77 protein-coding genes, 5 tRNA genes, 6 rRNA genes and 1 riboswitch (2 of these 89 cut by a window edge) are annotated in these 115,343 nt (G+C 36.3%); of the genes, 38 read left to right on the top strand and 50 right to left on the bottom strand.

Going from position 1 to position 115,343, the window contains the following annotated elements:
- A protein-coding gene (locus K5X82_12685) for a glycosyltransferase family 2 protein (protein QZT36136.1) crosses the window boundary here: on the bottom strand, positions 1 to 48 show its start. It extends 744 nt beyond the left edge of the window; the window shows 48 of its 792 coding nt (coding positions 1–48); the start codon lies at positions 46 to 48; its stop codon lies beyond the left edge, outside the window.
- Positions 49 to 365: 317 nt separating this feature from the next.
- On the opposite strand from K5X82_12685, the gene pyrH reads away from it, so the two are divergent.
- Together pyrH and frr are read left to right on the top strand one after the other, a co-directional pair.
- Complete coding sequence (gene pyrH / locus K5X82_12680; protein ID QZT36135.1) at positions 366 to 1,079, top strand: UMP kinase; 714 nt, start codon at positions 366 to 368, stop codon at positions 1,077 to 1,079.
- Positions 1,080 to 1,162: 83 nt separating this feature from the next.
- Positions 1,163 to 1,729 (top strand): ribosome recycling factor, encoded by a 567-nt coding sequence (frr, locus tag K5X82_12675; protein QZT36134.1) that lies wholly within the window; start codon positions 1,163 to 1,165, stop codon positions 1,727 to 1,729.
- Positions 1,730 to 1,784: 55 nt separating this feature from the next.
- Here the strand turns inward: frr and K5X82_12670 are convergent, their stop codons facing one another.
- Positions 1,785 to 2,201, bottom strand: coding sequence for an SPOR domain-containing protein (locus K5X82_12670; GenBank protein QZT36133.1), 417 nt, complete (start codon positions 2,199 to 2,201; stop codon positions 1,785 to 1,787).
- Between the two features lie 269 nt (positions 2,202 to 2,470).
- On the opposite strand from K5X82_12670, the gene K5X82_12665 reads away from it, so the two are divergent.
- Positions 2,471 to 3,484, top strand: a complete 1,014-nt coding sequence (locus K5X82_12665) for a branched-chain amino acid aminotransferase (GenBank protein QZT36132.1) — start codon at positions 2,471 to 2,473, stop codon at positions 3,482 to 3,484.
- 104 nt (positions 3,485 to 3,588) lie between these two features.
- Here the strand turns inward: K5X82_12665 and ltrA are convergent, their stop codons facing one another.
- The 9 genes from ltrA to K5X82_12620 all read right to left on the bottom strand — a co-directional run bounded on the left by ltrA (position 3,589) and on the right by K5X82_12620 (position 24,859).
- Entirely contained in the window at positions 3,589 to 4,872 is a 1,284-nt protein-coding gene (ltrA, locus tag K5X82_12660; protein ID QZT36131.1) for a group II intron reverse transcriptase/maturase, read from the bottom strand.
- 866 nt (positions 4,873 to 5,738) lie between these two features.
- Entirely contained in the window at positions 5,739 to 7,187 is a 1,449-nt protein-coding gene (locus K5X82_12655) for a transposase (protein ID QZT36130.1), read from the bottom strand.
- A 92-nt stretch (positions 7,188 to 7,279) separates the two neighbouring features.
- Positions 7,280 to 7,570 (bottom strand): hypothetical protein, encoded by a 291-nt coding sequence (locus K5X82_12650; protein ID QZT36129.1) that lies wholly within the window; start codon positions 7,568 to 7,570, stop codon positions 7,280 to 7,282.
- A 480-nt stretch (positions 7,571 to 8,050) separates the two neighbouring features.
- Positions 8,051 to 9,352 (bottom strand): hypothetical protein, encoded by a 1,302-nt coding sequence (locus K5X82_12645; protein QZT36128.1) that lies wholly within the window; start codon positions 9,350 to 9,352, stop codon positions 8,051 to 8,053.
- Between the two features lie 124 nt (positions 9,353 to 9,476).
- Positions 9,477 to 10,469 (bottom strand): quinolinate synthase NadA, encoded by a 993-nt coding sequence (nadA, locus tag K5X82_12640; GenBank protein QZT36127.1) that lies wholly within the window; start codon positions 10,467 to 10,469, stop codon positions 9,477 to 9,479.
- Between the two features lie 206 nt (positions 10,470 to 10,675).
- Entirely contained in the window at positions 10,676 to 11,542 is an 867-nt protein-coding gene (locus K5X82_12635; protein ID QZT36126.1) for a hypothetical protein, read from the bottom strand.
- Complete coding sequence (locus K5X82_12630) at positions 11,523 to 12,902, bottom strand: RagB/SusD family nutrient uptake outer membrane protein (GenBank protein QZT36125.1); 1,380 nt, start codon at positions 12,900 to 12,902, stop codon at positions 11,523 to 11,525. Before K5X82_12630 ends, K5X82_12635 begins: the two co-directional genes overlap by 20 nt.
- A gap of 10 nt (positions 12,903 to 12,912) precedes the next feature.
- Entirely contained in the window at positions 12,913 to 15,813 is a 2,901-nt protein-coding gene (locus tag K5X82_12625; GenBank protein QZT36124.1) for a SusC/RagA family TonB-linked outer membrane protein, read from the bottom strand.
- A gap of 67 nt (positions 15,814 to 15,880) precedes the next feature.
- Positions 15,881 to 24,859 carry a choice-of-anchor J domain-containing protein gene (locus tag K5X82_12620; protein QZT36123.1) on the bottom strand — a complete coding sequence of 2,993 codons (8,979 nt, stop codon included), beginning with the start codon at positions 24,857 to 24,859 and terminating at the stop codon, positions 15,881 to 15,883.
- A 596-nt stretch (positions 24,860 to 25,455) separates the two neighbouring features.
- On the opposite strand from K5X82_12620, the gene K5X82_12615 reads away from it, so the two are divergent.
- The 6 genes from K5X82_12615 (at position 25,456) to K5X82_12590 (ending at position 33,524) form a co-directional block, all read left to right on the top strand.
- Positions 25,456 to 26,052, top strand: a complete 597-nt coding sequence (locus K5X82_12615; GenBank protein QZT36122.1) for a Crp/Fnr family transcriptional regulator — start codon at positions 25,456 to 25,458, stop codon at positions 26,050 to 26,052.
- A 91-nt stretch (positions 26,053 to 26,143) separates the two neighbouring features.
- Entirely contained in the window at positions 26,144 to 27,472 is a 1,329-nt protein-coding gene (locus K5X82_12610; GenBank protein QZT36121.1) for a TolC family protein, read from the top strand.
- A 7-nt stretch (positions 27,473 to 27,479) separates the two neighbouring features.
- Positions 27,480 to 28,484, top strand: a complete 1,005-nt coding sequence (locus K5X82_12605) for an HlyD family secretion protein (protein ID QZT36120.1) — start codon at positions 27,480 to 27,482, stop codon at positions 28,482 to 28,484.
- A gap of 9 nt (positions 28,485 to 28,493) precedes the next feature.
- Positions 28,494 to 30,056, top strand: a complete 1,563-nt coding sequence (locus K5X82_12600; GenBank protein ID QZT36119.1) for a multidrug efflux MFS transporter — start codon at positions 28,494 to 28,496, stop codon at positions 30,054 to 30,056.
- A 677-nt stretch (positions 30,057 to 30,733) separates the two neighbouring features.
- Complete coding sequence (locus K5X82_12595; protein QZT36118.1) at positions 30,734 to 31,606, top strand: HlyD family secretion protein; 873 nt, start codon at positions 30,734 to 30,736, stop codon at positions 31,604 to 31,606.
- Positions 31,596 to 33,524: an FUSC family protein gene (locus K5X82_12590; protein ID QZT36117.1), complete on the top strand. Its 1,929-nt coding sequence runs from the start codon at positions 31,596 to 31,598 to the stop codon at positions 33,522 to 33,524. The genes K5X82_12595 and K5X82_12590 overlap by 11 nt, the downstream gene beginning before the upstream one ends.
- A gap of 205 nt (positions 33,525 to 33,729) precedes the next feature.
- Here K5X82_12590 and K5X82_12585 read toward each other — a convergent pair whose 3' ends face one another.
- Positions 33,730 to 35,097 carry an IS1182 family transposase gene (locus tag K5X82_12585; protein QZT36116.1) on the bottom strand — a complete coding sequence of 456 codons (1,368 nt, stop codon included), beginning with the start codon at positions 35,095 to 35,097 and terminating at the stop codon, positions 33,730 to 33,732.
- Positions 35,098 to 35,193: 96 nt separating this feature from the next.
- Between K5X82_12585 and K5X82_12580 the strand changes: the two genes are divergently transcribed.
- Positions 35,194 to 36,477 carry an efflux transporter outer membrane subunit gene (locus K5X82_12580; GenBank protein ID QZT39127.1) on the top strand — a complete coding sequence of 428 codons (1,284 nt, stop codon included), beginning with the start codon at positions 35,194 to 35,196 and terminating at the stop codon, positions 36,475 to 36,477.
- On the opposite strand, the gene K5X82_12575 is transcribed toward K5X82_12580, so the two are convergent.
- From K5X82_12575 to K5X82_12560, 4 genes are all read right to left on the bottom strand, one after another.
- The gene (locus K5X82_12575; protein QZT36115.1) at positions 36,474 to 37,094 is read right to left on the bottom strand and encodes a hypothetical protein; all 621 of its coding nucleotides are present in this window, start codon (positions 37,092 to 37,094) and stop codon (positions 36,474 to 36,476) included. The two genes, K5X82_12580 and K5X82_12575, sit on opposite strands and share 4 nt — an antisense overlap.
- Before the next feature lie 83 nt (positions 37,095 to 37,177).
- On the bottom strand, positions 37,178 to 38,014 hold the full coding sequence (locus K5X82_12570; GenBank protein ID QZT36114.1) for a patatin-like phospholipase family protein: 837 nt from the start codon (positions 38,012 to 38,014) through the stop codon (positions 37,178 to 37,180).
- 135 nt (positions 38,015 to 38,149) lie between these two features.
- On the bottom strand, positions 38,150 to 39,475 hold the full coding sequence (locus K5X82_12565; protein ID QZT36113.1) for a hypothetical protein: 1,326 nt from the start codon (positions 39,473 to 39,475) through the stop codon (positions 38,150 to 38,152).
- Between the two features lie 41 nt (positions 39,476 to 39,516).
- The gene (locus K5X82_12560; GenBank protein ID QZT36112.1) at positions 39,517 to 42,084 is read right to left on the bottom strand and encodes a TonB-dependent receptor; all 2,568 of its coding nucleotides are present in this window, start codon (positions 42,082 to 42,084) and stop codon (positions 39,517 to 39,519) included.
- A gap of 1,204 nt (positions 42,085 to 43,288) precedes the next feature.
- On the opposite strand from K5X82_12560, the gene typA reads away from it, so the two are divergent.
- The 12 genes from typA to K5X82_12500 all read left to right on the top strand — a co-directional run bounded on the left by typA (position 43,289) and on the right by K5X82_12500 (position 58,468).
- Positions 43,289 to 45,094: a translational GTPase TypA gene (gene typA, locus K5X82_12555; GenBank protein ID QZT36111.1), complete on the top strand. Its 1,806-nt coding sequence runs from the start codon at positions 43,289 to 43,291 to the stop codon at positions 45,092 to 45,094.
- Positions 45,095 to 45,962: 868 nt separating this feature from the next.
- Positions 45,963 to 47,411: a transposase gene (locus K5X82_12550; protein ID QZT36110.1), complete on the top strand. Its 1,449-nt coding sequence runs from the start codon at positions 45,963 to 45,965 to the stop codon at positions 47,409 to 47,411.
- Positions 47,412 to 47,813: 402 nt separating this feature from the next.
- Positions 47,814 to 48,140, top strand: a complete 327-nt coding sequence (locus K5X82_12545; GenBank protein ID QZT36109.1) for a PadR family transcriptional regulator — start codon at positions 47,814 to 47,816, stop codon at positions 48,138 to 48,140.
- Positions 48,141 to 48,154: 14 nt separating this feature from the next.
- Positions 48,155 to 49,606, top strand: coding sequence for a PspC domain-containing protein (locus K5X82_12540; protein QZT36108.1), 1,452 nt, complete (start codon positions 48,155 to 48,157; stop codon positions 49,604 to 49,606).
- A 137-nt stretch (positions 49,607 to 49,743) separates the two neighbouring features.
- Positions 49,744 to 50,250 carry a hypothetical protein gene (locus K5X82_12535; GenBank protein QZT36107.1) on the top strand — a complete coding sequence of 169 codons (507 nt, stop codon included), beginning with the start codon at positions 49,744 to 49,746 and terminating at the stop codon, positions 50,248 to 50,250.
- Between the two features lie 12 nt (positions 50,251 to 50,262).
- Positions 50,263 to 50,454 carry a PspC domain-containing protein gene (locus K5X82_12530; protein ID QZT36106.1) on the top strand — a complete coding sequence of 64 codons (192 nt, stop codon included), beginning with the start codon at positions 50,263 to 50,265 and terminating at the stop codon, positions 50,452 to 50,454.
- 88 nt (positions 50,455 to 50,542) lie between these two features.
- Positions 50,543 to 51,133, top strand: a complete 591-nt coding sequence (locus tag K5X82_12525; GenBank protein QZT36105.1) for a non-canonical purine NTP diphosphatase — start codon at positions 50,543 to 50,545, stop codon at positions 51,131 to 51,133.
- A 24-nt stretch (positions 51,134 to 51,157) separates the two neighbouring features.
- A complete protein-coding gene (locus K5X82_12520; protein QZT36104.1) occupies positions 51,158 to 53,476 on the top strand; it encodes a hypothetical protein in 2,319 nt (772 codons plus the stop codon).
- Positions 53,477 to 53,484: 8 nt separating this feature from the next.
- Complete coding sequence (gene recO, locus K5X82_12515) at positions 53,485 to 54,159, top strand: DNA repair protein RecO (GenBank protein QZT36103.1); 675 nt, start codon at positions 53,485 to 53,487, stop codon at positions 54,157 to 54,159.
- Positions 54,160 to 54,349: 190 nt separating this feature from the next.
- Positions 54,350 to 55,513 carry an aminotransferase class I/II-fold pyridoxal phosphate-dependent enzyme gene (locus tag K5X82_12510; GenBank protein ID QZT36102.1) on the top strand — a complete coding sequence of 388 codons (1,164 nt, stop codon included), beginning with the start codon at positions 54,350 to 54,352 and terminating at the stop codon, positions 55,511 to 55,513.
- 76 nt (positions 55,514 to 55,589) lie between these two features.
- Positions 55,590 to 55,661 (top strand) — tRNA-Arg (locus tag K5X82_12505).
- A gap of 401 nt (positions 55,662 to 56,062) precedes the next feature.
- Positions 56,063 to 58,468, top strand: a complete 2,406-nt coding sequence (locus tag K5X82_12500) for a TonB-dependent receptor (protein QZT36101.1) — start codon at positions 56,063 to 56,065, stop codon at positions 58,466 to 58,468.
- A gap of 51 nt (positions 58,469 to 58,519) precedes the next feature.
- Here the strand turns inward: K5X82_12500 and K5X82_12495 are convergent, their stop codons facing one another.
- Together K5X82_12495 and K5X82_12490 are read right to left on the bottom strand one after the other, a co-directional pair.
- On the bottom strand, positions 58,520 to 58,924 hold the full coding sequence (locus K5X82_12495) for a DoxX family protein (protein ID QZT36100.1): 405 nt from the start codon (positions 58,922 to 58,924) through the stop codon (positions 58,520 to 58,522).
- Complete coding sequence (locus K5X82_12490) at positions 58,917 to 59,504, bottom strand: NAD(P)H-dependent oxidoreductase (protein ID QZT36099.1); 588 nt, start codon at positions 59,502 to 59,504, stop codon at positions 58,917 to 58,919. The genes K5X82_12495 and K5X82_12490 overlap by 8 nt, the downstream gene beginning before the upstream one ends.
- Before the next feature lie 123 nt (positions 59,505 to 59,627).
- Between K5X82_12490 and K5X82_12485 the strand changes: the two genes are divergently transcribed.
- Positions 59,628 to 60,002, top strand: a complete 375-nt coding sequence (locus tag K5X82_12485; GenBank protein QZT36098.1) for a helix-turn-helix transcriptional regulator — start codon at positions 59,628 to 59,630, stop codon at positions 60,000 to 60,002.
- Here K5X82_12485 and K5X82_12480 read toward each other — a convergent pair.
- Complete coding sequence (locus K5X82_12480) at positions 59,999 to 61,255, bottom strand: threonine/serine exporter family protein (protein ID QZT36097.1); 1,257 nt, start codon at positions 61,253 to 61,255, stop codon at positions 59,999 to 60,001. The genes K5X82_12485 and K5X82_12480 overlap by 4 nt on opposite strands.
- 213 nt (positions 61,256 to 61,468) lie before the next feature.
- Here K5X82_12480 and trpS point away from each other — a divergent pair, with 213 nt between their 5' ends.
- On the top strand, positions 61,469 to 62,467 hold the full coding sequence (gene trpS / locus K5X82_12475; protein QZT36096.1) for a tryptophan--tRNA ligase: 999 nt from the start codon (positions 61,469 to 61,471) through the stop codon (positions 62,465 to 62,467).
- 112 nt (positions 62,468 to 62,579) lie between these two features.
- Positions 62,580 to 63,347 carry a DUF2797 domain-containing protein gene (locus K5X82_12470; GenBank protein QZT36095.1) on the top strand — a complete coding sequence of 256 codons (768 nt, stop codon included), beginning with the start codon at positions 62,580 to 62,582 and terminating at the stop codon, positions 63,345 to 63,347.
- Positions 63,348 to 63,350: 3 nt separating this feature from the next.
- Here the strand turns inward: K5X82_12470 and K5X82_12465 are convergent, their stop codons facing one another.
- A complete protein-coding gene (locus K5X82_12465) occupies positions 63,351 to 63,773 on the bottom strand; it encodes a DCC1-like thiol-disulfide oxidoreductase family protein (protein QZT36094.1) in 423 nt (140 codons plus the stop codon).
- A gap of 213 nt (positions 63,774 to 63,986) precedes the next feature.
- Between K5X82_12465 and K5X82_12460 the strand changes: the two genes are divergently transcribed.
- Together K5X82_12460 and K5X82_12455 are read left to right on the top strand one after the other, a co-directional pair.
- Positions 63,987 to 65,561 (top strand): sigma 54-interacting transcriptional regulator, encoded by a 1,575-nt coding sequence (locus K5X82_12460; protein ID QZT36093.1) that lies wholly within the window; start codon positions 63,987 to 63,989, stop codon positions 65,559 to 65,561.
- Between the two features lie 392 nt (positions 65,562 to 65,953).
- Positions 65,954 to 66,346 carry a hypothetical protein gene (locus tag K5X82_12455; protein QZT36092.1) on the top strand — a complete coding sequence of 131 codons (393 nt, stop codon included), beginning with the start codon at positions 65,954 to 65,956 and terminating at the stop codon, positions 66,344 to 66,346.
- Positions 66,347 to 66,455: 109 nt separating this feature from the next.
- On the opposite strand, the gene K5X82_12450 is transcribed toward K5X82_12455, so the two are convergent.
- From K5X82_12450 to rbfA, 3 genes are read right to left on the bottom strand one after another with little or no spacing between them, the layout of a single operon-like run.
- The gene (locus K5X82_12450; GenBank protein ID QZT36091.1) at positions 66,456 to 67,685 is read right to left on the bottom strand and encodes an FtsX-like permease family protein; all 1,230 of its coding nucleotides are present in this window, start codon (positions 67,683 to 67,685) and stop codon (positions 66,456 to 66,458) included.
- Between the two features lie 3 nt (positions 67,686 to 67,688).
- Positions 67,689 to 68,504, bottom strand: a complete 816-nt coding sequence (locus tag K5X82_12445) for a class I SAM-dependent methyltransferase (GenBank protein QZT36090.1) — start codon at positions 68,502 to 68,504, stop codon at positions 67,689 to 67,691.
- 6 nt (positions 68,505 to 68,510) lie between these two features.
- The gene (gene rbfA, locus K5X82_12440; protein ID QZT36089.1) at positions 68,511 to 68,855 is read right to left on the bottom strand and encodes a 30S ribosome-binding factor RbfA; all 345 of its coding nucleotides are present in this window, start codon (positions 68,853 to 68,855) and stop codon (positions 68,511 to 68,513) included.
- Positions 68,856 to 69,105: 250 nt separating this feature from the next.
- On the opposite strand from rbfA, the gene K5X82_12435 reads away from it, so the two are divergent.
- Positions 69,106 to 69,543 carry a DedA family protein gene (locus K5X82_12435; GenBank protein QZT36088.1) on the top strand — a complete coding sequence of 146 codons (438 nt, stop codon included), beginning with the start codon at positions 69,106 to 69,108 and terminating at the stop codon, positions 69,541 to 69,543.
- On the opposite strand, the gene K5X82_12430 is transcribed toward K5X82_12435, so the two are convergent.
- On the bottom strand, positions 69,540 to 70,235 hold the full coding sequence (locus K5X82_12430; protein QZT36087.1) for a hypothetical protein: 696 nt from the start codon (positions 70,233 to 70,235) through the stop codon (positions 69,540 to 69,542). The genes K5X82_12435 and K5X82_12430 overlap by 4 nt on opposite strands.
- Positions 70,236 to 70,775: 540 nt before the next feature.
- A complete protein-coding gene (locus tag K5X82_12425; GenBank protein QZT36086.1) occupies positions 70,776 to 71,390 on the bottom strand; it encodes a hypothetical protein in 615 nt (204 codons plus the stop codon).
- A 1,507-nt stretch (positions 71,391 to 72,897) separates the two neighbouring features.
- Between K5X82_12425 and K5X82_12420 the strand changes: the two genes are divergently transcribed.
- From K5X82_12420 to K5X82_12400, 5 genes are all read left to right on the top strand, one after another.
- Positions 72,898 to 75,108: a GH92 family glycosyl hydrolase gene (locus tag K5X82_12420; GenBank protein ID QZT36085.1), complete on the top strand. Its 2,211-nt coding sequence runs from the start codon at positions 72,898 to 72,900 to the stop codon at positions 75,106 to 75,108.
- A 19-nt stretch (positions 75,109 to 75,127) separates the two neighbouring features.
- Positions 75,128 to 77,386 carry a GH92 family glycosyl hydrolase gene (locus K5X82_12415; protein QZT36084.1) on the top strand — a complete coding sequence of 753 codons (2,259 nt, stop codon included), beginning with the start codon at positions 75,128 to 75,130 and terminating at the stop codon, positions 77,384 to 77,386.
- 16 nt (positions 77,387 to 77,402) lie between these two features.
- Positions 77,403 to 78,668: an MFS transporter gene (locus tag K5X82_12410; GenBank protein ID QZT36083.1), complete on the top strand. Its 1,266-nt coding sequence runs from the start codon at positions 77,403 to 77,405 to the stop codon at positions 78,666 to 78,668.
- 25 nt (positions 78,669 to 78,693) lie between these two features.
- Positions 78,694 to 79,668 (top strand): glycoside hydrolase family 130 protein, encoded by a 975-nt coding sequence (locus K5X82_12405; protein QZT36082.1) that lies wholly within the window; start codon positions 78,694 to 78,696, stop codon positions 79,666 to 79,668.
- 150 nt (positions 79,669 to 79,818) lie between these two features.
- Positions 79,819 to 80,952 (top strand): DUF819 family protein, encoded by a 1,134-nt coding sequence (locus K5X82_12400; protein ID QZT36081.1) that lies wholly within the window; start codon positions 79,819 to 79,821, stop codon positions 80,950 to 80,952.
- A gap of 71 nt (positions 80,953 to 81,023) precedes the next feature.
- Here the strand turns inward: K5X82_12400 and K5X82_12395 are convergent, their stop codons facing one another.
- The 12 genes from K5X82_12395 to K5X82_12340 form a co-directional block, all read right to left on the bottom strand.
- The gene (locus tag K5X82_12395; protein ID QZT36080.1) at positions 81,024 to 82,652 is read right to left on the bottom strand and encodes a trehalase; all 1,629 of its coding nucleotides are present in this window, start codon (positions 82,650 to 82,652) and stop codon (positions 81,024 to 81,026) included.
- An 11-nt stretch (positions 82,653 to 82,663) separates the two neighbouring features.
- Positions 82,664 to 84,928: a hypothetical protein gene (locus K5X82_12390; GenBank protein QZT36079.1), complete on the bottom strand. Its 2,265-nt coding sequence runs from the start codon at positions 84,926 to 84,928 to the stop codon at positions 82,664 to 82,666.
- A gap of 231 nt (positions 84,929 to 85,159) precedes the next feature.
- On the bottom strand, positions 85,160 to 86,734 hold the full coding sequence (locus K5X82_12385; protein QZT36078.1) for a DUF6377 domain-containing protein: 1,575 nt from the start codon (positions 86,732 to 86,734) through the stop codon (positions 85,160 to 85,162).
- 1,098 nt (positions 86,735 to 87,832) lie between these two features.
- Positions 87,833 to 87,979 (bottom strand): hypothetical protein, encoded by a 147-nt coding sequence (locus K5X82_12380; protein QZT36077.1) that lies wholly within the window; start codon positions 87,977 to 87,979, stop codon positions 87,833 to 87,835.
- Positions 87,980 to 88,649: 670 nt separating this feature from the next.
- Positions 88,650 to 88,760: ribosomal RNA gene (gene rrf / locus K5X82_12375) — 5S ribosomal RNA — on the bottom strand.
- A gap of 128 nt (positions 88,761 to 88,888) precedes the next feature.
- Positions 88,889 to 91,767: ribosomal RNA gene (locus tag K5X82_12370) — 23S ribosomal RNA — on the bottom strand.
- 131 nt (positions 91,768 to 91,898) lie between these two features.
- Positions 91,899 to 91,972 (bottom strand) — tRNA-Ala (locus tag K5X82_12365).
- 31 nt (positions 91,973 to 92,003) lie between these two features.
- A tRNA-Ile gene (locus K5X82_12360) sits at positions 92,004 to 92,077 on the bottom strand.
- 139 nt (positions 92,078 to 92,216) lie between these two features.
- Positions 92,217 to 93,740, bottom strand: a 16S ribosomal RNA gene (locus K5X82_12355).
- The 16S, 23S and 5S rRNA genes sit together here with 2 tRNA genes alongside, the layout of an rRNA operon.
- Positions 93,741 to 94,579: 839 nt before the next feature.
- Complete coding sequence (locus K5X82_12350) at positions 94,580 to 95,362, bottom strand: hypothetical protein (GenBank protein ID QZT36076.1); 783 nt, start codon at positions 95,360 to 95,362, stop codon at positions 94,580 to 94,582.
- On the bottom strand, positions 95,352 to 96,104 hold the full coding sequence (cobA, locus tag K5X82_12345) for a uroporphyrinogen-III C-methyltransferase (GenBank protein QZT36075.1): 753 nt from the start codon (positions 96,102 to 96,104) through the stop codon (positions 95,352 to 95,354). The genes K5X82_12350 and cobA overlap by 11 nt, the downstream gene beginning before the upstream one ends.
- 129 nt (positions 96,105 to 96,233) lie before the next feature.
- A riboswitch (cobalamin riboswitch) is annotated at positions 96,234 to 96,424 on the bottom strand.
- Positions 96,425 to 96,694: 270 nt separating this feature from the next.
- Entirely contained in the window at positions 96,695 to 97,516 is an 822-nt protein-coding gene (locus K5X82_12340) for an NAD(P)H-binding protein (GenBank protein QZT36074.1), read from the bottom strand.
- A gap of 235 nt (positions 97,517 to 97,751) precedes the next feature.
- Here K5X82_12340 and hemA point away from each other — a divergent pair, with 235 nt between their 5' ends.
- From hemA to K5X82_12315, 5 genes are all read left to right on the top strand, one after another.
- Positions 97,752 to 99,005 carry a glutamyl-tRNA reductase gene (hemA, locus tag K5X82_12335; GenBank protein ID QZT36073.1) on the top strand — a complete coding sequence of 418 codons (1,254 nt, stop codon included), beginning with the start codon at positions 97,752 to 97,754 and terminating at the stop codon, positions 99,003 to 99,005.
- An 88-nt stretch (positions 99,006 to 99,093) separates the two neighbouring features.
- Entirely contained in the window at positions 99,094 to 100,023 is a 930-nt protein-coding gene (gene hemC / locus K5X82_12330; protein QZT36072.1) for a hydroxymethylbilane synthase, read from the top strand.
- Between the two features lie 20 nt (positions 100,024 to 100,043).
- Positions 100,044 to 101,030 carry a porphobilinogen synthase gene (gene hemB, locus K5X82_12325; GenBank protein ID QZT36071.1) on the top strand — a complete coding sequence of 329 codons (987 nt, stop codon included), beginning with the start codon at positions 100,044 to 100,046 and terminating at the stop codon, positions 101,028 to 101,030.
- 93 nt (positions 101,031 to 101,123) lie between these two features.
- Complete coding sequence (hemE, locus tag K5X82_12320) at positions 101,124 to 102,155, top strand: uroporphyrinogen decarboxylase (GenBank protein QZT36070.1); 1,032 nt, start codon at positions 101,124 to 101,126, stop codon at positions 102,153 to 102,155.
- Between the two features lie 179 nt (positions 102,156 to 102,334).
- Positions 102,335 to 102,682, top strand: coding sequence for a hypothetical protein (locus K5X82_12315; GenBank protein ID QZT36069.1), 348 nt, complete (start codon positions 102,335 to 102,337; stop codon positions 102,680 to 102,682).
- A 96-nt stretch (positions 102,683 to 102,778) separates the two neighbouring features.
- Here K5X82_12315 and hemL read toward each other — a convergent pair whose 3' ends face one another.
- The 13 genes from hemL to K5X82_12250 all read right to left on the bottom strand — a co-directional run.
- Positions 102,779 to 104,071, bottom strand: a complete 1,293-nt coding sequence (hemL, locus tag K5X82_12310) for a glutamate-1-semialdehyde 2,1-aminomutase (protein QZT36068.1) — start codon at positions 104,069 to 104,071, stop codon at positions 102,779 to 102,781.
- 10 nt (positions 104,072 to 104,081) lie between these two features.
- A complete protein-coding gene (locus K5X82_12305; protein QZT36067.1) occupies positions 104,082 to 104,765 on the bottom strand; it encodes a uroporphyrinogen-III synthase in 684 nt (227 codons plus the stop codon).
- Positions 104,765 to 106,354: a transporter gene (locus K5X82_12300; protein QZT36066.1), complete on the bottom strand. Its 1,590-nt coding sequence runs from the start codon at positions 106,352 to 106,354 to the stop codon at positions 104,765 to 104,767. Before K5X82_12300 ends, K5X82_12305 begins: the two co-directional genes overlap by 1 nt.
- Positions 106,355 to 106,450: 96 nt before the next feature.
- The gene (gene pepE / locus K5X82_12295; protein ID QZT36065.1) at positions 106,451 to 107,161 is read right to left on the bottom strand and encodes a dipeptidase PepE; all 711 of its coding nucleotides are present in this window, start codon (positions 107,159 to 107,161) and stop codon (positions 106,451 to 106,453) included.
- Between the two features lie 101 nt (positions 107,162 to 107,262).
- Positions 107,263 to 108,303, bottom strand: coding sequence for a PorT family protein (locus K5X82_12290; protein QZT36064.1), 1,041 nt, complete (start codon positions 108,301 to 108,303; stop codon positions 107,263 to 107,265).
- Positions 108,304 to 108,324: 21 nt separating this feature from the next.
- Positions 108,325 to 109,296, bottom strand: a complete 972-nt coding sequence (locus K5X82_12285; protein QZT36063.1) for a hypothetical protein — start codon at positions 109,294 to 109,296, stop codon at positions 108,325 to 108,327.
- A 2-nt stretch (positions 109,297 to 109,298) separates the two neighbouring features.
- On the bottom strand, positions 109,299 to 109,790 hold the full coding sequence (locus K5X82_12280; GenBank protein QZT36062.1) for a sigma-70 family RNA polymerase sigma factor: 492 nt from the start codon (positions 109,788 to 109,790) through the stop codon (positions 109,299 to 109,301).
- A gap of 341 nt (positions 109,791 to 110,131) precedes the next feature.
- Positions 110,132 to 110,308, bottom strand: coding sequence for a hypothetical protein (locus K5X82_12275; protein QZT36061.1), 177 nt, complete (start codon positions 110,306 to 110,308; stop codon positions 110,132 to 110,134).
- 318 nt (positions 110,309 to 110,626) lie between these two features.
- Positions 110,627 to 110,737: ribosomal RNA gene (gene rrf, locus K5X82_12270) — 5S ribosomal RNA — on the bottom strand.
- A 128-nt stretch (positions 110,738 to 110,865) separates the two neighbouring features.
- Positions 110,866 to 113,745, bottom strand: a 23S ribosomal RNA gene (locus tag K5X82_12265).
- Between the two features lie 131 nt (positions 113,746 to 113,876).
- Positions 113,877 to 113,950 (bottom strand) — tRNA-Ala (locus K5X82_12260).
- A gap of 31 nt (positions 113,951 to 113,981) precedes the next feature.
- Positions 113,982 to 114,055: transfer RNA gene (locus tag K5X82_12255), tRNA-Ile, on the bottom strand.
- Between the two features lie 139 nt (positions 114,056 to 114,194).
- Positions 114,195 to 115,343 (bottom strand): 16S ribosomal RNA (locus tag K5X82_12250); it runs 375 nt beyond the window's last position.

The raw sequence follows: 115,343 nt of genomic DNA, 5'->3' as shown, positions 1-115,343 counted from the left end.
CGGCCAATTATAGGTCGTTATTATTAATGAGATACCAGCTTTTATCATCGATACATCAATCCTCTGTTTTGTATAATAGTAGTGTTCATAACAAGATAAATTCCCATTAATATTTTCAATAAAATTAATAAAAAGAAGATTATTTAATACCTAATTTCATCCATAATTAAGAATACTTCAACATTCGTACATTTATTTAGAATCAAAGATACTTGTTTTACAAATAATTTAGATCCAATAACGATCTTCGGAATCATGATGAACGCAAAAACGATCAATAGCATAAAATAATTAAACAGAATAATCATATAATTTTCGTATATGCTTAATCTATCGTAATTTTGGCAAAACATTTTTCTATAATCATGGCAAAATTTAAAAGAGTACTACTTAAACTATCTGGAGAATCATTAATGGGGGACCAAGAATATGGTATCGATTCTCAAAGACTTAATGACTATGCAATACAAATTAAAGAAATTGTAGAGAAAGGTGTTCAAGTAGCTATCGTAATTGGTGGAGGAAATATTTTTAGAGGGCTTAGTGGGTCCACTCAAGGATTTGATCGTGTAAAAGGAGATCAAATGGGGATGCTTGCTACAGTGATTAATAGTCTGGCTTTAGGATCTGCACTAAAGAACAATGGTGTTGCCAATAGAGTATTAACAGCAATAAGAATGGAACCAGTTGGAGAGTATTACTCCAAAGATAAAGCCATTGAAAGTCTTGAATCAGGTAAGGTTGTTATATTATCTGGAGGAACAGGGAATCCTTATTTCACAACAGATACAGGTTCAAGCCTTCGGGGAATAGAAGTTGAAGCAGATGTGATGCTTAAAGGAACAAGAGTGGACGGAATATATACAGCAGATCCGGAGAAAGATCCTACAGCTACAAAATATGATCAAATTACTTTTGATGAGATATACAGTCAGGGGTTAAAAATTATGGACCTTACAGCAACAGCCATGTGTAAAGAAAATAATTTACCTGTTATTGTTTTTGATATGGATACAATTGGCAACCTTGTAAAGGTTATCGATGGAGAAAATATTGGAACATATGTGTATAATAACTAATCTCACTATATTTGAAGAACAAATATGGATAGATTGAGTTATTCTGATAAAATAGATAAAACAACCATAAAAACTCCTAAGCAATGAATGAAGAGTTACAAATGATTTTAGATATGGTTCAAGAAAAGATGGACAACACGATTGAGCATCTTGATAAAGAACTAGCAAGTATTCGTGCAGGTAAAGCAAGTCCTCGCATGTTAGATGGTGTAATGGTCGAGTACTATGGGGCTCCAACCCCTCTATCTCAAGTTGCAAATGTCAATACTCCTGATGCACGTACAATTGCAGTACAGCCATGGGAGAAGCAACTTATTCCAGATATCGAAAAGGCTCTAATAAACTCTAATCTTGGGCTAAATCCTGATAATAATGGGGAGATTATTCGTCTTAATGTGCCACCATTGACTGAAGAACGTCGTAAAGGGCTTGTTAAAGATGCTAATACTGCTGGAGAAAATGCTAAGATCGCGATACGTGGTGCACGTAAAGATGCGAACGACACTTTCAAGAAGATGTTAAAAGCAACAGAGATTTCTGAAGACCAAGAGAAGAATTCGTTAGGAGATGTACAGGTGCTTACTGATAAATACATCAAGAAAGTAGATGAACAACTAAAAGCTAAAGAAGTTGATATTCTTACAGTTTAAGATTTGATAGTCTATTAAAAATCCCAAAGCATCTATTTTGCTTTGGGATTTTTACTTACATCTTATTAATCAACAACCACATTGTCTCAAAATTAGGATATTTGTCTCGTAACTCTTGAATACGTGCTCGTGCGCTTTTCTCTTTATTATAACTCTCGAAACAGACACGAAACCAACCTTCTTCATTGACTAGAATAAAAGCCTGTGTTTGGTATTCGTCGATTAACTGCTTCTTTAATTTTAGAGCATTTTCCTGATGTTGGAAACTTCCCCAAATAATATAATATTTAAAGTTGCCAACAGAAGAATCCTCTCCTTTTGCTGCCACGACTTTCTCTTCTTTAACCGTTAGTGGAATTGCTTTTGCTTTTGTACTTACCGTTTGAGTCTCTTCTGAAGAAGCTTTTTTTAGACTATGACATGACGTAAAAGCAAATCCAATCAATACCATGGTCCAAAATGTGTGTTTCATAAAAGTTTTTTTTAGATTGATCCTAATATTAATTCACTATATACCAAAGAGTAAATTTATCTATTTTCTTTGAGATTTATATGCTTATTTGTTAGTATATTTTACTTTTACTATTTGTACCTTTGATTTCATAAGGATATTAACAAAAATTCCTTCTAAAATATGGCATAAGATCCTCTCTTTCATCTTATGCTAACGATATTAAACGACACACGATGCCTTAAATCAAAAGAAGGCTTCTTTATTGATAACAATCTTAAACGATAGAGATGGAAACTAAAGACTGGAAGAATCTCGGGTTTGGTTACTCTAAAACCGATAATAATGTACGCTGCTATTTTAAAGATGGCAAGTGGGGACAATTAGAAACACATACTTCTGAAGAAATAACCATGCACATGGGTGCAACTTGTCTTCACTACGGTCAAGAATGTTTCGAAGGCTTAAAAGCATTTAAGGGTAAGGATGGTAAGATACGTGTTTTCAGAATGAAGGATAATGCGAAACGCATGTCTGAATCTGCAGAAGGTATACGTATGCAACCCATTCCTGAAGACATTTTCTGTAATGCTGTCAAAAAAGCAATTAAACTTAATGAACATTTTATTCCTCCATACGAAAGTGGTGCATCACTATATATTAGACCTCTTTTAATCGGAACGGGTGCACAGGTAGGTGTAAAACCGGCAGATGAATATCTTTTCATCGTATTTGTAATGCCTGTTGGACCATACTTCAAAGAAGGTTTTAAACCTACTGATCTTGCGATCTATCGCGAATACGATCGTGCAGCACCGCATGGAACAGGTAAGTTTAAGGTTGGTGGAAATTATGCTGCAAGTATGGCTGCTGGTGAAAGAGCTCATGAAGAAGGATTCTCGGCAGTATTGTATTTAGATGCTAAAGAGAAGAAATATATTGATGAATGTGGTCCTGCAAACTTCTTTGCAATTGAAGGAAACAGATACATTACTCCTCGCTCAACTTCAATATTAGAGTCTATTACAAATAAAAGCTTGAGACAAATTGCTACAGACTTAGGCATGGAAGTAGAAGTACGTCCTATAGAGGAAGAAGAGCTAGCAAATTTTGACGAAGTAGGCGCCTGTGGTACTGCTGCAGTAATTTCTCCGATTAAACGTATTGTTGATATCGAAGAGAATAAAGAATATAACTATGGTACCGATGCAGGTAAAGTAAGTACAAAGCTTTACGAAACACTACGAGGCATCCAGTATGGTACAGTAGAAGATAAGCACGGATGGATTGATATTATTGAATAATCAATATCTCCAGCAATCGGGTAGATGGCTGGAAGATATTTTATCTTCCAGTACACCTCCCACACCACCGTACGTACGGGTCTCGTATACGGCGACTCCCTAAATCACGACTTTACTTTCTGATAATAATCACTTAGCGTAATATAGCCTGCCTTCTCCAAATTCTTATTCGTTATAGTCGTTTGTAGAATTGGACTCTTTGAAATGCGCCAATACTTTTTCCTCGTATTTACATATTCATACGCTTTGTTCTTCGAAACTCCGAGTTTCATTAAATTCTTCATCTTCGTTCTTACTCTTTTCCAACATTTCCATATTACCATACGGATACGTCGTCTTAGCCATTCATCTACTTGTTTCAGAAATGATTTCATATCTGCCAATCGATAATAGGTTACCCATCCTTGAATATAGCTTTTAAGCTTGGATTTGATTTCATCGTGACCAATACTATTATTCCGTGCTACAATTCCTTCCAAAGAGCGCTTCACTTTCCGTTGTGTCTTTTTCGACAATCGAAAACGAACGACACCTTTTGTTTTGTAAAAACTGTAGCCAAGAAACTTAATCTGATTGTAGCGCACCACTTCTGTTTTATCTCGATTCACTTTTAAGAATAGAGTATCTTCTATAAAACGAATTGTAGAATTCATCGTGCGTGTAGCTCCTCGCTTGCTTTTACATAAGATGACAATATCATCTGCATAACGAACAAACTCATGACCTCGTCTTGTGAGTTCATGGTCTAATTCATTCAGCATAATGTTGCTTAGCAATGGACTTAATGGTCCTCCTTGAGGAACTCCTGTTTCTGTTTCTTGAAACTGCTCTTCAACAACAACTCCGGCTCTTAGATATTTATGGATTAAGGAAACTAATCGACCATCTTTTATCGTTCGTGATAAGATCTCTATCAACTTGCTATGATTTACGGTATCGAAAAATCTTTCCATATCCATATCGATAGCATAATGATAACCTGATGTGATCGTTTGGCTACAGGCTATAATAGCTGTATGTGCTCCTTTATTCGGACGGAATCCAAAGCTATAATTGGAAAACTGTTCCTCATAAATAGGACTAAGAACTTGTGAAATGGCTTGTTGAATAACTCGATCCACGACAGTAGGAATACCTAAAGGGCGTGTTTTACCTGGTTCTTTGGGTATTTCGACTCGTCGTACAGGATTGGGAAGGTACTTCCCTTCTCGTAGTTCTGCTATTAAAACTTCTCGATGAAGTCTGAGATAATCTTTTAAGGATTCCACTTGCATCTCATCAACTCCATGACTCCCTTTATTACGATAAACCTGTAAATAAGCCTTATTTAGGTTACCTGATTCTAGGACACGTTCTAATAAATTATCTGTTGTAATGTTCGTTTCCATAATGCCTTCAGTTATCCCTTGAAAGTGTGCGCTCTTGAGTTATTCTCGAGTTCCGCTCTACCTTCACTTAAGTAGCTATCTTCCGATATTTTCTGCATTGATCCTTTCATTAGGTAACAGTCTGTATTATGAACAATTTAAGATTCAGTCCTTCCTGTAAAGTGGCTACAGTACTATGACCTCGGCTGACTTCTCACAGTTAACTTTTTATGAATGGACAGGGAAATACATTGTATCCATCTGCGAGACCTCCCATGGTAAGGAAATTAACTTTCACTCCATCTATCCGCCACATCTACGGTATAAACTCCGTGTAGAATTCGGACTTTACTTTGTTGTGCAAGCTTATCCAGTTATATACCGCCTAATGCGATTCGTATACCTCGGATCAGAGTTTTGCATACGGCTTCCTTCAGGTTATACCTCACGATAAGCACCCTTGCCTTCTGCTAGGTGGTTGGCTCTACAAACCTCCACTACGGACTTACACCGATTAGTTAATTTCCATGCATGGCACACAATCGGGTAGATGGCTGGAAGATATTTAATCTTCCAGTACACCTCCCACACCACCGTACGTACGGGTCTCGTATACGGCGACTCCCTAAATCACGACTTTACTTTCTGATAATAATCACTTAGCGTAATATAGCCTGCCTTCTCCAAATTCTTATTCGTTATAGTCGTTTGTAGAATTGGACTCTTTGAAATGAAATGCGCCAATACTTTTTCCTCGTATTAGCATATTCATACGCTTTGCTCTTCAAAACTCCGATCAAATATGCCGCATGAAATAATGATAATTCGCCATCGGGTTAACACTTACCTTTTCGTAGTTCTGTTATTAACTGATGTTTCCCATGTCTTTATTCAGGTTCATAAACCATTGATTCAATGAGCCTAAAGAATTTATTATTTTCGGGTTTATTTTTAAGTACACTGATTATCAATTCATTAAAATCACTATCGATGATTTCTGCGAGAGTTCTCATCAATTCGAGGATAAAACCCCAAATTCGTTGTACTATTACAAGTTCCATTCCTTGATCTTTTACATGAGCAAAGATTCCACCTAGCGTCTCATATGCCTCGAACCTTTTTGCTAAACTAAAAACGTTAAACTCAATAATAGCTACAGATAGATCTGCTATTTGAGCATCAAAATCACTCGATTGAGATTTTCCTAAACCAAAATAGTTCTTTGATTCCTTAAAAAAGACCTCAATACTCCATCTAATACTATATATCTGATAAGCTTTCTCTATGCTCAGCTTTGTATTTGAAGATACCAATAAATGCCATTTCCCTCGCTTACTGTTCTTGCAAAAGAATAGTTTTACATCTGTACCTTTATATTTCACTGTGACTTCTGCACAATATAGACTAAGTGACTTTACCCATTTTACTCTCTTTCGCTGTTTAAGTAAGAGAGCAAGTTCTTTGGTGCTATATTCTTTGTCTTTGAAAGAATATTTAGCACTAGACATCTTAGCCATTGCAACAAGATGCATACCATTAGAGATCACAGTTTTTAATATTGAATCACAGAAGAACCAACTGTCCATAAGTATGTAGTCTACTGTAATTCCTTGTTTAATAGCATTTACCATCATCTCTTTTGCCATCGTTATTTTATCAATAACGAGTTCTTTCTCTCGGTTAAACCCATTACTCTTTGTTGATCGTTTCTTTGAGAACTGTTTTTTACGTTGTTTGGCAGTGAGTCCAAATGGAGTCTTTTTATTCTTCCCTCTTTCTTTATGTAGAGAGAAGTCCAATGTAAAATAGCTTTTGCCATCCCATAAACCTAGAAATAATCCTTTAAAACCAAATATATAACGATGGGTTACATGCGACCATATTTTACTAACATGTTCAGTTTTGTAGGTAGACTTCTCAAAATCAGTATCGTCAATAATTAAGCATCTTTCTGCTTGATTACAGTCATCAGAGTGAGAGTTTTTGGCTATTTGACCAAAGAGTTTATTATTACATGATGAAACTATAGTACGCCAATCTATCTGGCTGTTATTTTTAAATCGATAGAATGTATTCTTTTGTGCTTCTAACATCTCTGATAGATAATGCTTACTGTAGCTATAAATATTAGGGATAGAGAAAATTGGGAAAAGTAGTAAGCCTAATAGTATGTCACCTTTGAAGTAAGTAGACTGAGGCAACTCTTTATTTCCTAATTTCAGTTGTCTTAAGTTGAGTAACTTGTAAAGGCTAATAATTCGATTAATTCCTTTTTCACTTGAACTGAAAAAACTCTGTGTCTCTGAAAAAACTTTTGTACTTTTATTCTGAAGCATGATTTATTTGGTTATTGGAACAACATTAATTTACTGATAATTAATGAATTATCAAAATAAACATGCTTCTTTTTATGCTGTAAATCAAGATGTTAGCCTACATGGGAAACATCAGTTATTAAAACTTTTCGATGAAATCTGAGATAATCTTTTAAGGATTCCACCTGCATCTCATCAACTCCATGACTCCCTTTATTTCGATAAACCTGTAAATAAGCCTTATTTAGGTTATCTGATTCTAGGACTCGTTCTAATAAATTATCTGTTGTAATGGTCGTTTTCATAATGGCTTCAGTTATCCCATTGAAAGTGTGCGCTCTTGAGTTATTATCGAGTTCCGCTCTACCTTCACTCAAGTAGCTATCTTCCGATATTTTCTGCATTGATCCCTTCATTAGGTAACAGTCTGTATTATGAACAATTTAAGATTCAGTCCTTCCTGTAAAGTGGATACAGTACTATGACCTCGGCTGACTTCTCACAGTTAACTTTTTGTGAATGGACAGGAAAAAAAATACACTGTATCCATCTGTGAGACCTCCCATGGTAAGGAAATTAACTTTCACTCCATCTATCCGCCACATCTACGGTATAAACTCCGTGTAGAATTCGGACTTCACTTTGTCGTGCAAGCTTATCCAGTTATATACCGCCTAATGCGATTCGTATACCTCGGATCAGAGTTTTGCATACGGCTTCCTTCAGGTTATACCTCACGATAAGCACCCTTGCCTTCTGCTAGGTGGTTGGCTCTACAAACCTCCACTACGGACTTGCACCGATTAGTTAATTTACATGCATGGCACACCAAAAAAAGAGTCATACTGTTTGTACAGTATGACTCTTTTTTGCTATATAATCAACTAATTACAAGCGTTCTTTATTTCTTCGATAGAGTTAAGATCAGTACCATTGCCATAACATTGGAATGCCCCCTCTAATGTCGTAATATTTTTTAATGGACAATAGGTCGTTAGAGCCTTATTATAATAAATATCAAGACCACCATGTAGCTCTCTAATGGCACCAAGTCCAGTTCGGCTTGATTCATCTCCTAGTGAATTTAACTTCATGTTTTCACGGATATTCAACTTTCCATTAATACGAAGAGGATCACCAAATCCAGTTAATGCAGACATCTCTGAAGATCCAATTAACTCTAGATTTCCTTTTATTAAACGTAAATTAGATAGACCTTTAAAATCACCTAAATGATCACAATATTGAGAAGATAAAGTTCCTCCTATTGAATCTAGTTTAGCAAAACCTGCAATCGTAGTTAGAGTTGGACAGTTTTGAAAATGAAGGCCCTCTTTGATCTCTTCAACACTACCAAAACCTCCAACAGTTTCAAGCATATTACAATTTGAAATCAGTACACTTTTTCTTAATGTATCTAATTTTGGAAGAAGAGATAAACTAACCAAAGATGAGAGGTTTTTAACTTCCACCTTACCACTTAGATACTTTACATTGTCTAATCCATTGAAATTATTCAGCTTTGCACAATTACGCAATTCAACATTCCCAGGAATAGAATCAATAAGAACAGTTCCATTAAGAGATTCAATAGCATTACAGTTATTAACTATAAGAGAACCATATAATGCTTTTAACTTTGCAAGGTTAGTCGTACTATTCAATTTAGCCAAGTTATCTAAAGATAGACTTCCTTTAAGGTATAATAAATCATCTAAACCTTCTAATGTCTCTATTTCGGGACAATCCTTAATCGAAAGACCACCACTAATACTGTCAAGCAATGAGAATCCTGATAGTGTTGTGATCTTTGACAGATCACTCAATATAACACTACCTCCAACTTGATCTAACTTTGGAATAAAATTAACAGATGGTAGATCTATTGACTGTATCCTAATAGTTCCAGTAACTTCTCTAACAGTACTTAAACTAGACAAGTTCTCATGTGCATAAGTAATTGAAAGAGATCCACTAATTCGATCATATTTCTCATCTGCAAACTTCTTTAAGATCTCATCTGCATCAGAACCACTAATAGTAACCGAACCGTAATATGTCCCAGGCACTTCTGGCTCAGTTGGTGTTGTAGTGCTTGTATTGTCATCACTACTCTTTTTACATCCACTGATAATTAAGGATGAGATGAGAAGAAGAAAGCTTAAGGATTTAAATATTTTTTTCATATCAAATTTATTCATGTCGTTTCCATATAGATCAATGATGATCGAAATATCAAGTCGTTAAAATACAAAATCCCTGCCACAATTGTAACAGAGATTATTGATATTTATTTTATTTTCTTGAACATCACTTAGATAACTCCAACATTCTTAAGATTGGAGACTTCGCTTGTTCAATAGTCTCTTCTGACAATATAATTTCAGGCAACTCATACTTTAGAGCATTGTATAACTTAGGTAAAGTATTTAGTTTCATGAATGTACAGTCATTACAACCACAAGTTGAATCAATTGATGGTGCTGGAATAAGTATCTTATCAGGACACTCTTTACTCATCTGATGTAGTATTCCACTTTCCGTAGCAATAATAAATTTCTTATTATTACTCTCTTTCACGTAGTTAAGTAAAGCTGTTGTCGACCCCACAAAATCAGCGACCAACAAAACTGGTTGTTCACATTCAGGGTGTGCAATGAATTTAGCATCTTTATTTTCGTCCATCAACTTAATGATTTTCTCCAAAGAATACTTCTCATGTACCATACAAGCACCATCCCATAAGATCATATCACGACCTGTAACAGAGTTCATATAATTACCTAGATTTTTATCTGGAGCAAAAATCAACTTTGCATCTTCTGGAAAAGAATCGACAATCTGTCTTGCATTTGACGATGTTACAACAACATCAGTAAGGGTCTTAATATCGGCAGTGCAATTTATATATGATATAACTTTATGATCTGGATATTTTGCCTTGAAAGCAGCAAAAGCATCTTTAGGAGCAGATTCAGCCAATGAACAACCAGCATTTAAATCTGGTATAATCACCTTTTTAGAAGGGTTTAATATTTTAGCAGTTTCACCCATAAAGTGAACGCCTAAAAATACAATAATATCTGCTTCTGTTTCTTGAGCTTTTCTTGCTAAAGCCAAACTATCACCTAAGAAGTCTGAAATATCCTGTAGTTCAGGAGAGATATAGAAGTGACCTAAAATCACTGCATTCTTCTCCTTTTTTAATTTCTCTATTTGGCTAACGATGTCCTCTTCATTTGAGATTGGCATATCAATATACCCTTTCTCATCTAACATCTCTTTAATCTGTATGGGTTCCATACTATTATTGAATGTGTTAATATTTCATTTTTGTCCTTTTTTCAAAGGATGATACGGGCTCCAAAAATAAGAAACCTTTTTGTAACTCTATAAGAATAACCTACAAACCTTTATATCTTAAGCATGCTACATTGCTCTTTATATCTTAATGAAGCCCACAACATCTAATATCTCACCCCTTCTTTACCCCCTCTATATTAATCTCACTATAACTCCTTCTTAAGCGTTACACCTTTAAGCTCATATTTCTTCCCTTTAGTCAAGAAGGACCTATAGCTCAATAAAATACTTTGATCACTTTTGTCATATACACAGCTCTGAACCTCCGTTTTTTCGATATAGAAGTCTCCATAATTACGTCTCATAAACCACTTTTTATAACTTGTATAAGTCCCTAATAGCATTTGGTCAATCCCCATAAAAACGTTGTTTCTTTCGATCGTATTTATCTTAAAAGATATTCTCTGTGGATACTTTTTGGGGCCACCATAGAATGACCAAACAGGTAAGTCCGAAATGCGGATAAATTGATTATCTTGATCTCGAACATACTCCACATCGACACGATAAAGATGTTTCTTCATATAGTGATCCTTAAAAGATAGTTGATACTTACCTGATATGTCTTCAGTCCAATCATAAGGAGTAACAGTCAACTCAAAAGTAGAACGATGCGCAATGGTAAGAGATTCACGATTATTTGAAACGAGCTTGAGACTCCATTTTGTTTTATCATATATCGTCTCATAATCAACAGGAATTTTAATTGACAAACCATACATTCCCTTTTCAAACCTAAATATATTAGTATCCAAACTAAGTTCCGAACTTCCTGAGATCCTTTCAACCTCAATATGAAAATCTAAGTTCTCTTCAATCTGACCATATACAAGTTCCACTTTTAGCTCTATATCTTTTACTTTAGGGGACATCTCGATATTTGCGATATGTTTGGAGAACTGTATTTGGGGGAGACCATCATAAAAGACATCCTTTTTTTGTTGACAAGAATAAAGCATTATGCAACAGAGCACCCAGAATATACTTATATACTTACGACTCATATCCATCATTTTGTTTCATTTTTTTGTTTGCATTCATTTCAACTGAAGGTATAGGCATCGTAAATCGATGATCATTTGCAGGAAGTAACATCGTCTGAGTAGAAATCAAACGTACTATTTTCTGTTGACGTATTTTGAGGCGAAAGAAATGTTTCGACTCATACACAAATTCCTTTCTATATTCCTTTTCAATAAAATCAAGCAAAGAGGAGCGATCCACAAAAGTATATGGACTTTCACCTCTCTGTTTGAGATATACATTTAGATCCTCTACAACTGATGTTGTTACATCTCCATTGTCAATCTGTAAAAACCATAATAGAAAGTGTACTTCTGCCATTCTTAAAAGCTTGACTGTTCCACCATTTGGCATATCTGCCCCTGGTTGACCCATATACTTAGTTATCTCATAGTTGCTTCCAACTTTTCGGAAAAATAGATTTTTACGTACATCAGAGTCACCATAACTATTTACAACAGTAGAAGGTGCATACCACTTAGGTCTCTGATTTCTTGTGTCATAATATATCCATGCATTTTGGGGATTATCCTTATCCGTTTTAATTATTTCAAACAAAACTCCTTCCGATGTATATGAAGTCCATGAATCACGATACTTGCTTTGGTCTATCCAATCACTCGAGTTGAGATCTATATGTAGTAACGTATTTATTGCCTTATCTTTTTGATCCTGATACTCATATATCTTGGCTAACAAATAATAGGCTACTCTTTGATTGGCTGTTGTCGGAGAAGTTGATTTATCAAGTAGTGGTAATGCCTCATTAATATCATCGATACAATTGGAAAGATTAGAAACTATGGTTTCTCTTTGATATAATGAAAAAACTCGTTGCTTGATATATGGTACTCCCATTGAATTTTCATCAAACGGATAAGAAGAAAAAAGACGGATTAAGTCAAAATGCACCATAGAACGTATTAGCTTTGCTTCGGCTTTCATCTGCTCATATCGTTCTTTATGATTCTCATAATCGTTAGTAGGGAAAGATTGGTCTATGATCGTATTTGCAAGATATACTGTATGATAGGCTTTTTCCCATATTGCTGTCAGTTGTGGGTTCATAGCGTGAAAAGTCCAATGATATATTTGTTGATACTCTCCATTATTTTGAGGACTTGCCTCCACATTATCAGTCAAGAGATCACCTATTCCCATAGATAAGAAACCACCATATAAAGCTTCATCACCTAATGAACTATAGCATCCCCTAACCATTACCTCCCAAGATGCATAATCTTTAAATGCCATTTGCTCACCAAAAGCATCCCGAGGTTGATAATCTAAGGATAATGTACAACCTGTGATGAGCGTAAATATTGATAATATTGATAGAATATATTTCATAATATCCTTTTTAAAAATTCATTGTTATACCGAAAAAGATAGATTGATTGGATGGATATCGGAAAGCATCGACAGAACGTGCCATTTCTGGATCTATTCCACTGTAATTGGTCCACGTATATAAATTGGTTGCCTCAACACTTAATGTCGTATTAAAAGGTAAAAAGCCAAAATCATGACGACCAATACTATAAGCAATTCTGACATTCTTAAGTTTTATATAGTTACCCGATTCAACATAGCGAGTTGACATCTGGTGGTTATTTCCATTTGCAACTTGTTTGGGGATCTTTGTCATATCACCTGGTATTTCCCAAGCCTCAGTTAATAACCTGCGGTCTTGGTTATATATCATAAACTCACCATCTGATTCAAAGAAATATCGATTATTGTTCACTACTTTGTTGCCAGCTGCACCTGTAAATAATACAGCTATTTCAAGATTTTCATTTTGAAGACGAACTCTGAATGATCCATTATGTGGTGGTATTCCTGTACCAATCACAACGGCATCTGATTGATCATAAGTCTCAGTTAAACGACCATCCTTCTTAACCCAAATTGGTGATCCGTTCGATACATTAACACCTCCATAAGGAACCAAATAAACACTACCTAAGGCCTCTCCTTCTCTGATAATCGTAAAATTATTGACTATATCTTCTCCGTTAGGTGTATGTGTTACCTCATTATCATTATACGAATATTGTGCTTCAAAGGTTAAACTCCAAAAGCCTTTCGTCCATGGCGTTGCAGTAAAAGAAGTTTCAAAACCACGATTACGTACAGCACCCGCGTTCATCATCTTCGTAGAGAAACCGTACAATCGAGATAGTTGTACATCTAGGAGTAAATCATCGGTATATTGTTCATACCAATCAAGACTGATACCATACTTGCTACCTTTAGACAAAAAATCAAATCCTATACTTTTGGATAGACTTTTCTCCCAACCTAATGCTTTATTCCCAACCTGTTTTGCAGCACCAGCTTTTTTACCGCTATAATATTGATTAAACTTATATAACTTCATTGTTTGGTACGGGGAAATACTTTCATTTCCAGACGTTCCATAACTGAATCTTATTTTAAATAGATCTACGTTCTCATTAAAAACACAACCAGATAGATCTAATCCAGAACCTAAAGAGTAGAAGTTCGAGTAGGGGTTATTCTTACCAAAAACAGAGGAGCCATCCCTTCTAAATGATCCATCAAAGAAGATAATATTATTCCAATCATACTTTATAAATGATATATAACTCAGCATATTTCGTTCCCAATATCGCTCTGCTGTTTGAAATGGCTTTTCTGCTGAAGACAAAGAAGAAAGTAATGGAGATACATACCCTTTGGCTAAAGCGATAAAGCCATCTTCCTTTCGGTAGTCAGTCTCAAAGGCCCCCATCAACTCAATATGATGATTCGAAAGATGATGTTTATAATGCAATTGGTTTGATGACTGTAAACGTGTATTGCCTGAATAACTTCTCTTTTTATCTCCTTGAATTGAAGATGAAGGATCTAATTGATACATACTAATTCCAGGAGGATTAAATTGATCTAATAGAGAATGAGAATAATTCCAAGAGTACAACCCTGTAAAATAAAATCCTGCTAAAATATCCCATTTAAAATTGCCTTGCATTCGCAAATGATACGTTTTTGTTTCATTGTTAATCATTTCTAAATCACGTATTGCATTCGGTCCTAAAGATGTTGAAATATAATTTCCTTTTTCATCTCTAGGTGCATCATAAGGATTATTCAAATATGCCTGAATTACAGGACTATTTTTCACCAATTTATCACCTATACCTGTAGGATTCTTAGCATCTAGGTAATTCCCATAGAAGAACAAAGAGGTGGTGATTTTATCTCCTAGGTGATGATTCAATCGACTTGTAAATGAGAAATTATCCAATGAAGAATTTTGTAAAGTACCCACATCTTTTCGATACGATAGCTGATGACGGAAAGCGGCTTTACCTTTTCCTCCTTCGATATTTACACCCAATTCTGTAGAAGTACCTCTTCTCAAAACTTCTTTTTCCCAATTTGTTGGATTGGCTGCCAACTCATCAATACGCTCCTCTGACAATCTTTTAATCCCCAGTAAGACTTCATATTGTAATTTCTCTTTTGAGCTCATCAAGTCAACAGGTAGCAAATTAGGGTACCTTAAACCATAGGTAACAGATGCCCCCACATGAAACCCTTTTGTTTTTGCTTGTTTGGTTTCTATAACAATTACTCCATTCGCCCCTCTAGAACCATACAAAGCTGTTGCCGTCGCATCCTTAAGAATTGATATTGACGAGATATTTGAAGGGGTTATCTTTTGTATAAAAGAAGCCTCGACAACCAATCCATTCAAAACATACAAAGGCCCAGCGTATGCATGAACAGAACTTGCCCCTCTTAAAAACATAATGGGAGCAGCATTTGGATCTCCCGATTCAGTTATAGACTGCAACCCACTTACCCTACCTTGAAGCAAAGCACCTATATTTGAAACAGATGTACGTAGATTATTATCATTAATAGAGGTTACTGCTCCATTTAATTTCTTCTTCGACCGACGGCCATAAGCAACAACAATCGTTTCTTCTAGGATCTTCGTAACTGGGAAAAGTATGACTTTATTATTATCCGATTTTTCACACAAAAAAAATTTTTCTCTATATCCAATAAATCGAACACCTATTGTATCTCCTATATTGGCTTTTAACTTGTATCTTCCCTGTATATCTGTTACAACTCCAGTATTATTATTTTTATTATATACAGTAGCTCCAACCATTATTTCATGCGTATTACCATCAAAGACAGCACCTGTTATTTCTTTATTTTGCCCCTTTATATGGCAAGATAAGATGGACAGAACACCCCAAATAATTATTCTTTTCATACGATTAAAACGTTAAAAGGTGGGAAAACAAATGTTTCCCCACCTCTATAAGACTACTTAGACTTATTTACTTTTTGATCAACTTAAATGTTTTAATTCCCAATGAACTATGTATTCTTAGAATATAAACACCTGTATCAAGTTTTACATTTCTCTGAATATTTAAATCATTATCGAAATCGTAAAGAATATATAATAAAACACCTTGTGAATTATAAATTTCCATCCTTTCCACGGAAACCCCTGAACTAACAGTTACATGCAACCTGCTATCAACAAGTGGGTTTGGAAACACCTTAATTTCATTAAATTCACTATTAGGCCATACACTTGAAAGAAGTAGTACATCCAGTTCTATTTCTTCTGTTTTTGGAGAAACTAAATACAAGTACTCCATTTGCATCCAATATTTATGAAGGCCTTTAACCACATTCTTATCTTGGTACTTTCTTAAATCTAGATCTGTAATCCTTTCTATTATTTTCCCATCTCTAAAAATTAAAAATGCTCTTACATCTTTATCAATTTTTGTTGTATGCCAAATGATATTGACAGCATCAGTACCTTCTTCAACCAGTAATTTATCAATAGTCAATTCATCTATGACACGGATAGTTTTTTCATCACTTTGAATTATCGAACCATTTTTTAATACCACCTCTAATTGATAAACAGCAACTCCTTTTTTGAAGCTTTGATCAACATACTCATTGACATCAACATCTCTAATTTCAGTTATTGACTTACCTTCTTTCAGGATATTGTAATGATCAAACAACTCCTTAAATCCATAATATTTCCATGAAAGTCTAGCCTCAGGCCCTTCAATTGATGCATCAAATGACCTTAGACCTAGTTCCATTTTGTTTTGGTGAACAATAATCTTCATTGGACAACCAACAACACCTTCCGCATTAATCACCAATACCCCATCACGGGCTTCTACAGTGTTCTTATCTACAGCAATTGATATAGATGCACTATTCTGGTAACTTGTTTTGGAGAGCTTTAACCATGGAACATTGCTGTTAATCTCCCAACTAACCTCTGCATCTCCAGCAAGAGTTGCTAAAAGGGTTATCGTCTGAATTGAAGCATCAATATCAAACATTTGATTGTTTACACTCATCACACTCGGGTTCTTTTGAGGGTTTTCATAACTAAAAAGAAACTCATCCCAAAGTGTTTCACTAAAGTTTAGATAATTAAGCGGATCTAGATACAACTCTTTATCTAACTCAGTACTGATAGTCTTTGGAAACCAAACCCTATGCCCTGTTACTGATGCATTCGCTTTACCGGTAGAACCACTTTCTACAATAGTATTTTGGTACACATCATAGAAAGTTCTCGCTTTATCTCTTAAAGCTTGAGGAAGTTGATCATTGATCATGATCAATCTTGTAAAATGGCCTAAATCGCGATGATCTTTATTGCGTTTCGAATACCAACTTAACTCTCGTGCTGTTTCAATCTCTTTCTTATGATCATACACATGATCAATCAATGATCTAGCAAAATCATTCAATGTCGAGATATATTCATTTTGATACATGGTTAAATCCGTAGCCGCTTGTGTAACATCTGCAGGGTTCGAATTTCCACCAACAGTGTAACTCTCCACATAGTCAGTAACCAAATATCTACTCATCTCTTCACTGGTGATCAATGGATTAGAATTCATTCTTTCAAATGCCACTTTGTAGTCCCATCCATCTCCTGGCTCAGTCTTCTCAGAAGCCAATAAGTATTTTGCATACGGCATAACCTGATAAGCTGTTTCTGTTTGACCAAGTAGACACAAATCAAATCCTAGAATATCAATCTTCTTACCAGTACGCTTTACTGAATTTGCCAACGCTTTATCTAATTCCCACAAGTTCATACCACCAACAAATGACCTTTCAGTCACTTCTCCATCTCTAAAAATACCATTACCATGATCCCAAAGAGTTAGTCCATATCTTTCGGCAGGGAAACTCTTTTGTGCAAAAGCCAAGAATTTATCCAAAGTATTCCAATCGGACATTTTAGGATCCACACCAAACATATCTGAAATCTTTTTCGACACTATTGTGTTATTTTCTCCTTCAGGATCTTTGGTCACATAATAAACACCATCCTTAGAATCATCATCTGCATCATAAAGAACAATGTAGTTAACCAAACCTGGCACGGACCCATTGAATTCAAGCTCATTAATATCTTCGGCTCCATCTAAACCAGTATTGTCTTCATATAAATAGATCATCCAAGTCCATGCCGACGTATTATTTAATGCAACATTTACAACATCAGGAGAACTCTTTTCACTCTCCCCAGCATAACTATAAAGTGCCGATACAGAGTAGGTGTAAAAGTTCGGATCTAAGTTTACATCAGTATAAGTTGTTGTTTTGAAATCATCTATTTGATGAATCATTTTTCCATTACGATAAATCCGATATCCAATACCTTTCCCTTTATCGTTTCCAGTACTACCCTTTTCTGCATTTACTCCCACTTTCAAATGTGGACGATTCTCTGGAACAAAACAGTCTTTCGAGTCAAAGACTCTCAAACGGTCTCCTTCTGCTGCAACGAGACACAATCCATTATTGGGCAGTTTACCTGAAATCCATGCTTTAACGAGGTCTGTAATATCAACTTCTTGCCATCCATTCGATCCAAAGTAATACTCTCCCCAAACCTTTTGATCATCATAGGATATCTTTGAGCTAAAGTCAAACGTACTTTCATCCCATGATTCATCAATTGCATAAATCTTTGAAGGCTCAGTATTATGGTCATTGGCCATAAAAATCTGATTCAATCTTAACTTGACACTCTCGATCTCTTTACCTTTAAATTGTTCTATATCAAACTTAATCATAGAAACCTCATGATGTCCCTTGGGAGCATAGTTTGCAACCCACAATTGTTCATCACTATACTTCCCCGTTTTTGCTGGACCGTAAGTATCCCCCTCAGGGTAAACATTGATATACTCTTTTTTGATCGGACGATCCCATGTCAAAAACACATTATTCGTGTTATCCGATTGTGTTTTCACCTCTGCATCAAGGTGTGTAGGAGGAAAATCATTCTCAATATCAATAAACACAACCTCAGGAAATGATCCATCAGAAGTACCTTTCTCATATTTTACTCGAACATAATACTCATATTCTCCACGTTTAAGGTGCTCATCTTTATAGGTTAGCGTATTCTCATCTAGTTTCGTCAAAAGCCTACCGTCTCGATACAACCAATATGATTCAACTTTATTTGTTCTTTGTGGATCAGATAATACAGGGGCATTCCATTGTATCTGCACATTATTGTAGTCTTCCACTGCGACTTGAAATCCTTCAACTTCAGGTGTAAATGGTATTTCATCAATCAATACATCATCAATTGTTACCCCTCTAGCCATGTTTTCATATCCAGGAGTCATATCATGCCTCCATCGAATAAATACCCTTTGGTTAGCATATGGAGAAAGATCAATTTTAATGTGATGATAAGAATCACTAATCAGAGAGGTGGAATAAGATCCTAATTCCGTCCAACTTAGACCATTATCTGAACTTATTTCCACAAAAGTAAAGTCGTATGCTCCTTGTCTCGGTTCTGGAGAATATCTATTCATCCACCAAAACGAAAGTTGATAGTTTTCGGGTAAATGAATAGGAGGAGTTACCAATATTGCATCACCATCATACTTCCAATTTGCACTAGCAGCACCAAATCCATCATGCGTTATTCTTCCGAGATGCCATGAATCATTAGGTGAAGACCATCCAGGAACAGGGAATTGATTTCCTTCAAACCCTTCATAGAATGGAAAATGTCTCACTTCAGCATCCGTCACATTAACTTTAATCGGGATACGAACAACTTTAGATGGACCATTATGATTGATGACTAAGTCAACCGACTTATTTCCAATATTTACAGGGTTAAAGTCAACCTGAATCTCGCCGACTTCTGTTTCTGCAATAGAAATCGACTGCTTTTTAACAGTGAATTCTGATTTATTAACTCCTTCAATTACAACACTGGTAACATTTAATGGACCAACTCCTATATTCTTGAAATTAAACTTATAACTTGGATGCTCATGTAGCCCAATCGTTGGAGCATCAAAATTAATATAACGATGATGTATAATTGGAGTAATAGGCGCATCAATCACCTCAACACGCATCGAAGGAACAAATGATACCATTAGACCATCTCTTCCATCTATTGTTATTGGATCAGGATTTCCATCAACATTATGATGTCTCTTATAATAAGATACTAGTTCTTCTTGTTTTGGAGATATCGCAAATCCTGCTTGATCATTACCTAATACGTGACCATTGGAATCTAGGCCTATCACCAAATTCTTACCCACTTCATAAATAAATGGAATTTCTAAATCAATAGCGACCCATCCAGCTTGATTTGGCAAATGCATTGGTCCTTCATATACTTTTGTCAAATTAGCATACGGCTCCCATTTTTGTCCATCTCCAAAATTACGTCTCGTGGTATTTGCCATAAAAATTGTAATATCTTCTTCAGCTTGAACCACACCATTGTAATAATAGAAAATACGACTAATCCGTTTGCCGTTTAACGAGGAAAACATTGAAGCAGGATATATACTTTGGCTGTAAGTATAAAATGGGGAACCAGCAACTCCACAACTTAAAGGCAAAGCCCCTAGTCCAGTTTCTTCATTTTCGGAACTATATGTTTTAATAATGGATCCCCCTAACTCCGTTTCAAATCTATTTACTTCTGATGTTGTAGAGAAAACAGTACCTTTTGAATCCGTTGCACTGTTAATGACTTTCCAAAAATAACTTGTTCCATTCTTTAACTTTTGGGGCAACTGATAAGATGTAAACAAATCATTTGAGACACTTATTTTATTAGCATCACTCAATGGAAGTTTTTCTGAGAAAAATAAATCCACAGTCTTAGCTCCTGCTCCATTTACCCATGATAATACTGGTGTTAATATCACATCTTCATCACCTTTCTTTGGAGTCATCCCTGTAATGTCTCCAGGGAATACTCGAACTTGAATCACTTTAGAGTAATCATCTCCATCTAATAATGACCCCTTGAATACAATATTTGCATTTTGGATACCCACTTTGTTGGCAAGAGCTCTCACTGACAAAGTTACTTTGGAGCTAGGTGACACGGTTAAAGGTAAAGTGTTTACAACTTCAAACTGATCTAAATTAGCTCCTTCTAATTTCAATAGTTCAGAAGTCACACTAAAGGACGTATTTCCCTCATTGGATAACTCAAAATCATAAGTTTGCATACTTACCCCCTGATGAATATCTTTAAAAGAAAAAGGCTTCTGTGCTAAGAAATCATCATTTAGTTTATATGCAATCTTTGATGCGGAAGTTAAGGTTGGTCCACTCACATAATCGACACTAATAAAAGCTCTATACTTTGCTTCTGTCACACCATGAAATGCAATATAAACTTCCTCTTCTTTAGCCAATAAAATTTCGATTTTCTGGTATTCATCTGTAAGATCGACATCCATTATTGATGTGAAAGTTGAGCCATCAATACTCTTTTCTATCGTTAATTGATTTGATGAAGAAGAGGCTCTTGCATAAAATACCAATGGAGTAACACCATCTCCAACGACTTTAGGTGTAACCAAACGAGATTCGCTTGCATAACTATAATTAGCTTTCAACCTTGCATGATTACTTCCTTTGTAAGAATCACTCTTATAAAGACTCCAAGTAGATTTAGTCATTTTGAGGTTCTGCCAATCGGTAGAAGGGAAAGCAGTTCCTTCAAAATCATCAAGTAAGACATGTTCAGCAAGTACTGATACGCTTTCAGTTAATCGATTATTACTTAGGTTATCATCATCCGATAACACAAACTTAATAGCATGCATTCCTTTCTCATTAGCGTGCCATTGATAAGTAAGGGTATGACTTTGTTGCTTCTCAATTGTAGGTAAGTGTAATGTCTCAATTAAAGTTGATTTATTATATACTTTAACCGTATTGCCACTTTGAGCATTATCACCATTGTTGCTTATAACTACCTCAAAAGTAATATCATTAGTTACTTGTATAAAACTCGATGCATTATGTTTTAATGATTCTAGTTTTAAATCATTCGGGAGTACCTTATCGATAGAGATATTGTCAATAGCTAATCCACTAGAAGCAGCATCACTTGTTCCATGATAACCCCAATAGTATACTCCATCATTAGACACCGTAAATTCATCAGATGTAAGCTCATATGTATTTCTTGAGACTTCAACATTATCTTGTAATACAGAAACCTCTACATCATGAGAATTAAATAACACAACACTATACTTCTCCGTTTTTGTATTAACCCCTCTTATATTGGAAATTATTCTATATTTCTGCCCCTTCTTTAGTTTAACTGGAGCACTACAGATCCAATCGTCCATTGGAGAAGAAGTATAAGAGTTGATGATCGATACACATCTCTTTGAATTTTGTGAATGATAAGAATCATCAATCTCCCACTCTTTTTGATCACCATTAATATTGATGCTTCTCCAACCATAAAGGTTCGTTGAGTTTGCATCTTCGAAACCTTCATAATATGGAATATCTAACACTCCATACGACTTCGTTTGCCAAGTTAACTCCTGTAATTCGGAATTACCCTGTGATGTGACCTCCACCACAATATTATCCACATTACCAGCTACAACTTCTCCCTCTTTTGCTCTAATCTTTAATTTAAAGATCTGACTTTCTGAAGGTAGTATTTCGCAAGAAGTTACAATTGCATCATCTTTAGTAACAGTAGCTTCCCATCCATTCTTTACAAATGAGAAATCATAAGTATCTGCTTTCGATCCTTTGTTCTGAATGGTAAATAATAAAGTATGCCATTTACCAATCATTTCAGTTAATGAATTCGTTTCTTGCTTCACCACAGACACAAATGAAGGGGCTTCGGCAATTTGAATATTAGATAATAGAAGCCCTTCACCTCTTGAGTTATATCCAGTATTAAAATCGACTCCAACATATATCTTTTTGTCCTTATACTTGGTTAGATCAAACAACAACCTTTGCCACCCAGCATCTTCGAACTGACCTGTGTTAACCCATTGTCCAAATGAAGATGCTTTAAAACGAGAACCATTTAATAGAGGACTTCCTGTATAAATCGTATTATCCAGTTCCTCTTTTACCCCTGTTTCATGATCTATAATAAAAACTCTAAAGTCATCAAATGGTCCCAATGATCCATTTACATCCAAATATAATGTTGGTGTCGTTGCACTCGAAAGATCTATAAATGCGTTGGTATTGATATCCACATCTTCACTGCTATCTGCCTTCAACCAAACAGAATTTTTACGGCTCGATGTAGTCGATTTTAATAATTCGACTTGTGTTTCAGAAGAAAGATTATAACTATTCAATGAACTATTGTCATCTTTAAAAGGATATGTCAATGGAACCATTGTTGTCGAAATAATATCGACTTCTTTAGTTAAACCTGACGATTGACTACTTGTAATAGACACCTTTTGTGAAATCTTAGATTGGTGCGCATAACTTCCTTTAATCCCATTCAAAGTCAAAACGACTTCTTTTTCTTCTCCGCTAACTAATGAAAGCTCTGTCACATCACTCCCATCAACAACAAATGTTCCAGTCAAACCATTACTTAGTGATAATGTATAAGTATCCTGTTTCTGACCTTTATTAACGACTTTAAAGTTGTACAATAAAGGCTCTGTCTCAACCCAAGTTTTGCTTGGAGAATTAACCGAAAGTTGTACATCATAACTCGGGGCATACTCTAACACAAAGTCATCAAGATACAAGTTTGTCGATGAAGTAGTATGAAAACCTATGAAATAAATACCATCCTTTGAAACACTAATCGCATGATCTTTTTTTACAAAATCTGATTGATAGAAGTCAGATATATTGCCTACGATACCATTATCATCTAATAAAGTAGACTTATCGCTAGAAACTTTTACCTTTAATTGGGCATTTCGATACTTCGATCCACCTTTTAATTGATAACTTAAGCGATAAATCTTACTTGAAGATAAATACATAGCTTGAGTTACTGCAATATCATTTGCATTATTATATTTAGAGTTAAATTCTAATACAGGAGAATTCGAAACCCCTTTTGTTGACGATAAAGACCACTGATTACTGTTATTATCTAAATTCAAGCTACTCCATCCCGTAGGTAAAGTATTCGAGCCATTAAAATTAACACTTATCGGATAAGTTCGGTTTTCTACTAAAGTGGTTAAAGAAATATTAATACTTTTATCTGTTATACTATTTTCACTTGAAGTAATGACAAGTGATGGTGCATAGATATAACCATTTACAGCTCCCTGATTCGGTGAACGAACAATAAGTTTCAGTGATTGAGATGCTCCATTTGCAATCGAAATATTATTAATCTCGGTACCATCCGATTTTACGACTCTCTGCTGCCATCCAGCTTCAATATTTTCAAACGACAGAGCATAAGTATCACTAGAAGAACCTCTGTTTTCTATTTCAAATGGAACTTCCACTTCAGTACCTAACCCTAGTTCTTTGGCAACTTCAGAAATAGATACATTAAATACATATGGATCTGCAGATTTAATAACAAGTTTATCTATAAAGGTATTCTTCGCTCCATAATCAGAGATCCCAATTAATTGAACCTTGACAACCGAGTTAGTTAATGGTATAGACATCTTTGTCCAATCAGAAGATGAATGTAATGGATATAGACCTTTACTCTTCCATTGTCCATCTCCCTCATTCACTTTTATCTCGATACTTGCAGGTTGAGATGAGCTATCTCCATTCCACCAATAAAATGTAAGTTCAGGAGATTTAACATTAGTGAGACTAAACAGAGGACTCTCTAGAATTCCTCTGGTTCCCTTTTGAAAGCTATAGTTATTAAACATGGCTGCATTGGCACCTTCATATACTGAATTAGGACCTCTATTGGTTCCATTGTTGATGGACCAATCACTTCCCAATGGGATAGATTTCAAGCTCCATCCACGTTAGGTAGGGTCGTCTTCAAAACCTTCTGTAAGAACTTGAGCTTTAGAACCCAAAGAAACAAACAGAAATAAAGATAGTAGAATTACGTTTCTCATAAATTTACAGTTTAAAAGTCCAAAGATAGATGGGCAATAAAGGGGGGACAATCATCATTTATTTGGATAATTCTTATGTGTAATAATTTTCACTATTGAATATAATACCTACAATCGGGTATAATTATAATTTCACACTAGCAATCATTTTTTAACAATACACATAAAATCAACACTCTAACAAAAGTTGCATGACAATCATCAGTTCTTATAATACCTATAAGTAGCTAGCTATTTATTATGAGTCATTCATGCGTAGAGATAAAACAGTTCCAGATAAAAGTTAAGACATTTTCACTACCCAAACACCCTGTTTAAACCATGTCTTCTGAGTATAAAGTCAGTCTAATATCTTTAATACTCACCTCTTCTCGGGTATAATTAAATAACGTGAAAAGGGCTAGTCATATGGAATAAGAAATTCGGCTGATAAATAATCCTAGTATATTTGTAATGGATAAATAATTGGGGACAAAGAATCAATTCTAATGAACAATCATCTTAATAATTTCAAACAATACCTTATAACAGAATCTCCTGATGTAAATAATTGCTGGGAGGAGTTAAAAACGATCTGCCAAGTAAATAGCTATAGTCCCAAAGAGACAATTCTTACTTCTGAAGAACGTTGTGATTTCTTCTATTTTCTCTCTTCAGGAACATTAAGAGGTTTTCAATATACAGACAAGGGTGATGAGAAAACAAAGTTCATATTCTCTAGACAACTCCTTTTTACAAACTACGAATCTTATGAAAATAATGAAATTTCATCAACGAATATAGTTACTGTGGATGAATCATTTGTAATAAAAATCCCTAAAGAGAAGTACGTTGATTTCCTATCTAGACATCCAAGCTTTTCACTATTAATGATTCAACTATTAATTCGGACAATATCTCGAATACTAAAAAGACGAAGCAAACTTGACCTATTAAAACCATATGATAGATATCTTTTTGTAAGAGAACATATGCCTAGTGTTTTTAATAATGTTCCACAACAATTTATTGCTTCTTACCTAAATATGACTCCTGTATCACTTAGCCGCATGAACAAACGTTATCTTGAATCACTGAAAAAATAATCTCAAGTACACTGCACTTCTTTACACGTGTTAAGTAGAAAAAAAAGAACACAATCTACTTTTGCACATATAAATCACAACAAGAAGTGTAATGGTTCATAGCACAAAGTGCCGGTTTATTATTCTATTATTCCTTACGATTGTAGGGTTTAGATTAACGGCAAAAGAAAAAAATAGCACATACAATTTGTCATTAGAACAGTGTATTGAGATTCTTCTGAATCAAAATCTGACAATAAAGAATCAACAAATAAGCATAACTCAACAACAGTTCGAAGTTCAAAATGGAATTGCAAATTCTCGTCCTCAGGTAGGAGCTGATATCAGTTTTACTGATCACTATCAAGTTGGAAGCATGCTACTTCCAGGAGAAGAAATTCCTGTCAGTTTAGGGCCTAATATTCAGACTTTAGTAACACTACATGCAGAGCAGTCCTTGTTCAACAAATCATCAAAGACAAATATCCAGTTACAAAGAGAGAGAGTCAAACTTACCTCTACTGAATTAGATCAAATTAAAGAAGATCTAATTTATAAGACTTGTATCCTCTTCTATGCAGTTTGTTCAACCATAGAGATGCAAAAAGTTATTGACGAACAGAATAAAATTCAAACTAGCATTATGGAAGAGACGAAGATCCGGATTCTTAATGGCTTCTCTTTAGAAACCGATCTTCAGCAAATGCAAGTGGAGTTATTAGATATAAAATCGAAAAACAGCTCTTTACATGTCGAAAAAACAAACCTACTAAACCAGTTGAAATCCATACTCAATATCAACATCAATGATACAGTTACACTAAATAACAAACATTCTCAAGAAGTTTTATCACTAAAGCATGAGCAACTCACATCAGAATTAAAATCTGTAATAAAGATCCAACAACAAAAGAGAGTTGACTCAATATCTATTCTTCATATTAAAGCAATGAGATACCCCAAGATCTCTCTTTTTGCCAACTATGGTGCTCAAAATCTATCGCTAGACATAAATGGTTTAACATCCTCTCCCTACTGGTCTGATATAGGGTCTGTTGGTATTAAGTTAACGATCCCAATCTATACATCAGGAAAGACGAGGAATCAAATTACGCAAAGAAAACTAGAATACGAGAAACATCAAGTTCAACAAGTCATATCTGATGTAGAGACTGCATATTCTAATGCCATCGCTAAATTTAAAGCCTCGCAAACAGACATTTTATTAGCCAAACAAAAGAAAATCCTTTCTAAACAAGTTCTCGACGTTTCATATCAGAAATATAAACAGGGAAAAATTGTAGTGAATGATCTTCTTCAATCTCAGGAAAAACTACTAGAGAATAACGTCATATATACCCAAAAAGAATTTGAGTTGCAGACTGCCAAACTGGAGGTCTTATACTATGAAGGACGAATTACTGAAATCACTCAATTATAGACATATCATGAAAAAAAAACATATACTTTATCCACTACTATGCATTTGTACAATCGCTTCTGCTGTTTACATATATCTCATATTCCAAAGAATCGAGACAGATGATGCACAAATAGATGCCAAAATAACTCCTATTATTTCACGCTTAGATGCCTTTGTTGATTCTGTCTATATCACCGACCACTGTAATATTAAACGAGGTGATACTCTTATTCAACTCGACACCATACCATTTATATTGGATATACATGAAATAGAGGCACAAATTAATGGACTTAGATCTAAATTACAATCAGACTCTGTCATCCTTTTGGGTAAGCAGATGGAGTACAAAATACAAACATTAAGACAGAACGAAATTTCAACTGAATATTGGCAGATACATGATAACTTTCAACGAACAGAAAAGATGTTCTCCAATAATGCCTCAACTCTAGACAATTATAACGAATCGAAAGCCAAGGACTTGATTTATGACAACAAGCTTAAAGGTCAGAAACTTGTAACCCAAAAAGCATTGATCGACCTCAATGATCAAAAAGAACAGATCAGAATTACCAAGGCTCAAATCAAAGAGACATTAATTAAACTAAGGAAAGCATACCTTAGCTTATCATATACAACAATCGTAGCTCCATACGCTGGAAAGATATACAAAGTAGACATTAAAAAAGGACAATTTATCAAGCAGTCTCAACTCATCACAGAGTTAACGGACAATCAAAACATCTGGGTTACAGCGAACTTTAAAGAAACAAAAGTAGCATATCTTCAACATGGTAAACATGTGAGCATCGAAGTTGATGCCTATCCCGACATAAAACTCAATGGGTATATTGACTCATATTCTCCTGCTACAGGTGCTCGTTTTGCTCTTTTTCCTAAGGATAATGCCACTGGGAACTTTATCAAAGTAGTACAACGCGTACCCGTAAAAATTCTATTTGATAAAAATCAGAACTTCTCCAATTTGATACCAGGATTGAATGTAAATGTAAGAGTTATCGACTAAAGAAAGTATATGATTCAAGAGACCAAAACAAACTCAGGTAAAATAGGATGGCATACCATCATCCTTGTTGCCACCGTCACATTCAGTGCACTTCTAGAGATTATAGATGCAACAGTAGTAAATGTAGCCACCCCGAATATAATGGGAAACTTAGGTGCTACACTTGATCAAATTGGCTGGGCAACAAATGCTTACTCTATTGCCAATCTACTAACTGTGATTATTGCCCCTTGGATGGCAAATAAGGTTGGGAGACGCAACTATATGGTTGGATCAATGTTAATATTTACCATTGGCTCACTTTTCTGCGGTAATGCAACCAATATCTGGGAACTCATTTTCTTCCGTTTTATTCAAGGAGCAGGAGGTGGAGCATTTCTTGTTACAGGTCAAACGATAGTTATAGAATCTTTTCCCAAAGAGAAGCTTCAAATGGCAAATGCAATCTTCACAATGGGACTTATTTTAGGCCCTGCATTAGGTCCTGTTTTAGGTGGGTTTTTAACAGAAACACTATCGTGGCCATATATCTTTTACATCAATATCCCATTAGGAATTATCGCCGCGATAGCACTATATCTTCTTGTTGAAGATAGTCCCTACAGAGATAAAAAGGCCAAATTAGATATGAAACAATATGCTGTTCTTTCGTTATTCATCATCTCTCTGATTACCGTTTTAGAGAATGGTGATCGCGAAGATTGGTTTGCAGAACCCTATATACGAATACTGTTTTTTGTGTCTATTATTTCATTTGTATACTATACCTATATTGCATCAAGATCCAAATACCCTGTAATTAATTTTCATCTGTTTAAGGATCGAAATTTCATGGTCTTCAACATTGTCAATATACTATCGGCCATTGGAATGTATTCAAGTACATTCTCAGCTCCAATATTTACACAACAGATATTAGGTTATTCCCCTCTTCAAAATGCATTACTAATCCTTCCTGCTACTATGGTCACCCTATTTTTGACACCATTAGTGGGAAAGATCCCCAAGAAAATGTCCTTTCTGATCATCGCTAATCTTCTGTGTTCTGTGTTTATGATGTCGTTCTCTGTTCTGTTTTTTCAAACAACACCATCTATCTCTGGTCATAGTATCACTTGGATATATGTCGTTCGTAGTATCGGTTTTGCATTGATGTTTTCCCCTTTGAATACTCTTACCTTTATGAACATCGATAGGAAATACATTTCAGATGCATCAAGTACCTATAGTACGATTCGAAAACTAAGTCAAACAATGGGAGTCGCATTAACTGCTACATTTATATCACATAGACTACCAGTCAAAGAACAACAGATCGGATCTATGATCCAGCCGTCTAGTTTTGGATACCAGTATCATCTACAACAGTTAACAGACAAGATTCATTCATTGGGAACACCTCTGTCAGAAGCAAGTCAAAAAGCTTACAATATTATCCACAATAACTATATGGATCAAGTGACATTTGCTGGTTATCGTGATGCTTATGCCATCACTTTCGTCACATTCTTAATTTCTATAATAATCGTTATTGTCTTTGCATTAATCAGTAAGAAAAAAAGTATATCCTAATTTATTCTTATGAACAAAGACTCATAATAAAGACGCCTCTTTCTTTAAATTAAGTAGATATTAATGCCTTATACGATCCATGTGTAAGGCATTATTTTTTCTTTTAACTAAGAAAATCTTTCGTGATAATCTGACGTCTTATTCATCGATAGCCTTAAAGAATATTAAAGCAAAGACCTTTCTAATAGGTACTAAACAAAAGATAAGAAGTCAACAATAGACTACTACTACCTTTGTATTAACAAAGTCAGAAGATGCAAATATGGAGAATATTAAAAATGATATATGATGAAATCATATAAGCAAAATTAACATCGATTATATACAACAAGTCTAACTACCTATCAAACATCCTAATATTATCAAGTTGGGCAATTCATACGCCTTGTCTTACTCTTTAAAACTAAAATTGGCTCTTCTACCAAAATCCCTATTCAAGAATACCCTACTCAATAAATAGACATTAAAATGAATCGAATAACACTGTTGGGAATGGACTTTTCCACTTTCCCATTTCTTATCATAGTAAGCCTCGGATTATGGTTTCTATTAAATACTCTTTTACAAACAATCAATCACAAAGCATACCCATCTTTTCGTAGAATAAACAGTATGCTGATAATGCTTTTTAGCATCTATTTAGTGATGACATATATATTTTAATACAGGTTAATAAGATGGTGAAAAATATTATAAAAATTGCTTTAATCATTTTACTCCTAGCATGCGGGTATCTTTCTGCAGTAAAACTCTGGGATCACTATATGATTAAACCATGGACACGTGATGCAAGATTAAGAAACAATGTAATAGGTATAGCCTCTTACCTGAATGCTAAAGTAGACTCCGTTTATGTCAAAGAAAATCAGTTTGTACATAAAGGAGACACATTATTCTCCGTTGATAAACGCGACTATATTAACGCTTACAAAGAAGCCCAAAGAACGTTAGCCGTTTTAAACGAAGAGAGAAATCAGGCACAGTCTGAATATAACCGTAGGATAGAACTTCCCAAAGGCTTAGTTAGTAAAGAAGAAGTAGATCAAAAAAGCTTTAATCTATCCATTGCCAAAAGTAAATACAGTCAACAACTAACAAAGGTGGAGAAGGCTCGAATAGCACTCTCTCGTATCGCAACATTGGCCACCGTCGATGGTTACATTACGAATATATCCAGCTTCAAAGGGTCATATATTAAAGTTGGGCAACAAATTATGAGCTTAATCGATGCTAATGGCTTCTACTTCTATGGCTATTTTATGGAAACACAATTAGCCAATATAACACCAGGTGATCGTGCTATAATTAAGTTGATGGCTTACCCTGACCAAATGATTTATGGCGAAGTAATTAATGTTGCACGAGGAATTGCAGACTACAGTAACACTTCAAGTTCAGGATCTCTACATAAAGTAGATCCCACATATGAGTGGGCACGTCTAGCTCAACGTGTACCTGTACTAATAAACATCACCTATGTCCCACCAGAGGTAAGATTAACATCGGGATTAACAGCAACCATTGAAATTGAAAATCAAAATGACAAATAATTTTCTATCGAGAGATCACGAAGCATACAAGTTTACTTCTAGACTAATGATGATACTTCCAGCTCTCATTTTGTTAGAATGGATTTGTATGCGGTTAGACATTGGTTCTGCCAATAGTGGCATTGCAACAATCATTGTCCTGACACAAGCTTCATCAGGTGCCCTTCACCAAAAGATGCGATTGCGACTCCTGGGTACAGTTATGGGGGGATTAGGTTTTCTCATCATCTATCCAAACTTTGCACAAGTGATGGAACTCGCATTATTTGGATTTGGATTATGGATCTTTGTAACAACACTTCTAGGCGAATTAGATCATGGAGACAACTATTATGCATACCAAGTTGCCAACTTAACAATTATGATATTGGCTTGGCATACTCTAGAAAGGCCCTTATCATCATCAATTATTTATGAAACAATAAATAGGATACTTCAAATTTCACTCGCTATCATCCTACTCTATGTTTTTGGAAATTTATTCTTTCCAAATCCTATTCATCATATGATGAAAAACGAATATACAAAGTGGATCAATAGCATTGAAAAACAACTTATAGGCAAACAAAAAGCCAAAGATCTAGATCTCTTCTTCACTGAACTTACAACCAAAATTCAAGGTTATGAAATAGAGATCAAAGCAAATCATTTTTTAAATTTTGATGCAATCAATGAAAACAGATATTTTATATATCACCTAGGTAAATTGCAGTGCTATCTTTTGAAACTCTCTTATTCTCTTTCATACCATGGAATTAGTCAAAACGAGTTTCAAAACGACTATGCTAAGACTTTAACAGGCATCTATGGCAAAACATCTCTCAATGAGAAACTAAAGATTGCGAAACTTTTTAGAACAGAGATCCTTCATGATAGTTTCGAAAAGAGACTTCCGAAGACAGTCCAAAACGATATCATTAATGTGGTAGATACCTATATAGAGCTACTTCATATTGCATCAAATTCACTCAGTTCAAAGATTCTTAGTCTCAAGAAAAGGTGGATAAAACGTTTTTATCATACAGTGCATTCACTGGCATTAAAGCGTGCATTACGTCCATTAGTTACAATGACGATCACAGCTCTTATTTTCTATTATTTTAAGATCCCAGATGGAAGCACATATATTGTTGTAGCAGTAATCTCAACATTAATGAATGCGAGGTATCCAGATCCCAAAAGACTAATATTAGTCTTATTACCTGCTGTGATCACAGGAATACTTATTAGCTATTTCTATATGTTTATTGTATTTCCTCTAATAAACACCTTTTTAATATACATTGTCGTTCAACTACCATTCTGGATCACTTGGATATGGTTAAAAGGGAAGAAAAAGTACAATATCTTTGCAACAGAGGTCGCTATTAATCTTATTATATTAGTTCCATTTACAAATAAAATGGATTACAATCTCGACAATTTCCTGAACACATGTGTCACCGTAATACTATCCATGTTTACTGTAGTACTAGTACTCAATACTGTCTTTCCAGAATCCACTAAAGGAATAAAGAAAAGTGTTTTACGTGCATCTCGTTACGATATGATACGGTTTACAAAAAGAAAGTTCAGTGATATTGAACAGCTCTTTAAAACGATAGCTAGAACAAAAAGTATTTCACAAATCCCAGAATCACGAGAAAAGAACAACCAACTTGCAAAGCAGTTATTTACACTATACAATATCGTTTGTCAAATGAAAGATTGCTGTTCATTCCTTAGCAAAGAGCAATATAAAATGATGCGAAGCAAGTTTAAAGGAGTTGTAAAGAATTTAGGGAAAGAGTCACACAATAAAGAGACAGAATCATTCATCCAGTTCATTAAAGATGAATTCCATGATACAAAAAAGGATGCTAGATATGAGATATCATACCTTCTTTATCTAATCAAAAAAGAATCTCACCATGAATAAAATATTTTTATTGCTTATCATACAAGCTATATTCTTCGTTACTAGGAGTCTGTCGGACTTAAGCAATGGGATATCGAGTGATTTCCGATTCTGATCTATAACCTGATTTAAGTTCTGATATTTGGCAGTTATTCGGTCTAAGAAGCTTATAATGCTCCTAAATTTAGTTCTAATGAAGTATATTTAAACGCCATATGTAGTCATATTAGGCTATTTTCATCTTAAATAACCTCTTTAAGTTATATCCAAGACACACCAATGACCATTCGCAGTCTGTTTCTGTTTCTCCTCTTAATGAAAATTGTCTAAAACCAAGAACCTTTTTTATTATGCCGAAAACGGGTTCTACAGTCTGTTTCCTTTTACGGTATATTTCATTGTATTTGGGAGAATTTAAGAGTTGATTCATCTTGTCGATAGGTGTTTGTTCCTGTTCCTGTTCCTGTTCCTGATTATCATTAGATGAACTATTCTCATTGAGCTTTTTGTCTAAATAACTATTATGCTTTTGACGAGCAGTAGAAATCAGTGGGATTATTTCTTTGTCTTGACATTCTGTAATATTGTCTTCACTAAAGTAGCCTGTGTCAGCAACAGCAATGGATATCTCTCCTAACTCAGTAGGTATTGTATTTATGGTTGGTATGAACTCTCGTTTGTCATTTGCATGGGCATTACTATAAGCACCTAAGATTATCATGTCATCATTTACAGCAGCTTGACCATTAAAACATTGATTGAAACCATCTTTGGTCTTCATTATTCGTGATTCTGGATCAGTGAAATTGTATTGATCAGATTCATTAGGGGATGGGTTAGGTGCTTTGGGCTCTCTGCCTCTTGGATTCTTTCCCGTCTTATCTATATGATCGTTGCGCTTCTGTATTTTAGCATCATACGTCTTCTTCTCTTTTGAATAACGTTCCTTGGCACGATCTTCCACAACCGATTTTGCTTCTCTTATCTTTACAAGTCTAGTTTCCCTGCGTCTTATTTCTTTAGGAATATCAAGGTCTGTATCAGTTTCTTTATTGTCTGTTTGATTGGCTAACTCTAAAAGTGAGTCTATTTCTGTTTCAAGTTTTTCCTCTAATCGTTTCATATATTCATAACTCATCGCTTTGTGTTTTGATGCGTTAGCTTGAACTTTAGTTCCATCTATATAGATGTTGCCAAGATTTAATAACCCTAACTCTTTTCCTATCAATAAAACCTGTTTAAACCAACCTTTAATCTCTGGCAGGAATCTTTTCCTGAAATTTGCAATAGTATCATGATCAGGATGATGATTGCCTGAAATAAATCGAAATGCTACTGAGTCATAAGTCGCCGCCTCTATCTTTCTTGAACTAAATACACCTGTAGAGTAACCATAAAGTATGAGTGATAAAATGAGCCTTGGATCATAGGCCATAGTACCAGACCCTCGGTATTGTCTATAAACGGATCTTAAATCAAGTTCTTCTACAATATCTACAATGAATCTAGCCTGATGGTTCTCTGGGAGCCAATCATTAATAGACGGTGGCATAAGTAAGCCTTGGGTTCTATCTGCACTCTTAAAACATCTCATACTCCTAAGATAATAATTTATTTTAGTTCATTAGTTTAAGTCCGACAGACTCCTAGCTGTAAAACAGTCGGCCCCAATTACGAACGTCCTGAGTCCATTATTCCAGAAGGCTTTGCGGAACTAAACGAATTAGATAGTATAGGAGGAGTGGAAGGAATAGGTGTTTTCTTCCAAGACAGTACTCTATGCTCTCTTATCTCTGAGGGACTTGAAAGTAATAAGTTGATTCAACAAGCCTGGAGCAAAGTAGCGCAAAGCAGTCTAAATAAACAGTTAGTACGAAATCAAAGTTTACCTACCTTTGGGTATCAGAGTGAACTAAGCTTCGGAAACTCTAAAGGACAACCTTCAGCCTCCTCTGCAAAGATATCAGGATCAGCAAGTGCGACGGTAAATTGGGAGGTAGATTTATGGGGTAAATATAGAAGACTTGATGAAATAGCGGAAGCTAACTATCAAGGAACAATATTCAATAAACAAGCGTTACAACTTAACTTCGCAGCACTAATATCGACCAACTATATCCAACTAGGATACTATAAGGATTGTATTGATGTAGCGAAAAAGACAGCCATTTCTCGTAACACACAATATCAAAATATGCTGCAAAAATATGACCATGGTCTAATTACAATATTTGATATTAAAAGAGCAGAAATACAGGTCAAAGATGCAGAGAATTTAGTATTTAACTACCTTCAACAGCAGAAGCTTATCCTAAATCAACTAACTCTTCTAAGTGGAATTCAAGATTCAAGTTACTATACAAACATCTCCCTATCTCCTCTTCATACACAAGAAGTTCAAGTGGGTATTCCATCATTACTTTTAGCGAGAAGACCAGATATACGTCAAGCCGAACAGATGGTGATTGCTTCTAATGCCAACATTGGGGTATACCAAGCCATGCGACTTCCTAGCTTCAACCTTACAGGCTTATTAGGAGTAGCAAGCGGAGACTTAATATCATTTAACAATGGAAGTCCATTAATAGGTGGTGGTACACTTGATCTATTCGGACCAATATTTAATTTTAAATCCAACAAGTTAAAGGTAAAGTTAGCCCAAGAAGAAACCAATGAAGCAAAATTAAATTACCAATGGACTGTTGAAACGGCATTTACAGAAGTACAAGATGCACTTAGCAATATAGATCTTTTAAAAATTCAATTTGAAAACAACACCATACAAATGGAGAAAGCACATGAAGTTTATCTTATGGCTATGGACAGATACAATGCTGGACTTGATGATTATGATACATTACTGAACACCGAAAACACCTATCTTAATTATCAATTAAATGTTCTACGTCTTAAGAGTCAACTCTTGGAATCTTATATCACACTTTACAAGGCTTTAGGAGGTAACTGGAACTAATCAATCCCATCGAAATCGTCCAAATAGCGACGTTTTAAGCGACTCAGAGAAACAGGTGTAACTCCCAGGTATGAAGCAATTGCCCGTTGTGATATTCGATCAATTAACTCAGGATGCTCTTTCACAAAACGCTTATATTTCTCATACGGTTTTAATGGTCGATAGGTACGCTCCTCAATAAAGAACTTTGACAAATTAACCACTGTTAATAAGTAACAAAGATTAGCGTATACAATGGATTCATGTCTTAATTTCGAAATAGTTTGGCCTGGTATAATTAAACACTGTGCAGGTTCCATTACCTCAAAATCGATTCCATGAATAAAGTGACCTTGAGGAATATCCTTACTAAACAAAAAGCAATCATTAGCAGTGAAGAAGATTCCAGTGTTTATATCCCCATTATCATCGTAATAAAAGCTACGAATCGTCCCACTGATAATGTAAATAAGTCCTTGAGGTAATATCTTTCGATCTTCAATATTATAAGTAGGATTAAAGTTGTGGATAAAAGCATGCTTTTTTACTTCGTCTCTATCAGAAACAGTCATCTCCACCTCTCTCTCAAGGCGATCGAATACCTCATCAACCATATTGTCAAGTCTACTATAAGCCATAAAGTGTTATATAATCATTTGATTCATAAATACCCATCAAATATAAAAAAATCCAACCCTACAAACACGTCTAAAAGATCCATTCAATTATCAGTAATATGGTTGTCCAAGCTATCTAAAGTCAGATGGTACCCTAATTCTATCTGCTCTTTTGCTTTATAGAACTCATGAAACTGACAGCTATCCCAAGGAATAGAGACAACCTGTTTCGGTTGATTAAATTGAATTGATTGCTCACAAATCTTCATTAACATCAACTCCAAGGAAGAGGTTAAAATATCCAAACTTGCGATCTTCAACGAAGGAAGATGTAACTTAGAGATAATCGAGACCTTCTTACCACCATCATCTTGACTTGAATCTGCTCTAGTAGGTTTACCACTTAAATTAACAGCAACAACAGGAAGATGTTTATTTATTACGAACTCAAGAGGAAGAGGAGAAAGAAGACCCCCATCCACCAACTTCATCCCTTCACGATAAACAGGAACGAAAAAATCAGGTATCGAAATCGAAGCACGTATGGCTTCATACAAACTTCCGTTGGAAAGCGCTACTGCTTCATGTGTTATCAAATCAGTAGCAACGGCTGTAAATGGAATAGATAAAGAAGAAATATCTTGATCCTTAGTTACCTCACTCTTCATGATACCAAATATCTTTTCCCCTTTAACCCAGCCTTCCTTTCCAATGGTTACATCCACGAGCTTAAGATAATCAGTACGCTTCATAGAAACCATTTTCTTCTCCATCGCATCCAATCCACCCGCACAATAAACACCACCAACCAAAGCTCCAATTGAGGTTCCAACCACCTCTTTTATGACAAAACCATTCTCCTCTAGTGCTCTAATAGCTCCAATATGGGCTAACCCTTTAGCTCCACCTCCACCTAAAACTAAAACAATCTCTTTTCCCATTATTTTATCGTTTTATCAAAGATACATTTTAATTTAATCACAAATACAAAAGGCTATCCCTATACAAATAGGAATAGCCCTCTTTAATTATGACATTAATAATTATGAATCACGTAACTCTCAACAACTTAAGAATTATAGGTTCAGACTTATTAGTATCTTTGATGTTACTGCATTTGTATCCTTAGTATATCTCTCATAAGTGACTTCGATAACAGTTCCAGATTCTACTGTCGCAAAACGAATACGAAGAACTTTCTCTAACATCTTTATGAAAACCTTCTCATCACTTTCTTGCGCCCATGTATGAGTTGGCTCCATATCAAAGTTGTTGTATCTACCATTGCCAACCATCTCATAATCTTCATGAGTGAAAGTATACTTTTTGTCTGGAGTTACATCTCCCTCTACTTTTTCTGCTACAAAAGGAGGAATTGAGATCCATTTATATTTGTATGCTAATCCAACTTCAGCGATATATACATAATGCTTACCTTGTTCTTCATTATCACCTAATATCTGGTAAGAACCACTCTTATATACCATTCTTACTAAATAACTTAGACTCTTGTACGAACCTTCAACTTTCTTCCGAACAGTAACAATCTTGTTTAATACAGCTCCTTCTTTAGCGAAGATATTATTATATGTATAATATTTCGAAACATATTCATCTGCCTGAGCGTCACTAGAGAAGTTAGGATATTTAAGCCCCATCGCGGTATATTCACTACTCTCTAATTTTGTTGGAATAATAAAAGCTTCTCCATCAAAAACCATCGGTACTGCTGTATATGAATGTGACTTACCATCATAATATTTGTATGTCAATTTCACATAATCACCTCTGTCAAAAGTGGTAACATCATATTTAGCCGTTAAGAATTTCACAATGTTTGATTCCCTACTAAAGTTATCAAATCGCTCTCCTGCTGACTTATAATCAGCATCTGTTGCTGTATAAGTATCTTTAGCCTCTTTTAGAGATAAAGGGTTATTCACATTATATTTCACTTTAACAAGTTGTCCACTTGTTGCATTATAGTTCTTCGTTAAAATAACTCGAAGCCCCTCACTTAGGTATTTATCCTTCGTGCTAACAGGAAATGCATTTTTAGCTGCTGCCATATTAAATGACACAAACATCTCATCTAACTCCTCTTGAGTGAAATCAGTAGAATTTAGCTGAGACAGAATATACTCCTTATTTTTTGCATGCTCTTCATCTTTCTTCTTATCCTTTTCCTCACCTGTAATTAATGTGTTCAAAATACCAATATCACTACTTGACATCATGAACTCTTCAGCAGTAGCATCTAACTTAGTTTGTGAAGCCTGCTCTGCTTGAAGTTTTTTCATTGCTGATATATCCTTACTAACCTCATCATTTATATCTGACATCGGGTCACATGCCGTAAGCGTAACAGCACCTAGGACTAAATAATATATATATTTTTTCATTGTATCTTCTAATTTACTGGTTAACAATTACATGCAAATATTTAGAAACGTACTCTAAATCCCATTGACCATGTAGTACCCATTCCATAATATACGTCAGCTTCTTGCCAAGTGTGATTCGTTCCATCTAAAGCATCTGAAACATACTCCGTATTCAATATATTATTTGCTTTTCCATAAAGGGTTGAACTTAATCCTCCAAGCTTGAAATCCCATCTTATGTTTAAATCAACTAACCCGTAGTTAGGCAGTTGCCATGAATCTGGATTACTTGCTCCATCTGGTTCAGCTGTCTTTCTACTTGTTAAATAGAATTGTGCAAAGTTCTTTGCATAATAACTATAGTCCGCACCAATCTTAACATCTTTCAATACTTCGTAGTCAATTCCCGCACTAATAGTAGTTTGAGCAGCATCTCCAACGTGTACGTCTTTAATATAAACATCTAAAGTTTCTCCGTATGGATTCTGATTCTCATCAAACAACTGCACATCTGTCACATTGTTTTGCCATTTCCAATCACCAATAGAAGCTTGTCCTGTAATCGTTAATTCTCTTGTAGGAGTAAATCGCATATCTAACTCAAGACCCATATGAAGTGCATCAAGACCTAAAAGTGTTGCAGTATATCTGTTTCCACCCTGATCATATACCGTACTATTCATGGTTTTATCTAACCATAAAGTGTAGTATCCATTAAGATTCGCTTGGAATGTTGGCGTAGTAAATCCATACCCAATTTCAAAACTAGTCACCCTTTCTGGAGCTGCTTGTTCATTAAAATTGTTCGAGTTATCTGTATATACCGCATTAAAGTCAGGCTGACGCTCAAAATATCCTGCATTAACAAACACATTATGCTTCTCTGTAATATTATAGTTTGCTCCTCCTTTAATACTAAAACCAAAGAAGTTATTCCAATCCGTCTCTTGGTTACCTGGCTTATACTTAAAGTAATCAATTCTCTTATACTGTTTCGCTGAGAATGATCCTGAAACAAATGCCGAAATGATATCATTAGAATACTCTAACTGTGCAAAACCACCTTCCCAAAGGATTTTACCTTCATTATAATAACTCACAGTATCATTCTCCCATACTGATCTGTTGGGATTATTCACATCACCATCATCAATAGCAAAAGATCCTCCTAAAAGGTCATCCACCTCTTTATAATGCATTCCTTTATACCAACGTAAGTCATAACCACCAGTCAATTTCAGACGATCATCAATCTCATGAGTTAGATTCGATAAAATACCAACCCATTCATGATTGTTCACACTGTTAACAAAGTATGCCTGAGAACCTTGATCTTTTGCAGCAATATTCTCATCTACTATTTTGTCATAGTCAATTTGCCCCTCTACACGATAGTCTGTACTCTTATAACCCCACGCGTTTCTATTATCTCCTGCAGTACGACGTCCACCACCTCTACCTACTGAACCATAAAGGGCAGTTGATATAGAAGTAGAAGGGTTCAATGTCCAGAAGTGATTCAAGATCGCCTGTGGTTTATGGTAATAGTTTTGAGATGAATTATATTTCTCGCCATTCTTCCATCCCCAATCTGGGTTGTAACGGTAATCATCTCTTGCGATAGTCTGATACTCACTGATTTTCATTCTTTGGTAACGCTGTCCATGTGTCTGTGGTGCACCAAAAACAGTTAATGATAAACTATGGTAGTCATTAATACGTTTTGATACATTTGCAAAATATGACCATGAATCATAATCAGTAGCATTAACCCAACCTTTACCTGAGTTGTGTGCAAAGTTAACAGATGCTGCCCATCCATCTTCTGTCATACCTGTAGAAAGAGTAATCGCCTCTTTTTGACGACCATCATTACCTGTTCCGTAATATGCACTACCTCCACGCTTCGAGTCTGTTGTATTGGTCAAAATATTGATCGTTCCACCAACAGAAGGTACAGCAACCTTAGCAGCTCCAAGTCCACGTTGCACCTGCATTGAACGAGTTACATCACTCAATCCAGCCCAGTTACTCCAATATACTTTACCATTCTCCATTCCATTAATAGGTACACCATTAATCAGAACAGCAATATTTCTAGAGTCAAAACCACGTAGGTTAATACGAGAATCACCATATCCACCACCTTGACGTGTTACATATACAGATGGTGTAGAACGAAGAATTTCAGGAAACTCTTGTGATCCCAACTTTTCTTGAATGATCTCTGGTTTAATCGTAGAGATCGCAACAGGGGTCTCACGATTTACTGCAACAGAAGCCAAAACACTCACCTCGGCAATACCAATAGCATTATCATCTAGTCCAACTTGACCTAAATCAACAGTTGAACCGTTCGTGACAGTTATCGTTTTCTCTAAATCAGCATAACCGACATAGCTAAACACCAATGTCTGTTTCCCAGCTGGTGATTTCAATTCAAAAGTACCATCAAATTTAGTGGCAGTGCCTCGTGTTGTTCCTTTCAACATCACTGTTGATCCGATTAGCTCTTCTCCGGTCGTTGCATCCACAACTTTACCAGTTATGATTCCATCTGCAAGTGCTGCAAAGGATGTTAAGCATAAACAGATTAGGAGATAAAAACAAATAGCAGTTCTTCTCATCGTTTAGATTTAAAGGGTTTTAAATATAAGTCAGCTTTCTAAAGCTTGATTTCAATTTTTTCAGAAACACACCACACAGATGTGCCTCTTAATTCTCTCTCAATATATCCCTGTATTAAATTTTATTAAAACAGGTAGTTGGTTTAACATTTTGACAACAAAATAAGTCTTAATTTCAATGCAGTTGATTAAATTAATATTAACTATCTAAAAAATAATTTTTAAAATATTATCTTTAATAGACTTTAAATCAAACACATAATACTTTAATCCCCCTAAAAAACTCTTAATCATTTTTTTTAGATAAGGACGAGCAAGTTAACACTTCATTAACATGATCAAGGTGACTTAAATCATACAACTATATGCTATAGAAGACAATAAGTATTATATTAAACTAATGACAGAAATCCATTGTGTTATAAATATGAAAGAATAGAGAATCACAAACTAACATTTACCCATCTAGCACCCAATTAAACCTTTAAATCATCAACACAAATCGAAATCCAACAACAATCCACAAGCTATTCCAGTTTTCATATTACTTCAAGCCAACTGTTCTTAAACATCTACACTTTTTCATAATTATTGAACTCTATTGGCTCGATGAACTACTTTCATCATTAAATACTGATCTCTACCTACGAAAGGAACCCCCTAATTAATCAAAATAGTGTAATTCGATTAACCTATTAAGAATTTTATCCACATCGATTACTCATTATATTAAGTACCCAGCTGCTTACCCAAAACATGAAGATAATTGGAACCAGAATGGGGTAAATGACATTGTGATATAATATTGAAGTGTCTTTTTTTAGCCAATCTATATATTGAAATGAAGAGTGAATCATGTCAGCACTTTTTCACCTATACAGAAGAAAAAACAGCCATCTGACTTCTCTTGTGATAATATTTATATTCGAAGTATGAACCATTTAAAAATACAATAAGGAGAGATCATATCATTATCGTTTTGTGTCGTTAAAATCTTTATTTTATAAACACGTAGTGCTATATCATTAAAATCTTTATTTTTGAATAATTATTTCAGCAAATGGATAAACTCCAATAAAAAGTGGGCAATACGCATACTTTAAAGTGAACAGAACGTTAATAATCAAAGATCTATGATTTTTAACAAGGAAATATGTTCATTGCGTGATATTTATATGTATTTTTGCGCACTAAATTTGAAATCATGCAAAATATTAGAAATATTGCGATCATCGCTCACGTTGACCACGGTAAGACAACCTTGGTGGATAAGATGATTCTGCAAGCGAATGTTCTTAGAAAAAATCAGGAAACAAAAGACCTTATTCTTGATAGCAACGATCTAGAGAGAGAGAGAGGAATTACTATTCTATCGAAGAACGTATCGGTTCAATATAACGACACTAAAATCAACATTATCGATACTCCTGGTCACTCGGACTTTGGTGGTGAAGTAGAGCGTGTATTGAATATGGCCGATGGTGTTCTATTGTTAGTAGATGCATTCGAAGGAACGATGCCTCAAACACGTTTCGTACTAGAGAAAGCAATCAATTTAGGTTTAAAGCCTATCGTTGTTGTAAATAAGGTAGACAAACCAAACTGTCGCCCTGAAGAAGTTCAAGAGCAGGTATTCGATCTAATGTTTAGCCTTGGAGCTACAGAAGAGCAATTAGAATTCCCAACAATTTACGGTTCTGCAAAACAAGGATGGATGAGTACGGATTGGAATAATCCAACAGACAACATCACTGCACTACTTGATTCGATTGTTGAGAACATTCCAGCTCCTATCGAGAATCCTGGAACTCCACAGATGTTGATTACATCTCTTGATTTCTCTAACTATGTTGGTCGTATTGCGATCGGTCGTATTAATAGAGGAGAATTGAAAGAGGGAATGAACGTATCTCTTGCAAAACGTGATGGTTCTATCAAAAGAACTAAAATTAAAGAGATCTATACATTCTCAGGTCTTGGTAAAGAGAAAGTAGAATCTGTTAGCAATGGTGATATCTGTTCTATCGTTGGTATTAACGGTTTTGACATTGGAGATACCATCTGTGATTTCGAAAATCCAGAACCATTAAAGCCTATTGCTGTTGACGAACCAACAATGAGTATGTTGTTTACTATTAACAACTCTCCATTCTTCGGAAAAGAGGGTAAATATGTTACAAGTAGACACATCAGTGATCGTCTAAAAGCGGAGCTAGAGAAAAACCTTGCACTAAGAGTAGAGCCAACAGCTTCTGCGGATGCATGGAATGTATATGGTCGTGGTGTACTACATTTGTCAGTACTAATCGAAACAATGCGTCGTGAAGGATACGAACTACAGGTAGGACAGCCTCAGGTGTTAATCAAAGAGATTGATGGAGTGAAGCACGAGCCTATTGAAGAGTTAAGTATCGACCTTCCAGAAGAACTTTCTTCAACTGCTGTCGATCTTGTATCTCGCCGTAAAGGAGAAATGTTGAACATGGAACGTAAGGAAGACAGAATCCATTTAGAATTCCGTATTCCATCACGTGGTATCATTGGTCTTCGTACAAATATGCTTACTGCAACCCAAGGTGAGGCTGTTATGTCACACCGTTTTGTAGCTTACGAACCATACAAAGGTGCTATTCCAACACGTACAAATGGTTCATTGATTGCAATGGAGACAGGTACAACTTTTGCATATGCACTTAACAAACTTCAAGATAGAGGTAACTACTTTGTAGACCCTCAAGAGAATATCTATGTAGGTCAAGTTGTAGGTGAAAGTAGTAGAGCGGATGATATTGTTTTGAACGTAACAAAAAGTAAGAAACAATCTAACGTACGTTCTTCTGGTACTGATGATAAAGTAAAACTTGCTCCTCCTATTCGCTTTAGCTTGGAAGAAGCATTAGAGTATATCCAAAAAGATGAGTACGTAGAGGTGACTCCAGAGTCTATCCGTATTCGTAAGATCATTTTGGATGAGAACGAAAGAAAAAGAGCTTCAAAGCAGATCGGATAAGACCGATAAATTTGTCGCACGAATATATTACCAAAAGAGCATTGACAACTGTCAATGCTCTTTTTTTATGCAGACCCAAGAGACCTTCTTTGATGATAGCCATAGGGAATGGTACGCTATACTCAGATACCATAATTTCGCCATAAGATAATCATCACACGTCTACGACAACAACTCTTTGAAAGTGCCAAACTGTCGACCCTAAAGCTTTAATATGATATGCACTTCTGTCATAATGATTAAAAGGATATTTATTATATCATTAGCATATCTTAATACACCAAGCTCACACTAACAAGCTACCTTCCTATACCTTTCCTCTGAGATGGCTCGAAGATTACCCAAAGTTCACTCGAAGTTCATTCATCGATTTTCCATTTTGGGTGAGGGAAATTCGAATGTACTTCAAATAATATTCATACGAAAGCAGGGGATAGTAGCATGTTAATCAAAGGAAAGAGGCTTTAAAGAGTTCTCCTCTTAGAGATGCTTTATCGCTAATAAATATGCAAAATGAAAGAATCAAAAAATAAATCAGATATCAGACTGTTTCCCATAAAGAGATTAATTTACATCAACCATACCCCTGAAATATTGATAACATTCCATACCAAATTGTCATAAAACGTCCAACAATCCTTGGATTACCATAGGTCTCCTCCGTAGTTTGTTGATACTTCAAGGATACTTTATTGATACTTCATTCATCAAAAATGATAAATAGATGAATATTCTATGCTAATAATATCTTAACTGATGTTTCCCATGTAGGCTAACATCTTGATTTACAGCATAAAAAGAAGCATGTTTATTTTGATAATTCATTAATTATCAGTAAATTAATGTTGTTCCAATAACCAAATAAATCATGCTTCAGAATAAAAGTACAAAAGTTTTTTCAGAGACACAGAGTTTTTTCAGTTCAAGTGAAAAAGGAATTAATCGAATTATTAGCCTTTACAAGTTACTCAACTTAAGACAACTGAAATTAGGAAATAAAGAGTTGCCTCAGTCTACTTACTTCAAAGGTGACATACTATTAGGCTTACTACTTTTCCCAATTTTCTCTATCCCTAATATTTATAGCTACAGTAAGCATTATCTATCAGAGATGTTAGAAGCACAAAAGAATACATTCTATCGATTTAAAAATAACAGCCAGATAGATTGGCGTACTATAGTTTCATCATGTAATAATAAACTCTTTGGTCAAATAGCCAAAAACTCTCACTCTGATGACTGTAATCAAGCAGAAAGATGCTTAATTATTGACGATACTGATTTTGAGAAGTCTACCTACAAAACTGAACATGTTAGTAAAATATGGTCGCATGTAACCCATCGTTATATATTTGGTTTTAAAGGATTATTTCTAGGTTTATGGGATGGCAAAAGCTATTTTACATTGGACTTCTCTCTACATAAAGAAAGAGGGAAGAATAAAAAGACTCCATTTGGACTCACTGCCAAACAACGTAAAAAACAGTTCTCAAAGAAACGATCAACAAAGAGTAATGGGTTTAACCGAGAGAAAGAACTCGTTATTGATAAAATAACGATGGCAAAAGAGATGATGGTAAATGCTATTAAACAAGGAATTACAGTAGACTACATACTTATGGACAGTTGGTTCTTCTGTGATTCAATATTAAAAACTGTGATCTCTAATGGTATGCATCTTGTTGCAATGGCTAAGATGTCTAGTGCTAAATATTCTTTCAAAGACAAAGAATATAGCACCAAAGAACTTGCTCTCTTACTTAAACAGCGAAAGAGAGTAAAATGGGTAAAGTCACTTAGTCTATATTGTGCAGAAGTCACAGTGAAATATAAAGGTACAGATGTAAAACTATTCTTTTGCAAGAACAGTAAGCGAGGGAAATGGCATTTATTGGTATCTTCAAATACAAAGCTGAGCATAGAGAAAGCTTATCAGATATATAGTATTAGATGGAGTATTGAGGTCTTTTTTAAGGAATCAAAGAACTATTTTGGTTTAGGAAAATCTCAATCGAGTGATTTTGATGCTCAAATAGCAGATCTATCTGTAGCTATTATTGAGTTTAACGTTTTTAGTTTAGCAAAAAGGTTCGAGGCATATGAGACGCTAGGTGGAATCTTTGCTCATGTAAAAGATCAAGGAATGGAACTTGTAATAGTACAACGAATTTGGGGTTTTATCCTCGAATTGATGAGAACTCTCGCAGAAATCATCGATAGTGATTTTAATGAATTGATAATCAGTGCACTTAAAAATAAACCCGAAAATAATAAATTCTTTAGGCTCATTGAATCAATGGTTTATGAACCTGAATAAAGACATGGGAAACATCAGATCTTAAGACTATTTTTTGTTTTACTGTCAATCTTTGGTCGGATATATACACATTCATATTTAAAGACCTATCTATTCTCTAAAACTATTTGGGAGAGTGATATCTCCGTATTACTTAATTCAATAGGGGTCTTAATCCAAACAAGCTCTTCTTCGTTGAGTTAAAAGATATACATCAATATTTATCATCAAATACAAAGAACTCAATATAGACAAAAGTATAGATAAACATCAGTTAACTTTTTTTAACCATATCAATTCTGTCCGATCTATCCTTACAGAACATATAATACTATGCATTTACACAGTACTATGTATTGCATAGTACTATATTTTTTATAACCTTTGTAATATCAAAGATGAAAATCACCAACCTTATTAGTTATGAAGTTAGACAATACAAAAGCACAGATGCGTAAAGGGATACTTGAGTATTGCGTACTTCTACTTTTATCTAAGAGGCCATTATATGCTTCAGAATTGATTCAGGAGCTTAAAAATGCCAAGTTGATTATTGTGGAAGGAACACTCTATCCTCTACTTACAAGACTAAAGAATGCAGGACTTCTTGAATATCAATGGCAAGAGTCACAACAAGGGCCACCACGCAAATACTACACACTCACAGAAGATGGTAGTCAATTTTTGGCAGGGCTTGAAGAATCATGGACAGAGTTGTCTAGTACAGTGAATAACATAAAAAATCTATAATCTTAAATATCGACATGAAAAAGACCGTTTTTATTAATCTCGCAGGTACTACCTTCCTTATTGACGAGGATGCGTACGAAGTAATGAACCTTTACCTAGATAAATTAAATAAGCATTTCAATGGCCAAGAAGGGGCATTAGAGATCATTAAAGATATTGAAGGGCGAATTGCAGAGCTATTTATTGAAGAGAGAATTAAAGAGGATCGTTCTATCAATATTGCTACCGCAAATAGGGTTATAGACCAATTAGGTGATCCATCACTATTTGATGATGAAGAGGATCAAGAAAATGTGAATGAAGCTCCAACTCCACAGAAACCTAGCAAGAAGCTATTTAGGTATCCTCAAAGAGGAATCATAGGAGGAGTACTTGCAGGGATATCAGTATATCTGAATGTCAATGTAGCTATATTGAGACTATTGTTTATATTATCATGTCTATTTGCTGGTTCTGGTATTCTTATATATATTCTGCTATGGATCATTATACCCAAAGCACGGACACGTATAAATTACATGCAGATGAAGGGGATCCCTCCTACTGTAGAAAATATACAGAAATATTCTCAAGAGATAGATGAAGAGATGATGTTTCGAAACAGTGGTAGTGGATGCCTAAAGTGGTTGTTCGGAATAATATTGTTTCTATGCCTACTCCCATTTTTCATTGTGCTATTGGTAATGATTCTTCTTCTTCCTCTTTTGATGGTCTTTCCTTCAATTATCGGAAATCACATGGTTATCAATGGAACAAATTTAACCATGGATGCACTTCATTTTAGTTCATTAGAATCGGCTGCAGTTGCTGGTTTATTTGTTATACCATTAATTATCATCTTAATATACAAACTAAAGAGTATCGATTGGGATTTAAACACCAAAAGGTGGGTCAGTGTATTTCTTATAATTCTATGGATTGGTTGTGGTATACAGACTTTTAAAGGAGTTAATCATTATCTAAAACAGTTTAACAACAACTCATTTAAAGGGGTGTCATGGTCTAATTTTGCAGATCGTTCGTTCTCTCAAAGCACAATAAAACAGTCTTTCAATTACGTATTAAAGTCTCACCCAGACACACTTTGGATCAAAGAGAAGAAGGAGATCGAATCAGAGGGTGAATTAGTGAACATATCAAAACTTAATATTACGAAGCACAAGTCGAACAATCTTGCTCTTCAGATAAAAGCGGGCCTATCAGAAGGTCACCTTGAGAATGCAAAGATGTATTATGAACTAAAAGGTGATACTCTTTTGTTATCGACTCATATATACGAAGGAGATCCAATGGTGGAGGAGCTATATTTTAAGCTTAAACTTCCAGTAGGTCGAACTATTTTCATCGATAAGTCACTATCAAATACCCTAGATGATGTGAAGAACATAGACAATACATGGGACTATGAGATGGTTGATAAATTTTGGAAACAAACACCTAAAGGATTGAAGAATGTAAGCAAGTAGCATACTGAAAGTGATGTAATTGAACAAAATAAAAAGCATATCAATCGCAATGCTATTATAATATAACCATATTGTTTTCTATTTTTACACAAACTATGTTTTAGAAACAATATATCAATCAAACTTTTAATAATAGCATGAAAAATACATTCCTCTCTCTAATCTTACTTCTATTTTCATGTGTTGCGATAGCACAATCGAAGTCAGATGACATTTATGACTCTATAGAAGCGAGTGAAGCTGCAACATACATGGAGATGTCAAGACCATTTATTAGCATGTCTTCTACAGACCTCGGAGCACAACAAGCAGAGATTGTTAACCATATTGATGAAGTGCGTTTTATTCATTACGACGTCTCAAAGAATGATTTAAAACCCTCTTTTGAGAAGTTTGTTTGTAAGGCATTCGGTAAAAAGCCTTTCAAATTTTATGATATTGTTAATGAAATGAATATTGACCGTAAAGATATCTCATTTAATGCCTGGGTTATTCATGAGAAATCAAAGATTCAAGAGTTCCATATTCTTATAAGAACAGAGAAAGAAGATCAAGGATCATTTCTTGTTTCCTACTATGGGGAGTTTGGTAATCTTGAGCTTGACTACTTAAAGGATATGGCGATGAAAGATATCGGTCTATAATAGAACTGAATTATGAAAAAATTAAGAAGATCACGAAATAAAGTTATCGCTGGTGTATGTGGCGGTGTTGCAGAGTATATTAATCCTGAAATTGATCCTGTAGCTGTAAGGGTTGCTACGATCATTTTAAGTTTCTTTATACCAATAATCCCAGTACTCTACATTGTAATGGCAATAATTATTCCTTCGGAAAACGACTTCTAAATAAGTGATTTGATCATTGCATATATACCAAATGCCACAAATATTACGTTTATATTTGTGGCATTTGTCATTTTAATCGTATGTAATTATGGAAATCATATTCGCTACCCACAATCCCAATAAGTTAAAAGAGATCCAAGAGATGGTTGGAGATACATATCAAGTTTTAGGACTACATGATATCGACTGTCATGAAGAGATCGCTGAAACGGCATCAACGCTGGAAGGAAACGCATTGATTAAATCTTCATATATCCATGAAAAGTATCATCACAACTGTTTTTCTGATGATACTGGACTGGAAGTAGAATCACTGAATGGTGCTCCTGGTGTTTATTCAGCAAGATATGCTGGTCCCAATTGTTTGGCAGAAGACAATATGGACAAACTTCTTCATGAACTAAAAGGAAGTGAAAATAGAAAAGCACAATTTCGTACGGTTATCTCACTTATTATTGATGATCAAAAATATGAATTTGAAGGAGTTGTTAAAGGCGAAATTACACTTGAGCGTTCGGGTAAAGACGGTTTTGGTTATGATCCAATATTCCAACCAGAGGGATATAATAAAACATTCTCTGAGATGTCAAGTTCAGAGAAGAATCTTATAAGCCACAGAGGTGTTGCGGTTCGCAAATTGATTTCATTTCTCAAAACATACAATTCAAAGAAATCATAACCACTCGTTTCAATCATCAATATTATGCTGAACATCAAAGACAAGTACTCTTTTATTCTTCTATTCATCTTATTCACTGGCTTTTCAACTAATAGTTTTGGAGAGAAGTGGACTGTGTATGATAGCTATACTTCAATTAAAAATGTCATCTCTTTTGATAATAAAGTAATAGGTTTGTCTAATACAGGATTACTTGTTTTTGATAATGAACACAAAGAAATTGAGACATATTCAAAGGTAAGTGGACTCTCCTACACCTCTCCTACTGCATTGAATCACGTAGGAAAGAATATCATCATTGGATATAATAATGGCGGGGTAAACATTATTGACGGAGAGGAAGTGTATGTAATAGATGATATCATCTACTCATCTACCTTGAAGAATAAATCCATTTCGAGTATCTATGTAAATAAGAATGACATATACCTATCATGTGACTTCGGAATAGTTTGGATAGATGCGAAAAAGATGGAGATAAAAGAGACATGGATTGTTGGAGACAATAGTTCTCAAACTCAAATCTTAGATCTATGTATATACAATAATTATATTTACGCCGTCAATTCGGCCGGGATATATAAAGCCTCTATGTCGCCTGACATCAATAAGATGAACTATCAAAATTGGCGTTTTCATCCTAAAAATGGCACATCTGAACTATCCAATATCGAATGTTTCGATGGTCAATTACTAGTTGGATGTAATGGTAATGAAAATTTATATTATTTCTCTGAAAGTGGAGAATACAATGCGACACCTTGGAGAAGCTCATCATTAAAAACTCTTAAGGCTGTTGATGACAAGTTGTTGATCATCGAAAAAAGTAGATTGAATATTTATAGAGACAATTGGGATAATATGTCAACCATACAGTCATTACAATGGAATGATGAAGCCCATAATCTTAGCTTTAATGATGCTTTCATTGATTCGAATGGAAACTTATCTATTGGATCTGAAACAGAGGGGCTTATTATATCGGAGGATCAAAAACATGGAGAGTTAATCACTAAAAAAGGTCCGAAGAGTACTGATTTCCAAAACATGAGGATTTTCAATGATAAACTGTATGTGGTCAATGGCTTCCTAAAAAATGAATGGTGGAATGCATGGAATCCATTTCATTTCACATCCTTTGATGCAACAAAGGATGAATGGACAACCTACTTAAGAGAAGATATCGAAGAGAATAAAGACTTAGGTTTTAATGACCTAACCGATATTGTCGTGGACCCTAAAGACAAAGATCATATTTTTGTTAGCTCTTATGGCTCTGGAGTAATGGAGTTACAGGCCAACATATGTAAGAATGTATTTTTCTATACCAACAGTACTTTAGTAAATGCAAATCCAACGGGAAGATATACAAGAATAGGAGGAATGGATATAGATTATGATGGTACATTATGGGCTACGAATACGATTTCCAAAGCATTTCTCCATCGTTATAAAGATGGAGAGTGGACCTCATTTACATCTCCAGATGGAGACAACTATCCTTGGGTTAAAAGACCATATGTAGTAGGCAGTCAAATATGGGTTCCGAAAGTATTAACTCCCGAGATATTCGTGATGAGCAAAGATGGTAGTCAAAAGCGTGTGATCAAAGTCAGGGCTCTATTCCAGAATAACTCAGAAATAACTTTTACCGATCCAAGTATGGTCACACAAATGGTATTGGATAAGAATGGACAGGTGTGGGTTGGAACAAATAAAGGGGTATTCGTCTATGCATACCCAGAGAGTTCCCTTACAAAACAAGATTTTTATGCATTTCAACCGTCACAAAATCTAGATGATAATCTGTTTCACCCTATATTAGAGAGTGAACAGGTAACTTCTGTTGCAATAGATGAAGGAAACCAAAAATGGATAGGGACAAAAAATAGTGGTGTATATCTTTTTAATCAAGACGGAAGCGTACAACTCAAACATTATGACATCGACAATAGTCCTATTCCAACAAATGATATTCGACAAATTATTGTAGAGCCTGTAACTGGTGAAGTATTTATCACTACGAAACAAGGCGTAGTGTCAATGAAAGGGGATGCGATAAAAGGATCCATTACAATGGATAATATCTCGGTGTATCCTAGTCCTTACCAACAGTCGAAACACTCTTATGTTACCATTGATGGATTGGCAATCGATAGCGAAGTTAGAATCGTAAACTCTAGTAATATTCTTATCGCAGTATTGCAGTCAAAAGGAGGACGAGTAGTGTGGAATGGTGTCGATAGATTTGGTCATAAGACTGCTTCTGGTGTATATCAAGTTCTTGTATCCAACCCTGACGGTACCATTACAGGGAAAAGTAAGATCCTTATTCTCAATTAAGTCTATCCATGGAGCCACTACACACCCACGCGATTGTACTATATACAACGAACTATACATCTAGTAAGAAGATTGTGCATCTTCTTACTCCTGATTATGGGAAGTTAAGCTGTATTGTTTCGGGAATATCCTCAAAAAAGGGAAAAGCGCTACGTGCCTACCTCCAACCATCCAATCAAATACAATGTGTAGTAATAAAACAGAGTATCAGGCAAAATTTGTACCAGCTAAAAGAGGTTAGCTTGATACATAGCTACCAGTCTATTCCATACGATGTAATGAAATCAAGTCAAGCATTCTTTCTTTGTGAATCGATGAATAGACTAACAGTAGAGGAAGATCATGCTATAATGCTCTATGAATTTGTATCTAATGCATTTAATTTGTTAGATGTTATAGGCAGAGGTGCTGAGAATTTTCATATCGTTTTCCTATTTCAACTAATCAAGATACAAGGATATGAACTCACAAAAGATTATCTTAACCAATACCTGAGCTTGAATGAAATCGAATCCTCTATCTATCGTTGTGAACAATTAAAGTTTGATATGTTAAGTGAAATAAGGTGGAATAGGGGAATAAGAAATAGGTGGATTGAGGTGATTATTATCCATATTGAGAGATCATTAAACATATCACTTAAGATAAAATCGCTTGATGTTCTCAAACAAATCTTTGCTTAAAATGTTTTTCTTATAAGGTTGACATAAAAACAGCATCTTTTTTATTATTGGTTATTTATCATGCAGCTAGTTGTTTAGCATATTTAATCATTAAAAATGTAGGTCTTTTTTGTTTATAATTAACTTGATGAATGATGAACCATCTGTTTTTTGTTTACTTTTGTTTTGGATTTTATTCTAGATAAAGAATATGGCAACAGCAAAAATTCCTCTTTCGCGAAATAACATTTTCGCACATATTAATAAACTTGTTGAAGAGCACAATGCATTAAATGTAGCTCTTCCTTCTTCTGACATTGTATGTCCAGACGAGCTAATCAACCTCGTTCAGAAATACATGAAAGAGGGAGTAAATAATGTAGCACCTCTAAATGGAGTAGCTCCTTTGCGTAGACAAATAACGCAAAGCATTAATAGCGAGTATGGTGCAAACTATGATGAAGAGTCTGAGATTACGATCTCCACAGGCACGATTCAAAGTATTGCTACTGCAATTAATACTTTCATAAAAGAAGGGGACGAAGTCATTGTATTTGAACCCTCTATTGAATCCTTTATCCCTCCGATTGAAGGGAATGGAGGCCGCGCAAGGTTTATTGGACTTAAGGCCCCACACTTCCAAATAGAGTGGGAAGAGGTGAAAAAAATGATCTCTACAAAAACAAGAATGATCATTCTAAACTCACCTCAAAACCCAACAGGAAGAGTGATGTCTGATGACGATATCAAAAGTTTAATCAAACTAACCAATGGTACTAATATCATTATTGTTGGGAATGAGTCTTTTGAGAAGATTGTCTTTGATACAGAAAAACACCACAGCTTTGCTCAATATGAACAATTGAAATCACGAACATTAATTGTGTCTGATTTTGGACCTGTATTTAGGATCAATGGCTGGGGCATATCATATGTATTAGGACCCGAGAAATTAATTAAAGAGTATGTCAAGGCTCAATCTTACAATGGCCAGAGTACCAATACTCCTGCTCAGTTAGCTTTGGCAGAATATCTTTCGTCATACAAAGATAATGGTGATCTTTCTGAGATGTATCAAGGCAAGCGAAACTATTTTCTGCGTTTGATAAAGGATAGTGCTTTTGAGTTTGTTCCATGTAAAGGAACTTATTATCAAATCCTTGATTATAGCAAGATATCGAATGAACCTGATGTTGATTTTGTAGAACGACTCATTAAAGATTATGGTGTTGCGACAATTCCAGTTTCCGTATTCCAACATGAGAAGAATCGCAAAAGTCATCTAATTCGCATCTGTTTTGCAAAACCCAATGATATACTAGATCAGTTGGCAGACAAACTAAATAGTGTTACTGCAACCGTAGAAACTATATAAATTTATATTTATACCCTGTTTTTCCTTTGGATGGGATAAAAAAAACTATATTTTTGCATTCGCATTAAATACAAATGCCTGCATAGTTCAAGGGATAGAACAACAGTTTCCTAAACTGTAGATCATGGTTCGAATCCGTGTGTGGGTACAAAGAAAGAGAGGCTTTAGTTCATCACTAAAGCCTTTTTTATTACCATATACTTCGAACTTACTCCCTATTAAGCATCACTTGACCATATGAAATATAGATTTTATAACGACAAGTAAAATATCCACTGTCATATATTTTAAAAAATTTATTGGATGGATGTAACCTTTTTCAGTGTTTATCGTCTTATCTCTACAAACAGTATGTTTATTGTTGTGAATCCAACGAATATGAAGCGATACCCGTTACCTCAAAAGAATGGATTCTAAGTAAAACCATTGCCACATTATCATCAACTAAAGTGTACCTTAACTATTTCGTGTAAATAATCTAATGCATCAAAATGATGTTTTACACTTTAGTTTAAGGAATAACTGATTTACTAACTTAATTCCAGACAAATGAAGATTAGAAGTATTCTTTTATCACTACTTACTCTTGCTTTTATTCTAAAAGGAAATGCACAAACCATCACAGGTCAAGTTGTAGATAATAAAGAGGCACCACTTCCGTTAGTTAACACTTTTATTTTAGCAAAGAGCGATAGTAGCTATGTCAAGGGGGCAGTAACAAATAGTCAAGGAGAGTTCTCCTTTCAACTTCCAAAAGGTGAATACCTATTACGCATTAGCTATGTTGGCTACAAAACACAGTGGAAAAATATCGGTGTAAAAGGAGTAATATCACTAGACCCCATAAGACTTATTCCTCTTGAAGATCTTCAAGAAGTTACAGTCATGGGACAAAGAAGCAGGATTATTTCTCAACATGACAAAGTGATATTTAATGTTGCGAACAGTTATGCAAGTAACACCAGTGCCAATAGTTTTGATCTTCTATCCAAAGCTCCTGGCCTTATCGTGGATACAAATAATAAAACCATTAATATGATCGGAAAGGGTGCTTTAATTGTGACCATTAATGGCAAACAATTAAATCTTGACGGAGATGCTCTATCATCCTATTTGGGGACTATTAATCCAAAAGATATTAAAGATATTGAGATAATTGAAAACCCACCAGCAAAGTATGATGCTGGAGGAAATGCCGGGGTACTTAATATTGTTCTGAAAAAGAAAAAGAGTGATTTTATTGGTGCGAACCTATCACTTCAAGCAAGAAAAAGAGACAGAGGAGAAGATTATGGTACAAATACTTCCATTACAATAAAGAGAAATAAGCTTAGTTTTAATGGTGCAATTAATATCAGCAGGAACAAACCGGATAATGAAATATTCATGATCCAAGAAGATCCCCTCAATCTGCATTTAATAGACAACGTACAACAGAATAATAACCTTTATAATCGAGGGGTTCGCTCTCAGATAAATTACGACTTCTCTAAAACTCTATCAATAGGTATTGGGTATAGCTATTTAGATAAAGACAATAGGAAATCGTATCTCGGGGATCAACACATATCAAACTACCAGAATCAATCACAGAGCTTTTCTGAGAGTTATAGTAACAGGTATAATAATAGTGATATTACTAGTGCAAACATCCAAAATATCTATTCACAAATAGATATCACTACCAATAAAAGAGGTGATTTATTGACTCTTCAAGCAGGAGGTGTGTTCTCCAAAAACACAACAGATGGCCTACTTATCAACAATGTGAATAGTCCTGATGTACATGCCTTGGATCGTAGAAACAACACGCAGAACAGTAGTGATTTCACCTCTTATGCAATAGACTACTCTTTGAAAGAGGTGCTAGGGTGTGAAATCTCACTTGGAGCTAAAGCCTCATTTAATAAATCAGATGGAATATTCTCTACTGAAATTAATGACGGACAATGGAAAAGAGAACCTTCAAGTGACACTGAGTTTATCTACAAAGAAGACATTTATGCATCATATCTTGAAATGAATAAGAATTGGAATAAATTATATTTTAGAGCAGGAGTAAGAGCCGAACACACAAAAACTTCATCTTATGAATTAAAGATTGACAGCACCTACAATAACTCTTATACACGTCTTTTTCCTAATGCTATTCTTGGCTATAAGACATCCAGTGGACTCAGTTTTACAATCTCTTACAACAAGCGCTTTACAAGACCGTGGATATGGGCATTGAGTCCTGCAACGAACTATACTGGAGACAAATATATTAATCAAGGGAATCCATTCCTTAAGCCCATGATTAGTGATAACTACTCATTTCGATTTAGTCACAAAAGGTTTATATTTTCACTAGGCTACATTCAAGACAGAGATATGTTTAATAGCAATGTGTTGTATTATGACCAAAAGAAAGATCTCTTTATCACCTCTAGATACAATAATTTTAAGGAAGATAAAGTCTATCTAAATCTAGATTATGGATTCAAAGTAAAATGGTGGAGTTGTAATATTGGGACCTCAACCAATTGGAGAACAAACAAAAATACTGATGCCCGATTTGATATTGTTGATAATGAAGTATGGAGTACCTATTTCAGGATAAATAATGACTTTAGGCCATTTGTAAACACCTTGTTCAAGAACATATCTTTCAATGCAAACTATTGGTATAACACCGGGGATGAAGGAGATAGAGAGACCACCTTCTCTTCTTCAAACCTAAACTGTGCAATCAACTATACGACCAGTAATAATAAGTTGAATATATCTTTATCAGGTAATGATCTACTGAACACACAAAAATATGGTTTCGAGATGATACAGAATAATACGAAGACATATTATAAAGTAAATAGTGATCAACAAAGCGTTATCCTTTCATTGAGTTACTCACTCGGAGGAAACATTAAATTCAAACGAAAAGATGTAAATAATCAAGATCTGAAGAGGTTGTAAAACAAAAAGAAGAGAGTTGTCCACTGATTTGGAGCTCTCCTCTTCATCAATTTAATCCCATCTATTTGAAGTAGAAGTAGCATACTTTCCTCCTCCAGTAAAAAATAGTGCCACTGCACCAAGAGTATACAATCCCAAAAGCTCTATTTTCCAGCCTCCATGATCGTTTAATGCAAAGAAATCATGGGTGTGCACCAATAAAAATGCAAAGATACACCCTGATACATATACCAAAGAAGATAGACGTGTTCTATACCCTATCAAGATCAATAATGGTGCTATTATTTCAGTAATATATACACCATATGCCATAGCTGTTGGTAGGCCTTTAGATGCTAGTATGCCTTCAATCATTCCTAAAGATCCAATTTTTGAGATACCATGTAAAAGCATTAAAGCTCCAACTGCAAATCTTAAAATTAGTAGTCCCAAATCGTTATTTTTGTCTTTAATCATTGTTCTCTATTTTTAATATTTCAGGAATACGATCTAAATATGATTGTCTTACTTCATGGGGTCCGTGGAGTACATCTGTGAAAAAGTGGATGTCTGCTGACAATTGACAATATCCTAAAAGTCCTGAATTAAAATAATGCTCTAAACTCTCGGCAGATTTACTACCAAAAAGATGTGCTTCATTACTACCAGTATTGATAACGATATCGATTTTTTTCTCTTTTAATAATCCTTTTGGCCCTTCAGAAGTATATTCAAAAGCAAAACCTTGGGTAAAGACTTTATCAAAGAATCCTTTTAGGATTGCAGGCATTTGCCACCACCATAATGGAAATACAAATATCAAATTATCGGCTTTAGAGATGGTTTCTTGGTATGCTTTGACATCTTTGGGAATATCACCTCCATTGAATGAATAGTTAAAGTCCTGAAGATCTAAAACAGGATTAAATTTGTCTTTATATAGATCAATAAGCTCTACCTCTTGTTTCGCATTTAGAAGTTCTTGTTCCATTTTTGTTACCACAGCCTTTGTAAAACTCTCGTTGTTAAAGTGTGTATAGATGATCAGATTTCTCATTTTATTTATTTAGATTAAACCTATATTGCAAACATATTAACAAAAAGAGCGTATAACAATACGTTACTTCTAGGTAATTGACTTACCCTCAAGTAACTATTGCTGATTAACACATAGATACGAATGAAAAAAAAATCCATTATTTTCGATCAGTGCCCTATTAAGGCTACTTTAGATATCATCACTAACAAATGGAGTCTATTGATCATATACGAATTATCCAATAGATATAACGTGGAAAATGCGGTTCCAATAAGGTTCAAAGACTTAAGAGATAACCTAGAGGGCATATCTCAAAAGATGTTGACACAAACACTTCGATCCCTAGAAGAGAATGGTATGATAATACGAAACATATACCCTGAAGTTCCTCCAAGAGTTGAATATGCGCTCTCTAAATTAGGTCTATCTTTCATCCCCTATTTAGAGTCGTTAGAAGAGTGGTCGCAAATTAACCATCAAGAGATACAAGAAGCGAGACAGAGGTTCAATAACTAATGACACATACGTTTTCTCACCTCTCTTATTCTCTTCATATTATCCATGGTAAATATCGAGTTAGAAATAATCAATCCTCCCATGATTGCAGCAAACATAAATAGAGCCGATTGACCCATATTCTCAGTTGTTGATATGGGTTGTGAAAAGTAAAAATCTGTTATTCCAATATAAGATCGGCTACCTGGCACCATAATGATAATTCCTTGAACAATGTATACCAAAGATGGAACATCTCGCCAGCCTCCTAAAAGACAGCTATAGACACCAACCAATACTGATGCCATAAAAATAGCGGGGATCATTCCAATGTATTGACCTAACATATAAGAACATAGATAGGCAATAAAACCAGATATTACGCCAAAAATAACTTCTCTTTTTTGCACGTTAAAGAGTACTGCAATACAGAAAGATAAGAGGATGATTGCCAGTCCCTTTGTAATAGGAGTAACAGGATCTACAATATAGTTGTGGGGTATCTCTAATAATTTTTCCATCAGCTGTACTCCTACCAATGCCCCAACTATTAGTTTTATCAACACCACAAAAGCATCCATAAGTCTAGCGGTACCAGCCAACAAACCACGACTAGAGAGCTCTTCTAAAGCCAAAGAGATACTCAATCCTGGGACATATACGATGACTGCAGATAAAATGGCTATTGGGATACTAAGAGTTGGAAAGAATAGACTCAAGACACTCGCTAATACAGCAGATATAAAGGCAGATAATATTTCAAACATACCAATCATATAGGTATGTTTCATTGCAAATTTCCACAATAGATAGACTATTCCTCCGAGGAATACTGAAATAAAACAAGTAACCCAATTGGAATCATACAGTAATGAGAAGCCTCCTGAACCTAATGCAAAAGATAAGAACTCTACAAATGACGAATAATATGGACGCTCTGACTCAATTTTATTTAACTCGTCATCGATTTCAACAAGTGTATATCTATCCTCTAGAATATGGTATATCAATTTGGTAACCTTGGTTAAAGCACCCAAGTTAATTTCACCAGGTTTAGATCTGATAAGCAATGCCTTTCCATCATGTTTTCCATCTGAGAAAGAAAAAGATAAAGAAGTTGGAGAGTCAAGAATATCACAATTCAAGTTCCAATGCTCTACCACCTCAGTTACATAAGCTTCCACTCGGAAAGAAGATGTACCATATTTATGTAACATCTTAGCTAAACGTACAACCAATCGATATTTCTCTTCTATCTCAAATTCTATTTCCATAGCCTCTATACACAAAGTATTATTCCCATATGATGGGACTTGTAACAATCCTTAATTTTTCAATAAAGATATATATAAATGATTCATTCAATTCATCTTTTTTATGAAACCTTTCTCATGTAAACAAAGAGTCCCTGAGTTATTAACACTATTGAAAACAAATTGTTACTTTTGTATCTCAAGTATTTGGCAAAAAATAAAAACAAGATAGATATGAAACCTATTGTGGTAAGTGGAATACGTTCCACAGGAAACCTTCATCTAGGAAATTACTTTGGTGCAATAAAGAACTTTGTGAAAATGCAGGACGATTTTCAATGTAATTTCTTTATTGCAGATTGGCATTCATTAACAACCCACCCTACTCCAGCTGGTCTTCATCAAAATGTAAGACAGGTTTTATCGGAATATCTTGCCTGTGGTGTAGATCCAGAGAAAGCAACTTTATACATCCAAAGTGATGTTCCTGAGATTGCGGAGCTATATATGTATATGAATATGAATTCTTACTTAGGTGAGCTTGAAAGAACAACCTCTTTTAAGGACAAAGCAAGAAAACAACCTGAGAACGTAAATGCAGGTCTTCTTACCTATCCTGTGCTAATGGCTTCGGACATCATCATCCACAAAGCCAACCTTGTACCTGTAGGAAAAGATCAAGAGCAAAACCTTGAAATGGCACGTAAGTTTGCAAAGCGTTTCAATCGAATGTATAAAAATGAACTCTTCCCAATCCCACGTCCATTTACTTTTGATGGAGAGGATATGGTTAAGATACCTGGACTTGATGGATCAGGAAAAATGGGGAAATCTGAAGGAAATGCAATTGGACTAGTAGAAGACCCTAAGAGTATCCATAAGAAAGTAATGAAAGCTGTAACGGATGCTGGACCTACGGAGATGAATCAAGAAAAACCTGAAGTCATTCAGAACCTTTTCCAACTAATGGATGTGGTATCAAGTCCTGATACTGTTGCTCATTTTGATGGTCTTTACAATAAGTGTGAAATTCGCTACGGAGATCTTAAGAAACAACTTTCTGAAGATATCATCAACTTCACTGCACCTATTAGAGAGCGATTCAACGAGATCGAAAAAGATGATGCATACCTAGCTAAAGTAGCTAAGATGGGGGCAGAGAAGGCTCGTGAATCTGCTGCTGCAACATTAGCAGAAGTAAGACAGACAATGGGTATTAAACGATTCTTCTAAACATATCGAATATACCATACACCTCTCGTAAAATTACAACGATTTTACGAGAGGTCATTTCAATTAACCATTACGAAGACTTCATATGATCTATCAAGGAAATCTTACAAAGATGAAAGTTATGAATGGTGACCCCATTCAATACGAGCTTGTTTTATCAGATAAAACCATTCCACTTAATCACTCTATCGGCCAGCATGTCTCATTTCATTTTAAAGGACAAATTAACTGTGTAGACTGTGGAAAGAAAACAAAGAAGTCTTTTAATCAGGGGTTCTGTTACAACTGTTACCTAAACTCTCCAATGTCGGACCCTAGTATTATTAATCCAGAATTATCCAGAGCACAGTGGGGAGAAGCTAGAGATATCGAATGGTCTGTCAAACACGATCTTATACCACATTACGTTTATTTAGCCCTTTCAAGCGATGTTAAAGTTGGTGTGACACGTCATCACCAAATTCCAACTAGATGGATAGACCAAGGAGCTTCGGCTGCATCTATATTATGTGAAACCCCTAATCGACATATTGCTGGAATCATAGAAACGGTATTAAAAAAACACTACACGGATAAAACATCATGGATGAAGATGTTGAAGAATGAAGTAGCATCCATTGATAAGCTTGAGACTGAGCTCAAGCTAGCAGGGCAATATCTTCCTATTGAGTTACAAAGATATATTGTACAGAACAGCGATATTCAACTTCTCAATTATCCTGTAGAGGAGTATCCAACCAAAGTACAAAGTCTCTCTTTTGATAAAACACCTATCATTGAAGGTGTGATCAAAGGAATAAAAGGTCAATATATTATTTTTGAACATGGAGTGCTCAATATAAGACGGCATTCTGGATATATGGTTGAAGTCGACATCTGATATCTACCATCGAACTCTGTTCTTTTTGAATAGGAAACTTGATCGACAATATGTTTTACCTGGTCTCCAACGAATCATTGCAATCATTCGATAAACAAAATCACTAATCGAAATTGGAATTAAACGTAAGAAATATATCAACTTAAAAGGATATCGTAATCGATGTGTGATCTCAAATATAGCTCTTGCACCACTATAAAATGTATTGTCATGGAAAAAGATAACACCATCAATACTGGGTTTATAGCCATGTATCTTAAATATCTCTTTTGTCTCTTTTGCATACAAACCTCCAAAATAGAACCGTGGTTCTTGTTCAAACTTAAGGATGATGTAAACCCAAAATGAGCAAACCATACACTCATCATCAAAGAAAATCCACCACTGCTTAGCATCCCATTGTTTAGAAAGATCTGTATGATTCATATTATAACTCTTTTGCTTTAATTAAACCTTGATTATTACTATAACCTAAACAATACAAATCGAGTAACTGTTTACAATATGTTATGTAACACACCGTTACGCACAATCTAAATATCAATAAATTACAGAAAGAAACCACTGAATCTACCCTATTTTTTTTGAAAAAACATATAATTTCACCTTATTGGAATATATAAGTCTAAATGTAATATAATGGAAAGAGATAACACCATTTGCAACTATTCAGGAAAACCATGTAATATTAATGATGAAATGAATCTTCTCTTCGATATTAGTCAAACACTAATACGAAGTCAGGATGTATCATCAACACTTACTCCTATACTGAAAATGGTGTGTGACCATTTAAATAGTGATAGTTCATTTTTAGCGATTCTTAATCGTCAAAGATCCCAAATAGTTGTCGGCGAGTCCTATGGTCTTAGTCCTGCACAAGAGTCTAAGGGTAAATTTAAAATCGGAGAAGGAATTATTGGTAGGGTTGTCGAACTTGCCCGTCCTGTAGTCATTGAAAATCTAGGTGAATCAAAGTTCTTCTCTAATAAGATGAACCAATTAACCAATCAGGGAGCCAATTATACATTCATATGTGTCCCTATTTTTCAGGAAGAGCAAGTCGTTGGCACCCTTAGTTCGACCATGAAATACCGTCCACAAAATAGCTATGATAGCGAAAAACGTCTTCTTGCAATCATTGGAACGATGCTAGTACAAGCGGTAAAAACTAAACGTACACAAATGGACGAGATTGAGAAGCTTCGTGCAGAGAATTTAGGTCTAAAGCAAACATCCAGCAAAGCGCGAAATTTCTCGAGTATTGTTGGAAACAGCTCTAAGATGAAAGATGTGTTTAACCAAGTGTCCCTGGTTGCAAAAACTATGTCCACTGTTCTTATACGTGGAGAAAGCGGTATTGGTAAAGAGATGATTGCCGATGCAATCCACTTTTCTAGCGATCGTGCAGAGAAACCATTTATTAAGGTAAACTGTTCTGCTATTCCTGAAGCACTGATCGAAAGTGAACTTTTTGGACATGAAAGAGGAGCTTTTACTGGAGCAGACAGTCGTCGTAAAGGCCGTTTTGAACTAGCCGATGGAGGTACAATATTCTTAGATGAAATAGGAGATCTACCAATGTCAACCCAAGTAAAACTGCTAAGAGTGCTACAAGAACGAACATTCGAAAGACTTGGTGGAACCGAAACACTTAAAACAGATGTCCGCTTCGTTTGTGCCACCAACAGACACCTAGAAGAGATGATGACCAATGGTGAATTTCGAGAAGATTTATTCTACCGTATTAACGTATTCCCTCTTTTTGTTCCTGCATTAAGAGAGCGAAAGAATGACATTCCTCTTCTTGTAGACCATTTTATTCAGAAGTATAACAATCAAAACAATGCTTCCATTAATAGAATAACACAGAGGGCAATGGATCGTTTGATGATGTATTCTTGGCCAGGTAACGTACGAGAACTCGAAAACACAATTGAAAGAGCGTGTATCATGGCACATGATAACGTCATTCACAGTTATTCTCTCCCAACTACTCTTCAGATTGAGGAAAATATAGGAGAACACAAGAAAGATGGCTTAGAAGAGACTATATCATCTATTGAGAAGCAAGTTATTCAAAAAGCACTTACGGAGCATAAAGGAAGTATTAAAAGAACATCTGAACAACTTAAAATCTCAGAACGAAAACTTGGACTCAGGCTTATGAAGTATAAAATTAAAGCGTCTGATTACAAAAACAAGAACAAATAAATAGTCATTCATGACGAATTGTTTCTATATATAAGCTATTCCTGATCAAAATACATCATTTAGATCGAAATTACGACTACATTTAAAATCTACATAAATGTAGATTTTAAATGTAGTCGTAAAACATGTTATACAACACATTCACACACACATAACACCCAAGTAGCTACATATCAGTGTATTAATCCAAAATAAGAAATAAAATCTACATTTTTGTCTTATAACAACCCATAGCCTACATTTATGTAGAAAATCGTTATTCCTATATTAATCAAAAAAAATACACTCACATAACTAACTGCAATACAGTGTATTAAATTAATTCGTTTATTTTTGGCACGATAGTGGCAATAGTGTAGTTGTAATTGATACAAAAACAAAAATTAAACGTTATGAAAAAAGTTTTATCACTAGCAGTTATTTTATTTGCAGTTTCTTTCAACTCTTTTGCAAAAGATACTAAGTTGAATTCAGATGAAGACAAAGACATTACAACAGTAGCATTGTCAAATGCAAACCAAGAAGTTATTAGAGAAAATGTAATTGGAGCTCCAGTTCTATTCATCAAAAATGATAAACTATTTGTTAGCTACCTAAACCCAACAGAAGATAAAGTTTCGATCACTTTTACTGACGGAGAGAACAACATCCTTCACGCCAATGGTTTTGGTCACAAGAATGCAATCTCAACAGCTTACTCATTAACTTCAATCGACGAAGGAGATATGATTTCAGTAAAAATTAAGTCAGGATCTAAAAAATACACTTATGAAATTCAAAAGTAATCTTCGTAAAGTTGAAAGTACATTCATAACGCGATATTTAGGACTAGTCTAAATATCGCGATTTTTATGTCTACACAATATAGTCCATCCAACAAGATGATGTTAGCGACTATCCTTCATTAATATTTATGTGATCGAAATTTAGGAACCGAATTGGAACCCAAGAAGCAAGAAGTCCTAATGCCGTTACAGTTAGTGAAATTATTAAGATATCACTTCCCACAAGTTGTACAGGATACGCATCTACAATAAATGCCCCTCCACCTTGCAGTTTAACAATACCAAACTCTTGTTGTAGATAACAAAGAATAACTCCAAGCACAAGCCCAATTAACATCCCCAAAACAGATATTAACCAACCTTCATAGAGAAAAATATGCCTTACCAGTTTCTTGTTTGCACCCATACTTTGTAGTATCGCAACATCATCCTTCTTATCAATCATTAACATTGAGATAGAGCCAATAAGGTTAAACGAAGCAACAAAAAGAATAAACACCAATATCAGAAAGATAGTCCACTTCTCACCTTTCATAATTTTGTAATAAGTATCATGCTGCTGATATTTATTCAACACCTTGAACTTATTGCCAAGCAGTGAAAGCATTTCAACACGAACATTATCTTCATCAGCGTTATCGGTCAGATACACTTCTAATTGACTTACATCACCCTCTTTACGTCCCATTAGTGTTCTCGCAAAATCTAATGGAACCAAAACATACTTTTGATCAATATCTGCTTGAATAGAGAAACAACCTGTTGGGTAAGCAATTTTTTGGCGAAAACTCTGCGTTATATTTATACTTAAATTCTTTGTTTTCTTTGGGAAATAGAAACTCAACGGACGTTGAAAATTAAAGCCTATTCTAAGGTCACTGGCCACCATACCTCCAAGCAAAACACCACTCTTATCACGTTTGTGTAATCGAGCAACACCTTCTATCATCATCTTGGCGACACCTGACTTCATAAGAAACAAGGAATCTACTCCTTTAACAGTAGCTATAGTTGTATTTTTACCATATCGTAGAAGTGCATTCTCCTCTACGGTAAGAGAAATCGATCGTACACCCGAAATCTTATTCAACTCATCTAATGGAATTGTATTAATATTAAATACTTTCCCCTCTATCGGCATCACTCTCAGAGGAGGATCGAATGAAGAAAAACGAGATTGAATTAGATTATCAAAACCATTAAATACAGATATGGTTATAACCAATGCAAAAGTTCCTACAGCCAACCCAATCATTGAGATTAGCGAAATGATATTTATAACCTTAGTTTTTTTCTTCGAAAAGAGATAACGCTTGGCAATGTAGAAAGAAAGATTCACAGTTTATTTTTTTGCGACAACAATAAGTCCAGTTCCAGTATCATGCTTCATCAGTACATCCATGTAGTTAAGAATAATACATAGTGGAAAAACAACAAGATAGTAAAATGGAAGCAGAACAAAGAATAATTGAGATACACCAAGGAGTAAAATAGGATACTTCATCGACAATTTCCAGCTTATTTTTCCTGGACAACCATAACTATAAGCAACATCAATTGAATGAAACCCTGCATTGGTTAATTTAGACTTTATATCTTCGACACCATATCCGTCTCTGACATGTTCATCAATAAAACCATGCACCTCATCATGATCGTGATCGTGATCGTGTGCATCACTTCCACCTTGGTCACTTGGAGTGGATATTAATAAAGTACCATCCTCTTTTAAACTTTGATAAAAATGATCAAATACGTCACAGTCCTCTTCAATATGCTCCATCACATCCACCGACAAGATCAAAGAAAATCGATCTTTAGATACAAATTGGGTAAGATCGGCATATTCAAATTGAACCCTTTCCCCTTTCCCTATTTTCTGAAAAAATTGATTACAATCTTCAACCTGCTCATTTTTTACATCGACACCAAGAATATGAGCCTTCTTAAAGTAACAAGACATCCGATAAACATATTGTCCAAATCCTGAACCAGCATCTAAAATCTCACGTTGGTCTACTGACAATTTCTTTAGCTCTCTTCGAATATGCCATGATCGTAATAATAGAATATCTAAGAGCTTGTAAAATATAATACGTAAAAAAGGTGTTCTATTAAACACCTTTCCTAACGAACGCTTTATCGGATCGTACTTCATTACTATTTAATTATTTAATAGATTCTCAATATTTTCAGCATAATCTAGACTATCATCTACATGAAATGAAAGTTCTGGGATAATACGAACTTGCTTCTTTATCTTCTGACCTAAGCTGTAGCGAATATTCTTAGCAATTTTATTGACCTCCTCAACATATGCTTCTACATTATCAGAAGGAAACACACTAAGATAGCATCTAGCAATAGCCAAATCTTTAGATACACGTACAACCGTTACCGAAATCATACGACCTCCAAAAACAGAGAGTGAGTTAAGACGAAAATACTCGCCTAGTTCTTTTTGAATTAATCTTCCAACTTTTTGTTGTCGAGTTGAATACTCTTCCATATCTTTATTTTTTTACCTTCAGGCAAAGTTAAGCAAATTCTATCTAAATAAGATACCACCAACCAATAATAGCAATATAGTGCATGCTATTTAGATTCTTACACTTCAACACGATTTATCTCCTCTACATTTTAACAATTCGATATAAAGGGTATGATAATTTCTCCCCAACAAGTTTAATGCAAGTTTAATATACAATCGCAATCTAGATATGAATACCGTAACATAATAATCCTATCTTTACACCCATATGGTGGATTTAACTACATTTGGATTACTAGGTCTTTTTATCTCAGCATTTTTAGCTGGAACAGTTGTTCCATTTAGCTCTGAAGTCGTACTATCAGCATTAATATTGAATGGTTATGACATTAAAACTGCGATAATCGTTGCCTCACTTGGAAATTTTATTGGTGGACAAACAACTTATTACATCGGGTATTTGGGAAAGTGGGAATGGATTGAGAAATACTTTCGGGTATCACGCAATAAGATTATAAAAACTCAAAAAAGATTTGAAAAGTGGGGACCAATGAGTGCTTCCCTTTCATTTATTCCCGGTATTGGAAATGCAATCGTATTGGGGCTCGGATTCTTGAAGATTAACTCTTTTGCTTGTGCAGTATATATGCTCATTGGTAAAGTGGCAAGATATGTCTTATGGACATACCTCACCTTGCTTGTTTAAAACTGGAAATAATATGACACCGACATCGACCACATAATCATACCGGGAGAGGTTAATAAATTTCGCATATATACATCATCATCCAACTTAATATTGCGAAGATCATAGAAAAGATCAATACCGTTCTGTTCAACAGTTAAGTTCGTTCTGAAATTTTTGTATCGATAGTATAGTCCGCCCAAAAAAGCCAACGAGATATTTCCTTGTCCCTCAGAAGTTAAATCAAATGTCTTATCCACCGTCGTCTTCACGCCACTCTTAGATACACTGTTAAGGTCTAGAATAAACCCCTCCTGCTGTATCTTAAACGGTCTATCAATGGACGGAACATTGTACCCCATAACCCTTCCCATAAAACCTAAAGAGTGAATTTTATTCTCTAAAAATGGCAGAGAACCTTCAACTCCCAGACTAGGAATCCATGTATCATATGGAGCATCTTTAATTGTATACACTAAATACTTCTCGTTCGTTTCAGTCATCCAACCTCCGCTCAGCGTGTAATTAAATTTTGTAATTCCGACTACGGCTGAAATATAAGGAGTAAATTCATATTTCGCATTAGCACCTATAGTGGTAACCCTGTTATCATCTCCGATGTTAAAACCACTGTTTAGTTCAACACCAATACTTTGCGAGAAAGCGAGTTTTTGGCAAAACAGGATAAGGATAAAAAGTAAAAGTCTATTCATAAGCTACAACACAACATAAAACTATAACATATATTTATAATAATTGTTATACACAACGCTACAAATATAACATAATAGAGTGACTTTCAATTATTACACCAATTAATGAACGTTTTATGTAATTCATAATTATAATTTATGAATATCAATCAATGTTTACATACGAAACAATCTATGTGGGAAACACCTTAAAACAGACTAAACAGGAGTCAAATTACTACAATAAAATGCGTAAAAGGTAACCTTAACATTCTATTAGATATTTCATAGCAGTATGGTAAGAGTGATTCGATTTTGTACTCATTATAATTGTAACATATAATCCTCACCCTGATTATTACGAAACACTGTTATTCAAAAAGAAACGAGAGGGTAATAAGATTAACACCCTGATAAATTATCCTCTCGGATTTTGTATTTATCTACACATCATTACAACCTCTACATAATACCTTAAGAATTCACTTAATCACATAAAAAAAGCTGCCTCTAGGACAGCTTTATTAAAATATAATCGGGGATCAATAATATAACAAATTCTCAAAAACAACTTGCAAGAATCTGTCGTGACGTAATTCCAAATTTCTTACCAAGCTCTATCAACTCAGATAGTTTAATATCCAAATTCTTTCTATTCTTATCTATAGATTGATGAAGTGAGTCTGCATCAAATAGTTCACTTCTTAACCTCTCAATATCATGTTGTAGAATCTCTAATCTTATTCGACTAAAACCGTGACGAGATAAACTGTTCAACATACTTTCATGATGTAATAAACGTCCAACAAAACCATGAGCCATCTCAATGAAATGATAATGTGCTATAGGAAGTGACTCCGAAAGTCTTAACTCCTCATATAAAATGCTATCCTGATCAACAACAAACTGTGACAAACGCCTCAAACGAAGCAAATCAATCTCAATCAATCTTCTATCCTGTAGAATATGATGATTGGTTTCATGATGATCTCTTGTAACAAAATCATTATGATTTGTAATGGAGTGTATCTCATGAGCAAGTTTGGCACCCTCTTGAAGGTGTCGCCCATTAAAACCAAGAGCAGATAGAACATCCTTAATCTTTAAATAAGGAAGCCCATTACGTAATATCTCACGTCCCTCTTTTAGTCTAAATCCTGTTATTCTTTGATCCATCACCATAGCGTAAAATCTTTAGAGGTTAGCACGCATTTAAATTAGTTGGCACACATTATGTTTTAGTATCATTCAATCTTATCACAAATATTATACCACAAACAAATATCTTTATTTTTTTCTTCAACATTCTTAAATAATCATTACTAAATATTGATCAAATAGTCACAAACACAACACTATTTGAATCCGTATGTTAATCATATGTGTATTTCTTATTGTAACCAATAAAATCCATCATATATCACGTAATGAACTATTTATTAATATCAACAAGAAAAATAAGACATTGTTCTCATTATGATCGATTGTGATAATTATTTATCTCATTAAAGACGCCTCCTCTGAGATATAACAAGCTTCATCTCATCATACAACGATAAAGGTTAATCAATAAAGTAGACAGGGGAAAGATATAGATCAACGATTGATAAAAACATGACTTTAATAATCTCTATGTCATGATTTATTTCACGGAGTAAGTATTTTTAATTATCGATAAACTATCTATGATTAGTATAAGGCAATCCGTTTGCTAAAATTCATAGATTCTATGCCATGCTCCTAAAAAGAGTTATCGAACATGACAATTCGATCTATATATATGACATTTTTAGATGTGGTCCATATAACAATAATGTCTACTATAATTGTAAAATAGTTTACCAAAAATGAATTTTATTAACCCGACGGAAATAACCACTAGGTCAATATACCCCAATCTATTAATCAACGATAGAATTTTTCTCAAACAGCCTCTTGATACGGTTTTAATACGCTTCACCTACGGTTCCAATACGGTGATTTAACTAGAATAACTTAAACCTCATTCAGAGCAGCCACATAAAAAAGGCTAAATTCTTGACTGAACTATGAAGGAACCTTGGACGAAGTATGAACTATCACCGTATTGGAGCCGTATTCGAATCGCTTTAAGACCGTATTGAAGAAGGGAAAGGTTACTGTTTTTTTATAGTTTAACACGAGTAAAGCAAAGTGTCACATCTATTGAATACATTTTTGTTGAGAGGAACAAAATAGAGTCTTCAGAACTGATATTTTAGACCTTGAATGTGACAGATATTGAAAGTCTAAATCCTCAAAAGAGATGGATATGACACCATCGTATTGAAAGAAGACATTAAAAAGCCTAAAAAGACAGAATAAAATATCTACAAAACAATACATCAATCTAATTAACAGCAACTTCTAAACCGAACATCGTCATATAAATTGACCATTAAGTGTTGATATACTTTTCATAAAAAGAGCATTTATCTAATTTGGAGTTATTTTGCTTACTATTTTTCAAATGGCATACCATTTGAGGAAACAAAAATCAAAAATAAAATTGTATCTTGCATCATAACATAGACAGAGAACAGATAGCATCTTTCTTATCGTTATTCCTTCATTTATTGATTTTTAGACATTTTACTGTGAACTCATCATATGAGATTCAAGGAACACTATATATCATTAAAATTGAATTTAAATTTTTGGAACGATGAAATACATATGGCTATCTGCATTATCACTTCTTACTCTGTTTAGCTGTGTTAGCACAGATCAAACCCAAGAAGATTATGCGTCGAAAGTAAACGTTTTTATAGGAACTGGCGGACATGGACACACCTTCCCTGGCGCAGCTTTCCCTTATGGACAAATTCAATTAAGCCCAGACAATGTTACTGGTGGCTGGGATTGGTGTTCAGGATATCACGATTCAGACTCTACTGTAGTTGGGTTTAGTCATCTTCACCTTAGCGGAACTGGTATTGGAGACTTATATGACATATCTGTTCTTCCCACCATTAAGAAGGTGGAATATCGTGAGGGGGATGATAATGCAGCATTTATCTCGAACTACATTGGGACTTATGATAAAGAGGATGAGAAAGCTTCTCCAGGGTACTATGGCGTCCGATTTAACAATAGCGGTATCAAGGCTGAACTAACCACAACCAAACGTGTAGGTGTTCATCGTTATAGTTTTCCTAAGCATCAAGGTAATAATACAATTATATTCAATCTAGGATATGCGAAAAACTGGGATGCTACAGTGAAAACTGCTATCACCGAGGAGTCTCCGACACAGATCTCTGGATATAGATGGTCTACTGGATGGGCTAAAGATCAAAGAGTTTATTTTGTCGCGCAATTCTCTGCACCTATTATTGCAAAACAAGTATTTGAGACAGGAGATAATCAAGCTGTTGGTGCTTTCGAATTTAAACAAAGTGAAGTTGTGGTAAAAGTAGGAATCTCATCTGTGAGTAAAATGAATGCAGAAGAGAATATCACTACCGATAATGCTACCTTTAACTTTGAAGAGACCCAAAAATTTACTCATGAACAATGGAATAAGTCACTATCTAAGATTCATATTAATGGTGCATCTGCTAACACAGATACCATATTCTATACTGCACTATATCACACAATGATTGCTCCAGCTCTTTTCTCTGACCAGAATGGACAATACAAAGCACCTAATGGACAGAATAAAGTAGCAGAAGGTTATAATAGATATACCGTTTTCTCTCTTTGGGATACATATCGTTCTTTACATCCACTGATGACCATCACAGACGAGAAAAGAGTAAATGACATGGTGAGATCTTTGCTTGATCATTATGAGACCATGGGATTTCTTCCTGTCTGGGAACTTGAAGGAAATGATAATGGGTGTATGGTCGGAAACCATGCAATCTCAGTGATTGCAGAAGCGATCATGAAAGACATTGGAGATTTCGATAGAGAAGAGGCTTATCAAGCCATGAAAAAGAGCTCTCTAATCGACCGCAGAGGTATGGGATATCACAATAAGATCGGTTATATCCCTTCGGATAAAGAGAATGAAGCAGTAGCAAAATCTCTCGAGTATAGTGTTGATGATTGGGCTGTTGCAGCAGTAGCAAAGAAGTTAGGCTACAAAGAGGATTACCAATACTTTATCAAGAGAGCCAATAATTTTGAAAACTATTTCAATAAAGAGACTGGATTTTTTAGAGGTAAGAATGCTGATGGATCATGGGTTACGCCATTTGTTCCTACGGAATCAAGGCACCGTGACAATGATTACACCGAAGGGACAGCATGGCAATATCTATGGTTAGTTCCACAGAATCCACAAAAGCTTATCTCTCTTCTTGGTGGAGAAAAGCCATTCGTAGAAAAGTTAGACACTTTCTTCTCTCTTAAGGAGGGAATTACGGGAGAACATGCTTCTCCAGATATCTCTGGACTAATTGGAGGATATGCTCACGGAAATGAGCCTGGTCACCATACTATTTATCTTTATAACATTGCCAACAGGCCAGATAAGACACAATCATTAATTCATAAAGTGATAAACGAGATGTATCATAATAATCCAGATGGTATTTCGGGAAATGAAGATTGTGGTCAAATGTCTGCATGGTATATCCTTAGCTCTATTGGCATCTATCCAATGAACCCTGCAAGTGGACAATACCAATTGGGGGCTCCTAATGTACCTGAAATTACTATTAACCTTACTAATCATAAGACATTTAATGTGGTTGCAGATAATTTCGGAAACAATAATATCTATGTGGATCATGTTGAGTTAAATGGTAAAAGGTTGAATAGATCTTTCATTACACACAAAGAGATAAAAAAAGGAGGCGAACTGAAGTTTTATATGAGTAGCGTGCCTTCTAACACTTTCAAGAAACTGGAAAACAACAACTAACTCTTAAACCTTATTGAATATGATACATTCAGTACAAAAGACAAGACTTGTTCTACCAATTTTGCTTATGCTTGTTTGGTCAGGTCTGAAAGCTCAAGATCCTGCATCCTACGTGAATCCTTTTATCGGAACCTCTAATTTTGGAGCATGTTATCCAGGAGCAGTAGTTCCCAACGGAATGGTATCGGTAGTTCCTTATAATGTCACTCTAGACGATCTTAATCCATTAAATACTGACTCACGTTGGTTGTCTAATCCATTTGTTTCGGATAATAGCTTTATGACAGGATTTACTCATGTCAACCTGAGTGGTGTTGGTTGTCCTGACTTAGGATCTATTATCTTAATGCCAACAACAGGTAAACTGGAGGTGGATAAAAATAAGTATGGTTCTACTTATAGTGACCAAGTTGCAAAGCCAGGATACTATAGCACAACCATAAACAAATATAATATTAAGGCCGAAGTTAGCTCGACACAACGTGTGGGAATTAGCAGGTATACTTTTCCTAAAGGTCAATCAAATATTCTCTTAAATCTTGGATTAGGGTTAACCAATGAAAGTGGTGCTTACACTAAGATTGTTTCACCAACAGAGATTGAAGGTTCAAAACTACTCGGAACATTTTGCTATAATAAAGACGCTGTATTCCCAATATATTTTGTAGTGAAGTTTAGCAAACCTGCTAAAGATAGAGGGTACTTTAAGTTTCAACAACCACTAGCAGGTCCTCGTGCTCAGTGGTCATCCACTAGCGGTAAATATAAGATATATAAGAAATACTATAAAGAGATGGCTGGCGATAATATCGGGACCTTCTTTACTTTTGACACCAAAGACGGAGAGCAGATCGAAGTGAAAGTTGGCGTTTCTTATGTTTCTATTGACAATGCAAGGCAGAATATGGAAGTGGAACAACCAAGTTTCAATTTCAATAAAGTAGCCGACAGCGCCTATAAGAGCTGGAACAGCGAACTTTCTAGAATTAAAGTTGAAGGTGGAACTGAGGATAATAAGACCGTATTCTACAGTGCACTCTACCACATACTTCTACATCCAAATATTCTTCAAGATGTGAATGGGCAATATCCTGCTATGGAGTCAGATCAGATACTCACAGCACAAGACCGAAATCGTTATACAGTATTCTCTCTTTGGGATACTTATCGTAATGTGCATCCATTCTTGTCATTAGCATATCCAGAGAAACAGAGAGAGATGGTTCAAACCATGATTGACATGTACGATGAAAGTGGATGGTTGCCAAAATGGGAGTTGTATGGAAGAGAAACTTATGTAATGGAAGGAGACCCTTCGTTGCCTGTGATAACAGACACCTATTTAAGAGGTATTCGCGGTTTTGATATTAACAAAGCTTACAAAGCCATGTTAAAATCGGCTACTACAAAGCAAAAACTTAATCCTCTACGTCCAGATAATGACTTCTACTTGAAACATGGCTATGTACCTTTTACTCATAATTTTGATAATTCGGTATCACATGCATTAGAATACTACATTGCTGATTGGAACCTAAGCCGTTTGGCTTTTGCATTAGGTGACAAAGAAAATGGAAAACATTTTGAGAAGCAGTCAAAGGGTTATAGAAATTACTTTAATAAAGAGTACCAGTTGTTTGTTCCTAAGAAAGAAGATGGGCATTTCATCGAGAACTTTGATCCAACCATGGGAGAGAACTTTGAACCAGCACATGGTTTCCATGAAGGTACCAGCTGGAACTATAGCTTTTATGTACCTCATGACATCAAGGGGTTGATTAAACTTTATGGAGGAAATAAGAGGTTTGTAGAGCGACTTGAAACTAGTTTCGTGAAACAACATTATGATCCAGCCAACGAACCAGATATTGCTTATCCTTATCTTTTTAACTATATTAAGGGACAAGAGTGGCAAACACAAAAATGGATAGATACACTCAGACATGACTACACAAACAAACCTGATGGTATTCCTGGAAATGATGACACAGGGACTCTTTCAGCTTGGATTGTATACAGCATGATGGGAATTTATCCTGTTTGTCCTGGTGATATGAATTATGCAATTACCACTCCTCTTTTTGACAAAGTAACCATCGAATTAGATCCTACTGTCTATCCAGGCCAGTCGTTCACGATTGAGAAAAAGGGAGATAAAGGGGATATTTATATCGATTCGATGAAATGGAATGCGAAGAAGTGGAATAAGTTCTTCATATCTCATCAAGAGATTACTAAAGGTGGCACTTTGTTTATTAACACAACCAATAAGAACTAAATAAATACAACAACAAATGTCGCAAAACAAAAAGAGCCCACTTAGTTGGGTTCCATCTACTTATTTTGCCATGGGATTACCTTTCATTGTAATCAACCAAACGGCAGCACTTATGTATAAAGATCTTGGAATTAGTGATGCAGAGATCACCAAATGGACTTCTCTTATCATACTTCCATGGTCATTAAAATTTTTGATTAGTCCTCTTCTTGAGATGGCTAAAAGTAAACGAGTATTCGTTGTTCTAACTCAGCTTATCACAGCAGTCATGTTCTATATGGTTGCTTCGGTACTTGGTATGAATAGTTTTTTTGCTGTTAGTATTTCTATGCTAGCTGTCGTAGGATTAAGTGGAGCTACCCATGATATCGCTGCTGATGGCCTATATATCGAAAGTCTAAGTTCATCGCAACAGGCAGAATATATTGGTTGGCAAGGTGCATTCTATAATATTGCCAAGATTGTCTCGACAGGAGGTTTCGTCTACCTAGCAGGAGAGTTAGGCAAGTCTATGGGGGTTGTAAGAGGATGGGCTATTGTAATGGCAACCCTCGGAGTCTTGATGATGCTTTTGGGTATTTACCATATAAAAGCACTTCCAAATCCAATCAATAAGGATCAGAAAAAAGCAAAAGAGGGATTCACTATATTGGTAGATGTGATAAAGACTTTCTTCCAAAAGAAGCATATCTTCTACTACATTATCTTTATTATACTTTATCGTTTTGCAGAAGGATTTGCCATAAAAATGGCACCACTATTTCTAAAGGCTTCGAGAGATGTTGGAGGTTTAGGGTTAAGCACATCACAGATGGGAACTATTTATGGAACTATGGGTGCGGCGGCTTTTGTGATCGGATCACTTCTTGCAGGTAAGTATATCTCTAAAAAAGGATTAAAGAAGACATTATTTCAGTTGGTCTTAATCTTTAATATTCCTTTTGCAGTCTATTTTGTTTTGGCCCATTTTCAGCCTGAGAGCCTAACATGGATCTCTATTGCAGTAATCTTCGAATACTTTGGTTACGGATTTGGATTTGTTGGTCTTACCCTATTTATGATGCAACAGATTGCACCAGGTAAATACAAAATGGCACATTATGCTTTTGCTACCAGTATCATGAACCTAGGTGTAATGATCCCATCATATATTAGTGGAGAGCTTAGTGACTGGTTGGGATATGAGATGTTTTTTGGATGGGTTGTAATCGCAACAATTCCTTCTATTCTAATCACGAAGTTCGTTCCTTTTGGCACAAAAGAAGAGACAATAGAATCATAATATACAATAATAAAGTTTACAGATCATGACAAATAAAGTTCAAATACCTTGGCAAGACCGTCCTGAAGGATGTAAAGATGTAATGTGGCGTTTTGAAGAGAATCCAGTGATTGGAAGATATCATATTCCTACATCAAATAGTATCTTTAATAGTGCTGTCGTTCCCTTCGAAGGTGGCTACGCTGGTGTTTTTCGATGTGATAATAAAGCAGTTCAAATGAACATCTTTGCGGGTTTTAGTAAGGATGGTATTGATTGGGATATTAATCATGAACCGATTGAGTTTGTTGCGGGCAATACAGAAATGATCGAGTCTGAATATAAATATGATCCTCGTGTAACATGGATAGAAGATCGCTATTGGATAACATGGTGTAATGGTTACCATGGTCCGACTATCGGAATTGCATATACTTTCGATTTTAAAACATTCCATCAATGTGAAAATGCATTTCTTCCTTTCAATAGAAATGGAGTGCTATTTCCTGAAAAGATTGATGGGAAATATGCGATGCTAAGTCGTCCATCGGATAATGGGCACACTCCTTTTGGTGATATCTATATTAGCTACAGTCCTGATATGAAGTATTGGGGAGAGCATCGCTGTGTTATGAAAGTAACCCCTTTTGAACAAAGTGCATGGCAATGTACTAAGATTGGTGCAGGGTCTGTACCTATTCTTACTGATGAAGGTTGGTTGATGTTCTATCATGGTGTAATTACCACTTGTTCTGGATTCCGATATTCCATGGGATCTGCCATCTTAGACAAGAATGATCCAACCAAGGTTCTTTATAGATCTCAACCCTATATTCTAGCTCCTGCAACACCATATGAGTTGACTGGAGATGTACCAAATGTTGTATTCCCTTGTGCGGCGTTGGTAGATAAAGAAGAAGATAAAGTAGCAGTATATTATGGTGCAGCAGACACTGTTGTAGGACTTGCATTTGGAAAGCTGAGCGAAGTAATTGCTTGGACAAAAGAAAATTCTCTATAACAGGATATATATAACAAGGGAGCCATACTAGACTCCCTTGTTTTACCTTTGATATACGGTCATATCAATATTCATTTATCATCGTGATCATTTATTCCATAATTAGGCTACATTTGACCCTCTTAATTTTAATAATCCGAATTCATTAAGATGGAGTATATTTTCTGTAGTATCACGTTTATTACGATCCCATTTATTATATACTATTTGTGCCAAAGAGTATCATGGTTAATTAAAATCGGTCCCATTGCTACGGCATATATTCTTGGAATACTCTTTCATCAAATATGCGATTTAGATAATGAGAACCTTTTCTCATTTCAAGAAAATTTCTCTTCGATATATCTTCTACTTGCAATACCTCTGCTCCTTTTCTCAATCAACATAAAGAAAGAAATACGTCAGAATCGAGAAGTCTTAAAGGGGTTTATGATAGGATTGATATCTCTATTGATCGCCACATGTACAGGTTATTTTATTTTCAAAGATAAAGTACCTCACATGTCTCATATGGTAGGAATGGTTACAGGACTATATTCAGGAGGGACCCCCAATTTAGCATCAATAAAAGGAGCACTTAATATTGAAGCGAATGAATTTATAATGGTCCATAGTCTTGATTTTATCATAGGCTCCCCATCGTTGTTTTTCTTTATGACTATCGCTCCGCGAATATTTAGAATGATACTACCTGTGGATAAAGATAAGAGTAGTAACCTACAGCCGACTACATCAAATGTTAGACCTATTTACAAAGAAGGTCCCTCATTGTTAAAAAGTCTTTGTGTCGCCATTGGCGTGGCCGTATTAAGTTTAGGAATAGGCTTACTATTCCCTAAAAATCTACAACCCATAGTGATCATCTTACTAAATACGACTATTGCAATTCTAGCAAGTAGTAACAGAACCATTAATAAACTCCCCTTGTCATATGAACTAGGAAATATTTTTATTATTGGATTCTCTTTTATTTTAGCGAGTATGGCAGACTTATCAAAGATAGATTTAGGTACTAGTATAGGAACCTTTTATTTTATGATGTGGTCCATATTAATATCTTTTGTCCTACATCTACTCTTGGCTAAATTAACCAATCAGGATGCAGACAAAACACTAATTGCGATGGTTGCACTCTATTACTCTCCTGCCTTTGTTCCTGTAGTTACCTCTTCAATGAAGAATAAAAGCATTCTATTATATGGGATTGTTATTGGGATGTTGGGATTTATTATAGGAAACTATTTGGGGGTTTCCATCTCATTGCTGCTAGATTTTTTTGCGTAAAAAAGTAGGATATTAAAAATGCCACTGTGTTTAAAACAAGTGGCATTTTTAGTTATAGATGATGAGTAAACTTATGGGTATTTTTCATTGTAAAAAGCTCTATACACTCCGTTGGTCCATCCAAAGCCATCTTGGTTAGGATACTCTCCTCCACCTGTGTCAGTCAACTCTACGACATTGTATTTTTCTAATAGTTTATGGGTGTTCACGTATACATTCTCACACAAGCTCATCCATCGATCTCTAATTGCATTTGAGATATCTTCGTGTCCATAATCTTTCATCGCACGATAGGTAATCCATTGTAATGGAGCCCAACCATTAGGAGCATCCCACTGTTCGTTTGTAAAGACCGGGGTCGTTACAACACCTCCTTTTTTAAGAAAGACTTTGTCCACTTTATCTGCAACTTTCGCTGCTTGGTCTTTAGATGCAATCCCTACAAACAAAGGATATACACCTGCTAAGGATATTTGAGGAGAACGAGTGTTATCAATCCAATAATAGTCTTTATAGTAACCATCTTCTTGGTCATAGCAATACTTATTGATTGCTTCCGCTCGCTTCTGAGCAAGGTTTAAGTATTGTTGATGATGGTATACATCATTCTTTAGCTTATACATTCTAGATAATACCAACTCTAAATGATATAACAATGAATTTAGATCAACTGGCACAATCTCTGTCGTATGAATCGTATGTAGATCTTTTCCGTTTCGGAACCATCTACTTGAAAAATCCCACCCTGATTCTGCAGCTGAACGTAGGTCTCTATAAACAATCGATGACTGTAAAGACAAACCTTCTTGTGCAAGACGCTTTGCTGTTTTTTTGTCTTTACGATACATTTCAAAACGAGGAATATTTAGTCGATCATAATATCGATTTAAGTGCTCTCCATCTTTCATCATAATCACATGTTTCTCTGAACGATGGTTTGCATTAAGCTGACCTTCTCCTTCCATCCAAAATGCATACTCCTTCTCTAACGAAGGCAAGTATTTTAGGTATGTTGAGTCGCTAGTTGCTTGTGCAAGCGATTCTATCATGAAAGAGTAAAATGGAGGCTGTGATCTAGATAAATAATACTTACGATTTCCATTGGGAATAAAACCTACTCGATCAATAAGATCAGAGAAATTATCCGTCATATTCTTTGCTAGACCAATTTGGTTGTCAACAATTAACCCTAACATCGTAAAGTAGCTATCCCAATAATAGATTTCCCTAAACCTTCCACCGGGCACGATGTATGATTTATTTAATGGAATTAAGGTGCCATAATTTACTGCGTTGGGATTACGTTTGAGATGCCCCCAAAGAGCCTTTATATGTTCATTTATATTCCCAGCAACATGAAATGACTCTTTGTAGGCATCGGCTAAAGTAAAGTGATTGAGTAAAAAAGGTTTTATCACATTTATATCCTTTTTATTATCTAAAGAATGATACTCCTCAAGAATTTGACTTAAAGGGTACTTTGGTATTGCATCTAAAAAGTCTTTGGAATCATTAAATAGTTTTCCCGCTCCAAACAGGTCATCATTGGACAATACATCCTCAAAAAGATCACCATATTGTTGATTCGGATAGGTCATAGTATTAGACATCATCGCAGTGTCGTTGGCATTCTTCTTGCCCCCAGCACAAGCGATCAATAGGAAGCTAAGTATTACTGTTGAGATCTTTATATATTTCATTATAGGCAGATTTAAAAATTCACTACTACTGAAAGTTCATATGTCATAGGTCGCATATATCTTCCATACATCCAATGGTTGTTATATTTGTATGCTTCATCTTTCTTAATCAACTCAGATCCAGAGATAGTCCCTTTTGCCCCCGTTTGATCGAGAAAATTAACAACATTCATATTTAATGCTACATTCTTGTTTGCTTGATACTTTATACCTGCAAATGTTTCCCAGTGACTATTGAAATATAGTGCATTACTCAAATTTGCATAAGTCTTGCCATAGTATCTGAAACTTGACCATAAAGACATCTTCTTCCCAATATTAAACGATGGATCAATCTCAATTAATGTTCGGGGAATTTCTGTTACAAAATTATCCGTTGCATTAATGTGTCCTTCCGTCCCATCGTTAAAATGTACTGTCGATTCATATTTCTGGTACGTTGGATTTTGTAATGTTAGTAAGAAATGTAGGTGAAACCATTTGGTTGGATCCGCCTCAATATTAGTTGTCCATCCAACCGTTCTAATATCATAATTGAATGCAGCTGCCTGTACTTCTGTACTACCAGGAGCAGGATTATTTATATTTAACCTCTTATAGTTATTAGACTTCTGAATACATGACAACATGGAAGTAATATTCATCCAATTATTGTGATAAAATAGACCTCCTCTAACTAATGAGATTTTGATCTGCTGATCATTAGGATTCGATGTTCCAGCATAGTCTTGAATCGCTGGTCGACGCGTAGCATATGTGAAATCTCCAAGAGCACTCAATGATCTAGACAATCGGTATTGGATGCTTGTAGCAATAGCATAATTAAAATAGTTCCCCTCAAAATTCTTAGGCTTAATGATCTTACCATCTACTTCCTGACCAATATGAAATCCATTCACTCTAGAATAAGGAAGATTCTCTCCTGCAACTCTATAGTATTCTCCTCTCATTCCATAGTACCAACTCAAACGATTGTTGGGTTTCCATGTGTCCGAAAAATACAACGCTAATTTATTTTCATAACCTTTATAATACTCAGACCCACCTAGGTTGTAATCATAGAATACTTGACTGTTCCCGCTACTTAAATTACGTGTTAACATCTCAGGATGAGGAGAAACAACTTGATCATATCGAGTAGTACTTGACGCATAATCCACATCATAATACCATTCATTAATACCTAATCTGATATCATGAACATCACCATTATACGACAACTCTGTCGTTGCCAATAAGTTCTTAACAGTACCATCATGACTATATCCTATTCGACCTTGCTTTTGCCCAGTATATTTCTCATTCCCTTGATAAAAAGTTACGGCTGATCCACTCGTTCCAACTTCCTGACCGTTCTTCACTTGTGATATCGCAGTTCCTCCCACAGCATAAAAAGCTGCATCAGCCATCATGTATTTCGCTCGGGTAGACCATTTGATCCCTGAATCAAAGTTGTAATCAAGCATAACGGTTCCTTCATTAGCCTCCGTATTACAGAAATCGTCATATTGCCCTTGAATCAACTTCCCATTTCGTACATCTACATATTCAATTTTTCCATCAGAAGATAAATATGATGTTGTTCCCAATGATAAACCAGGAATCTCTTCGACTTCTCCATCTCCTTTATAAATAAACGATGCTTCTGCTGCTGCATTGGCAACAGGCTTAGATTTCGAATAGTGATAAATAAATGATAGATGTCCTTTATTATTATTGAATAATTTTGTTAATCCAAACTTATATATCTGTGTTCTATCTTGATAATCTGTGAACTTAAGATCAAAAGCTCCCGGATCAAAATTCTGATAAACACTTCCTGAATAAACCCAATTATTGTATAGTTGCCCTGACAAGTTTAGATCAAACTGCTGCTGACCATAGTGATTTACTAGATAATGTAATTTTCCTTTAAATTCTTTCGTCCCTAACTCAGTGTATGAATCCACTGAATATGCAATATTCCCCGTCAGAATGGCTGACTCAGTCGGATTCATTACCCCCATTTTTCCTAAACTTACATCACTACGCCAATGTGTCGATACATTATGCAAGCTGGAACTATAAACAACAGGCAAGCCGTTTTCATAGACACATACATCCTCTGAAGGTAACCCTATTTGAATCTCTCTCGGCTTATTCGAATCAGAAGCATTCAGCATGATATTGCGATCTTCTCCATCACCCTTTTCTTTATCCTTCGTTGACTCTGTTTGCCCCAATGAAATAAAACAGGACAGAAAAGCAGACATAAAGATTATATGTTTAAAATTCATGTGTTAATTGGTTTACTAGTTTCACATTAAAATGATCTCTTCTGACTTATATATGACGATATAAATCTTCGAAGAATACACCTCAAAATTATCAAGTAAACACTCCTGAATCCGATAAATATGAATTATATATAGGTCCCATTTTTAACACACTCTAAATACCATACTCATAATCAACAAAATACACACAAACCAATTCCTATCAATATAGTTACACTATAAATATTACACCTAAGACTGATGACCGATACTCAATATCTGTTGTTCAAAATGACCTCTATCCTTAGCATGATTTCTCATTTTCGTACGATATGCATAGATTGTATTAACACTATAGCCAAGGAAGTTCGCAATGGCTGCACTTTCATCAATTCCAACCCTTATTAATGCACAAATTCGCTGTTGGGGACCTAGTAAACCATCTTGCCCAGAATCCAATGTATAATCAGCAAACAAGGCATTTAATTGTGTAGGGAAGTCCGGGTATAGATATAAAAAGGCGGTATCAAACTTACGATACAACTCTTCTGTTTCTGCAGTAACCTTACGGTATTCGGATGTAATACGCATGACTTCATCATATCTTTTGTCTCTCATGTTTTTATGAATCGTCTGCTTCAACTGGGTAAGCTTTATGATATAGTCCGAACACTGATGAATAAAATACCCAATATACCGATCTTTAAGTTTATCAGAAGAAACCAAAGCTTCATTTGACTTCTCAATAGAATCCTTCAATTCAACAATTCTATTCGTTTTACGTCTTAGCAGCATCAGTAGAAATGCAAACACAAAGGTAGAGAGAGTTACCATAATCAATAAACCATAGATAATCCTCTTCTCTTTCTGTAATGTATTGCTATAAGCATTATCTATGATAGGCAATATCCTTGCAATCTGCATCGCATGCTGCTTCGCTTTAAACTGGTTCGCATCATGAATAGCTATCTGTGCATATTGATAGGCCCTTTTTACATCACCTAACTCATATAATGACCATGCCAAATCCCCTAAAGACATATACTCCTTGGTTGCAGACTTAATATCAACAATTGATGTCTTGATCAAACACTCTATGTACTTATCCGTCTTCTGCAAATGCTTATTTGCAACGGCTTTCATATACATGGTCATTGCATAATGGTTAGACGAAGGAACCAAGCGTTTTAAAAGAGTGTCAATACGCTCCAAAACTTTTTCCCACTTCTCCTCATGAAATAACTTCCGGATTACAATATCCTCTATCAGTACAGGCTTACTTTTTAGATGCACGACAAGACTAGAGTAGACCTGTTCAAGACTATCCTTATACCTTAGTTTATTTTGATCATTGGAAAAAGCAATCAGGCCTTCAAAATAGAACTCTCTCATCTTCCCATAACGATATTGAAGATCTTCTGGAATAGGTTGTTTATGGAACTTACTAATCAACGAAGCACATTCATTATACATACCAACTGTTGACAACAAGGACACCTCATCGATCATATGATCTAGATGATGAATAGAATCTTTTAATACAAAAACCTTATTGGCTTCGAAATAGTACTTAGCTGAATCGTGATCATACTTTAAATACTCATTAAATAGTTTATGACCATAATAATACTTTTCCTCTTGCAATGATGCTTCGAAATACTTCAGTCTTAACGAATCTAACTGGAGCTCTTTTTTGTGGATATAATGATCTCTTTGATCCAACACACTATCCAATTCCAATAATAGTGCTTCTAAATGATCATGATGGTCTTTATAGGTATGACAACTACTAAGTAGTAATGCAAATAATAATGGTAAGTTCTTCATTGAATTTAGATATCAATTCATTTAAATAAGGCTGGGAGAGATAGACTAGTTAAGTTTATCAGCTAATGTAATTTACATAATTGTGTCCAATATATAAGTACATTATCATAAAAGCAAATTAGAAATATGTTTCCAAACAATGAACCTAAGACAGAATTAAAACATCGAGGATTATCAAGAATATCGATCCGAATCTAATAATGTTGACAATTCAAACTATAAGAACACTATAGACCATCAAGTATCTTAAAGTACGCTTGCATGACAATTGGAACACCTTTCCTTTACCAAAATGTCGTTGAGAGATAAGCGAAGGGTAAGTTTAACATAGGGATGGCTACTTTATACAAAATATGAGCAACTTTTATCACCGATCTTACAATAGGGGAAATAATATCGGAAGGGGGCCGTCTTGCTATAATGTAGAAGTATCAATTGCAAAAAGTATAGACGCAAAAAAACGACTCTTTAATAAGAATCGGCTCTCTGTAAAACGGCGGCGACCTACTCTCACCCATCTCTACAGTAGCCTCGGCGCGGTAGGGCTTAACTTATCTGTTCCCAAAGAGCAATGATGTCGGGAAGAGGTTCCTCTTGCCATAACGTAGACACAATAATTCCCATTGTTTCATCGATAGCATTATTCACCAAAAGTATAGACGATCGGGTAGATGGCTGGAAGATATTTTATCTTCCAGTACACCTCCCACACCACCGTACGTACGGGTCTCGTATACGGCGACTCCCTAAATCACGACTTTACTCTCTGATAATAATCACTTAGCGTAATATAGCCTGCCTTCTCCAAATTCTTATTCGTTATAGTCGTTTGTAGAATTGGACTCTTTGAAATGCGCCAATACTTTTTCCTCGTATTAGCATATTCATACGCTTTGCTCTTCAAAACTCCGATCAAATATGCCGCATCAAATAATGATAATTCGCCATCGGGTTAACACTTACCTTCTCGTAGTTCTGTTATTAAAACTTTTCGATGAAATCTGAGATAATCTTTTAATGATTCCACTTTCATCTTATCAACTCCATGACTCCTTTATTACGATAAACCTGTAAATAAGCCTTATTTAGGTTATCTGATTATAGGACACGTTCTAATAAATTATCTGTTGTAATGGGCGTTTCCATAATGGCTTCAGTTATCCCTTTGAAAGTGTGCGCTCTTGAGTTATTCTCGAGTTCCGCTCTACCTTCACTTAAGTAGCTATCTTCCGATATTTTCTGCATTGATCCCTTCATTAGGTAACAGTCTGTATTATGAATGATTTAAGATTCAGTCCTTCCTGTAAAGTGGGTACAGTACTATGACCTCGGCTGACTTCTCACAGTTAACTTTTTTTGAATGGACAGGAAAAACACACTGTATCCATCTGCGAGATCTCCCATGGTAAGGAAATTAACTTTCACTCCATCTATCCGCCACATCTACGGTATAAACTCCGTGTAGAATTCGGACTTTACTTTGTTTGGCAAGCTTATCCAGTTATATACCGCCTAATGAGATTCGTATACCTCGGATCAGAGTTTTGCATAAGGCTTCACCTCACGATAAGCACCCTTGCCTTCTGCTAGGTGGTTGGCTCTACAAACCTCCACTACGGACTTGCACCGATTAGTTAATTTACATGCATGGCACACCAAAAAAACCGACTCTTTAATAAGAATCGGTTCTCTGTAAAACGGTGGCGACCTACTCTCCCACATCTCTGCAGTAGCCTCAGCGCGGTAGGGCTTAACTTCTCTGTTCCCAAAGGGAAATGATGTCGGGAAGAGGTCCCTCTTCCAATAATGGAGACACACATCTCTATCAGATCAATTACCGATCATTACAAGGAAGATACTGAAAAAAGTATAGACGCAAAAAAACCGACTCTTTAATAAGAATCGGTTCTCTGTAAAACGGCGGCGACCTACTCTCCCACATCTCTGCAGTACCATCGGCGCGGTAGGGCTTAACTTCTCTGTTCGGAATGGGAAGAGGTGGAACCCCTATGCAATAACCACCTTAAATTGTTAATACGGTTATTTATATCTGACTTAATGTTACAATCTAACATATATCAGCATACATAGTTCAATATATCTTTTTGACATGCTCCTGGAAAAAGTAATCTAAATACAACTAATCTTTTATTCTAATGAAAGTTTCGGGTAATTAGTACTGCTCGGCTTTGGTCTCACAACCTTTACACCTGCAGCCTATCAACGTCGTAGTCTCCAACGACCCTCTAAGGAAACCTCATCTTGAGTGGAGCTTCGTGCTTAGATGCTTTCAGCACTTATCTCTTCCAAACGTAGCTACTCAGCAATGCACCTGGCGGCACAACTGATACACCAGAGGTTTGTCCACCGCGGTCCTCTCGTACTAGCAGCAGCTTCTCTCAAGTTTCCTGCGCCCACAACAGATAGGGACCGAACTGTCTCACGACGTTCTGAACCCAGCTCGCGTGCCACTTTAATGGGCGAACAGCCCAACCCTTGGGACCTTCTCCAGCCCCAGGATGTGACGAGCCGACATCGAGGTGCCAAACCGCTCCGTCGATATGAGCTCTTGGGAGCGATCAGCCTGTTATCCCCGGAGTACCTTTTATCCTTTGAGCGATGGCCCTTCCATACGGAACCACCGGATCACTATGCTCTACTTTCGTACCTGATCGACGTGTTGGTCTCACAGTCAAGCACCCTTGTGCCATTACACTCTACAGACGGTTACCAATCGTCTTGAGGGTACCTTTAGAAGCCTCCGTTACTCTTTTGGAGGCGACCACCCCAGTCAAACTACCCACCACACAATGTCCTCATTGCTGAGTTAGGTTTCAAACAAGCAAAGGGTCGTATTTCAAGGACGACTCCACAACGCCTAGCGACGCCATTTCATTGTCTCCGACCTATCCTACACATTACTTGCCCAAAATCAATGTGAAGTTGCAGTAAAGGTTCACGGGGTCTTTCCGTCCCGTTGCGGGTAATCGGCATCTTCACCGATACTTCAATTTCACCGAGCTCATGGCTGAGACAGTGCCCAGATCGTTGCACCATTCGTGCAGGTCGGAACTTACCCGACAAGGAATTTCGCTACCTTAGGACCGTTATAGTTACGGCCGCCGTTTACCGGGGCTTCATTTCAGCGCTTCTCCGAAGATAACGCCCCCACTTAACCTTCCGGCACCGGGCAGGTGTCAGGCCTTATACATCATCTTTCGATTTAGCAAAGCCCTGTGTTTTTGATAAACAGTCGCCTGGGCCTTTTCACTGCGGCTCCCCTTGCGAGGAGCGATCCTTCTCCCGAAGTTACGGATCGATTTTGCCTAGTTCCTTAGCCATGAATCACTCGAGCACCTCAGGATTCTCTCCTTGACTACCTGTGTCGGTTTGCGGTACGGGTTTATATAATCTACGTTTAGAGGTTTTTCTTGGAAGCCCTTAGGCACACTATCCAATCGTCCGAAGACTCTCGGTACTATCGGGTTTCAGCTCAACGTGCGGATTTGCCTACACATCTCATAACCTACGCCCTTCAACGTACTATTCCGTCAGTACGCGGTGCTTTCATCACTCCGTCGCCCCATCACAACTATATAAAGTACGGGAATATTAACCCGTTGTCCATCGAGTTCGCCGTTCGGCTACCCCTTAGGTCCCGACTAACCCTGATCCGATTAGCGTTGATCAGGAAACCTTAGTCTATCGGTGGGAGGGTTTCTCGCCCTCCTTATCGTTACTTATGCCTACATTTGCTTTTCTAACCGCTCCAGCGCACCTCACAGTGCACATTCAACGCAGTCAGAATGCTCCCCTACCACTTAATGGTAGTCCATTAAATCCATAGCTTCGGTGATATGTTTAATGCCCGATTATTATCCATGCCCGATCGCTCGACTAGTGAGCTGTTACGCACTCTTTAAATGAATGGCTGCTTCCAAGCCAACATACTAGCTGTCTATGCAATCAGACCTCGTTTGTTCAACTTAACATATACTTGGGGACCTTAGCTGATGGTCCGGGTTCTTTCCCTTTCGGACATGGACCTTAGCACCCATGCCCTCACTCCTGGTAATCATATTACAGCATTCGGAGTTTGTCTGGAGTTGATAGGCGGTGAAGCCCTCGCATCCAATCAGTAGCTCTACCTCTGCAATACTATATCCAAGGCTGCACCTAAATGCATTTCGGGGAGTACGAGCTATTTCCGAGTTTGATTGGCCTTTCACCCCTACCCACAGGTCATCCAAGAGCTTTTCAACGCTCCCTGGTTCGGTCCTCCATCTTGTGTTACCAAGACTTCAACCTGCCCATGGGTAGATCACACGGTTTCGCGTCTACCCCCACTAACTTCGACGCCCTATTCAGACTTGCTTTCGCTTCGGCTCCGAGCCTTAAGCTCTTAACCTTGCTAGTGAGGAGTAACTCGTAGGCTCATTATGCAAAAGGCACGCCGTCACATCTAATGATGCTCCGACCGCTTGTAAGTGTATGGTTTCAGGTACTATTTCACTCCCCTGTTCGGGGTACTTTTCACCTTTCCCTCACGGTACTGGTTCTCTATCGGTCTCTTAGGAGTATTTAGCCTTACCAGATGGTCCTGGCAGATTCAGACAGGGTTTCACGTGCCCCGCCCTACTCAGGATACTGCTAGATCATATTTGCTTACGTGTACAGGACTATCACCCTCTCTGGTGTAACTTTCCAGTTACTTCTACTTCACGCATAATCTCATATCGCAGTCCTACAACCCCAACCACGCCGAAACGTCATTGGTTTGGGCTAATCCGCGTTCGATCGCCACTACTAACGGAATCACTTTTGTTTTCTCTTCCTCCGGGTACTTAGATGTTTCAGTTCTCCGGGTTTGCCTCTGACATAGTCAGATAACCAATAAATTGGCTGGGTTGCCCCATTCAGAAATCTTCGGATCAAAGGTTGTTTGCACCTCCCCGAAGCTTATCGCAGCTTATCACGTCTTTCATCGCCTCTAAGAGCCTAGGCATCCACCATACACCCTTACTTACTTTCTATTATAATTAACCTTTAATGTTAATCTCGATATCTGTTGTATTCTTTTACAGATTACTTTTTTCCAGAATGTCAAAGAACTTATATACACCGATCTAATCAAATTAAATCTAACTAAATCAATATAAATGTGTGGAGAATATCGGAGTCGAACCGATGACCTCCTGCGTGCAAGGCAGGCGCTCTAGCCAGCTGAGCTAATCCCCCAAATAACCTCGTATAAATAATATTACGATTGTAGTCCCGCCCAGACTTGAACTGGGGACCTCTACATTATCAGTGTAGCGCTCTAACCAGCTGAGCTACGGGACTATGTCTAAAACATAACCACCTTAGTTTTTCAGCCTAACGCTATCCACTTTGGTTATGTGGGTATATAAGGTTTTTTGATATGACAAGAAAAAACAACCTAATCTCGTCGATTTTCTTTAACCGTTAATGTCGGCTCCAGAAAGGAGGTGTTCCAGCCACACCTTCCGGTACGGCTACCTTGTTACGACTTAACCCCAGTCACTAGTTTTACCCTAGGCCGCTCCTTTCGGTAACAGACTTCAGGCACCCCCAGCTTCCATGGTTTGACGGGCGGTGTGTACAAGGCCCGGGAACGTATTCACCGCGCCATGGCTGATGCGCGATTACTAGCGAATCCAGCTTCACGGAGTCGAGTTGCAGACTCCGATCCGAACTGAGACCAGTTTTAGAGATTAGCATCCTGTCGCCAGGTAGCTGCCCTTTGTACTGACCATTGTAACACGTGTGTAGCCCTGGACATAAGGGCCGTGCTGATTTGACGTCATCCCCACCTTCCTCTCACCTTACGGTGGCAGTCTCTCTAGAGTCCTCAGCTTAACCTGTTAGCAACTAAAGATAGGGGTTGCGCTCGTTATGGGACTTAACCCGACACCTCACGGCACGAGCTGACGACAACCATGCAGCACCTTGTACGTCGTCCGAAGAAAAGTCTATCTCTAGACCGATCGCCGTACATTTAAGCCCAGGTAAGGTTCCTCGCGTATCATCGAATTAAACCACATGTTCCTCCGCTTGTGCGGGCCCCCGTCAATTCCTTTGAGTTTCAATCTTGCGATCGTACTCCCCAGGTGGATTACTTAAAACTTTCGCTTAGCCACTGACTGTGTATCGCCAACAGCGAGTAATCATCGTTTACGGCGTGGACTACCAGGGTATCTAATCCTGTTCGCTCCCCACGCTTTCGTACATCAGCGTCAGTTATACCTTAGTAAGCTGCCTTCGCAATCGGTGTTCTGAGTAATATCTAAGCATTTCACCGCTACACTACTCATTCCGCCTACCTCAAGTATACTCAAGTAATACAGTTTCAATGGCAGTTCTACAGTTGAGCTGCAGGATTTCACCACTGACTTATATTACCGCCTACGTACCCTTTAAACCCAATAAATCCGGATAACGCTTACACCCTCCGTATTACCGCGGCTGCTGGCACGGAGTTAGCCGGTGTTTATTCATATGCTACCTTCAGCTACTTTCACGAAAGTAGGTTTATTTGCATATAAAAGAAGTTTACAACCCATAGGGCAGTCATCCTTCACGCGGGATGGCTGGTTCAGACTTGCGTCCATTGACCAATATTCCTCACTGCTGCCTCCCGTAGGAGTCTGGTCCGTGTCTCAGTACCAGTGTGGGGGATCATCCTCTCAGAACCCCTAGACATCGTAGCCTTGGTAAGCCGTTACCTTACCAACTAGCTAATGTCACGCATGTTCATCTTGTACCGCCGGAGCTTTAATCACCAAGTCATGCGACTCAATAATACTATGGGGCATTAATCCAAATTTCTCTGGGCTATTCCCCTGTACAAGGCAGATTACATACGCGTTACTCACCCGTGCGCCGGTCGTCGTCTAGTAGCAAGCTACTTCCGTTACCCCTCGACTTGCATGTGTTAGGCCTCCCGCTAGCGTTCATCCTGAGCCAGGATCAAACTCTTCGTTGTATAAAAAGTTAATTAATTTAGCTCAACAAAAACTCAAAAATCTATTAGATTGACGGTTGCTTTTTTGTACTTGTCATTATCAAAAAATATCTTCAAAGAACTTTGTATCTTATTCATCCATCGTCGCCGTTGCGCCGATGTTTTTGCGGTTGCAAAGATAAACGATTTTATCTTTAAACTCCAAATGTTTTCTTAAATAATTTCTCAACTTAATTGAGACTTAAAAAACACTCTTCAAAACCGTCTAAGAACTCGCTATCGTTTTTCTCGAAAGCGTTGCAAAGAAAGGGCTTTTTATCCCACACTTCCAAATTATAATCAAACATTTTAATTGTAATTAAAATTCAAAAGTTGCTATTCGACTAAGACAAAACATGTTATTAAGCATAAAATAATACCACACAAACAACATCTATAAATACCAATCCATATATTGAGTACACACAGAGTCAATAGACAAATCTTGATATCTATTTCCACACAAAAGCAACAACTTGTTATTAACACTTTTAAAGAATTAAAACAATTGCACCAACAAAACAAAGTCCAATAAGCTTTACAGCAGAACATTAAAGAACACACCCTGATAGTCACAAAAAAAGCTTATGATCTTTTAGGATTATAATATAATTATTCATAAATTAGCAATACACAAAAAATAACGATGATTTATTATTACCTTTTGTCTCCACCCATTAGACAAATCTTTATTTCGTTCAATTGCCTCTGAGCACTTAAAGAATAAAAGCTGAACACTTTTTATTATAAAAAAGGAATAATAAAAAAGGACATTTCTCTTCAGAGAAATGTCCTTTGTTTTTATATATCACAAGTTAAAATCAAGCACATATCATTTCACTCCACTCAGAACAAACAACCTGACACAAACGATCATTTAGTGCCTCAAAAATAAGGTCATCACCCCCCATAAGGCCAGTAACATAATACGTCTTATCTGAATGCTTACCAAATTCGTCCACCTTTGACTGCACCTTAGTCATTAATACATCTGAAAACATCACAAAGGGCATAAACACCACCTTTTTGAATGGCAATCTTTCAACAATATCCATGACTTGATTTAAACCAGGATAAGACAATTGTGAAATGAATCCATTCATACAAAATCCAAATGTTGAATTTTCCATCACCAACCGTGTCAACTTAGCAACATCTGCATTAACATCAGGTAACGAAGCTCCAACACCAAGGCCTACCAAACAAGTATCTTTTCTATCTCGACAAGAATCCCCCTCGGCATTACCAACCAATTTCTCGCCCAAATGAATAAGATGATCACAGACCCCCACACTTTGAGCTAATCGCAATGACAAATCATCATATTTCACAGCAATATCTTCAAGTTGCTGAGGCATATCAAATTTCAAGTGAACACCTGGAAATAGAGATACAGGTATTGCTACAATATCACGCCCACCTTTGACATATAGATCATCTATAGCATCATATAATGAAGGTGAAGAAAACTCCAAAAAACCATAAGAGACCAATAGTGATGGATATCTTTTTTTAAATTTATGAACCAAGGTAGTAAACTCAGCCTCAATGCGAGGACCACCACTTCCGAAACCACACAACAATATACATTTACTATTTTTCATCAAGTTCAGTCATTAATGAGTCAACATTCTGTCCAATCAATATTACAGTTGGAGTTGGAAGAGGCTTCTGTGCAGCAATATCCGAGAAACTAGACAGATCGCCAGCAATCATCTGCTCTTCTTTGTAAGACACCTTGGAAATGGCTGCAATTTTAGTCGAAGCTTTAACTCCATGAGAAAGCAACTGTTCAATAATATTATCAATATTCTTCAATCCCATATATAAAACAAGTGGAGTACCCTCTTTGATCATCATGGCAATAGAAGCAAACTGCTTAAACTCATTCTTTGCAGTAGTTCCTGTACAAAAGAGCAGTGTTGTATTCACACATCGCTCTGTAATAGGAATTTGAAAATTATTTGCCGCAGCAATCCCTGCAGTTACACCAGGAATCAACTCATAGGGCACATCCTTTTCCTTTAAAAATCTTATCTCCTCTATTCCTCTACCAAAGATAAGTGGATCTCCCGTCTTTAATCGAACCACCTTCTTTCCATCTAAATAACCTGAATACATAAGAGAGTTAATTCTCTGTTGACGGACCTCTTGACACTGCATATCACAATGAGTTTTCCCGACATACACTTGCTCTGTAGACTCAGGAATTACCCCAAGAATTTCATCCCCCATTAAACTATCATACAAAACCAAGTCAGCGTCTTGTAGTAGTCTATAAGCTTTTACGGTTAGTAAGTCTGGATCTCCTGGACCCGCACCAACAATTGAAACAATATGCTTCATAAAAATAACTGTCAATAAAATGTTTACGAAAAAGACGATACGAGGAAAAAAGTCAACAGAAAGACACCTCTTGAAACACAGAGACACTTTCAATATGAAGCGATTTACCACCAACTGTCCGAATGGTATATGTAAATTTAACAACCAAACAGGTCTTCTGACTCACCTTATCATACACAGCCTTCCCATCAAAAATTTAACAGTGGCTAAAACATCGTGTATAAAATTAAATAGGTTTACAGCAGCGAACAACTGTTCCGAATTCTCATCGGATTCCCTCTAGCTTATACTCCTATAAGACTTGGTTGTATATTTCTTTAATACTCTGCGAATGTAATCATTTTGAAACAAAGAAGGATTCTATATTTATATTAACGATAATAGATACCCCCTCCTCAAACACTCCTACTTAATGATATTATCTCTTTTTAACCATCAGCATTCCTTCTTTAGTTAATTAAACAAAAGATTCAATCCACAACTAATTTAAGACAAAACTCTATTTTGAAAGACATCAATCTGTTTTGAATCACAGTTAGTAGAATCAACGTCCAAACGTAGAATAGTATGATATTAAACTAGGTCGAAATCTACAATACCAACAAAGGAGAAGTGTATTTAAAATCATAACTCAGGTCATTACCTACAACAATAGAAGAAATAATCTTATACTCTTGCTCTTCTCTTAAATTATCAAATTCTGGAATAGGCAAATGTGACATCTCAGATGCCTTTGTATAAAACTCCCTACGTGAAGGGTGCTCTGGCATAATTCCATTAATTAACTTTCCCCAAAAATCTTCTTTAATAACAGTTAATAATAAACCAATACAATCATCACGATGAATTAAATTTACAGGAGAGTCTCCATTTTTTAGATTCTTCTTTCCTGCAAGGAATCTTCCAGGCAAACGATCATAACCAATCAAACCACCAAAGCGTATGATGGTCGTTTCAAAAAAAGATTGGCTTAGCAATAGGTCTTCCACAGAGCGGAGTGCTATACCACTATTTTTCTGGGGCTCTAGATTTGTATTCTCATCCACCACACCATTAGTATTTGGATACACAGAGGTACTACTAACAAACAACACCTTTTTTATGGTACTTTTATTAATCTCATCAACCAAACTCTTAATCTGTTCATAATGGAAAGAGATAATATCATCACGTCTCTTAGGAGGAATATTTACTATCAGAATATCTGCATTAAAAAAAGCTTTATCTACATTTGAATTAAGTGAAGGTGTTAAACTTACAAAAAATGGAGACATTCCATTCTCTTCAATCTCCAATAATTTATCCGCATCCGTGGTTGAACCAGACACTTCAAATCCGAGTTTTACTAATTCTATTCCCAATGGCATTCCCAACCAACCACAACCAAGTATCGATATTTTATTTCGCATCATTTTCTATTGATATAATATATTTGAAACTATAACAAATAACGAAATAAATAGGTTTAGACAAACTAAACAAGGAACTAAAAAAGGTATAAATAAGAGAATAAAGACTCTTTTTTATAGTCATATTGATACGGAAAATCTTATTTTTGCATCTAACGTTGATTGAGATACAAAAAAGCAATGCATGTATTAAGAATCATTCTTAACTACAGCATTCTACAAAGGGCTAAACATTACTATGTCATTTCGAATTAGAGAAAATCTTCAGAAATTTTTTGTGATTGGGATCAGTTATAAAAAGACGGCAATTGAAACTAGAGAAAAATTCTCTCTTCAACCTGAAGATCAAACAAACATACTAGACCAAGCTAGTGGTAAAGGTATTGAGTCGTTAGTAGTACTTTCGACATGTAACAGAACTGAACTTTACGGGTTCTCTTCTGATCCAGATGCCATTATACACCTTTTTCTATCAAATTGTAATGCAAAATATGAAGATTTCATTACACATGGATATATCCAAAAGGGACATGATGCAATACTACACCTGTATCGTGTTGCATCAGGTCTTGATTCTCAAATTATCGGTGACTTTCAAATTGTAGGACAAGTAAAAAATTCTTACCGTGAATCAGAGCAGAAAGGTCTAATTAATCCATTTGTAAATCGACTATTCTCGTATGTATTTCAAGCGAGTAAAAAGGTTAAGAATAGCACTGATATTAGCAAAGGAGCTTCTTCGGTCTCTCATGCTGCTGTCCAATATATTAAGGACAACACAGAAGAACTAGACAAAGCAAACATTCTACTTTTTGGATTAGGTGAAATTGGAAAAGACACATGTGTTAATCTTCTAAAACACATGCATAACAGATCTCTTACTGTTGTCAATAGGACTTTAACCAAAGCGGAAAATCTTGCCAATAAATTTGACCTACACTTTGCTCCTATTGAGGATTTGACTTCAGAGATACAGAAAGCAGACGTAATTGTAGTTTCCACAGGGTCCTCTAAAGCAACTGTATTACCTAAACATTTTGAAGGAAAGAAAAGAAAAAGTCTTGTTCTAGATCTTTCTGTTCCTCGCAATGTTTCTATCGACATTGAAGATAATCCATATGTTGAAGTTGCAACTGTAGATATTTTATCTCAGTCGATATCTAAAGCAATGAAACATCGACATAATGCCGTACCTCAAGCCGTTAAAATTATAGAAGATTCCATTAATGACTTTTATGGGTGGTTAGAGGTGAAAAATCTTTCACCAGTAATCGTTGCGTTAAAAGAAAATCTGGAAAAAATTAAAGAGAAAGAGATTGAATACCATAAGCCAAAGTTAAACGATCTTGAGCTAGAGAAAATAGAACATATTAGTACTAATATTGTTAATAAAATTGCTCGTGCTTGCATTAGTCACTTAAAGGATAATCACAAAAAACACTCTTCTCCTATTGAAACGTTGGAAATGATCTTTAGAGAAAACGAAAACTAATTCTTATTTTTGTGTCTCTAGGACATCTAGCATATGTTTTTTATTATGTTGAATATGCTATACTGGAATACATAAAAACAAGAAGATAATGTCTAAAAAAAGAGTCATCAGAGTTGCAACAAGACCAAGTCTATTAGCAAAAACTCAAACAGAACAGACAGTTGAACTGTTAAAGGCGAAAAATCCTGATATTGAATTCCAAATTAAAACCTTTAGCACAAAAGGTGATCGTGTATTAGATAGATCCTTAACACAATTTGGAACAACAGGACTCTTTGTAAAGGAACTTGAGATGGCTATGCTTGAAGGTGAAGCAGATATTGCCGTACATAGCTTGAAAGATGTTCCTAGTATTAATCCTCCTGAATTTATTTTAGCAGCATATGCTCCAAGAGAGAATTCGTGCGATGTACTAATAACTCGTTTAGGAGAATCATTATCAGAACTAAAAGAAAATTTCATTCTTGGAACAGGAAGTCCAAGAAGACGTGTTCAAATTGCACAAATACGACCAGATGTAACATTCAAAGAGATACGTGGAAATATTGACACCCGTATTCAGAAACTAAAGAATGGTGAGTATGATGCCATTTTATTAGCAGCTGCTGGAATGAATCGTCTAAATATCCCTTTTGAATCAAAGGATACTCTCGACCTAGATATAATGACTCCTGCTATAGGACAAGGTGCTATAGCCATTGAATGCCTGAAAGATGATCATGAAACTATCAAAATTGTCTCTTCAATTAATGACCACGACACAGAAAAAGCGGTATTAGCAGAACGAGCATTTATGGCCGAAATAGAAGGAGGCTGCAAGTTTCCTCTAGCAGCACATGCAATATGTAAAAACGATCAGATAACAATGACCGCCTTAGTGGGTGATGGTCAAAAGTTAACACAAACTAAGAGAACAATTACAGTTGATCTGGAATCATCTGTTAAAACAGCTATCAACTTAGCTCAAGAGTTAAAAGAAGAGTGCAAAAAACTGAATATAAATTACCACCTTTTCTAATACATAAAAAGACATAAGATATGGCAACACGTCCACTTTTTCCAACAACAAGAATGCGTCGTCTAAGATATAACGACCATGTAAGAAATATGATTGCAGAGACAACACTGACGGCAGACGACCTTGTCATGCCTCTATTTGTTTGTCCGGGAGAGAACATCTCTAAGCCAATCTCTTCAATGCCTGGTAATTCACAAATGTCTATAGATGTCCTTGTTGAAAGATGTAAAGAGCTATTCTTCATGGGCGTTAAGTCCGTACTTTTGTTTGGCATCCCTGAGCACAAAGATCTTGATGGAACTTGCGCAACACAAGATCACAGTATTGTTCAACGTGCAGTTAGAGCAATTCGTGAAGAGTTACCAAACATATACATTATTGCTGATATTTGTAATTGTGAATATACTACACATGGTCACTGCGGTACTATCATTGATGGTGATGTAGACAATGATCTAACATTAGAAACACTAAGCAAGCAAGCAGTCTCATTGGCTAAAGCAGGAGTTGATATGGTAGCTCCATCCGATATGATGGACGGTAGAGTTGGTGAAATGCGTAAAGCACTAGATAGAAACGGGTACAACAAAACTCCAATTATGTCTTACTCTGCAAAATATGCATCTGGATTCTATGGCCCATTTAGAGAAGCGGCAGAGAGTGCTCCTCAGTTTGGCAATAGAGCAACTTATCAAATGGATCCTCGCAACAGTGAAGAAGCGATGAGAGAAATTGAGATGGATATCGCAGAAGGTGCTGATATTGTTATGGTAAAACCAGCACTAAGCTATTTGGATATTATCTATCGTGCGAAACACGAATTTAACATGCCTGTTGCAGCCTATAATGTTAGTGGTGAATTCTCAATGGTTCATGCTGCTGCAGAAAAAGATTGGATAGATGGAGAACGAGTAATGCTTGAAATTCTTACTTCGATCAAAAGAGCTGGAGCCGATATTATTATTACATATCATGCCCCTGAAGTCGTGAGATTATTAAAAAGCTAATTTTTTTGTAGATCAATACAGTTCAAAATTATTATAAGGGTAGATAAGTTAAGTTTCATATCTATCCTTATATTTTTATCAAAATAATTCTATATGCCTCAATCACTTTTTTTAGATACACTTCAAGGTAAATGTACTGATCGTCCTCCTGTTTGGTTTATGAGACAGGCAGGAAGAGTACTCCCAAATTATATGGATATGAGAGACCAATATGGTTTCAAGGAGATGATGGACACCCCGGAATTAGCGGCTAAAGTCACTCTTCTTCCTATTGATGATTTGGGTGTTGACGCAGCAATACTATTTTCAGACATTTTAGTGATCCCTGAGGCTATGGGAATGGAACTAAGCTTTGAAGGTAAAGGTCCATCTTTTAAAGTAGCACTCAAAGATGTTGAAGATCCAAACCTATTCCTTAAGGAACAGCCAGAGAAACTTCAGCATATCTATAAAGCTATTGATTTAATCAAACAGCAAAAACCTGAACATATTCCATTAATTGGATTTTGTGGTGGTCCTCTTACAACACTTTGTTACATGTATCAAGGGTTTAGTCAAAACCTCAATTTTCCAGATGTTATCCCCGCATTATATCGTGACACCAAAGTTATTTCAAAAGTGATTGATCGCATCACTGAGATGTCTATCGAATACGCAAAAAATCAAGTTGCACATGGTATTGATGCATTTCAACTCTTCGAAACACATGCAGGACTTGTTCCATCAGATATATATCAAAAATTATTTCTCCCAAGTGTAAAAAAGATCCTCACGGCCGTAAGAGATCTTGGAGTCAAAACAATATTCCTTCCCAAAGGACTTGGGACAGGTCTTTCCATGGTAAATTACGATCTTTGTGATTGTATTAGTGTTGATTGGCAAGTGCCATTAGAAGGTGTCAGACAATACGTTGGTAATGAAATAACACTTCAAGGAAATTTTGATCCAAGAATTCTTCAGACAACGCCTGAGGTAATTACAGATCACTTCAATAAATATCTTGAATTCGGACAGAAAGAGCATAATTGGATCTTTAATCTAGGTCATGGACTACTTCCAACAATTCCTGTTGATAATGTAAAACACCTTGTTAATCTGGTAAAAGACAGTGATTGGAAAAGATAAGTAAGTTATTATTTGTATTTAACAAATAAACACCATATATTTGTCTCTTTATTCTTCAAAAACAACGAGGGATAAAGAGATGAATTACAAGGCCTAATAATTCATCGTAATTTTTAGATATAAATAAATCGATCCAGATCATATTTGGTTCGTTTTTTTTTTGTTTAAAATTACGTTTTATGAAAACATCAATTCCAACACAATATAGCGTTTCTTCTTTATTACTAAGTTTATTTCAGAGTAAACACACAAACAATCAAGAGACATCACGTATCTCTCAATGGGCAAAAGTATCTGACACTCTAGAAAACAGTGCTAAGAATGTTAGAACCATGAGACTTATCTCTGTAGGAATCTTACTGACTACAATAGTATTATCTCTATCAAACAACTTAAATATACCTTCATATTTTAATGTTCAATCGATCGTGGGAACTCTTGTTATTTTCACATTCTGCCTGTCTTTATTAGAACAAAGATATATTCAAAGAGCACAAAGAATTCAACGATATATCTTCTCTCGATAAATAACTTAATGTAACCAAGGTATGTGTTATTTACATATAAAATGAGGTACATTCACTATCTATATATAGTAGAATGCACCTCATATATTTTTGTAATTACTTCATTGCATCAAGGCTCTCTCGACAAGCATTAATCGTCTTATCTAATTGCTCATAAGTCAAACTATTGGATAAGAAATAAGATTCAAATGATGATGGTGGTAAATAAATTCCTCGTTTCAACATCTCATGAAAGAACTGCGGGAATTTATCATTATTAGCAGTTGCAGCACTATTAAAATCGACTACATCAACATCGGTAAAAAAGATACTTATCATTGAACCAATTGAGTTGATACGATATGAAAAACCACTTTCAGACAATACTTTTTCTAACCCTTCTTTAAGATAAACTGTTTTCTTTGACAGCTCTTGATAGATATTTGGGTTATCATTTAATTCTCTTAAAAGTGTATAACCTGCAGTCATAGCAATAGGGTTACCAGACAAAGTTCCAGCTTGATAAACAGGGCCAACAGGAGAAACGATCTCCATAATCTCACGTCTTCCTCCATAAGCACCAACAGGCATACCTCCTCCAATTACTTTTCCATAAGTAACCAAATCGGCATCTATACCAAGAAACTCCTGTGCTCCTCCTGGAGCAAGGCGAAACCCTGTCATCACCTCATCAAAGATCAATAGGATACCATGATCAGTACATAACTGTCTAATCCCTTTTAGGAAATCCATATTAGGTAAGACACATCCCATATTACCTGCTACAGGTTCAATAATAATTGCAGCAATCTCATTAGGATTATCCTCAATTAATCGTTTTACCCCATCTAAATCATTATATTCAGCAGTAAGAGTATCTTTAGCTGTACCAGCAGTTACTCCAGGTGAGTTTGGTTCGCCAAATGTAGAAGCACCACTACCTGCTTTGATCAAAAAAGAATCAGAATGACCATGATAACAACCAACAAACTTGATAAACTTATCTCGTTTGGTATACCCTCTTGCAACACGAATTGCACTCATACATGCTTCTGTTCCCGAGTTTACCATACGAACCATATCAACATTTGGAGCCATACTGCTTATGAGTTCAGCAATCTTATATTCCAACTCTGTTGGTGCACCAAATGAAGTAGAATGATCCACTGCTATCTTTATTGCATCTATAATAGGACGATGTGCATGACCTAAAATCATTGGCCCCCAAGATCCGATATAGTCAATATAATCATTACCATCGACATCAGTCATTACACTTCCACTTGCCTTCTCAAAAAATACGGGAGTTCCCCCTACTGAATTGAAAGCACGTACTGGAGAATTTACACCTCCAGGGATATACTTCTTTGAAGCATCAAAAAGCTCTGAACTTCTCTTATATTGATACATATCTTTATTTTTAAATTTCGTTTTCTCTATAGAAATCTGATACCGTATGAAATAGTTCGTATAACGAAGGGGTCGATGATACCAATACCTCTCTTGTATAATGTTTTAACTCATTAGCCGTAGAAGGTCCAATTGCAAAACATGGATGTGAAACATCGTATTGTGCAAAAAAAGATTGAACAGCAGAAGGAGATGCAAACACAAGTGCATCATATTGCTGGATATCTAAATCCACCTTTACATCAATCGTTTCATACACCTCCACCAAATTAAACGAATAATCATGATCTTTCAAAAATGCCTCAATATAAGGCATTCTTTGTTTGCCACAAAAATAAGATATTCCATTAATCTTTGGATAACTTTTAAGTAATTCGATCACACCTTTCGAAGACTGTAAACTTGGGACAAGAACATCTCTACAACCAATATGATCTAACGCTTCTGCCGTTTTATTACCAACTGCAATACACCTAGAATGAACGACTTCATTCATCACTGTAATATTTGTTGAGATACTCTTTACGGCATTCTGACTAGTAAATACTTTATACGGATATAGTGAGGGGTAGTCTGGACGTAACAGTTTAATCGAGATAAAAGGCACACTATCACAATGAATATCTGGAAAAGATTCTGACAACTGAAGTATTTCAGTTACAGCGAGCTCTTTTGTGACAAGTAATTTCACCATTAAGCAATTAATCCTAAGAGTTGAACAACAATTATAACAAATACCATAGCTGCTGGATATACCGTTGCGTATGCAATAGAAGGAGCTTCACTTTCTGTCATTGAATCAATCGCAGCAAGACCAGGAGTACTTGTCATGGATCCAGTTAATCCTCCAAGCATTGTCAAAACATCTATTTTCAGAATCCGTTTGCCTACGAAAACACCCAAGATCATTGGAATTAATGTTATTGCACCACCTACTAGAAAGAGTTCAAACCCGTACTGCTGAAATGTAGAAACAATTTGTCCTCCTGCACTTGTTCCCACTGAAGCTAGAAATAACAATAGGCCAAATTGTCTTAAAAGATTATTGGCAGCCCCAGTCATTGTCCATAAAATAGGACCTGTTTTTCCTACTCGTCCCAAAATCAAAGAGGTCAATAAAACACCACCTGAGAGACCTAGACTAAAAGACATATTGCCTGCAACCAAACTTACTTTACCAACCAATACTCCTAAAACGATCCCTATAGCTATAGGTAAGAAATCTGTATCTGAAAGACGTTTACTATCATCACCAAAAGCTTCTGACACCTGCTTAATATTGTCAACAGAAGCAGCTATTACGACCTTATCTCCTAGTAATAATTTGGTATTTGGTGTTGGTGCAAGATCTATACCTGATCTTCTTATCCTCGTAATATTCGCAGAATAAGTATTTAAGATATTCAACTCTCCGATGGTTTTGTTTATAACCTCACTCTTTGTAACCAAAACAGGACGAACATCGTATCGTTTATTTAGTGGAATCTGCTTTTTTGTCTCTGGTCCAATTATGTATTCCATTTTAGACATAGCACTTTCTGGTCCAACAGCTTTTACCACATCTCCCTTTTGAAGAATCGTATCTTTAGTTGGGGTTATAGCTAGTCCATCCTGGTGCAATACACGCGAGATAACAGCCTTTGTCATTGTACGAATCTTTAACTCTGACAAACTCTTACCTACCACTTTCTCATTTTCGACAATAAAGTTCTTCTTAAAAAACTCAGGATTGGATACCTTCTGTGATCTTTCAAACGTATTCTCAGCATCTTTAATACTAAGTTTCATGATCTTAGGAAGCATACGGACAAACAGAATTACACCAATAACACCAAAAGGATAAGCAATACCATAACCAATCGAAGCAAGTGGGCTACCAGTAATATCAATAGCAGCTGCTAAACCAGGAGTACTAGTTAATGCACCAGTAAATAATCCCGAAACTATATTAATATCAATATCCAATAAAATAGCAAGAAGTGCTGCCGTTAATCCGCCTGAAAACACCAATACAAATGCTAAGATGATTAAGGACTTACCCTTCTCTTTAAAGGAGGAGAAGAATCCAGGTCCAGCTTGTATTCCAATGGTAAAAAGAAATAAAACCAAGCCCATACGCTGAAAATCTTTGGGTATAACAACCCCAAAATGGCCAAAGATAAGAGCAACAAAGATGACAGCAGAGATATCTAATGAAATATTCTTTATTGAGATTTTTCCTATTATAAACCCAATGCTAATAATAAGAAATAAAGCGAAATAGCTTGATGATAATAATTCCATGATAATATAATTATGCAATTTTTAGTTTAACCCTTTAACCATAAACCTATATGCATATACAAAAAGAACCGAGCATTGTTTGCTCGGTCCATCAATTTATTTTAATAGAAAATTAAAATCGTCTTTATGGGTCAACTCAATAGCGTTCTGACCGTATTTAAATATCCGACAGCTTCGATCTCCAACGAGTCTCAACTGACCCTTTTGATATCTAAACATTGTACCTTCTCTTAGTCCCGCAACATATATATCTTGATTAACTTCTAAGAACTCTTCAATACGTTGCTCTCGTGTCTCACCTCCATGTCCTTCTGGATTTGCATCTAGATAATGTGGATTAATTTGGAAAGGAATAAGGCCACAACAGTCAAAACCTAATGGATCAACAATTGGCATATCATTAGTTGTTTTCAAGAAAGGGCAAGCCACATTAGATCCTGCACTCCATCCTATATATGGAGTTCCATTCTCTACTTTCTCTCTAATGGCTGGCATTAATTGTTGTTCATGCAACATACGAACCAATTGCCACGTATTTCCTCCTCCAACAACAATCGAATCAGCCTCTTTTATTGCTTTGATTGGATCCTCAAATCTATGAATTCCTGTTACCTCATAACCTAATTCATTAAATCTATCCGCGACTTTAGCTTCATATTCATCAAAAGAAAAAGTTACCGCAGCATAAGGTATAAACAGCGCTTTCTTTACTTTGTCTCCAAGAAAGTCTTTAATCTCTGATTTTGGATAATCTAAATAAGCCTCTCCTGGCATTGTTGAATTGCTAATAAGCAGTAGTTGCATCATATCGTTGAGTTTTAAATAGTTATTATACTAATGCATTCACACTATAAACAAAGATAACTAATAATACTGAATGAAAATGAGATACGAACCACTTATTAGACCTAAAATAAGCCAATACCAAAAGTCATAGGAGTCGTTTGTGGACCTTTATCACTTTGAAATAGGTTGGGTTGATAATATTTAAAATATACAGATATCAATCCATAACTTATACGACCAGTATACGAATATCTAAAGGGAACCAATTGAAAATCATCATGGTCTTTTTGCTTTCCAGATGATGTTTTTATTTTTGTATGTGAACCAAGCTTTATCTCCCCTGTTACACCCGCAGAAAAAACTATAGGAGTCATACTATTAGGAATGCGCAATTTATATTGAAACATCAAAGGAATAGACAAATAAGAACTAACTAGTTTACTCTTAATTAGGCCATCATCATCTAAAGCTAATGGCTGAACCATGCCATTCTCATCTTTAATTGTATAAGGTTGATTAAACCTATAATTATTCCACGTAATTCCTAATCCTGTCATCAAACCAATACGCGGATTAAATCGTGACAAACCAATACTCAACTTACAGAAATTGATCGCAAACTCAATAGACTTATTGTTATCAATATCCATAAAATCATTTGATACTGGATACATACCATATGATGTATTATTCAGCGTATTTAGTCCGATATCAATTAATGACCAACGAGCTTCAAACTCCTCTTTAGAAGATTTCTTCATTAGAAATCCATTCATATCCATGAAGCTAATCTTAAAGTCATTTACTGCAACATTTAAATCACCATAAACTCCTCCTAAATCATCACTGATTTCATGCAACCCTTTATTTGTTTTTGTACTACTTTTTGAGCTATTATCTTTAAACCATTCGTCAGAAAGTTTATCTATCTCAGGTTCATTCGTTTTAACACTCTCCTTACTGGGACTCGAAGTTGTTGTCGTTACTCCCCCATTCTTTTTGAACCAATCATCTGCATTCAAAATCGTATCTCTTGGGGCAACAACCACAGAATCAGCTAAATTATCTACCGGTTGCAACTTTGTATCAGCTCCCAATAAAACACTTGTATTTACTGCTATAACTCCTATAATGAGTACTGTATCTCTTATAATACGGATCATCTGTTCTATTTTTTAACGGTCTTATTCATAATAAATATCACTTATCGAAGCGATAGTAGTACCTATCTTCTGAAGGAAACGACGTCTTTTCACCTTCTTCTCTCCAACTACTCTCTCCTGTAAAGGCTGATCTAGCTCTTCCTTTACATCATATTTAAGCTTATTCGGTCTTGTTTTAAAATCAATCTTATCATCAACTATATTTATCACATCTTTTGATTCTGGTAAACAAATTTCTTGAACATCAACTTCATTTGATTCAAATGAAATTGCAACAGGTTCAATATACTCCATTTGGTCCATTTCTCTCACAGAAGCATATGTTGCTTCAATTTCTTTCGCTGTTTCAATCACCTGCTTAACCTCTTCTATATGTTTCGGGCTTTCAACCTGTGCCAACCCTTCATTCCGACTATCTTTTCGATAGATCTCACGCTCAAGAGTATATTTAGGAGGCATAAATGATTTCTTATACTCTTCACTTTTTGATAACCCACTCTCAGTGGTATCAAAACGTGGGGCAACAAGTACTTGATGAATCCCTATGAACAACAATATAGTTGCAGCAATAGAAATAACCTTTTTTGTAAAATCGAAGACAAAATGTTTCTTATAAAGTTTATTCTTAAAGTCACATACAATCTCATGATCTGGAATTAGCCTGATCAAACTATATATATTTAAACTCTGTTTTACTACATCATCTCGTTTTGCTAAATCCTCGATATACTTAAACTCGTCTTCTGAAGCGACTCTTTCCACTACCGATATAATAGCATCGTCAATATCTTCGCTGCGATAGAGATTAATCTTTGCATCAAAAGTAACTTCATCCATTGATTCTAATGCTACTCCTAAACAATCCTCCACTTCTTCTTGTATCTCTGGATTACTTCGAAGAAACTCTTCGAACTTCCCCCGTAACAAACTATCTAAATTATCCTCCAGATAATCTATTACATATGTCTCATAATTATCAATAGTTATCTTCATAATCAATCAACCAAGTTTTCAATACTACCTATATATTTTCTCAAACTCTTTCTTGCTCTGAATATATACACCTTCACTTGACTCTCGTTCAAATTAGTAATTTCAGCAATCTCATCATATGAATACCCTTCATAATCACGTAATAATACAACCGAACGTTGAATTTCAGGTAACGACTCTAATGCTTCATGGAGTTGCTCTTGTAAATCAGAATATTGATTTGTATCAAAACGCTTATCTACGAGAGTCACATCAGCTTTATCATCCACAAACTTGGACCTTCTAAAAAGATCCATCGCACCATTATGGATTGTCATAAAAAGATAGCTTTTTGATTTCTCTACATCAATTTGCTTACAACGAATCCAAATTTTCTCAAAACAATCTTGGATCAAATCATGAGCAGTATCACCATCCTTTACAAGTCGTAAAGCATAACGATAAGCGCCATCCGAATGACATTTTACTAATTCATTATATTCTTTCGTTGTCATATTATTTAACAGGAACTAAAGTCATTACATATATACAGACGCATATCACATTTGAAAAGTTACAGATATTCTTTCTTTTTATTAAATAAACAGAAAGAAGTAATCATCAGCAAGATATTTACTCCCTACTTACTTACAAAACACCATTTCTAAGAACATCAAATTTAAAGTACATGGCAATATAAGGTACAGTAAAATTAAAGCTACTGAAGCTCTTGTTTTACATGTCTATGATCAAATAGACAATGACCAATACCCTATGATATTATTTTAAACCTCAGTTATACATATTAAACTAATCGTGAACAATAAATAGAAATTATAAGACACTTCAAATAAGATCACGTTTGTCTCAATGTAAAATATATTGACAAAAATCGACTCTTTAACAAGAATTGGTTCTCTGTAAAACGGCGGTGACCTACTCTCGCCCATATCTGCAGTACCATCGGCGCGGTAGGGCTTAACTTCTCTGTTCCCAAAGGGCAATTATGCCAAGAAGAGGTCTCTCTTGCCATAATGGAGACACAGCATATTACCTAAAAAAGTATAAACGCAAAAAAACTGACCTTAATAGAATCAGTTCATATCGATAATAAAAGTATAGACGCAAAAAAACCGACTCTTTAATAAGAATCGGTTCTCTGTAAAATGGCGGCGACCTACTCTCACCCATATCTGCAATACCATCGGTGCGGTAGAGCTTAACTTCTCTGTTCCCAAAGGGCAATGATGTCGGGAAGAGGTTCCTCTTGCTATAATGGAGACACAGCATATTACCTAAAAAAGTATAGACGCAAAAAAACCGACTCTTTAACAAGAATCGGTTCTCTGTAAAACGGCGGCGACCTACTCTCCCACATCTCTGCAGTACCATCGGCGCGGTAGGGCTTAACTTCTCTGTTCGGAATGGGAAGAGGTGGAACCCCTATGCAATAACCACCTTAAATTGTTAATACGGTTATTTATATCTGACTTAATGTTACAATCTAACATATATCAGCATACATAGTTCAATATATCTTTTTGACATGCTCCTGGAAAAAGTAATCTAAATACAACTAATCTTTTATTCTAATGAAAGTTTCGGGTAATTAGTACTGCTCGGCTTTGGTCTCACAACCTTTACACCTGCAGCCTATCAACGTCGTAGTCTCCAACGACCCTCTAAGGAAACCTCATCTTGAGTGGAGCTTCGTGCTTAGATGCTTTCAGCACTTATCTCTTCCAAACGTAGCTACTCAGCAATGCACCTGGCGGCACAACTGATACACCAGAGGTTTGTCCACCGCGGTCCTCTCGTACTAGCAGCAGCTTCTCTCAAGTTTCCTGCGCCCACAACAGATAGGGACCGAACTGTCTCACGACGTTCTGAACCCAGCTCGCGTGCCACTTTAATGGGCGAACAGCCCAACCCTTGGGACCTTCTCCAGCCCCAGGATGTGACGAGCCGACATCGAGGTGCCAAACCGCTCCGTCGATATGAGCTCTTGGGAGCGATCAGCCTGTTATCCCCGGAGTACCTTTTATCCTTTGAGCGATGGCCCTTCCATACGGAACCACCGGATCACTATGCTCTACTTTCGTACCTGATCGACGTGTTGGTCTCACAGTCAAGCACCCTTGTGCCATTACACTCTACAGACGGTTACCAATCGTCTTGAGGGTACCTTTAGAAGCCTCCGTTACTCTTTTGGAGGCGACCACCCCAGTCAAACTACCCACCACACAATGTCCTCATTGCTGAGTTAGGTTTCAAACAAGCAAAGGGTCGTATTTCAAGGACGACTCCACAACGCCTAGCGACGCCATTTCATTGTCTCCGACCTATCCTACACATTACTTGCCCAAAATCAATGTGAAGTTGCAGTAAAGGTTCACGGGGTCTTTCCGTCCCGTTGCGGGTAATCGGCATCTTCACCGATACTTCAATTTCACCGAGCTCATGGCTGAGACAGTGCCCAGATCGTTGCACCATTCGTGCAGGTCGGAACTTACCCGACAAGGAATTTCGCTACCTTAGGACCGTTATAGTTACGGCCGCCGTTTACCGGGGCTTCATTTCAGCGCTTCTCCGAAGATAACGCCCCCACTTAACCTTCCGGCACCGGGCAGGTGTCAGGCCTTATACATCATCTTTCGATTTAGCAAAGCCCTGTGTTTTTGATAAACAGTCGCCTGGGCCTTTTCACTGCGGCTCCCCTTGCGAGGAGCGATCCTTCTCCCGAAGTTACGGATCGATTTTGCCTAGTTCCTTAGCCATGAATCACTCGAGCACCTCAGGATTCTCTCCTTGACTACCTGTGTCGGTTTGCGGTACGGGTTTATATAATCTACGTTTAGAGGTTTTTCTAGGAAGCCCTTAGGCACACTATCCAATCGTCCGAAGACTCTCGGTACTATCGGGTTTCAGCTCAACGTGCGGATTTGCCTACACATCTCATAACCTACGCCCTTCAACGTACTATTCCGTCAGTACGCGGTGCTTTCATCACTCCGTCGCCCCATCACAACTATATAAAGTACGGGAATATTAACCCGTTGTCCATCGAGTTCGCCGTTCGGCTACCCCTTAGGTCCCGACTAACCCTGATCCGATTAGCGTTGATCAGGAAACCTTAGTCTATCGGTGGGAGGGTTTCTCGCCCTCCTTATCGTTACTTATGCCTACATTTGCTTTTCTAACCGCTCCAGCGCACCTCACAGTGCACATTCAACGCAGTCAGAATGCTCCCCTACCACTTAATGGTAGTCCATTAAATCCATAGCTTCGGTGATATGTTTGATGCCCGATTATTATCCATGCCCGATCGCTCGACTAGTGAGCTGTTACGCACTCTTTAAATGAATGGCTGCTTCCAAGCCAACATACTAGCTGTCTATGCAATCAGACCTCGTTTGTTCAACTTAACATATACTTGGGGACCTTAGCTGATGGTCCGGGTTCTTTCCCTTTCGGACATGGACCTTAGCACCCATGCCCTCACTCCTGGTAATCATATTACAGCATTCGGAGTTTGTCTGGAGTTGATAGGCGGTGAAGCCCTCGCATCCAATCAGTAGCTCTACCTCTGCAATACTATATCCAAGGCTGCACCTAAATGCATTTCGGGGAGTACGAGCTATTTCCGAGTTTGATTGGCCTTTCACCCCTACCCACAGGTCATCCAAGAGCTTTTCAACGCTCCCTGGTTCGGTCCTCCATCTTGTGTTACCAAGACTTCAACCTGCCCATGGGTAGATCACACGGTTTCGCGTCTACCCCCACTAACTTCGACGCCCTATTCAGACTTGCTTTCGCTTCGGCTCCGAGCCTTAAGCTCTTAACCTTGCTAGTGAGGAGTAACTCGTAGGCTCATTATGCAAAAGGCACGCCGTCACATCTAATGATGCTCCGACCGCTTGTAAGTGTATGGTTTCAGGTACTATTTCACTCCCCTGTTCGGGGTACTTTTCACCTTTCCCTCACGGTACTGGTTCTCTATCGGTCTCTTAGGAGTATTTAGCCTTACCAGATGGTCCTGGCAGATTCAGACAGGGTTTCACGTGCCCCGCCCTACTCAGGATACTGCTAGATCATATTTGCTTACGTGTACAGGACTATCACCCTCTCTGGTGTAACTTTCCAGTTACTTCTACTTCACGCATAATCTCATATCGCAGTCCTACAACCCCAACCACGCCGAAACGTAATTGGTTTGGGCTAATCCGCGTTCGATCGCCACTACTAACGGAATCACTTTTGTTTTCTCTTCCTCCGGGTACTTAGATGTTTCAGTTCTCCGGGTTTGCCTCTGACCGAAGTCAGATAACCAATAAATTGGCTGGGTTGCCCCATTCAGAAATCTTCGGATCAAAGGTTGTTTGCACCTCCCCGAAGCTTATCGCAGCTTATCACGTCTTTCATCGCCTCTAAGAGCCTAGGCATCCACCATACACCCTTACTTACTTTCTATTATAATTAACCTTTAATGTTAATCTCGATATCTGTTGTATTCTTTTACAGATTACTTTTTTCCAGAATGTCAAAGAACTTATATACACCGATCTAATCAAATTAAATCTAACTAAATCAATATAAATGTGTGGAGAATATCGGAGTCGAACCGATGACCTCCTGCGTGCAAGGCAGGCGCTCTAGCCAGCTGAGCTAATCCCCCAAATAACCTCGTATAAATAATATTACGATTGTAGTCCCGCCCAGACTTGAACTGGGGACCTCTACATTATCAGTGTAGCGCTCTAACCAGCTGAGCTACGGGACTATGTTTAAAACATAACCACCTTAGTTTTTCAGCCTAACGCTATCCACTTTGGTTATGTGGGTATATAAGGTTTTTTGATATGACAAGAAAAAACAACCTAATCTCGTCGATTTTCTTTAACCGTTCTTGTCGGCTCCAGAAAGGAGGTGTTCCAGCCACACCTTCCGGTACGGCTACCTTGTTACGACTTAACCCCAGTCACTAGTTTTACCCTAGGCCGCTCCTTTCGGTAACAGACTTCAGGCACCCCCAGCTTCCATGGTTTGACGGGCGGTGTGTACAAGGCCCGGGAACGTATTCACCGCGCCATGGCTGATGCGCGATTACTAGCGAATCCAGCTTCACGGAGTCGAGTTGCAGACTCCGATCCGAACTGAGACCAGTTTTAGAGATTAGCATCCTGTCGCCAGGTAGCTGCCCTTTGTACTGACCATTGTAACACGTGTGTAGCCCTGGACATAAGGGCCGTGCTGATTTGACGTCATCCCCACCTTCCTCTCACCTTACGGTGGCAGTCTCTCTAGAGTCCTCAGCTTAACCTGTTAGCAACTAAAGATAGGGGTTGCGCTCGTTATGGGACTTAACCCGACACCTCACGGCACGAGCTGACGACAACCATGCAGCACCTTGTACGTCGTCCGAAGAAAAGTCTATCTCTAGACCGATCGCCGTACATTTAAGCCCAGGTAAGGTTCCTCGCGTATCATCGAATTAAACCACATGTTCCTCCGCTTGTGCGGGCCCCCGTCAATTCCTTTGAGTTTCAATCTTGCGATCGTACTCCCCAGGTGGATTACTTAAAACTTTCGCTTAGCCACTGACTGTGTATCGCCAACAGCGAGTAATCATCGTTTACGGCGTGGACTACCAGGGTATCTAATCCTGTTCGCTCCCCACGCTTTCGTACATCAGCGTCAGTTATACCTTAGTAAGCTGCCTTCGCAATCGGTGTTCTGAGTAATATCTAAGCATTTCACCGCTACACTACTCATTCCGCCTACCTCAAGTATACTCAAGTAATACAGTTTCAATGGCAGTTCTACAGTTGAGCTGCAGGATTTCACCACTGACTTATATTACCGCCTACGTACCCTTTAAACCCAATAAATCCGGATAACGCTTACACCCTCCGTATTACCGCGGCTGCTGGCACGGAGTTAGCCGGTGTTTATTCATATGCTACCTTCAGCTACTTTCACGAAAGTAGGTTTATTTGCATATAAAAGAAGTTTACAACCCATAGGGCAGTCATCCTTCACGCGGGATGGCTGGTTCAGACTTGCGTCCA

It is taken from the genome of Prolixibacteraceae bacterium (genome assembly GCA_019856515.1).
GTDB classification, from domain to species: Bacteria; Bacteroidota; Bacteroidia; order Bacteroidales; family Prolixibacteraceae; genus Halosquirtibacter; species Halosquirtibacter xylanolyticus.
This window is presented reverse-complemented; position numbering and strand designations above follow the sequence as displayed.

Coding starts and splice junctions, on each gene's coding strand:
- K5X82_12465 (QZT36094.1), bottom strand. CDS start 63,773: ATGAATCATACAGATCTTTCTAAACAATGGGATGCTAAGCAGTGGTGG.
- K5X82_12635 (QZT36126.1), bottom strand. CDS start 11,542: ATGATGGATATGAGTCGTAAGTATATAAGTATATTCTGGGTGCTCTGT.
- K5X82_12605 (QZT36120.1), top strand. CDS start 27,480: ATGAAAAAAAAACATATACTTTATCCACTACTATGCATTTGTACAATC.
- K5X82_12585 (QZT36116.1), bottom strand. CDS start 35,097: ATGAGATGTTTTAAGAGTGCAGATAGAACCCAAGGCTTACTTATGCCA.
- recO (QZT36103.1), top strand. CDS start 53,485: ATGGAGCCACTACACACCCACGCGATTGTACTATATACAACGAACTAT.
- hemB (QZT36071.1), top strand. CDS start 100,044: ATGGCAACACGTCCACTTTTTCCAACAACAAGAATGCGTCGTCTAAGA.
- K5X82_12300 (QZT36066.1), bottom strand. CDS start 106,354: ATGGAATTATTATCATCAAGCTATTTCGCTTTATTTCTTATTATTAGC.
- K5X82_12590 (QZT36117.1), top strand. CDS start 31,596: ATGACAAATAATTTTCTATCGAGAGATCACGAAGCATACAAGTTTACT.
- K5X82_12600 (QZT36119.1), top strand. CDS start 28,494: ATGATTCAAGAGACCAAAACAAACTCAGGTAAAATAGGATGGCATACC.
- K5X82_12400 (QZT36081.1), top strand. CDS start 79,819: ATGGAGTATATTTTCTGTAGTATCACGTTTATTACGATCCCATTTATT.
- K5X82_12445 (QZT36090.1), bottom strand. CDS start 68,504: ATGAAGTACGATCCGATAAAGCGTTCGTTAGGAAAGGTGTTTAATAGA.
- K5X82_12385 (QZT36078.1), bottom strand. CDS start 86,734: ATGAAGAACTTACCATTATTATTTGCATTACTACTTAGTAGTTGTCAT.
- K5X82_12650 (QZT36129.1), bottom strand. CDS start 7,570: ATGCAGAAAATATCGGAAGATAGCTACTTGAGTGAAGGTAGAGCGGAA.
- K5X82_12500 (QZT36101.1), top strand. CDS start 56,063: ATGAAGATTAGAAGTATTCTTTTATCACTACTTACTCTTGCTTTTATT.
- K5X82_12460 (QZT36093.1), top strand. CDS start 63,987: ATGGAAAGAGATAACACCATTTGCAACTATTCAGGAAAACCATGTAAT.
- K5X82_12305 (QZT36067.1), bottom strand. CDS start 104,765: ATGGTGAAATTACTTGTCACAAAAGAGCTCGCTGTAACTGAAATACTT.
- ltrA (QZT36131.1), bottom strand. CDS start 4,872: ATGGAAACGAACATTACAACAGATAATTTATTAGAACGTGTCCTAGAA.
- K5X82_12480 (QZT36097.1), bottom strand. CDS start 61,255: ATGGAAATAGAATTTGAGATAGAAGAGAAATATCGATTGGTTGTACGT.
- K5X82_12420 (QZT36085.1), top strand. CDS start 72,898: ATGAAATACATATGGCTATCTGCATTATCACTTCTTACTCTGTTTAGC.
- hemL (QZT36068.1), bottom strand. CDS start 104,071: ATGTATCAATATAAGAGAAGTTCAGAGCTTTTTGATGCTTCAAAGAAG.
- hemE (QZT36070.1), top strand. CDS start 101,124: ATGCCTCAATCACTTTTTTTAGATACACTTCAAGGTAAATGTACTGAT.
- K5X82_12595 (QZT36118.1), top strand. CDS start 30,734: ATGGTGAAAAATATTATAAAAATTGCTTTAATCATTTTACTCCTAGCA.
- K5X82_12550 (QZT36110.1), top strand. CDS start 45,963: ATGCTTCAGAATAAAAGTACAAAAGTTTTTTCAGAGACACAGAGTTTT.
- K5X82_12350 (QZT36076.1), bottom strand. CDS start 95,362: ATGAAAAATAGTAAATGTATATTGTTGTGTGGTTTCGGAAGTGGTGGT.
- K5X82_12510 (QZT36102.1), top strand. CDS start 54,350: ATGGCAACAGCAAAAATTCCTCTTTCGCGAAATAACATTTTCGCACAT.
- K5X82_12425 (QZT36086.1), bottom strand. CDS start 71,390: ATGGATCAAAGAATAACAGGATTTAGACTAAAAGAGGGACGTGAGATA.
- K5X82_12545 (QZT36109.1), top strand. CDS start 47,814: ATGAAGTTAGACAATACAAAAGCACAGATGCGTAAAGGGATACTTGAG.
- K5X82_12495 (QZT36100.1), bottom strand. CDS start 58,924: ATGATTAAAGACAAAAATAACGATTTGGGACTACTAATTTTAAGATTT.
- frr (QZT36134.1), top strand. CDS start 1,163: ATGAATGAAGAGTTACAAATGATTTTAGATATGGTTCAAGAAAAGATG.
- K5X82_12455 (QZT36092.1), top strand. CDS start 65,954: ATGAAAAAAGTTTTATCACTAGCAGTTATTTTATTTGCAGTTTCTTTC.
- K5X82_12535 (QZT36107.1), top strand. CDS start 49,744: ATGAAAAATACATTCCTCTCTCTAATCTTACTTCTATTTTCATGTGTT.
- K5X82_12630 (QZT36125.1), bottom strand. CDS start 12,902: ATGAAATATATTCTATCAATATTATCAATATTTACGCTCATCACAGGT.
- K5X82_12485 (QZT36098.1), top strand. CDS start 59,628: ATGAAAAAAAAATCCATTATTTTCGATCAGTGCCCTATTAAGGCTACT.
- K5X82_12570 (QZT36114.1), bottom strand. CDS start 38,014: ATGGGAAAAGAGATTGTTTTAGTTTTAGGTGGAGGTGGAGCTAAAGGG.
- K5X82_12290 (QZT36064.1), bottom strand. CDS start 108,303: ATGATCCGTATTATAAGAGATACAGTACTCATTATAGGAGTTATAGCA.
- K5X82_12280 (QZT36062.1), bottom strand. CDS start 109,790: ATGACAACGAAAGAATATAATGAATTAGTAAAATGTCATTCGGATGGC.
- K5X82_12285 (QZT36063.1), bottom strand. CDS start 109,296: ATGAAGATAACTATTGATAATTATGAGACATATGTAATAGATTATCTG.
- K5X82_12470 (QZT36095.1), top strand. CDS start 62,580: ATGAAAGTTATGAATGGTGACCCCATTCAATACGAGCTTGTTTTATCA.
- K5X82_12490 (QZT36099.1), bottom strand. CDS start 59,504: ATGAGAAATCTGATCATCTATACACACTTTAACAACGAGAGTTTTACA.
- K5X82_12665 (QZT36132.1), top strand. CDS start 2,471: ATGGAAACTAAAGACTGGAAGAATCTCGGGTTTGGTTACTCTAAAACC.
- K5X82_12395 (QZT36080.1), bottom strand. CDS start 82,652: ATGAAATATATAAAGATCTCAACAGTAATACTTAGCTTCCTATTGATC.
- nadA (QZT36127.1), bottom strand. CDS start 10,469: ATGGAACCCATACAGATTAAAGAGATGTTAGATGAGAAAGGGTATATT.
- pyrH (QZT36135.1), top strand. CDS start 366: ATGGCAAAATTTAAAAGAGTACTACTTAAACTATCTGGAGAATCATTA.
- rbfA (QZT36089.1), bottom strand. CDS start 68,855: ATGGAAGAGTATTCAACTCGACAACAAAAAGTTGGAAGATTAATTCAA.
- hemA (QZT36073.1), top strand. CDS start 97,752: ATGTCATTTCGAATTAGAGAAAATCTTCAGAAATTTTTTGTGATTGGG.
- K5X82_12625 (QZT36124.1), bottom strand. CDS start 15,813: ATGAAAAGAATAATTATTTGGGGTGTTCTGTCCATCTTATCTTGCCAT.
- K5X82_12610 (QZT36121.1), top strand. CDS start 26,144: ATGGTTCATAGCACAAAGTGCCGGTTTATTATTCTATTATTCCTTACG.
- K5X82_12275 (QZT36061.1), bottom strand. CDS start 110,308: ATGGCAAGAGAGACCTCTTCTTGGCATAATTGCCCTTTGGGAACAGAG.
- K5X82_12655 (QZT36130.1), bottom strand. CDS start 7,187: ATGCTTCAGAATAAAAGTACAAAAGTTTTTTCAGAGACACAGAGTTTT.
- K5X82_12670 (QZT36133.1), bottom strand. CDS start 2,201: ATGAAACACACATTTTGGACCATGGTATTGATTGGATTTGCTTTTACG.
- K5X82_12530 (QZT36106.1), top strand. CDS start 50,263: ATGAAAAAATTAAGAAGATCACGAAATAAAGTTATCGCTGGTGTATGT.
- K5X82_12560 (QZT36112.1), bottom strand. CDS start 42,084: ATGAGAAGAACTGCTATTTGTTTTTATCTCCTAATCTGTTTATGCTTA.
- pepE (QZT36065.1), bottom strand. CDS start 107,161: ATGATGCAACTACTGCTTATTAGCAATTCAACAATGCCAGGAGAGGCT.
- K5X82_12405 (QZT36082.1), top strand. CDS start 78,694: ATGACAAATAAAGTTCAAATACCTTGGCAAGACCGTCCTGAAGGATGT.
- trpS (QZT36096.1), top strand. CDS start 61,469: ATGAAACCTATTGTGGTAAGTGGAATACGTTCCACAGGAAACCTTCAT.
- K5X82_12430 (QZT36087.1), bottom strand. CDS start 70,235: ATGAATAGACTTTTACTTTTTATCCTTATCCTGTTTTGCCAAAAACTC.
- hemC (QZT36072.1), top strand. CDS start 99,094: ATGTCTAAAAAAAGAGTCATCAGAGTTGCAACAAGACCAAGTCTATTA.
- K5X82_12525 (QZT36105.1), top strand. CDS start 50,543: ATGGAAATCATATTCGCTACCCACAATCCCAATAAGTTAAAAGAGATC.
- K5X82_12415 (QZT36084.1), top strand. CDS start 75,128: ATGATACATTCAGTACAAAAGACAAGACTTGTTCTACCAATTTTGCTT.
- K5X82_12390 (QZT36079.1), bottom strand. CDS start 84,928: ATGAATTTTAAACATATAATCTTTATGTCTGCTTTTCTGTCCTGTTTT.
- K5X82_12615 (QZT36122.1), top strand. CDS start 25,456: ATGAACAATCATCTTAATAATTTCAAACAATACCTTATAACAGAATCT.
- K5X82_12340 (QZT36074.1), bottom strand. CDS start 97,516: ATGATGCGAAATAAAATATCGATACTTGGTTGTGGTTGGTTGGGAATG.
- typA (QZT36111.1), top strand. CDS start 43,289: ATGCAAAATATTAGAAATATTGCGATCATCGCTCACGTTGACCACGGT.
- cobA (QZT36075.1), bottom strand. CDS start 96,104: ATGAAGCATATTGTTTCAATTGTTGGTGCGGGTCCAGGAGATCCAGAC.
- K5X82_12540 (QZT36108.1), top strand. CDS start 48,155: ATGAAAAAGACCGTTTTTATTAATCTCGCAGGTACTACCTTCCTTATT.
- K5X82_12645 (QZT36128.1), bottom strand. CDS start 9,352: ATGAAAAAAATATTTAAATCCTTAAGCTTTCTTCTTCTCATCTCATCC.
- K5X82_12380 (QZT36077.1), bottom strand. CDS start 87,979: ATGCAGAAAATATCGGAAGATAGCTACTTAAGTGAAGGTAGAGCGGAA.
- K5X82_12315 (QZT36069.1), top strand. CDS start 102,335: ATGAAAACATCAATTCCAACACAATATAGCGTTTCTTCTTTATTACTA.
- K5X82_12520 (QZT36104.1), top strand. CDS start 51,158: ATGCTGAACATCAAAGACAAGTACTCTTTTATTCTTCTATTCATCTTA.
- K5X82_12435 (QZT36088.1), top strand. CDS start 69,106: ATGGTGGATTTAACTACATTTGGATTACTAGGTCTTTTTATCTCAGCA.
- K5X82_12575 (QZT36115.1), bottom strand. CDS start 37,094: ATGGCTTATAGTAGACTTGACAATATGGTTGATGAGGTATTCGATCGC.
- K5X82_12565 (QZT36113.1), bottom strand. CDS start 39,475: ATGAAAAAATATATATATTATTTAGTCCTAGGTGCTGTTACGCTTACG.
- K5X82_12410 (QZT36083.1), top strand. CDS start 77,403: ATGTCGCAAAACAAAAAGAGCCCACTTAGTTGGGTTCCATCTACTTAT.